At 64.4% G+C, this 115,343-nt stretch carries 99 protein-coding genes (2 of these 99 only partly in view); 45 read left to right on the top strand and 54 right to left on the bottom strand.

Features of this window, described 5'->3' with window-relative positions; all coding sequences use genetic code 11:
* Positions 1 to 354 carry the 5' portion of an alpha/beta hydrolase gene (locus FFS30_RS19655; RefSeq protein WP_137914887.1) on the bottom strand. 336 nt of this gene lie to the left of the window's left edge, so the window shows 354 of its 690 coding nt (coding positions 1-354); the start codon lies at positions 352 to 354; its stop codon lies off the left edge, out of view.
* A 298-nt stretch (positions 355 to 652) separates the two neighbouring features.
* On the opposite strand from FFS30_RS19655, the gene FFS30_RS19650 reads away from it, so the two are divergent.
* Entirely contained in the window at positions 653 to 901 is a 249-nt protein-coding gene (locus FFS30_RS19650; RefSeq protein ID WP_137914886.1) for a hypothetical protein, read from the top strand.
* Positions 902 to 1,058: 157 nt separating this feature from the next.
* Here FFS30_RS19650 and FFS30_RS19645 read toward each other — a convergent pair whose 3' ends face one another.
* From FFS30_RS19645 to FFS30_RS19635, 3 genes are all read right to left on the bottom strand, one after another.
* The gene (locus FFS30_RS19645) at positions 1,059 to 4,943 is read right to left on the bottom strand and encodes an RHS repeat-associated core domain-containing protein (RefSeq protein ID WP_171014749.1); all 3,885 of its coding nucleotides are present in this window, start codon (positions 4,941 to 4,943) and stop codon (positions 1,059 to 1,061) included.
* 1,385 nt (positions 4,944 to 6,328) lie between these two features.
* Positions 6,329 to 7,777: a DUF1501 domain-containing protein gene (locus FFS30_RS19640; RefSeq protein WP_137914884.1), complete on the bottom strand. Its 1,449-nt coding sequence runs from the start codon at positions 7,775 to 7,777 to the stop codon at positions 6,329 to 6,331.
* 7 nt (positions 7,778 to 7,784) lie between these two features.
* Positions 7,785 to 9,593: a DUF1800 family protein gene (locus tag FFS30_RS19635; protein ID WP_137914883.1), complete on the bottom strand. Its 1,809-nt coding sequence runs from the start codon at positions 9,591 to 9,593 to the stop codon at positions 7,785 to 7,787.
* Between the two features lie 200 nt (positions 9,594 to 9,793).
* Between FFS30_RS19635 and FFS30_RS19630 the strand changes: the two genes are divergently transcribed.
* The 4 genes from FFS30_RS19630 (at position 9,794) to FFS30_RS19615 (ending at position 12,625) form a co-directional block, all read left to right on the top strand.
* A complete protein-coding gene (locus tag FFS30_RS19630) occupies positions 9,794 to 10,561 on the top strand; it encodes an SDR family NAD(P)-dependent oxidoreductase (protein ID WP_137914882.1) in 768 nt (255 codons plus the stop codon).
* Positions 10,562 to 10,662: 101 nt separating this feature from the next.
* The gene (locus FFS30_RS19625; RefSeq protein WP_171014748.1) at positions 10,663 to 11,544 is read left to right on the top strand and encodes an alpha/beta hydrolase; all 882 of its coding nucleotides are present in this window, start codon (positions 10,663 to 10,665) and stop codon (positions 11,542 to 11,544) included.
* Entirely contained in the window at positions 11,541 to 12,104 is a 564-nt protein-coding gene (gene yeiP, locus FFS30_RS19620; protein WP_137914880.1) for an elongation factor P-like protein YeiP, read from the top strand. The genes FFS30_RS19625 and yeiP overlap by 4 nt, the downstream gene beginning before the upstream one ends.
* Before the next feature lie 5 nt (positions 12,105 to 12,109).
* The gene (locus FFS30_RS19615; protein ID WP_137914933.1) at positions 12,110 to 12,625 is read left to right on the top strand and encodes a GNAT family N-acetyltransferase; all 516 of its coding nucleotides are present in this window, start codon (positions 12,110 to 12,112) and stop codon (positions 12,623 to 12,625) included.
* A gap of 16 nt (positions 12,626 to 12,641) precedes the next feature.
* On the opposite strand, the gene FFS30_RS19610 is transcribed toward FFS30_RS19615, so the two are convergent.
* Positions 12,642 to 13,097, bottom strand: a complete 456-nt coding sequence (locus tag FFS30_RS19610; protein ID WP_137914879.1) for a Rid family hydrolase — start codon at positions 13,095 to 13,097, stop codon at positions 12,642 to 12,644.
* A 2-nt stretch (positions 13,098 to 13,099) separates the two neighbouring features.
* Positions 13,100 to 14,260, bottom strand: a complete 1,161-nt coding sequence (locus FFS30_RS19605; RefSeq protein ID WP_171014747.1) for a membrane dipeptidase — start codon at positions 14,258 to 14,260, stop codon at positions 13,100 to 13,102.
* A gap of 173 nt (positions 14,261 to 14,433) precedes the next feature.
* On the opposite strand from FFS30_RS19605, the gene FFS30_RS19600 reads away from it, so the two are divergent.
* The 4 genes from FFS30_RS19600 (at position 14,434) to FFS30_RS19585 (ending at position 20,500) form a co-directional block, all read left to right on the top strand.
* Positions 14,434 to 15,339: a protein-L-isoaspartate O-methyltransferase gene (locus FFS30_RS19600; RefSeq protein WP_212742524.1), complete on the top strand. Its 906-nt coding sequence runs from the start codon at positions 14,434 to 14,436 to the stop codon at positions 15,337 to 15,339.
* Between the two features lie 124 nt (positions 15,340 to 15,463).
* Positions 15,464 to 18,268: a hypothetical protein gene (locus tag FFS30_RS19595; RefSeq protein WP_137914877.1), complete on the top strand. Its 2,805-nt coding sequence runs from the start codon at positions 15,464 to 15,466 to the stop codon at positions 18,266 to 18,268.
* Between the two features lie 135 nt (positions 18,269 to 18,403).
* Positions 18,404 to 19,438, top strand: a complete 1,035-nt coding sequence (locus FFS30_RS19590) for an alpha/beta hydrolase (RefSeq protein ID WP_137914876.1) — start codon at positions 18,404 to 18,406, stop codon at positions 19,436 to 19,438.
* Between the two features lie 12 nt (positions 19,439 to 19,450).
* Positions 19,451 to 20,500 (top strand): acyltransferase, encoded by a 1,050-nt coding sequence (locus tag FFS30_RS19585; protein WP_137914875.1) that lies wholly within the window; start codon positions 19,451 to 19,453, stop codon positions 20,498 to 20,500.
* 753 nt (positions 20,501 to 21,253) lie between these two features.
* Here the strand turns inward: FFS30_RS19585 and FFS30_RS19580 are convergent.
* Positions 21,254 to 24,370 carry an efflux RND transporter permease subunit gene (locus FFS30_RS19580; protein ID WP_137914874.1) on the bottom strand — a complete coding sequence of 1,039 codons (3,117 nt, stop codon included), beginning with the start codon at positions 24,368 to 24,370 and terminating at the stop codon, positions 21,254 to 21,256.
* Between the two features lie 10 nt (positions 24,371 to 24,380).
* Positions 24,381 to 25,511, bottom strand: coding sequence for an efflux RND transporter periplasmic adaptor subunit (locus FFS30_RS19575; protein ID WP_171014746.1), 1,131 nt, complete (start codon positions 25,509 to 25,511; stop codon positions 24,381 to 24,383).
* 209 nt (positions 25,512 to 25,720) lie between these two features.
* On the opposite strand from FFS30_RS19575, the gene dnaE reads away from it, so the two are divergent.
* From dnaE to FFS30_RS19545, 6 genes are all read left to right on the top strand, one after another.
* On the top strand, positions 25,721 to 29,281 hold the full coding sequence (gene dnaE / locus FFS30_RS19570) for a DNA polymerase III subunit alpha (protein WP_137914872.1): 3,561 nt from the start codon (positions 25,721 to 25,723) through the stop codon (positions 29,279 to 29,281).
* A gap of 79 nt (positions 29,282 to 29,360) precedes the next feature.
* Positions 29,361 to 30,320 (top strand): acetyl-CoA carboxylase carboxyltransferase subunit alpha, encoded by a 960-nt coding sequence (locus FFS30_RS19565; protein ID WP_137914871.1) that lies wholly within the window; start codon positions 29,361 to 29,363, stop codon positions 30,318 to 30,320.
* 57 nt (positions 30,321 to 30,377) lie between these two features.
* Positions 30,378 to 31,280, top strand: coding sequence for a LysR substrate-binding domain-containing protein (locus tag FFS30_RS19560; protein WP_137914870.1), 903 nt, complete (start codon positions 30,378 to 30,380; stop codon positions 31,278 to 31,280).
* Positions 31,281 to 31,361: 81 nt separating this feature from the next.
* Positions 31,362 to 32,606, top strand: coding sequence for an MFS transporter (locus FFS30_RS19555; protein ID WP_137914869.1), 1,245 nt, complete (start codon positions 31,362 to 31,364; stop codon positions 32,604 to 32,606).
* Positions 32,603 to 33,124, top strand: coding sequence for a PaaI family thioesterase (locus FFS30_RS19550; RefSeq protein ID WP_137914868.1), 522 nt, complete (start codon positions 32,603 to 32,605; stop codon positions 33,122 to 33,124). Before FFS30_RS19555 ends, FFS30_RS19550 begins: the two co-directional genes overlap by 4 nt.
* Before the next feature lie 195 nt (positions 33,125 to 33,319).
* Entirely contained in the window at positions 33,320 to 34,495 is a 1,176-nt protein-coding gene (locus FFS30_RS19545) for an erythromycin esterase family protein (protein ID WP_171014745.1), read from the top strand.
* 67 nt (positions 34,496 to 34,562) lie between these two features.
* Here FFS30_RS19545 and accD read toward each other — a convergent pair whose 3' ends face one another.
* From accD to prmB, 11 genes are all read right to left on the bottom strand, one after another.
* The gene (accD, locus tag FFS30_RS19540; RefSeq protein ID WP_137914931.1) at positions 34,563 to 35,429 is read right to left on the bottom strand and encodes an acetyl-CoA carboxylase, carboxyltransferase subunit beta; all 867 of its coding nucleotides are present in this window, start codon (positions 35,427 to 35,429) and stop codon (positions 34,563 to 34,565) included.
* 175 nt (positions 35,430 to 35,604) lie between these two features.
* Positions 35,605 to 36,426: a tryptophan synthase subunit alpha gene (gene trpA / locus FFS30_RS19535; protein ID WP_137914866.1), complete on the bottom strand. Its 822-nt coding sequence runs from the start codon at positions 36,424 to 36,426 to the stop codon at positions 35,605 to 35,607.
* On the bottom strand, positions 36,423 to 37,664 hold the full coding sequence (trpB, locus tag FFS30_RS19530; RefSeq protein WP_137914865.1) for a tryptophan synthase subunit beta: 1,242 nt from the start codon (positions 37,662 to 37,664) through the stop codon (positions 36,423 to 36,425). Before trpB ends, trpA begins: the two co-directional genes overlap by 4 nt.
* 257 nt (positions 37,665 to 37,921) lie before the next feature.
* Positions 37,922 to 38,923: a cupin-like domain-containing protein gene (locus FFS30_RS19525; protein ID WP_137914864.1), complete on the bottom strand. Its 1,002-nt coding sequence runs from the start codon at positions 38,921 to 38,923 to the stop codon at positions 37,922 to 37,924.
* 3 nt (positions 38,924 to 38,926) lie between these two features.
* The gene (locus FFS30_RS19520) at positions 38,927 to 39,574 is read right to left on the bottom strand and encodes a phosphoribosylanthranilate isomerase (protein ID WP_137914863.1); all 648 of its coding nucleotides are present in this window, start codon (positions 39,572 to 39,574) and stop codon (positions 38,927 to 38,929) included.
* On the bottom strand, positions 39,571 to 40,356 hold the full coding sequence (gene truA / locus FFS30_RS19515; RefSeq protein WP_137914862.1) for a tRNA pseudouridine(38-40) synthase TruA: 786 nt from the start codon (positions 40,354 to 40,356) through the stop codon (positions 39,571 to 39,573). The genes FFS30_RS19520 and truA overlap by 4 nt, the downstream gene beginning before the upstream one ends.
* A gap of 85 nt (positions 40,357 to 40,441) precedes the next feature.
* Positions 40,442 to 42,922, bottom strand: a complete 2,481-nt coding sequence (locus tag FFS30_RS24465; RefSeq protein WP_137914861.1) for a FimV/HubP family polar landmark protein — start codon at positions 42,920 to 42,922, stop codon at positions 40,442 to 40,444.
* Between the two features lie 172 nt (positions 42,923 to 43,094).
* Positions 43,095 to 44,123: an aspartate-semialdehyde dehydrogenase gene (locus FFS30_RS19505; protein WP_137914860.1), complete on the bottom strand. Its 1,029-nt coding sequence runs from the start codon at positions 44,121 to 44,123 to the stop codon at positions 43,095 to 43,097.
* Between the two features lie 154 nt (positions 44,124 to 44,277).
* Positions 44,278 to 45,279 (bottom strand): D-glycerate dehydrogenase, encoded by a 1,002-nt coding sequence (locus FFS30_RS19500; protein ID WP_137914859.1) that lies wholly within the window; start codon positions 45,277 to 45,279, stop codon positions 44,278 to 44,280.
* Between the two features lie 197 nt (positions 45,280 to 45,476).
* Positions 45,477 to 46,574 carry a chorismate synthase gene (gene aroC / locus FFS30_RS19495; protein WP_137914858.1) on the bottom strand — a complete coding sequence of 366 codons (1,098 nt, stop codon included), beginning with the start codon at positions 46,572 to 46,574 and terminating at the stop codon, positions 45,477 to 45,479.
* A 156-nt stretch (positions 46,575 to 46,730) separates the two neighbouring features.
* Positions 46,731 to 47,648, bottom strand: a complete 918-nt coding sequence (gene prmB, locus FFS30_RS19490) for a 50S ribosomal protein L3 N(5)-glutamine methyltransferase (protein WP_137914857.1) — start codon at positions 47,646 to 47,648, stop codon at positions 46,731 to 46,733.
* 149 nt (positions 47,649 to 47,797) lie between these two features.
* Between prmB and FFS30_RS19485 the strand changes: the two genes are divergently transcribed.
* From FFS30_RS19485 to FFS30_RS19470, 4 genes are all read left to right on the top strand, one after another.
* Entirely contained in the window at positions 47,798 to 48,442 is a 645-nt protein-coding gene (locus tag FFS30_RS19485) for an SCO family protein (RefSeq protein ID WP_171014744.1), read from the top strand.
* 118 nt (positions 48,443 to 48,560) lie between these two features.
* A complete protein-coding gene (gene asd, locus FFS30_RS19480; protein ID WP_137914855.1) occupies positions 48,561 to 49,394 on the top strand; it encodes an archaetidylserine decarboxylase in 834 nt (277 codons plus the stop codon).
* On the top strand, positions 49,394 to 50,188 hold the full coding sequence (locus tag FFS30_RS19475; protein ID WP_137914854.1) for a helix-turn-helix transcriptional regulator: 795 nt from the start codon (positions 49,394 to 49,396) through the stop codon (positions 50,186 to 50,188). Before asd ends, FFS30_RS19475 begins: the two co-directional genes overlap by 1 nt.
* 116 nt (positions 50,189 to 50,304) lie before the next feature.
* The gene (locus tag FFS30_RS19470) at positions 50,305 to 50,847 is read left to right on the top strand and encodes a YbhB/YbcL family Raf kinase inhibitor-like protein (protein WP_137914853.1); all 543 of its coding nucleotides are present in this window, start codon (positions 50,305 to 50,307) and stop codon (positions 50,845 to 50,847) included.
* 51 nt (positions 50,848 to 50,898) lie between these two features.
* Here the strand turns inward: FFS30_RS19470 and FFS30_RS19465 are convergent, their stop codons facing one another.
* From FFS30_RS19465 to FFS30_RS19455, 3 genes are all read right to left on the bottom strand, one after another.
* Positions 50,899 to 53,043: an alpha/beta hydrolase-fold protein gene (locus FFS30_RS19465; protein WP_137914852.1), complete on the bottom strand. Its 2,145-nt coding sequence runs from the start codon at positions 53,041 to 53,043 to the stop codon at positions 50,899 to 50,901.
* Positions 53,044 to 53,229: 186 nt separating this feature from the next.
* Positions 53,230 to 54,756: a transglycosylase SLT domain-containing protein gene (locus FFS30_RS19460; RefSeq protein ID WP_137914851.1), complete on the bottom strand. Its 1,527-nt coding sequence runs from the start codon at positions 54,754 to 54,756 to the stop codon at positions 53,230 to 53,232.
* Between the two features lie 86 nt (positions 54,757 to 54,842).
* Positions 54,843 to 55,367, bottom strand: coding sequence for a TlpA disulfide reductase family protein (locus FFS30_RS19455; RefSeq protein ID WP_171014743.1), 525 nt, complete (start codon positions 55,365 to 55,367; stop codon positions 54,843 to 54,845).
* 127 nt (positions 55,368 to 55,494) lie between these two features.
* Between FFS30_RS19455 and FFS30_RS19450 the strand changes: the two genes are divergently transcribed.
* Complete coding sequence (locus FFS30_RS19450; protein WP_249352553.1) at positions 55,495 to 57,018, top strand: helicase HerA-like domain-containing protein; 1,524 nt, start codon at positions 55,495 to 55,497, stop codon at positions 57,016 to 57,018.
* 68 nt (positions 57,019 to 57,086) lie between these two features.
* Complete coding sequence (gene greB, locus FFS30_RS19445) at positions 57,087 to 57,614, top strand: transcription elongation factor GreB (RefSeq protein ID WP_137914849.1); 528 nt, start codon at positions 57,087 to 57,089, stop codon at positions 57,612 to 57,614.
* Positions 57,615 to 57,638: 24 nt separating this feature from the next.
* Here greB and FFS30_RS19440 read toward each other — a convergent pair whose 3' ends face one another.
* The 4 genes from FFS30_RS19440 to rimO all read right to left on the bottom strand — a co-directional run bounded on the left by FFS30_RS19440 (position 57,639) and on the right by rimO (position 61,924).
* Positions 57,639 to 58,631 (bottom strand): DJ-1/PfpI family protein, encoded by a 993-nt coding sequence (locus FFS30_RS19440; protein WP_137914848.1) that lies wholly within the window; start codon positions 58,629 to 58,631, stop codon positions 57,639 to 57,641.
* Positions 58,632 to 58,732: 101 nt separating this feature from the next.
* Positions 58,733 to 59,719 carry a helix-turn-helix domain-containing protein gene (locus tag FFS30_RS19435; RefSeq protein WP_137914847.1) on the bottom strand — a complete coding sequence of 329 codons (987 nt, stop codon included), beginning with the start codon at positions 59,717 to 59,719 and terminating at the stop codon, positions 58,733 to 58,735.
* 31 nt (positions 59,720 to 59,750) lie between these two features.
* Positions 59,751 to 60,566 (bottom strand): DUF3025 domain-containing protein, encoded by an 816-nt coding sequence (locus FFS30_RS19430; RefSeq protein WP_137914846.1) that lies wholly within the window; start codon positions 60,564 to 60,566, stop codon positions 59,751 to 59,753.
* Between the two features lie 8 nt (positions 60,567 to 60,574).
* Complete coding sequence (rimO, locus tag FFS30_RS19425; RefSeq protein WP_137914845.1) at positions 60,575 to 61,924, bottom strand: 30S ribosomal protein S12 methylthiotransferase RimO; 1,350 nt, start codon at positions 61,922 to 61,924, stop codon at positions 60,575 to 60,577.
* A gap of 159 nt (positions 61,925 to 62,083) precedes the next feature.
* Between rimO and FFS30_RS19420 the strand changes: the two genes are divergently transcribed.
* The 9 genes from FFS30_RS19420 to pcp all read left to right on the top strand — a co-directional run bounded on the left by FFS30_RS19420 (position 62,084) and on the right by pcp (position 71,027).
* A complete protein-coding gene (locus FFS30_RS19420) occupies positions 62,084 to 64,207 on the top strand; it encodes a tetratricopeptide repeat-containing diguanylate cyclase (protein WP_137914844.1) in 2,124 nt (707 codons plus the stop codon).
* Positions 64,208 to 64,258: 51 nt separating this feature from the next.
* A complete protein-coding gene (locus tag FFS30_RS19415; protein WP_137914843.1) occupies positions 64,259 to 64,963 on the top strand; it encodes a dienelactone hydrolase family protein in 705 nt (234 codons plus the stop codon).
* On the top strand, positions 64,960 to 65,385 hold the full coding sequence (locus FFS30_RS19410; protein WP_137914842.1) for an HIT domain-containing protein: 426 nt from the start codon (positions 64,960 to 64,962) through the stop codon (positions 65,383 to 65,385). The genes FFS30_RS19415 and FFS30_RS19410 overlap by 4 nt, the downstream gene beginning before the upstream one ends.
* Entirely contained in the window at positions 65,382 to 66,107 is a 726-nt protein-coding gene (pxpB, locus tag FFS30_RS19405) for a 5-oxoprolinase subunit PxpB (RefSeq protein ID WP_137914841.1), read from the top strand. Before FFS30_RS19410 ends, pxpB begins: the two co-directional genes overlap by 4 nt.
* Positions 66,108 to 66,221: 114 nt before the next feature.
* Positions 66,222 to 67,250, top strand: coding sequence for a biotin-dependent carboxyltransferase family protein (locus FFS30_RS19400; protein ID WP_137914840.1), 1,029 nt, complete (start codon positions 66,222 to 66,224; stop codon positions 67,248 to 67,250).
* 134 nt (positions 67,251 to 67,384) lie between these two features.
* On the top strand, positions 67,385 to 68,143 hold the full coding sequence (locus FFS30_RS19395; protein WP_137914839.1) for a 5-oxoprolinase subunit PxpA: 759 nt from the start codon (positions 67,385 to 67,387) through the stop codon (positions 68,141 to 68,143).
* A gap of 510 nt (positions 68,144 to 68,653) precedes the next feature.
* Positions 68,654 to 69,397, top strand: a complete 744-nt coding sequence (locus FFS30_RS19390) for a DUF969 domain-containing protein (protein ID WP_137914838.1) — start codon at positions 68,654 to 68,656, stop codon at positions 69,395 to 69,397.
* Positions 69,394 to 70,356: a DUF979 family protein gene (locus tag FFS30_RS19385; RefSeq protein WP_137914837.1), complete on the top strand. Its 963-nt coding sequence runs from the start codon at positions 69,394 to 69,396 to the stop codon at positions 70,354 to 70,356. Before FFS30_RS19390 ends, FFS30_RS19385 begins: the two co-directional genes overlap by 4 nt.
* A complete protein-coding gene (pcp, locus tag FFS30_RS19380; protein WP_137914836.1) occupies positions 70,353 to 71,027 on the top strand; it encodes a pyroglutamyl-peptidase I in 675 nt (224 codons plus the stop codon). Before FFS30_RS19385 ends, pcp begins: the two co-directional genes overlap by 4 nt.
* A gap of 106 nt (positions 71,028 to 71,133) precedes the next feature.
* Here the strand turns inward: pcp and FFS30_RS19375 are convergent, their stop codons facing one another.
* The 5 genes from FFS30_RS19375 to FFS30_RS19355 all read right to left on the bottom strand — a co-directional run bounded on the left by FFS30_RS19375 (position 71,134) and on the right by FFS30_RS19355 (position 76,363).
* Positions 71,134 to 72,492 (bottom strand): hypothetical protein, encoded by a 1,359-nt coding sequence (locus FFS30_RS19375; RefSeq protein ID WP_137914835.1) that lies wholly within the window; start codon positions 72,490 to 72,492, stop codon positions 71,134 to 71,136.
* Positions 72,493 to 72,553: 61 nt separating this feature from the next.
* Positions 72,554 to 74,320 (bottom strand): phosphatidylinositol-specific phospholipase C domain-containing protein, encoded by a 1,767-nt coding sequence (locus FFS30_RS19370; RefSeq protein WP_137914834.1) that lies wholly within the window; start codon positions 74,318 to 74,320, stop codon positions 72,554 to 72,556.
* A gap of 101 nt (positions 74,321 to 74,421) precedes the next feature.
* Positions 74,422 to 75,309, bottom strand: coding sequence for a glycoside hydrolase family 18 protein (locus tag FFS30_RS19365; RefSeq protein WP_137914833.1), 888 nt, complete (start codon positions 75,307 to 75,309; stop codon positions 74,422 to 74,424).
* A 121-nt stretch (positions 75,310 to 75,430) separates the two neighbouring features.
* Entirely contained in the window at positions 75,431 to 75,700 is a 270-nt protein-coding gene (locus tag FFS30_RS19360) for a hypothetical protein (RefSeq protein ID WP_137914832.1), read from the bottom strand.
* Positions 75,701 to 75,892: 192 nt separating this feature from the next.
* Positions 75,893 to 76,363, bottom strand: coding sequence for a helix-turn-helix transcriptional regulator (locus FFS30_RS19355; protein WP_137914831.1), 471 nt, complete (start codon positions 76,361 to 76,363; stop codon positions 75,893 to 75,895).
* Positions 76,364 to 76,579: 216 nt separating this feature from the next.
* Between FFS30_RS19355 and FFS30_RS19350 the strand changes: the two genes are divergently transcribed.
* Together FFS30_RS19350 and FFS30_RS19345 are read left to right on the top strand one after the other, a co-directional pair.
* A complete protein-coding gene (locus FFS30_RS19350; protein WP_137914830.1) occupies positions 76,580 to 79,918 on the top strand; it encodes a winged helix-turn-helix domain-containing protein in 3,339 nt (1,112 codons plus the stop codon).
* On the top strand, positions 79,893 to 80,306 hold the full coding sequence (locus FFS30_RS19345) for a hypothetical protein (protein WP_137914829.1): 414 nt from the start codon (positions 79,893 to 79,895) through the stop codon (positions 80,304 to 80,306). The genes FFS30_RS19350 and FFS30_RS19345 overlap by 26 nt, the downstream gene beginning before the upstream one ends.
* Before the next feature lie 63 nt (positions 80,307 to 80,369).
* Here FFS30_RS19345 and FFS30_RS19340 read toward each other — a convergent pair whose 3' ends face one another.
* The 3 genes from FFS30_RS19340 to dcd all read right to left on the bottom strand — a co-directional run bounded on the left by FFS30_RS19340 (position 80,370) and on the right by dcd (position 81,908).
* Positions 80,370 to 80,834 (bottom strand): hypothetical protein, encoded by a 465-nt coding sequence (locus FFS30_RS19340; RefSeq protein WP_137914828.1) that lies wholly within the window; start codon positions 80,832 to 80,834, stop codon positions 80,370 to 80,372.
* 25 nt (positions 80,835 to 80,859) lie between these two features.
* Positions 80,860 to 81,264: a hypothetical protein gene (locus tag FFS30_RS19335; RefSeq protein WP_137914827.1), complete on the bottom strand. Its 405-nt coding sequence runs from the start codon at positions 81,262 to 81,264 to the stop codon at positions 80,860 to 80,862.
* 74 nt (positions 81,265 to 81,338) lie between these two features.
* Positions 81,339 to 81,908, bottom strand: a complete 570-nt coding sequence (gene dcd, locus FFS30_RS19330; protein ID WP_137914826.1) for a dCTP deaminase — start codon at positions 81,906 to 81,908, stop codon at positions 81,339 to 81,341.
* 127 nt (positions 81,909 to 82,035) lie between these two features.
* Here dcd and ugpC point away from each other — a divergent pair, with 127 nt between their 5' ends.
* Positions 82,036 to 83,136 (top strand): sn-glycerol-3-phosphate ABC transporter ATP-binding protein UgpC, encoded by a 1,101-nt coding sequence (gene ugpC, locus FFS30_RS19325; protein WP_137914825.1) that lies wholly within the window; start codon positions 82,036 to 82,038, stop codon positions 83,134 to 83,136.
* Between the two features lie 32 nt (positions 83,137 to 83,168).
* Here ugpC and FFS30_RS19320 read toward each other — a convergent pair whose 3' ends face one another.
* The 3 genes from FFS30_RS19320 to FFS30_RS19310 are packed head-to-tail and all read right to left on the bottom strand — an operon-like array spanning position 83,169 to position 85,188.
* Positions 83,169 to 83,495 (bottom strand): hypothetical protein, encoded by a 327-nt coding sequence (locus tag FFS30_RS19320; protein ID WP_137914824.1) that lies wholly within the window; start codon positions 83,493 to 83,495, stop codon positions 83,169 to 83,171.
* The gene (locus FFS30_RS19315; protein WP_137914823.1) at positions 83,492 to 84,601 is read right to left on the bottom strand and encodes an AbrB family transcriptional regulator; all 1,110 of its coding nucleotides are present in this window, start codon (positions 84,599 to 84,601) and stop codon (positions 83,492 to 83,494) included. The genes FFS30_RS19320 and FFS30_RS19315 overlap by 4 nt, the downstream gene beginning before the upstream one ends.
* An 11-nt stretch (positions 84,602 to 84,612) precedes the next feature.
* Positions 84,613 to 85,188 carry a hydrolase gene (locus tag FFS30_RS19310; RefSeq protein WP_137914822.1) on the bottom strand — a complete coding sequence of 192 codons (576 nt, stop codon included), beginning with the start codon at positions 85,186 to 85,188 and terminating at the stop codon, positions 84,613 to 84,615.
* A 102-nt stretch (positions 85,189 to 85,290) separates the two neighbouring features.
* Here FFS30_RS19310 and FFS30_RS19305 point away from each other — a divergent pair, with 102 nt between their 5' ends.
* Positions 85,291 to 85,953, top strand: a complete 663-nt coding sequence (locus tag FFS30_RS19305; RefSeq protein WP_171014742.1) for a TetR/AcrR family transcriptional regulator — start codon at positions 85,291 to 85,293, stop codon at positions 85,951 to 85,953.
* Position 85,954: 1 nt separating this feature from the next.
* Here the strand turns inward: FFS30_RS19305 and fabV are convergent, their stop codons facing one another.
* Together fabV and apbC are read right to left on the bottom strand one after the other, a co-directional pair.
* The gene (fabV, locus tag FFS30_RS19300; RefSeq protein ID WP_137914820.1) at positions 85,955 to 87,166 is read right to left on the bottom strand and encodes an enoyl-ACP reductase FabV; all 1,212 of its coding nucleotides are present in this window, start codon (positions 87,164 to 87,166) and stop codon (positions 85,955 to 85,957) included.
* A gap of 23 nt (positions 87,167 to 87,189) precedes the next feature.
* The gene (gene apbC, locus FFS30_RS19295) at positions 87,190 to 88,281 is read right to left on the bottom strand and encodes an iron-sulfur cluster carrier protein ApbC (RefSeq protein ID WP_137914819.1); all 1,092 of its coding nucleotides are present in this window, start codon (positions 88,279 to 88,281) and stop codon (positions 87,190 to 87,192) included.
* 124 nt (positions 88,282 to 88,405) lie between these two features.
* Here apbC and FFS30_RS19290 point away from each other — a divergent pair, with 124 nt between their 5' ends.
* From FFS30_RS19290 to FFS30_RS19275, 4 genes are all read left to right on the top strand, one after another.
* Positions 88,406 to 88,852 carry a DUF2147 domain-containing protein gene (locus FFS30_RS19290; protein WP_137914818.1) on the top strand — a complete coding sequence of 149 codons (447 nt, stop codon included), beginning with the start codon at positions 88,406 to 88,408 and terminating at the stop codon, positions 88,850 to 88,852.
* A 230-nt stretch (positions 88,853 to 89,082) separates the two neighbouring features.
* Complete coding sequence (locus FFS30_RS19285; RefSeq protein WP_171014741.1) at positions 89,083 to 90,246, top strand: glycosyltransferase family 1 protein; 1,164 nt, start codon at positions 89,083 to 89,085, stop codon at positions 90,244 to 90,246.
* On the top strand, positions 90,243 to 90,794 hold the full coding sequence (locus FFS30_RS19280) for a phosphatase PAP2 family protein (RefSeq protein ID WP_137914817.1): 552 nt from the start codon (positions 90,243 to 90,245) through the stop codon (positions 90,792 to 90,794). Before FFS30_RS19285 ends, FFS30_RS19280 begins: the two co-directional genes overlap by 4 nt.
* 271 nt (positions 90,795 to 91,065) lie before the next feature.
* On the top strand, positions 91,066 to 92,442 hold the full coding sequence (locus FFS30_RS19275; RefSeq protein WP_212742523.1) for an N-acetylmuramoyl-L-alanine amidase: 1,377 nt from the start codon (positions 91,066 to 91,068) through the stop codon (positions 92,440 to 92,442).
* A gap of 150 nt (positions 92,443 to 92,592) precedes the next feature.
* On the opposite strand, the gene FFS30_RS19270 is transcribed toward FFS30_RS19275, so the two are convergent.
* The 3 genes from FFS30_RS19270 to FFS30_RS19260 all read right to left on the bottom strand — a co-directional run bounded on the left by FFS30_RS19270 (position 92,593) and on the right by FFS30_RS19260 (position 97,223).
* A complete protein-coding gene (locus FFS30_RS19270; RefSeq protein WP_137914815.1) occupies positions 92,593 to 93,633 on the bottom strand; it encodes a hypothetical protein in 1,041 nt (346 codons plus the stop codon).
* Positions 93,634 to 93,834: 201 nt separating this feature from the next.
* Complete coding sequence (locus tag FFS30_RS23955; RefSeq protein WP_171014740.1) at positions 93,835 to 95,913, bottom strand: CHAT domain-containing protein; 2,079 nt, start codon at positions 95,911 to 95,913, stop codon at positions 93,835 to 93,837.
* Positions 95,914 to 96,341: 428 nt separating this feature from the next.
* On the bottom strand, positions 96,342 to 97,223 hold the full coding sequence (locus tag FFS30_RS19260; RefSeq protein ID WP_137914814.1) for a carbon-nitrogen hydrolase family protein: 882 nt from the start codon (positions 97,221 to 97,223) through the stop codon (positions 96,342 to 96,344).
* A 96-nt stretch (positions 97,224 to 97,319) separates the two neighbouring features.
* On the opposite strand from FFS30_RS19260, the gene FFS30_RS19255 reads away from it, so the two are divergent.
* Both FFS30_RS19255 and FFS30_RS19250 read left to right on the top strand, forming a co-directional pair.
* Entirely contained in the window at positions 97,320 to 98,117 is a 798-nt protein-coding gene (locus tag FFS30_RS19255; protein ID WP_137914813.1) for a DUF72 domain-containing protein, read from the top strand.
* A gap of 295 nt (positions 98,118 to 98,412) precedes the next feature.
* Positions 98,413 to 99,657: a TCR/Tet family MFS transporter gene (locus FFS30_RS19250; protein WP_137914812.1), complete on the top strand. Its 1,245-nt coding sequence runs from the start codon at positions 98,413 to 98,415 to the stop codon at positions 99,655 to 99,657.
* 22 nt (positions 99,658 to 99,679) lie between these two features.
* Here the strand turns inward: FFS30_RS19250 and FFS30_RS19245 are convergent, their stop codons facing one another.
* The 5 genes from FFS30_RS19245 to FFS30_RS19225 form a co-directional block, all read right to left on the bottom strand.
* Positions 99,680 to 100,600, bottom strand: coding sequence for a hypothetical protein (locus FFS30_RS19245; RefSeq protein ID WP_137914811.1), 921 nt, complete (start codon positions 100,598 to 100,600; stop codon positions 99,680 to 99,682).
* On the bottom strand, positions 100,597 to 101,286 hold the full coding sequence (locus tag FFS30_RS19240) for a GNAT family N-acetyltransferase (protein ID WP_137914810.1): 690 nt from the start codon (positions 101,284 to 101,286) through the stop codon (positions 100,597 to 100,599). The genes FFS30_RS19245 and FFS30_RS19240 overlap by 4 nt, the downstream gene beginning before the upstream one ends.
* 5 nt (positions 101,287 to 101,291) lie before the next feature.
* Positions 101,292 to 101,672: a hypothetical protein gene (locus FFS30_RS19235; RefSeq protein ID WP_137914809.1), complete on the bottom strand. Its 381-nt coding sequence runs from the start codon at positions 101,670 to 101,672 to the stop codon at positions 101,292 to 101,294.
* Between the two features lie 100 nt (positions 101,673 to 101,772).
* Positions 101,773 to 102,570 (bottom strand): DUF4349 domain-containing protein, encoded by a 798-nt coding sequence (locus FFS30_RS19230; protein WP_171014739.1) that lies wholly within the window; start codon positions 102,568 to 102,570, stop codon positions 101,773 to 101,775.
* Positions 102,571 to 102,851: 281 nt separating this feature from the next.
* Positions 102,852 to 103,238: a YciI family protein gene (locus FFS30_RS19225; protein WP_137914807.1), complete on the bottom strand. Its 387-nt coding sequence runs from the start codon at positions 103,236 to 103,238 to the stop codon at positions 102,852 to 102,854.
* Positions 103,239 to 103,432: 194 nt separating this feature from the next.
* On the opposite strand from FFS30_RS19225, the gene FFS30_RS19220 reads away from it, so the two are divergent.
* Positions 103,433 to 103,876, top strand: a complete 444-nt coding sequence (locus tag FFS30_RS19220) for an SRPBCC family protein (protein ID WP_137914806.1) — start codon at positions 103,433 to 103,435, stop codon at positions 103,874 to 103,876.
* 100 nt (positions 103,877 to 103,976) lie between these two features.
* Here the strand turns inward: FFS30_RS19220 and FFS30_RS19215 are convergent, their stop codons facing one another.
* From FFS30_RS19215 to FFS30_RS19185, 7 genes are all read right to left on the bottom strand, one after another.
* On the bottom strand, positions 103,977 to 104,462 hold the full coding sequence (locus FFS30_RS19215; RefSeq protein WP_137914805.1) for a hypothetical protein: 486 nt from the start codon (positions 104,460 to 104,462) through the stop codon (positions 103,977 to 103,979).
* Between the two features lie 150 nt (positions 104,463 to 104,612).
* On the bottom strand, positions 104,613 to 106,283 hold the full coding sequence (hutU, locus tag FFS30_RS19210; RefSeq protein WP_137914804.1) for a urocanate hydratase: 1,671 nt from the start codon (positions 106,281 to 106,283) through the stop codon (positions 104,613 to 104,615).
* 148 nt (positions 106,284 to 106,431) lie between these two features.
* Positions 106,432 to 107,823 carry a S41 family peptidase gene (locus tag FFS30_RS19205; protein WP_137914803.1) on the bottom strand — a complete coding sequence of 464 codons (1,392 nt, stop codon included), beginning with the start codon at positions 107,821 to 107,823 and terminating at the stop codon, positions 106,432 to 106,434.
* A 70-nt stretch (positions 107,824 to 107,893) separates the two neighbouring features.
* Positions 107,894 to 108,529 carry a methyltransferase domain-containing protein gene (locus tag FFS30_RS19200; RefSeq protein ID WP_212742522.1) on the bottom strand — a complete coding sequence of 212 codons (636 nt, stop codon included), beginning with the start codon at positions 108,527 to 108,529 and terminating at the stop codon, positions 107,894 to 107,896.
* Between the two features lie 206 nt (positions 108,530 to 108,735).
* Positions 108,736 to 109,167: a hypothetical protein gene (locus FFS30_RS19195; RefSeq protein WP_212742521.1), complete on the bottom strand. Its 432-nt coding sequence runs from the start codon at positions 109,165 to 109,167 to the stop codon at positions 108,736 to 108,738.
* A gap of 145 nt (positions 109,168 to 109,312) precedes the next feature.
* Complete coding sequence (rlmKL, locus tag FFS30_RS19190) at positions 109,313 to 111,487, bottom strand: bifunctional 23S rRNA (guanine(2069)-N(7))-methyltransferase RlmK/23S rRNA (guanine(2445)-N(2))-methyltransferase RlmL (RefSeq protein ID WP_137914802.1); 2,175 nt, start codon at positions 111,485 to 111,487, stop codon at positions 109,313 to 109,315.
* The gene (locus tag FFS30_RS19185) at positions 111,484 to 111,996 is read right to left on the bottom strand and encodes an alpha/beta hydrolase (RefSeq protein WP_137914801.1); all 513 of its coding nucleotides are present in this window, start codon (positions 111,994 to 111,996) and stop codon (positions 111,484 to 111,486) included. The genes rlmKL and FFS30_RS19185 overlap by 4 nt, the downstream gene beginning before the upstream one ends.
* A 56-nt stretch (positions 111,997 to 112,052) precedes the next feature.
* On the opposite strand from FFS30_RS19185, the gene FFS30_RS19180 reads away from it, so the two are divergent.
* The 4 genes from FFS30_RS19180 to FFS30_RS19165 all read left to right on the top strand — a co-directional run.
* Complete coding sequence (locus tag FFS30_RS19180) at positions 112,053 to 112,634, top strand: N-acetylmuramoyl-L-alanine amidase (protein ID WP_137914800.1); 582 nt, start codon at positions 112,053 to 112,055, stop codon at positions 112,632 to 112,634.
* A 981-nt stretch (positions 112,635 to 113,615) separates the two neighbouring features.
* Positions 113,616 to 114,488 carry an acyl-CoA thioesterase II gene (gene tesB / locus FFS30_RS19175; protein WP_137914799.1) on the top strand — a complete coding sequence of 291 codons (873 nt, stop codon included), beginning with the start codon at positions 113,616 to 113,618 and terminating at the stop codon, positions 114,486 to 114,488.
* A gap of 76 nt (positions 114,489 to 114,564) precedes the next feature.
* Positions 114,565 to 114,960 carry a DUF2007 domain-containing protein gene (locus FFS30_RS19170; protein WP_137914798.1) on the top strand — a complete coding sequence of 132 codons (396 nt, stop codon included), beginning with the start codon at positions 114,565 to 114,567 and terminating at the stop codon, positions 114,958 to 114,960.
* Positions 114,961 to 115,061: 101 nt separating this feature from the next.
* A protein-coding gene (locus tag FFS30_RS19165) for an HAD family hydrolase (protein ID WP_137914797.1) crosses the window boundary here: on the top strand, positions 115,062 to 115,343 show its start. The gene runs 396 nt beyond the window's last position; the window shows 282 of its 678 coding nt (coding positions 1-282); it begins with the start codon at positions 115,062 to 115,064; its stop codon lies beyond the right edge, outside the window.

Raw genomic sequence — 115,343 nt, 5'->3', positions numbered from 1 at the left:
GGGCGCGATATTGCTGAATGCCGCGGGCGGCTTGGCCTGGCTGATGCCTCCGGGACTCTCACCCGCATCGGGTGCAAACGCCGCGATGTAAACCAGCCCGACCACATTCGGCAGATCGCCCGCCGCGGTGATGACCGCGCCGCCGTACGAATGCCCGACCAGCAACACGGGACCGTTCTGCTGAGCCACCATCTTGCGCGTGCGTTCCGCATCGTCGGCCAACGACGTCAACGGAACCTCGACCGCGCGCAGCTTCGTGTGTCCTTTGCGCGTCAACTCGACGATCACCTTGCTCCAGTGCGCCGCGCCTCCCCAGAAACCATGAACAAGAACGATTGCAGGTTTGTCGCTCACAGCCCGCCTCCTTGATATCGGCCCGCCGCTTGGGAAGCGCATCGAAGCTACGGCGGCCGGCGTCGATGCGCGGAGCCTTTGCGTGGCTCGGACTCCAAGCCTTTCTGCCGGGCAGACTACTCTTTTTTTGTGACGAAGGTCGCTCTACCTGCGATCACAGTGACGATACCGGCTGGTACTTCTAAACGTCCTCGAATTCCGTCTGGTTCTATGCTTGAGTAGTTTGAAGGTCGATGATTGTGGCTACCTGCGCGAGGTGAACGCCACAAAGTTCGGGTAGCCGCTAAACATTCAAGCAATGGGCGAAGCCAGATTCAATGTGTCCGATGCGCCTGATCAGTGGATTGCAATATTGCCTGCACTACGAGGGCAACTTAACGATCAGTCGACCAAAAAAAAGTACAAGAAGTACGGCAGGTACGCACACCGCTACACCGCCAAGGATAAAGAAAAGGATGAGCAGCAGCGGACTACCAAAAGACTGTATCTGCCAGATGGTAAAGATCGCTCCAGCAGGAAAAGCCAAAGTGGAATACATAATCCCTAAGACTGGAATCGTAGGTGATAAACCGATGCCCGAATTGCAGTTCCGACAACGAATGATTTTCAATGGTCCGAGGAAAAGAAGTTTGAGGGCAGCAACCGCCGGCTGCCGGCATACCGGGCACTGAGTGGAAAGCAACTGAGACATACGAATTTCCGCGCTATCTAGCCAAGGCATGAAGCATACAGATCGCTGTCGGCCCATTCTCCATCAATTGCCGGATTAGCGCCCCTGCTCTCGCATCTAATCTGCGAAGCATTTCGAGCTCCGCCTGCGCAGCTGCCGCGCTTCCAAGGAGCATATTGGCGCCGATGGTTCCACCTATTCCTGCCCTTAACCCGATGGCGCTAGCATATAAATTAGGCCCCCAGTCAAAACTCCCGTAATAAGAGTTATTGATTTGCAGGTGCATCTCCCATTGACGTGAATTCCGTTGGCAATCGACTTCAGATTCCGCTTCACACTTCACGTCGATATTTACATACCCGTTCGCGTGGCCGTGCACTCTGACGAATTTCAGATACCCCCACCACGACCAGTGAACTGGCACCAGTTCGGTGCCATCGATTCCTACACCTGTTAGGTTAAGACGTGGTGGCGAAACCCAAGTACCTGTGACCTTGGTCAACCCGAAAGGATCCCCAGAATCAAGAGGATTACTGCCCACGTAACCGTAGGTATTGATTCCACCCGCCAATCCAATTGGATCGGACTCGATGTACCTCCCGGTGGCTTGGTCATAGCCCCGGAAGTAGTTGTAGTTGAGTCCCGTCTCTGCATCGAAGTACTGGCCGGGAAACCTAAAATTGACCACCAGCGTCTGTACGCCCGGCTGATGCGTCCCAAACGCCGACCCGAAGTAATCCCACTTCCACGCGATCGTATCGGCTGAGGTCGTCGCACCCGGCAGCACCGCCGCCCGCGGCGTGCCGAGTTGGTCGGTCTCGACGTAGTACATCCGATTCTGCGTGCCGCCGCCCGTCTGCGGTGCGGCCGTCACGATGCCGACCGGGATGCCGTCGAGGTAGACATACTCCTGACTGTTGCCGTTCGCGTATTCGCCGAGAAGCTGGCCGCCTTCACCGTAGACGAAGGTTGTCGCGGTCTGCAGTTGACCCGACGCGCCGATCAGCTTCGCCACGCGCTCGCCTTTGCCGTTGTAGCTGTAGGTCGCCTGCGTACCGCTCGGCAGGTTCGCGTTCAATGCGCTGAGCCGGTTGCGGTCGTCGTAGCTGAAGGCATTGCCGTTCGTGCTCGTCGTGTTGCCGTTCGCATCGTAGCTGCGCGCATTGGTGCCGACGCTCTGCAGGCGATGCGTGCCGGCCGTGTAGGCATAGGCCGTTGCGGCGCCGCCGTTCAGCGCCGCGCTCGTGCGGTCGCCGGTCTTGCTGTAGGCATAGCTCTCCAGCGGCGACGGCGGTGTCGCGCCGGTCTGGCTCGTCGTCAGGCGATACAGCGCGTCGTACTGGTAGCTCTGCGTCGGCGGATTCGCGTTGACCGAGCTGCTCGCATTGACCAGGTTGCCGAGTGGATCGACCGTCGCATCAACGATCAGTCCGTTCGGATCGGAGCTAACCACTTTGTCGATCGCGTAGTCCTGATCGTAGGTCTTGCTCAGGCTACGCCCGTTGCCGAAACCGATCTGGCTCAATGGGCCGAACGGCAGGTAACTCGCGCTCGCAACGAGGTTTTGTGCGCTCGCCGTGGCGTTCGCCTGATACGTGATCGCGGTGATCTGGCCCAGCGCATTGCGCGCGTAGCCGACGATCGCGCCGCTCGGATAAGTGATGGACTGGACGCGGTCGGCCACGGTATAGGCGTAGCTCACGGTCGAGACGACGCCGTTGGCCGTCTGCTTCTTGCTCGTCACGTTGCCGCGGCGGTCGTAGCAGTAGACGGTGCTGCCCGAGCTATCCGTGATCGTGGTCAGTCTTCCTTGCGGATACGAACTCGCGCAGCCAGTCGTCGTGTTGGCTTGGTCGTAGGAATAACTGACGTTGAGGCTCGTGGTCGGATAGCCGATGCCGGTCAGGCGGTTCAACGCATCATAGCTGTAGGTGGAAGTGACACCTCGCGCATCGGTCTGACCGCTGCGATTGCCGGTCGCATCGTAGGTGTAGCCGCTAGCTCCCGTATCGGGGCTTTGCAGCGCGGAAAGGTTGTTGAGGCCGTCGTAGGTGTAGCTCGTGACGAGGCCGTCCGGGTCGGTGACGCTGCGCAGGTTGTCGCGCGCATCGTAGGCGTACTGCGTGGCCGTGTCCTTGGTTGTGCCGGTGCCGGCGTGGTCTTGGAGGGTCTTGGTCAGCCGGCTGAGTGCGTCGTACTGGTTCTCGGTGCCGACGCCGTTGCCGTCCACGGAGTAGATCGCATTGCCGTTGCCGTCGTAGCCGTTGGTATAGGTGATGCCCGTGGGCGCCGCCTCGGCCGGGTTCTGGTAGGTCTGCACGGCCGCGTTGGCCGCGTTGAGCGTCTTGGTCAGGTGGCTCAACTGATCGTACTGGCGCGACAACGCGCGCGTGAGCGTGTTCGTCGGGTCCTTGGTCTGTTCCTGGGTGCGATTGCCGGCCGCATCGAGGGTGTAGTGAATCGTGTTGCCGGCGTTGTCGGTGATGTCGGTCAGACGATGCGCGGCGTCGTAGGTATAGGACAGATACGCGCCGTCGGGCTGAGTGATCCTGGTCACCTGGCCGACGCCATCGTAGGCGAACGTTGTGATCGCATCGCCCGACGAGGCCGAGCCGTCGACGTTGGCGCGCACGGTGCGCGTGAGCAGCCAGCCGCGCGGGTGGTAGCTCATGTCGGTGACGGTGCCATTCGCGTCCTTCATGCGCGTGACACGGCCGTTCTTGTCGTAGCTGACGGAAGTCGTGGTCTGGCCGAGCGCGTTGGTGACTTGATAGAGATCGCCGAGGTAGTGGCAGGTACCGCCGAGCGTGGCGCAGCCGGAGACATCGGTCGTCTGGTAGTACGCGTAGGTCGTGACGTCGGAGACATCGGTGCGTGCGCCGTCGACGGTGAGGACCAGGCCGACTAAGGGACAAGTGCCTGCGGTGACGCCGGCTTGTTCGCAATAGGTGTAGGAGGCTTGGCGTACGCCGAGCGGCGCATTCGTGGATGAGCCGCAGGTGTAGGACGAGGCACTCGATACGGAAGGATCGATCTCGCAGCGCGAGAGGACTTGGCCGCGAGTGTTGTAAGCCCACTTGGTCAGCGATTCGGTGGCATTGCTGGCATTGACGACGGTACGCGAATCGGGGACACGGAAATTGGCGTTCCAAGTCGTATTGATCGTTTTGGCCGATGCCGTGCCACTGGCTTCCACGCGCCGTTTCTCCAAGCCACGCGTATCGTCATAGGTGTACTGTGTCGTATTGCCGTTGAAATCGGTGGCGCTGGATACGTATCCGGCCGCATCGTATTGCTTGCTTTGTACACCACCGCAGGCCGGGCAAGGCTGAGTGCTCGAAGCAAAATTGTTCACACCGTTTACGGCCGTGAAGCCCAGAACGGAGGTCTGCACGACCGGTGTTGAATCGGATGCGTTGATCGTTCGGCTGACCGTCGTGCTATAGGTGTGATAGGAAAATTGCGTGAGATCAATCGTGCCGTTGGCGACATTGGGGGCGAGATAAGTCGAAGCCACCCGCCTTTGGTTGTCGTAGGTGATTCCCTCGTAGAGGGACCCATTCTCGTCTACCACACCAATAACGGCATTGGCATTCGCGAGAAAACTGCTATCGCCATATTGGTACAGGCGTTGGGTCGAATCCGGATAGCTCACACTATATAAACTGCCGAACAGACTGATGGAGTATTGGTATACCCGATTATCCGGTGTGGTGACCGAGACGACATTCGTCGTCGAAGCATTGACTCCCGAGAGCCCGTAAGAGAATGTCAGAGACCGTCCTCGGCTGTCAGTGACCTGCTGGAGCCGTCCGTTGCTGTCATAGGTCAAGGTCTGGGTGAGATTGGTCTTGTCCCACAGCGCGATCAACTGACCTGACGCATTGTAGGTTTCGATTTCGTCGTTCTGGGTGGACACCTGCCACCCGCCTCCAGCCAACGGGGTCAACACGTCAGCTACCCGCCCGTTCCAGTGCGTTTCCTCGGCGCCTGAACTGGTGAAATAGCGAGCACCGAAATCGGGGCGCACAACCGCATAGGCAATATCCCCGGTGCCGCTCACAACGTACAGGCGCCGATCGTAATCCAAGCGCCAAAAGGGTCCCCAGGTTGAATCGGCCGGTCCGATGGCGCCACTTGGCGGCCAGTAGCCAAAACTGTTGTATACGCGCTTCAAGTGCAGGGGACTTCCCGGCAGCGAGAAGTCGGTCTCGTTGAAGACCTTAGCCCCGCTTGCGGGCTGAGCGGGATGGCTTACAGGACAGGTATTGTCTTGAGGCAAGTTGAGCATGCATACCATCTCCCCTGTCGAAGAACGCATTCCCCAACTATATCCGGGAGGACAACGCGTCGGCTTATACCGAAACATTTCCAGACCAGCCTGCGAGGTCACAGAGCCGCACACGCCCTGGCTATCTCTCGTGCTGGAAGTTATCAGGTAACCCGAATAGCAGTTCGTGTTCGTGGGTGTAGCTCCGCTTTGCCTACACGCCATTGCCGAATTGAAACCGGTATTGTCAAAGGGCGCATTCGGGGTCAAAGCGATCGAGCAGAAGCGGGACGAGCCACATACGATCGACTGCTGCATAAAATCTACTGCACCCTGCTCCGTCGAGAAACCATAGCTGGATGGATAGTAGTCGTTGGGAGCGGCAGGTCCGACACCCAATCCTGGCACTGCAAAGCAGAAGTCGAATCCTCCGGGCTCGTAGAAAGCAGGCAGCGGATCGGGACTCGTACATTGCGCTGTGCCGCCATCTTGTTTGCAGGCTTGCCCGTTCGCATTCTGCGCCGCCAGCCCTAAAACGAAAACGAACCCAAAGAAAGCAGTTATAAGTCGGAGTAGTCGAAACTTGCCGTTCCTAGCTAAATCTCGCATTCATCAGCTCCTTAAAAAGTTTCCGTCTCAAGCTAAGCCGAAAAGGAGACCACGAAGATCGGCCTCTATCAGGGATCTTCCGCCGCCTGTGGGTTGAATTGGATTCCCGGCTTTGCAGCAATCCGATTTCAGAGCAATACACGAAGTGCTACCGGACGTAGGTAGAAAATTGGGTGGACAAGTGATCGATTGATCACAACCCATTGTTGAGTTATTGCCGGCAACACCATGTACGCGTAGTCAATTCCTTCCCCTCGATAACGACGACAAGCGTTAGATTAATCTAATCTCTAGGACGCAAGAACACGCTTGTCAAACTGGATTGTTGCGAGCCGACAACTTTCACTCCGACCACTAGGTTTCCTGACTAGAGTCAGTCCAAGCCAACTGAGGCAACGTTTTCGTCAGAGTTTAAGTTGAAATATCTAGATAAACCCAAGATTCGCCGTCGAGAAACGCCCCAGATTCGGAAAGATCGTAGCGAGATCCGACGCCCCCACCCCAAACCAACTCGCCAACGTGGCCGAGTATTGATCGACCGAAGTTGTCGGCACGATCTGGCCGTAGCCGGTATCGTCGGGATTCGCGGTCGGCTGCGCGTTGGTATTCGGCACGAGCGAAGGCATCGTGCCGTAGTAGCGGCCGCCGCGCACGGCGTCGCCGATGACGAAGTGGTGGCCGCCCCAGCCGTGGTCGGTGCCAGTGCTGTTAACCGGCAGGGAGCGGCCGAAGTCGGAGGCGGTGAACGAAGTGACGCTGTCGGCCACGCCGAGTTCGACGGTTGCCGCGTAGAAGGCGGCGAGTGCTTGGCCGAGTTGCGAGAGGTTGTCCTGCTGGTCGCCGAGTTGGTTGGCGTGGGTGTCGTAGTTGCCGGCGGAGACGAAGAACACCTGGCGCTTCATACCGAGTGCGGCACGCACGCGAATCAGTTGCGCGACCATCGACAACTGATGGCCGAGGTCGTTGTCGGGAAACGGCGTCGCGAGCGGCGGCAGCGGCGTGGCCGGATTGAGCGCCGAGTTCACCAAGGTGTAGATTGAGATCGCACGCGTGGTCGTGTCGGCGAAGGCGCGCTCAAGCACATGGCTCTGCGCACCGCGCGCAAGCAGCGCCTGATAGGCGGCGGTGCTCTCGGCATCTTCGCCGCCGCTGACCCAGGACTCGGGGCCGTTGCCGAGATAGTTCAGCATGGTCACGCCGGACGGGTCCATCGCGTACTGGTCGACGATCGCGCCGCGCTGGAACAGGTTCGCGCTCGACAGCGAAATGCTCATCGGCACCTGGCCGCTATTGTTCGCGTAGAGCAGGTCGGCGATGCGCCCGCCCCAGCCGAGCGCGTTTGTGTCGTCGGGGCGCGCGGTCTGCCACTGGCTGGTCTGGTCGTCGTGCGAGAACAACTGCGGCGGTACCGGCACGTTGCCCTGCCGGTACTGCGCGCTCGTGATCGGAGAGAGCAGGCTGCCGACGTTGGCGACGACCGCCGCCTTGCCGCTGTTGAACAGCGCGGCGAGACCGGCGTTGCCGGAGTTCGCGCGCTGGTCGCCGAGCGCCGGATGCAGGCCGTAGCGGCCGCCGTCACTCGGCGGCGCGAGCGCGTTGAGCGCGTTCGCGGCGATGTCGGCCTGGGCCAGCGCGAGGTTGCGCCGCGAGGCCGCGTACTGCGCGTACAGTCCCGCGTCGTACGGCACGATCGTGTTGAAGCTGTCGTTGCCGCCATAGAGGTAGACGCAGACGAGCGCCTTGTAGTCGGACGTGGCATTCAAATTTGCCGCCGCGGCGAGCAAGTTGAGATTGCCGAACGCGGAGTACAAGCCCGCGCCGCCGAGCGCGGCACAGATGCTCTTGCGCAGAAATTCGCGACGATTCACCGACATGACGGCCTCACTTCTGGATCGCGTATTCGGGGGAATTGATGATGAGGTAGAGCGCGTGCTGCACGCGCACCAAACCGAGGGCGGCGCCGCGGTCTGCGGCCGTGAGCGCGTTGAGGCGCGTCAGCAGGATGCCGCGCATTGCGCTCGACATCTGCCCGGACAGGAACAGCACGTTGTATTTGTCGATCAGCTTGTCCGGACTCGATGCGGCCAGCGACGCATCGCGCGCGAGGTTCATCTGGATCGTCGCCGCATCGTCGCTGCCCCAACAGTCCGTGCTGCCGGTGTAGTTGCAGAAGATCTCGTGATAGAGATGATTCGGCGTCAGCACCGCGGCGGTGTCGGTGAGGATTTGGAATTCCGGCGCGCGCAGCCCGCGCATCTGCGGTTCGCCGGGCGGCGCGAATACCGGCTTGAAGAAGTTGAACACGCTCGGCGAACGCAGCGGCGCTTCGCCGTACTGGTCTTCGATTGGCGGCCACGTGTTGATATTGTCGTCGCGCCCGCTCGCCGACTTGCCGGCCATCGCGCGCCAGACGTGGGTCAGCTTGAGCAGCGGCTCGCGCAGCTTGCCGTAAGTGGTCGGCGCGAGGGTCTGGCCGTTGCGCGCTTCGTCGTCGAGCAGGATCGCCTGCACCACGGCCTTGAGATCACCGCGCACGCCGGCGCCGTTGTCGTTGAACGTCTGCGCGACGCGCTGCACGTAGGCCGGAGTCGGATTGCTCGTGACCAGACGCTGGATCAACTGACGCGACACGAACGGCCCGACGTTCGGATGGCGGAAGATATTGTCGAGCGCGGCAGTCAGCTCGGCCTGCGCCTTGCCGCCATGGACGAGCACGCCGCCCGCAAGCGCGACGCCCGGATAGACGAGCAGTTGCTTGTCCGAGGTGGCGTCGTGCCAGAACTCGACCGGCTGCATCGGCTTGCGCCACGCCGCGACGTCGTGATCGCTCGGCGCGCAGTCCCAGCCGAAGTAGTGGTCTTTGTCGCAGCAGGTCCATGTGGTCGCGCCGCAGCCGGTGTTGTTCCAGGTCCAGCCGGTGAACACGGCGGCGAAGCCGCGCACGGTCGGCTGCGCATAGGTCGGCACGGGCTGGCCGTTGGTGCCGAGCTGCGGCGTGCCGTCGAGATTCAATTGCACCAGGCCGATCGAAAACAACTGCAGCACTTCACGCGCGTAGTTTTCGTCGGGGTGGATGTTCTGTGTCGGATCGGCCTTCTGGTTCTGGATCATCGACAGGTACGTGCCCATTGCCGAATGCTTGGTCACGTCTTCGAGCAGGGTCCGGTAGTTGCCGAACGCATCGGCAGCGAGCGTGTCGTAGAAACTCGCCAGCGCCCACGGCTCGTCGGCGAGCGTGCCGTTCTTGTTCGAGACGACGAAGATCTCGCTGAGCGCGAAGGCGACGCGCTGGCGCAGTTGGTCGGCCGGCGCGTTGTTCGGAAATCCCGCTCGGCTCGGGTCGCCCGTGCCGAGCGAATTGATCGCCCAGGCCTGCAGGCGCGTCGAATCGGTGACGTCGTTGCTGCCGGCAGGCTGCTTCTTCATCCAGTCCAGATAAGGCGCCTGCGTCGAAGCGCGCGCGCTGAACTGCTTGTTGAGCCAGCCTTGATAGCCGAGCGATCGCAGCGAGGAAATATCGGCGGTCGTCGTGCCGAACGTCGCCTGCGCGAGAAAACGCGCGGCGTCGGCATCGCTGGCCGGTGCGGCCGGCACGGCCGCGATAGACGACGCGGCTCCGGTCAAAACGAGGCCCGCATAAACGCCGAGCTTCACGAGAGATTGCGCAATTTTCGCAACAGAAATATACATTTCTTCACTCCGCAGCCACGGCGAGAGTCTAGTCTTCGGCGCAGCCGCGGAGTTTGATCCGCATCACGGGGCGAGAAAAAAATGCAATCGATACCAGCCGTCATCAGCGCGTCATCGGAATCTGTCTCGACGGTGCCCAATCCCGGCCGTGCCCCGGCTTCGGCTAAAATGCGCGCCCGCAATCGGCATCAGGAAGCATCGTGCAGCTCAATCAGGTCAAGGCCATCGTCACCGGCGGCGCATCGGGTCTCGGTTTCGGCGTAGCGAAACATCTTCTCGCGCACGGCGCGAAGGCCGCGCTGTTCGACGTCAGCGCAGAAAAAGGCACGCAGGCGGTGGCCGCGCTCGGCGCCAACGCACGCTATTTCAACACCGACGTGAGCAGCGAAGAGCAGGTCGCGGCGAACGCGAAGGCCGCGCACGAATGGCTCGGCGGGCTCAATGCGGCGATCAGTTGCGCCGGCATCCTCGGCGCCGGACGCGTGCTCGGCAAGGACGGGCCGATGCCGCTGAAGACATTCGAGACCACCGTGCGCATCAACCTGATCGGCAGCTTCAATGTGGCCAAGGCCGCTGCCGACTTGATGCAGCACAACGCGCCGGGCGAGGACGGCGAGCGCGGCGCCATCGTCAACACCGCGTCGATCGCCGCGTTCGAAGGCCAGATCGGCCAGGCAGCGTATTCGGCGTCGAAAGGCGGCGTGGTCGGCATGACCCTGCCAATGGCGCGCGAGTTTGCGCGCATCGGCGTGCGCGTGATGACGGTCGCGCCGGGCGTCTTCCACACGCCGATGGTCGAAGGCATGCCGCCGCAGGTTTACGACTCGCTGTGCGCGCAGGTGCCCTACCCTTCGCGTCTCGGCACGGCCGAGGAATTCGCCGACACGGTTGCCTTCATCCTGCAGAACCGTTATCTCAACGGCAGCGTGATCCGTCTCGACGGCGCGATCCGGCTGGCGCCGAAGTAATCCGCGATTTTTTCCGCGCGCAGTTCGGGGTGGCGCGGACATAGCCGGGCTCGATGCATCGAGCCCTCACACACAAAAGCTTTCCTGGGGAGATGAAAGTTATGCACGTCGCCGGTCGCTTCACCTTGTTCGGCGTTATCGCCGCTGCGGTTCTGTCGCTCGCAGTTTTCTCGTCGGCGCGGGCCGCACCCGCGGAACCGACCAAGCACGCTTATCGCGAAGTCGGCGGCAAGCCACTGAACGCTTTCGTGTTCCAGCCCGCCGGCAACGCGACCACGCCGCGCAGCGCCATTCTGTTGTTCCACGGCGGCGGCTGGGCGGCCGGCAGCGCCGAATGGACGTTCGGTTCGGCGCAGCGCTTCGCCGATCTCGGCCTGGTCGCGATCGCGGTGGACTATCGCCTGTCGAATGAAACGACGACCCCGGCCGACTCGCTCGAAGACACTTGCGCCGCACTCGCCTGGGCGCGCGCCCATGCCGACGAGCTGCGCATCGACACCCAGCGCATTGCCGGCTACGGCGTGTCTGCAGGCGGTCAGTTGCTCGGCGCGGCGGCGACCGGACGCTGCGCCGACGCGGGTCTGCGTCCGAGCGCGCTGCTGATGGTTTCGCCGGCGCTCGACGTGGCCGCCGACGGCTGGTTCGAGAAGCTGCTGCGCGGACGCGGCAAGGCCAAGGATTACTCGCCGCTCGAACACGTCGACGCGAGCACGCCGCCGGCTCTGGTCATCCAGGGCGCGGCCGACACCTTGACGCCGCTGCGCGGTGCGCAGAAATTCTGCACGGCGATGCGCGCGGCCGGCAAGGTCTGCGAACTGGCCGTCTACGAAAACGTCGGCCACCTGCTGACACGCAATTTGAAAAACCAGGAAAACGATTTCGACCCCGACCCCAAGGCCAGCGCCGACGGCGTCGAACGGCAGAAACGCTTCCTGCGCGAACACGGATTTCTCCCTACCGCTTCCACTACCTCAAAAAAATGAAAGCCTTCGAAATCAAACGCGGCAACGTCGTCGAATACAACGGCAAGGTCTACCAGATTCGTGAGATCGAGCGCAGCTCGCCGCAAGGCCGCGGCGGCAACGTCACTTTCCGCTTCGTCATGTACTCGGTGCCCGGCGCGCAGAAACTCGACATCTCGCTGCGCGCCGACGACGACCTCAAGGAAACTGAGCTCGTACGTCGCGCAGTGAATTTCTCGTACAAGGACGGCGAAGCCTTCGTCTTTATGGACAACGAGGACTACACGCAATACACCCTCGACGCCGGCGCCGTCGGCGACGCTGCGGGCTATATCGTCGACGGCGTCGAAGGCTATTACGTGCAGTTGATCGACGATGCGCCGATCGGTCTGCAGGTGCCGGCAACGGTCACTCTGCAAGTCGTCGACACCGCGCCCGAACTCAAGGGCGCGTCGGCGACCAAGCGCTCGAAGCCGGCCAAGCTCAACACCGGCATCGAAATCCAGGTGCCCGAGTACATCACCAACGGCGAAGCGGTGTTCGTCAACACCACGACCGGGGAATTCTCGGGCCGCGCGTGAGCGCCGTGACCATCCGTCGCGCGAGCGCGGCCGACGCCGCCGCGTTGTCCGCGCTCGCCGAACGCACCTTCCGCGATACGTTCGCGGCAGTGAACAGCGCGGAGAACATGGCCGCGCATGCGGCCGCCGCCTACGGTGTCGACAAGCAGCGCGCGGAAATCGAGTCGGCGCATATCCGCACCCTGCTCGTCGACATCGACGACACCGTGGCCGGCTACGCGCAGTTGCGCAGCGGACATGTGCCCGACTGCGTGCCCGCGGAGCACGCGGTCGAGCTATGGCGTTTCTACATCGACCGCGCATGGATCGGCCGCGGCATCGCCCAGCCGTTGATGCAAGCGGTCTTCGCCGAGGCGCGCGAACTCGACGGCGCGACGCTCTGGCTCGGCGTGTGGGAGCAGAATCCGCGTGCGATCGCGTTCTATCGAAAATGCGGTTTCGTCGAAGCCGGCGCGCATGTGTTCCAGCTCGGCGACGATGCACAGACCGACGTGATCATGCACCGCGACCTAGCGGCCTGAGTCGCCGTCGCGCCGCTTACTTGCCCGTCACCGCATTGCACTGCACTTCGACCTTGGCGCCGAGCGCAAGGCCGCCCGTCGCATAGGCCATGCGCGCGGGAAAATGCTTGGAGAAATAGCCGCGGTAGACCTCGTTGAATGCCGGCCAGTCGGCGATATCGGCGAGCGCGACCGTGCACTGCACGACGCGATCGAACGACGAGCCGTGGCGCGCGAGATTCGCGCCGATATTGTCCATGACCTGCTTCGCCTCGGCCTTGATGCCGCCGGCGACGAGCTTGCCGTTCGCATCGATGCCGATGTCGCCCGACAAATACAGCATGTCGCCGACGCGCACCGCCTCGGAAAACGGATAGCTCTGCCCCGGCGCAGCCTTGCGCGGAAAAAACTCGGGTTCGACCGCCGCCGCGGCGAATGCCGCCAATGCCAGCGCGATCGATGTCAGCGACTTCGTCGTCTTCGAAACATTCATCTTCAGGCTCCCCATACGTCGTTCAGCAGGCGGGCGAAATTGCCGCCGAGTATCTTGGCGATGCGCGCGTCGGAATGCTTGCGCGCGGCGAGCAGTTCCGCAATCCGCGCGAAGCGGTCGGCGCGGTTGAGATCGGGCAGGAAGGTATACACGCTCGGGTCTTCGCCGGGCGCCGAGATGCCGGCCTTGCGCCGATTCTCGATCTGCTTGGCGAAGTCCTTCTTGAACTTCTCGGTGACCGCGACCGGCGAGACCGAACCGTCGGTGCCGATGCCGACGTGATCCTCGCCGCAAACCTCGACCGCGTGTTCGATGTGCGCGATCAAGTCGGTCGCCATCGGCTGGCCCTTGCCGCGCAGGAACGGCATCAGATAGATGCCGACATAGCCGCCCTTCGCAGCGACCTGTTTCAACTCGTTGTCGGTCTTGTTGCGCGGGTTTGCGTTGATCGCCGCGCAGCCGGTATGGGTGATCGCAATCGGCGCCTTCGACGCAGCCGTGGCTTCCAGCGTGGTGCGTTCGCCGGCATGCGACAAGTCGATCAGCGCTTTGCGTTCGTTCAATTTCTCGACGAGCTTGCGGCCGAACGCGGAGAGCCCCGCGTTGCCGGGTTCGAGGCAGCCGTCGCCGACGAGATTGCGCTTATTGTAAGTGAGCTGGTAGACGCGTACGCCGAGATTCCAGAACGTGTCGAGACGATCGAGGTTCTCGCCGAACGGCGTGGCGTCCTGGAAGCCGTAGATCAGGCCGAGGCGGTTGCTGCGCTTGGCTTCGGCAAGATCAGCCGCGCGGCGCACCTGCAGCAGCCGGTCGGGATGCGCGGCGATCTGCGAATTCCAGTAGGCGATTTCGTCGATCGTGGCGTCGAAGCCGCGCGCATAGCTGCCGACGCCCTGGGAGTTCACGGTGAGATTGACCGCGGTCAGGCCCGACTTGCCGATGTCGACGAAGTCCTGCGCATTGAGCTGGTTGGAATCGTCGTCGATCGAGCCGCCCGGGCTGCCGAGCGTGTCGATCACCACGGCCCGATCGTATCCGGCCCAGCCGGACTTGGCCTCGGCCGCCGCGGCGAACGCGCGTGCGACGGGATACGGCAGCAGCGCCGCGGCGCCCGCGCCGGCGGCCAGGGAAAGAAAACCGCGACGAGGCAACACAGGATTCATCAACGCAGCGCTCCGCTCGGGGACGCCGGATTGTGCGCCTTGCGCGCGCCCGATTGCCAGCAAATTGCCGCTGAACGAACAGGCCGAAACCATGCCCATAGCGGCATTCGTGACGCGTTTCCCGTATCCTATTGCACTGACCTAACCCCCGCTTTGCCAAGGAGCTTGTCCCAGTGGATAGACGCCAATTCGTACTCGGATCGATCACCGCACTCGCCGCCGCGCCCGTGGCCAATCTCGCCCGCGCGAGCATTTCCGGCGCCGACAGCAAGGTGCCCGTGCCCTTCGCCTGGGACGTCAAGGTGCCGATCGACAGCCGCGAGGAATTCGTCGCCTGGGCGGTGAAGAACCGCGGCGAAGATCCGAAATTCCTCACCCAGCGCTGGAATCGCATGTACGCGATGGTGCAGAACAAGGATCTCACCGACGAGCGCAACAAGCGCGCCTTCCTGCTCACGCCGCGCGAAGACTTCTGCCGCCCGGTCAACCGTGCGCACGCTTACGACAGCGCGTTCCTCGACATCGGCTTCGGCGTGACCATCTCCGGCCCGCACGCGGTCGGCCGCATGACCCAGGTGCTCAACGTGCAGACCGGCGAGAAGGTGCTCGAGATCGGCACCGGCTCGGGCTATCAGTCGGCCTTCCTTTCGCACCTGACCGACAAGTGCTACAGCATCGAGATCATCAAGCCGCTCGCCGAGCGCACGCGCAGCGTCTACGACGAACTGATCGGCGACGGCTACAACGAGTTCAAGTCGATCACGACCAAGCAGGCCGACGGCTACTACGGCTGGGAAGAAAACGGCCCGTTCGACAAGATCGTCGTCACCTGCGGCATCGATCACATTCCGCCGCCGCTGCTCAAGCAGCTCAAGCCGAACGGCGTCATGGTGATCCCGGTCGGACCGCCGGGCGCGCAGCGCGTGCTCAAGGTGATCAAGCACCAGGGCCAGAACGGCGACATCACCGTCTCGCGCAGCGACATCTTCAACAAGGTCGTGCCGTTCGTGCCGTTCACCAAGCTCGTCGACGGCGAGATCAAGGGTGCGCACAACGGCGATGCCAAAGACACGAAGTGATTTCCCAGCTCGTCATCCCGGCGAAAGCCGGGATCCAGCGTCTTAGAACGCGTGCCGAAAAATCGAAGACGCTGGATTCCGGCTTTCGCCGGAATGACGATCAAAAGCAGATACTGCTAATTCAATGACCGCATCCCGTATCTCCACGCCGACCGCGCAACCGCGGTCGGCTTTTCTTTTTTATCTCGCCGTCGCCCTGATCGCCGGCGCCGTGATCGCGCTGCAGATTTCGATCATGCGCATCTTCAGCGTCGGCTCGTGGGCGCACTTCGGCTCGATGGTGGTCAGCCTGGCGATGATGGGCTTCGGCCTGACCTCGGTCGTCATGTGCGCGGCGAACGACTGGTTCGAGAAGCACTGGCAGGGCGTCGCCAATGTCTCCCTGCTCGCGTTCGGTCCGCTGATCGTCGCGGCAAACTTGATCGCGCAGCAGATTCCGTTCAACGCGATCTTCCTGATTTCCGATCCGGTGCAGAAGTGGAAGTTGTTCGGCAACTTCGTCCTGTACCTGACGCCGTTCCTCGCCGGCGCGTTCTTCCTCGGCGCAGTGTTCCTGCGCATGAAGGAAACCTTCGGCCGCATCTACTTCGCCGACCTGGTCGGCGCGGGCGCGGGCGGCCTGCTCCTGCTCGGCTGTCTGTATCTGTTCCGTCCGGAAAATCTCGTCGTCGTGCCGCTCGCGCTGTGGTTCGCCGCGGGCATTGTCTGGTTCCTTGCTCAGTCCAAGCGCAGCGGTTCTCTCACCGCGCTGTTCGTGCTCGGCGTACTCTGCATCGCCGGACATTTCTGGCTGCCGCAGCAGCTCGCGATTCCGAAGCTCGCCGTGTCCGACTACAAGGGCGTGTCCTACGCGCGCAAATTCCCCGACAACCAGCGCGTCTACGAGAACGCCTCGCCGTTCGGCTATCTCGAAGTCTATTCAAGCTCGTACCTGCACTTCGCGCCGGGCCTGTCGGACAACGCCGGCTTCAACCTGCCGGAGATGCCGGCGAACGCCTATCTCGGCATGTACATCGACGGCGAAGGTCCGTTCGGCGTGATGCGCAATCTGAGCGACAAAGAAGTCGCTTACTTCCGCTATCTGCCGATGATCTACCCGTACGTGATCAAGAAGGACCCGAGCACCTTCGTCGTGCAGTTCGGCGGCGGCATCTCCACGCGCGTCGCCTTGCACAACTCGAAGCACGTGACCGTCGCCGAGGGCAATCCGGAAATTCTCAACGCCTTCCGCAACGACAAGGGTCTGCGCGATTTCTCCGGCGACATCCTCAACGATCCCAAGCTCGACGTGATCGACTACGACGGGCGCCTGTATCTTGCCAACACCGACAAGCGCTACGACGTCATCGACGTGTCGCTCGCCGACTCGGCCGGCCTGTCCAGCCCGGGCGGTTTTGCCATCGTCGAGAAGTACGCCTACACGCGCGAAGCGATGCGCGCCTATATGCGCGCACTCGCCGACGGCGGCGTGCTCTCGGTGACGCTGTGGAACAAGGAAGAGCCGCCGAAGTCGGTGCTCAAGCTCTACGCGACGATGGTCGCGGCGGCGCGCGACGCCGATCCCAAGGCCGATCTGTCGAAAGAGTTCTATGCCGCGGCCAGCTATCTCTCGACCGCGACCGTCCTGTACAAGCGCGGCGGATTCAGCGCCGAAGACATCGACAAGCTGCACGCGCACACGCACGCGATGAGCTTCGACGAGCTGACTTATCCGGGCTTCGAGTTCGACACCAAGCAGACCGCCGACAGCCTGAAGTCGTATCGCGAAAGCATCTTCGGCGCGGACGACGAAGCGGCGAAGGCCGCCGCCGCGGCCGGCATCGCGAGCGGCTCGGCCGGTCCGAAAGCGAAAGGCACATCGATCGTGCCGACGTCGGAACCGACGACCGCGCCGATGGCCGATCCGACAGCGCCCGCTGCGAACAGCGCGGACCCGACTGCGCCGCCCGCAGCAGATCCCACTGCCCCGGCTGCCGATCCGACCGGTCCTACAGCCGATCCGACCGGCCCCGATGCCAACGCCTCTTCACCCGACGCGGCCCCCGCACCGGTGCCGGCCACCGTGATGGGCCAGCTCGCCTGGCACTCGCTGCTGCACGGCAACGGCACCGACCTTTCCGACTACGTGTTCGACACGCGCCCGCTGACCAACAACCGCCCGTACTTCGCCGCCTACGTGAAGCCGGGCGATCTCTCGCGCACGACCGACCGCCTGGAAATCTTCCAGGACGAATGGGGTTATTTGCTGCTCTGGGCCACGCTCGGCATCGCCGCGGTCGCCGCGCTCGTACTCGTCGCGATTCCGGTACTGCTCGGCTGGCGCACGATCTTCTCGCGCACGCCGGGACAGTTGCGCGTGATCCTCTATTTCGCCTGCCTCGGCCTCGGCTACATCATGGTCGAGGTCGCGCTGATCGCGAAGTTCGTGCTGCCGCTCGGCAACCCGACCGTGTCCGCGTCGATCCTGATCACCGGCATGCTCGTGTTCTCGGGTCTCGGCAGCCTGACCTCGGAGCGCTTTATGGAGCGCGCGAAGACGACGATGCCGATCATCTTCATCGCCATCGGCGCCCTGCTTATCGCCTACGGCTTCGTCATCGACCCGGTGCTTGACGCGATCGGCCGCCTGCCGTATGCGCTGCGCCTGGTCTGCTGCTTCCTGCTGATCGCGCCGCCCGCGTTCCTTATGGGCTTCCCGATGTCGACCGCGATGACCTGGCTCGGCCGCCTCAACAAGAACGCGATGTTCCTCTGGGCCTGGGGCATCAACGGTTCGTTCTCGGTGATCGGCGCGGCGCTCGTGCCGATCATCGCGACCTCGTTCGGCCTCGCCAGCGTGCTGCAGATCAGCGGCATCGCCTACCTGATCGCCGCGCCGGCCTTTTTTGCGATATTTTTGCCGATGCGAACTGCGCGTAGAGCGACATAACTCCGAGTGAAGCGAGATACGCGAAAATCCACGGGCCTGTCATTCCCGCGAATGCGGGAATCCAGCGCCTTTGGCCGGTGCCAACGCGGCAGCAAAAAGAAAAGACACTGGATTCCCGCATTCGCGGGAATGACAATGCTTTTCAATCTCGTCGCGCCATCGGGTCCGGCTTTTGCCGCGACCGGCAGCGGCAAGCCTGCCGTGTCGATCAAGCAATCGGCCGCACCCAAGGTTCCCATCGCGCCGCTCAAAGCGCCGATCACTGCGTTCGTCCCGTTCGACTACGCGCCGTTTCCGTTCCGCGGCCTGATCCCCGATTCGGGCAAGAAATTCATCGACAAGACCGACGGCAACCGCAAAGGCCACGTCTCCCCGCGTGACGGCTCGGTGCACTGGGAAGACGAAATCTTCAGCGACAACCGCGTGCTGCTGCACCTGCCGCAGGGTTTCGACGTGCGCAAGCCGGCGCTGATCGTGGTGTTCTTTCACGGCAATGGCGCCACGTTGTCGCGCGACGTGCTCGACCGCCAGCAGGTCGCTGCGCAGCTCGCCGCGGCCAACATCAACGCCGTGCTCGTCGCGCCGCAGTTCGCAGTAGATGCGGCCGATTCGAGCGCGGGTCGTTTCTGGCAGCGCGGCATATTCAAGAAATTCGTCGAGGAGGCGGCGCAGAAGCTCGCACTGCAATATCACGACAAGCGCGCCGACGGCGCGTTCAAGCAGTCCAAGGTCGTGCTCGTCGCCTACTCGGGCGGCTACCTGCCCGCGGCGTGGTCGCTCTCGGTTGGACAGATCGGTTCGCGTTTGCAGGGCGTGATCCTGCTCGATGCGCTCTACGGCAACATCGACAAATTCGCCGCGTGGATCGAACGCGCGCAAGGCAGTGCCTTCTTCTTCAGCACCTGGACCGAATCGACGCAGGAGCAGAACGAGGCGCTCAAGTCCGAACTCATGGACGCCGGCGTGCGCTTCAAGACCGCGCTTCCAATCAAGCTGCTGCCCGGCAGCGTGAGCTTCGTGCCGACACCGGCCGGCACCAAGCACGAAGATTTCGTCACTCAGGCATGGACGCAGAATCCGCTGAGCTGGTTGTTCTCGCGCATTCCGGGCTATCCGAAAGGCAAGCCCGCCGCGACCAAGCCGGCAGCGTCGAAACCTCCGCGCAAATAACCGCGCGAGCGCGTGCGCCGATACCCGACCATCGCCGACGGCGTCGCCCAAGGCAGCGACAATTTCCTTCTGCTGCGCTTCCTCGCCGCCGCGCTCGTGATCTACGGACATGCGCCGAGCATCAGCGGACAGGGACCGGCTGACCTCTTCCTCTGGCTTGGCTGGAGCAGCTATTCCGGCGAGATCGCAGTCGATCTGTTCTTCGTCGTCAGCGGCTTCCTCGTCAGCGCAAGCTGGCTGCGCCGCGCGCATCTCGGCGCATTCTTGCGTGCGCGCGTGTTGCGTATCGTGCCTGCTTACGCCGCCTGCATCCTCGTCTGCGCGTTCGCACTCGGGCCGATGTTCACTACGCTGCCGCTACGCGACTACTACGCGGACTCGCAAACCTGGAACTACGTGCTGACCAACCTGCACTTCGGCCCGCGACTGGCTTGGCTGCTGTCCGGCGTATTCACGGACCATCCATCTGCCGTGATCAACGGCTCGATCTGGACCTTGCCGATCGAAGTGCTGATGTACGCCTGCGTCGCCGCCCTTGGCCTTTGCGGCGTCCTCGCGCGGCGCAATGCAGCGACATTTTTACTCGTGATTCTCGGAGCAATCACCGTTGCTTACTTCAGACCGATGCTGTCGGCGCCGTTCACCGACTATCTGCGCATGGCGGCTCTATTCGCGCTTGGCAGCCTTTGCTGGCTCTGGCGCGAACGTATTCCGAATCACGGCGTGGTCGTGCTCATATTCGTTGCGCTTGCCTGGGCGACGGCCGGAACTTTGTTCTACGCGTACCTGTTTGCGTTGGCCGAGGTTGCCTTTGTCTTCTGGTTTGCTTATCGCCTCGGCGGTACACAGTCGCCGCTGCGCCGCTTCAACTCTTTCGGCGACTACTCGTATGGACTTTATCTCTGGGGTTATCCCGCGCAGCAGATTGTGGTCACGCTCATCGGACCGCAATCCGCGTTGGTCAATGCCGTTTGCGGGTTCTTGATTGCGCTGCCGTTGGCGGTTGTTTCTTGGCACGTCATTGAACGGCCTGCGCTCAGGTTGAAAAGTCGCTGGGCATGACGTCGGTTTGTGTTCTTGCTTTGGTGTTCTCCATTTTGATTTGAGAGCAGAGCTTCCACTCGCCCTGCGGGCGAGCGGGTCACTTTCTTGTCTACAGCGACAAGAAAGTAACCAAAGAAACGCCGCCCCAGAACATTGCGCCCTTCGGGCCTCCTGCCCGAAGGGTCCGCGTCAGCGGCCGGGTTCCGCTAATTGCACGTCCTTGTGCAATAGCGGAATGCGCGCGATCCATCGCGCGCACCCTACGGGCCTTTTCGTCCGCTGCCGCCGCAATGTAATGGGGACCCGGAAGAGCCAGAGCAGCGCGCATCGTGCGCGCCGAAGCAAGAACGACCTTCGTAGGCGGCGGCTTTTGATCCGTCTTTTGATCTCGGTCCCCGTCAGCCGCGGCGAGGGCATGACGGAATCGCCCGCAAGGGTCGCGCGCAGGATGCGCGCGAGTTCGCGAATGGACACGGATGTCCATCGAGCGAACCCCGGCATGACCTCGCGGACCGCCGTAGGCGGCGCGGCTCCCGGGGCGGCGTTTCTTTGGTTACTTTCTTGTCGCTGGTGACAAGAAAGTGACCCGCTCGTCCGCAGGACGAGTGGAAGCTCTGCTTTTAAACAAAAAAAAGCAAAGTCACTGGATTCCCGCCAAGAGCACGCGGGAATGACGAGAAAAGAGAGCAAAGCAGAGCGCGAGGAATCGCGCCCTAATCACGCCCTACTTCAATCCAAGTGAGAAGGTACCGGCCGCAACCGAAAACCAAGTCAGGTGGCAACCACCCCATGCGCATCGCCCTTCGCACGCCGCCGCTGCAGCCAATGCTGCAGCCGGTCGAAGTAGATATAGATCACCGGCGTCAGATACAGCGTCAGCACCTGCGAAGTGAGCAGGCCGCCGACGACGGCGAGGCCGAGCGGTCGGCGTGAATCGCCGCCGGCACCGAAGCCGATCGCGATCGGCAAGGTGCCGAACAGCGCGGCGAACGTGGTCATCATGATCGGGCGGAAGCGCACGAGGCAGGCGTCGAAGATCGCCTTCTCGGGCGGCACGCCGCTGCGTTCCACTTCGAGCGCGAAGTCGATCATCATGATCGCGTTCTTCTTGACGATGCCGATCAGCATGATCAGGCCGACCATGCCGTAGAGGTTCAGATCGATGCGGAACAGCATCAGGGTCAGTAGCGCGCCGAACGCCGCGGTCGGCAGGCCGGACAGAATCGTCAGCGGATGGATAAAGCTCTCGTACAAAATTCCGAGCACGAGATAGATCACGAACACCGCGAGCAGCAGCAGTACGCCCATGCCCGAGATCGAAGACTGGAATGCCTGCGCCGTGCCTTGGAATGAGCCGGTGATCGTGTCGGGCAGTTTGAGCTGACCGACGACGCCGTTGATGCGTTCGACCGCCTGACTCAGGCTCACGCCGGGCGCAAGGTTGAACGAAATCGTCACCGCAGGCACTTGGCCGAGATGGCTGATCGTCGCCGGCCCGACCGACTTGTCGAACTTCGCCACGGCCGACAGCGGCACGAGAGTCGCGCTGCTGCCGCGCACGTAGATCTGGCTGAGGATATTTGGATCGCCCTGCTTCGACGGATCGACCTGCATCTGCACCCAGTACTGATCGATCGAAGTGTAGATCGTCGACACCTGCGCGGGGCCGAACGCGGTGTACAGCGCGTTCTCGATCTGCGCCGCGGTCACGCCGACACTCGATGCGGCGTCGCGGTCGATCTTGACGTCGATCTGCGGCGTCGCGATCAGCAAGTCGCTGGTCACGTCCTGAAAGCCCGGCAGTTTGGACATCGCGTCGAGCAGTTTCGGCACGGCGCTGTACAGTTCTTTCGTGTCGGTGTCCTGCAACGTGTACTGGTACTGGGTCTTGGTCAGCGTGCCGCCGATGCGGATGATCGGAATGTTCTGCAGATAGACCTTGAAGCCCGGAATGCCCTGCAGCTTCGGCCGCAGTTCCTGGATCACGTCTTCGGGCGACGCGCGCTCGCTGCGCGGCTTCAGCGTGACGATCATGCGGCCGAGGTTGAGCGTCGCGCTCGAACCGGATACGCCGATGAACGACAACACGCCCTGCACGTTGCGATCGTTGCGCACGATGTCGGTCGCGGCCTGCTGCTTGCGCGCCATTTCGTCGAAGCCGACGTCCTGATCGGCCTCGGTGAACACGAACAACTGTCCGGTATCGTCGCTCGGCAGAAATCCCTTCGGGATAGCGACGAACAGCCAGCCCGTCGCGGCGAGGATCAGGAAAAACGCGAACACCACACCGCGGCGATGCCGCAGGCAGAATTCGAGCGTGCGCCGGTATACGTTCTGCATCGCGTCGAAGCCGCGCTCGAACGCCTGATACATGGCGCCGTGCCGATTTTCGCTGGCACCGCCGCCGTGGTGCGGTTTGAGCATGCGGCTGCACAGCATCGGCGTCAGGCTCAGGCTGACGAAGCCCGAGACCAACACCGCGGCGACGATGGTCACCGCGAACTCGTGCAGCAGGCGGCCGATGATGCCGCCCATGAACAGGATCGGGATGAACACCGCGGCGAGCGAGATCGTCATCGACACGATGGTGAAACCGATCTCCTTGGCGCCTTCGAAGGTCGCTTGCAGCGGCGGCTTGCCCATTTCCATGTGGCGCGAGATGTTCTCGAGCATGACGATCGCATCGTCGACGACGAAGCCGACGCAGAGGGTCAGCGCCATCAGCGAGAGATTGTCGAGGCTGTAGCCGAACGGATACATGATCGCAAACGTGCCGACGATCGACATCGGCAGCGCGAGCGAAGGAATGATCGTCGCCGAGAGATTGCGCAGGAATAGGAAGATCACGAGGATGACCAGCGCAAGCGCGAGCATCAGGGTGAACTGTACGTCCTCGACCGAAGCGCGGATGCTTTCGGTGCGGTCGTAGAACACCTTCAGCTCGATGCCCGTCGGCAATTGCGTCGAGAAGCTCGGCAGGATTGTGCGGATGCGTTCGACCACGGCGATCGTGTTGACGCCGGGCTGCTTCTGGATCGCGAGCATGACGCCGCGCTGGCCGTTGAACCACGCCGCAACCTTGTCGTTCTGCACGCCGTCGTAGACGCGGCCGATGTCGCCGAGGCGCACCGGCGCGCCGTTCTGGTAACTCACGATCAGGTCGGCGAACGGCTTGGCCGCGGCGAACTGGCCGCCGACCATGACGCTGTAGGTGCGGTCGCTGCCGTACAGCGTGCCGGTCGGCAGGTTGACGTTGCCGTTGCCGACCGCGGCCGCGACTTGGTCGATGCCGAGTCCGCGCGTCGCCATCGCACCCGGGTCGAGGTCGATGCGCACCGCGTACTTCTGCGAACCGTAGACGTTGACCAGGGCCACGCCGTCGACCATCGACAGGCGCTGCGCGAGCAGGGACTCGGCGTATTCGTCGACTTTCGACAGCGGCAGCGTCTTCGAGGTCATGCCGACGAAGAACACCGGCGCGTCGGCCGGATTGACCTTGCGGAAGGTCGGCGGCGTCGTCATCGTCGGCGGCAATTGGCGCGACGCGGCCGAGATCGCCGACTGCACGTCGAGCGCGGCGGCGTCGATATTGCGGTCTAGCGTGAACTGAAGAGTGATCTGAGTCTGGCCGATGCCGCTGACTGAGGTCATCGAGTCGATCGCGGGGATCGTCGAGAACTGTTTCTCCAGCGGCATCGCCACGGCCGAGCCCATCGTCTCCGGCGAAGCGCCCGGCAGGGTCGCGGTGACCTGGATCGTCGGGAAGTCGACGTTCGGCAGATCCGACACCGGCAGCAACCGATACGAGACGATGCCGAACACGAGGATGCCGATCATGACCAGGGTGGTCATGACCGGGCGGCGGACGAAAATTTCGGAAACGCTCATTCGCGCAGTCTCATTTCACCGCAGCAGCATCGCCGACCGCGCTGCCCGACGCATCCGCCGGTTTCGCCTCGGCAATCTGCACGAGGGTGCCATTGACCAGGCGCGACTGGCCGTCGACGACGACCGTTTCGCCCGCATCGATACCCTTGCTGATCACGCTCTCGCCGGCAACGCTGCGCAGCACCGTCACCGCGCGCTGCTCGGCCTTGTTGTCGGCCTTGACGATGAAAACGTAATTGCCGTTCGGGCCCGCCTTCACCGCGGCGTTCGGCACGACGACCGCGTCCGCGTCGGTGCCGAGGGTCAGCGCGATGTTGACGAACTGACCCGGCCACAGGCTTTCGTCCTTGTTCGCGAACTGCGCGCGCAGCTTGACTGTGTTCGTCGCTGGATCGACCGCGTTGTCGACGAAGGCGAGTTCGCCGTTCTGCGCCTGCTTCACGCCGTCGCCGCGCGCGGTGACGCCGAGCACGCCCTTGGCCTGCGCACTGCGTACGCGCTCGACGTAAGCACCCGGTACGGCGAAGTTGACGAAGATCGGCGCAATCTGGTTGATCGTCAGCAGCGCGTTCGTATCGTTTGCCTTCACCAGATTGCCCGGCTGCACGAGGATGCGTCCGGCGCGGCCGTCGAACGGCGCGTGGATGTCGGTGTAGCCGAGCGTGAGCTTGGCCGCGGCGACGTTGGCCTGATCGACCTTGACCGCCGCGGCAGCCGACTCGTGCGTGGTCAGGTACTGCTGCATCTGGTCGGCCGAGATGAATCCCTTGGTCGCCACCGGCGCATAGCGGTCGACCTGCGCCTTGGCCAGATCGCGCGCAGCGACATCTTTCGCCAGCGCCGCATCCGCCTGCGCAAGTGCGGCCTGCGCCGGACGCGGATCGATCTTGAACAGCAACTGCCCGGCCTTGACCTCGTCGCCGTCCTTGACGTGGCTTTCGAGCAGTTGCCCGTCGACGAGCGACTTCACCGCAACCATGTTGATCGCTTCGACCGTGCCGACCGCGGCAAGCAGATCGGGCACGGTCTTGCGCGTCGCCGCGGCCACGCTGACCGGAGTCGTCGCCGGTCCGGCGGACGGCGGCGGCTTGGAACAGGCGCTAATCAGGGAAAGTAAAATGATTGTGCAGAGCAGGCGCATAGCGTCTCGGCCGGAAACCGGCATGGGAAAAGGAAACCGTATCGGTGGCGGATTATCGCCTATCGAAATGTTTCTTCTCTTGTCACGGAAGTAACGATTTGTGAGCATCGCAGAAGGCAGGGTTCGCTCCTGCTGACCGGCTGCAGCCCGTTCTGCTTTCATGCCTTCCGCTGCTGCTAAAATCACCGTCCATCCGCGCAACGATCGTAATGACGCCCTCCTTCGTCCACCTGCACGTCCACAGCGACTATTCGCTGGTCGATTCGACGATCCGCCTGCCCGACAAGCCCGAATACGGCGATCCGGCCAAGGCCGGCAGCCGGCCGAACCTGATCAGCCGTGCGGTCGAGTCCAATCAGCCGGCGCTCGCGCTGACCGACCAGTGCAACCTGTTCGCGCTGGTCAAGTTCTACCGCGCGGCCGAAGCGAACGGGATCAAGCCGATTGCCGGCGCGGACGTGTATCTGCCGAATCCGCACGACGCGCACCGGCCGCATCGTCTGACCCTGCTCTGCCTGGACCGCGCCGGCTATCTGAATCTCGCCAAGCTCGTCTCGCGCTGCTATCTCGAAGGGCGCCAGGGCGACTACGTGCTCGCCCAGCCGGAATGGTTCGCCGAATGCAGCGCCGGCCTGATCGCGCTGGCCGGCCGCCAGAGCGACGTCGGCCAAATGCTGCTCGCGGACAAGTTCGACGCGGCGCGCGCGGCGATGCGCGAATGGCTGAACTGGTTCGACGACCGCTGGTATTTCGAGCTGACCCGCACCGGCCACACCGATGAGGCGCACTTCATCGACGCCGCGCTCAAACTCGGCGCCGAGCTCGACCTGCCCTGCGTGGCGACCAACGACGTGCGCTTTCTCTCGCGCGACGATTTCGAATCGCACGAGGCGCGCGTCTGCATCCGCCAGGGCCGCCTGCTCAGCGATCCGAAGCGCCCGCGCGATTACACCGCCGAGCAGTACCTGAAGTCGGCGGAACAGATGGCCGAGCTGTTCGCCGATCTGCCCGAGGCGCTCGAAAACAGCGTCGAGATCGCCAAGCGCTGCAGCCTCGAACTCAAGTTCGGCACTTATTACCTGCCCGACTTTCCGGTGCCGCCCGGCGAGACGATCGACAGCTTTATCCGCAGCCAGTCGCACGCCGGCCTGGAAACGCGCTTGGTCAAGCACGGCGTCGCCGACGATTTCACTCGCGACGACTACATCAAACGCCTCGACCGCGAACTCGACGTGATCGTGAAGATGGGCTTCCCGGGCTACTTCCTTATCGTCGCCGACTTCATCAACTGGGCGAAATCGCACGACATCCCGGTCGGACCGGGACGCGGCTCGGGCGCCGGCTCCGCGGTCGCCTGGAGCCTCGGCATCACCGATCTCGATCCGCTGCGCTACGGCCTGCTGTTCGAACGCTTCCTCAATCCCGAACGTATCTCCATGCCCGATTTCGACGTCGACTTCTGCATGGACGGGCGCGACACGGTGATCGACTACGTGGCGCGCAAATACGGCCGCGAGAAGGTCAGCCAGATCATCACCTACGGCACGATGGCGGCGAAGGCCGTGCTGCGCGACGCCGGCCGCGTGCTCGGCATGGGCTACGGCCAGGTCGACAAGATCGCCAAGCTCATCCCGATGATCCCGACCGATCCGATCACGCTCGAGGACGCGCTCGGCCGCAGCAAGAAGTCGCGCGACAAGCCCGACCGCATCGTCGCCGACTTCCGCGATCTCTACGAGACCGACGACGACGCGCGCGAGCTGATCGACCTCGCGCTGAGCCTCGAAGACCTCACCCGCAACGCCGGCAAGCACGCCGGCGGCGTGGTCATCGCGCCGAGCGTCCTCACCGACTTCGCCCCGCTCTACTCCGAAGGCGGCGACGGCGTCGTCACCCAGTTCGACAAGGACGACGTCGAAGCGGTCGGCCTGGTCAAGTTCGACTTCCTCGGCCTGCGCACGCTGACCATCATCGACTGGGCGGTCAAGGCGATCAACGCGCGGCGCGAGGTCAAGGCCGAGCCGCTGCTCGACATGGACAAGATCCCGCTCGACGACGCGCCGGTCTACGCCCTGTTCAAGCGCGCGCAGACCGTCGCCGTGTTCCAGTTCGAGTCGCGCGGCATGCAGGGCATGCTCAAGGAGGCCAAGCCCGACCGCTTCGAAGACCTGATGGCGCTGACGTCGCTGTTCCGTCCCGGCCCGATGGAGCAGATCCCCAGTTTCTGCAAGCGCAAGCACGGCGAGGAGCCGATCGAATACGCCGACCCGCGCGTCGAGTCGGTGCTGGCCGAGACCTACGGCATCATGGTCTACCAGGAACAGGTCATGCAGATGGCGCAGATCGTCGGCGGTTACTCGCTCGGCGGCGCCGACCTGCTGCGCCGCGCGATGGGCAAGAAGATCGCCGCGGAGATGGCCAAACATCGCGAGATCTTCCGCGACGGCGCGGCGAAGAACGGCGTCGCCGGCGACAAGGCCGACGCGATCTTCGACCTGATGGAGAAGTTCGCCGGCTACGGCTTCAACAAGTCGCACGCCGCGGCCTATGCGCTGGTCTCGTACCAGACCGCGTGGCTCAAGGTGCACTACCCGGCCGAATTCATGGCAGCGGTGTTGTCGTCGGACATGGACAACACCGACAAGGTGGTCAACTTCCTCGACGAAGCCCGCGCGATGGGCATCAAGGTGCAACCGCCCGACGTCAACGCCTCGTCGTATCCGTTCCGCGCCGAAGACGACGGCAGCATCCGCTACGGCCTCGGCGCGATCAAGGGCGTCGGCCGCGCTGCCTGCGAGAGCATCGCCGGCGAGCGCGAGCGCAACGGCGTGTACAAAGATCTGGCCGATTTCTGCCGCCGCGTCGATTCGACCAAGCTCAACAAGCGCGTGCTCGAAGCGCTGACCTTATCCGGCGCGCTCGACGCGCTCGCGCCGAACCGCGCTTCGCTGATGGTGCAGATTCCCGAGGCGATGAAGGCCGCCGAGCAGCAGGCGCGCGACGCGCAGGCCGGACAGAACGACATGTTCGGTTCGAGTGCGGCCGCGCCGATCGAATTGAAACTGCCGGTCGTCGACGACTGGCCGCTGCAGCAGATGCTGATCGGCGAGCGCGAGACGCTCGGCCACTATCTTTCCGGCCATCCGACCGAAGCCTGGCGCGAGCTGCTCGTGCAGCTTGCCGATGCGCCGCTCGGCGAGGTCGCGAAACACCACAAGCCGCCCGCGCCCGACCAGCGCCGCGGACGCTTCAACGATCAGCCGTTCGTCGTCGCCGGCCAGGTCGTGTCGATGCGCAACCGCGGCGATTCAATGGCCTTCGTCCAGCTCGAAGACTGGTCCGGCCGCATCGAAGTCAGCCTGTTCCGCGAAGTCTTCGTCGAATACCGCGCCTTGCTGACGCGCGACGCGTTCCTCGTCGTCGAAGGCGGCCTCTCGGTCGACGAATTCAACGGCGGCTTCCAGCTGCGCGCGCGGCGCGTGTCGACGCTAGACGAAGCGCTCGCGCGCCAGGCGCGGTTGCTGCGCGTCAAGCTCAACGGCGTCGACGCCGGCTTCATCGCCAAACTGCAGCAGCTGATCGCCGGCCATCGCGGCGGCAGGACACCGATGCGCCTGAGCTATGCGAACAAGCTCGGCCGCGGCGAACTCGAACTCGGCGCCGCCTTCCGCGTACGTGCGAGCGCCGACCTGAAGCGCAGCCTCGATGCGCTGCCCGGCGTGCTCGGCACCGAGCTGCTGTTGAGCCGCGGGGGCGCAAGCTCCGAGTAGGCCGGCCGCGCCGGCCCCCGCGACGCCCCTTGCGCTATAATCCGCCCCCTTGCGCGCCAAGCGCCCCGCATTGCGATACATGAACCCGAATTTCCTCGATTTCGAACAGCCCATCGCCGAACTGGACGCGAAAATCGCCGAACTGCGCGCCGCCAGCCACGGTCAAGCGTTCAATATCGACGAGGAAATCGCCAAGCTTGAAGACAAGCTCAAACGCAAGACCGCGGAGATTTTCCGCAGCCTGAGTTCCTGGCAGATTTCCGAACTCGCGCGCCATCCGGCGCGACCCTACACACTCGACTACGTGCAGACGATCTGCGACGAGTTCGTCGAGCTGGCCGGCGACCGCGCTTATGCCGACGACGCGGCGATCGTCGGCGGCCTCGCCCGCATCGACGGGCACAGCGTCGTCGTCATCGGCCACCAGAAGGGCCGCGACACCAAGACCAAGATCCGCCGCAACTTCGGCATGCCGCGGCCGGAAGGCTATCGCAAGGCGCTGCGCCTCATGCAGCTCGCCGAACGCTTCCGTCTGCCGATACTGACCTTCATCGACACGCCGGGCGCGTATCCGGGCGTCGGTGCCGAAGAGCGCGGCCAGAGCGAGGCAATCGCGCGCAACCTGCTCGAAATGTCCGAACTCAAGGTGCCGATCCTGTGCACGGTGATCGGCGAAGGCGGCTCCGGCGGCGCGCTCGCAATCGGCGTCGGCGACGTGACCAATATGCTGCAGTACTCGACCTACTCGGTGATCACGCCGGAAGGCTGTGCGGCAATTCTCTGGAAGAGCGCCGACAGAAAGAAGGAAGCCGCCGAAGCGCTCGGCATCACCGCGCCGCGCCTGCTCGAACTCGGCCTCGTCGACAAGGTGCTGCGCGAGCCGCTCGGCGGCGCGCACCGCGATCCGCGCAATATGGCGATCCGCCTCAAGGCCGTGCTGCTCAACCAGCTCGGCGAACTGGAAAAAGTCGACGCCGCTACGCTGCTCGAAAATCGCTACCGGCGCCTGCGCAAGTACGGCGCCTTCAAGGCCGCCTGATCTTCCCTTCTCCCGACGGAACGGGAAGCCAGCGCCGCCAGGCTCACAGATTCGATCATGCCGCTACGTCTTCCGCCGCTGTCGTCGCTGCGCTTCTTCGAAGCCGCCGGGCGGCTGCGTAGCTTCAAGCTCGCCGCCGCCGAATTGAACGTCACCCCGAGCGCGGTCAGCCACGGCATCGTCGGACTCGAAGAAGCGCTCGGCGTCGAACTGTTCGTGCGCGAATCGCGCGGACTTTCGCTCACGGCCGAGGGTGCCGACTACCTCGGCTATGTGGCCGAAGCGTTTTCTCTGCTCGCGATCGGTACCCAGCGCCTGCCCTCGCAGCGCGGCGGTGCGATCGCGGTCAGCTGCGCACCGACATTCGCCTCGCGCTGGCTGCTGCCGCGCCTCGCCGAGTTCCGCCGTCGCTGGCCGCAGGCGAACGTGGCCGTGGACACATCGCGGCGCCAGGTCGGCTTTCCGACCGACGGCTTCGATTTCGCCATCCGCATGAGCCGTGTCCCGGCCGCGGGCACGACCTGGACGCGCCTGTTCGGCGAAGAGTTGCTGCCGGTGTGCAGCCCGGCGTATCGCAAGACTGTGCTCGACGCCGAGGGTCTCGTCGATATGCGCCGCGCCGCGCTGATCCACGTCGAACCGGCCAGCGAAGATTGGCAGGCGTGGCTTGCCGCCGCACACATCGAGGGCATCGACGCCATGGCCGGTCTGCGTTTCGACACGATCGAACTCGCCTTCGCCGCGGCAACGCGCGGCCTCGGCGTCGCCATCGGACGGCGCCCGTTGATCGATCCCGAACTGGCGAGCGGCGCGCTCGTCGCCGCCAGCGAAAAAACGTTGACCGCGGAGACAGCGTATTGGCTGGTCAGCTCCGAGGGTGTCGACAAGCGCCGCGACCTCAGCGCGTTCCGCGACTGGCTGCTCGCCGAGAGTGCGCGCTTCCGCGGCGAGGCCGAGTGAACCGCCCTCACCTGTCGTAGACAAGTTTTCGTTTGTGCGCCGCACACGTCGCCGCCACGATGAGGCGACGGAGGTATTCCCATGTCGGCGGCAGCACAAACACCGTATTCGTTTTGGAGAAGTCCGGCGCTGCCGGTCGTGATCGCGGGCGCGCTGATCCTCAGCGTCGCGATGGGCATACGCCAGACCTTCGGCCTGTTCATCGGGCCGTTCTCGTTCGACCGCGGCATGCCGATCACCCTGGTCGCGTTCGCGATCGCCTTGCACAACCTGGTCTGGGGTTTCGCCCAGCCGTTCGCCGGCGCCGCGGCCGACCGCTTCGGCTCGGCACCGGTCGTCGCCTTCGGTGCGATCACGTTCGCCGCTGGCCTCAGCCTCGCCGCGCTGGTGCCATCGGGCGTGTTTCTCATCCTCGGCATGGGCGTGCTCGTCGGCATCGGCATCAGTTGCACGAGCTTCGGCGTCGTACTGAGCGCAGTCGGGCGTGCCGCGAGCGGGCAAACGCGCAGCATGGCGATGGGCATCGCCAGCGCCGGCGGCTCGCTCGGCCAAGTGCTTATGGTGCCGCTCGCACAAGGCGTGCAACAGGCTTCGGGCATGTCGTTCGCCCTGCTCGTGCTCGCTTTCGCGATCCTCGCCACGGCGCCGTTCGGCATTGCGCTGGATCGGCAGGCCGACGATGGCTCGCGTGCGCAGGAAAGCCCCGCCACGCCGCTGCGCGAAGTGCTCGGCATCGCCCTGCGTCATCGCGGCTATTTGCTGCTCGCGCTCGGTTTCTTCACTTGCGGATTCCAACTCGCATTCATTGCGACCTATCTGCCTGGATACCTGTTTCTTTGTCATATGCCGGCTGCGCTCGGCGCGACCGCGCTCGCTCTGATCGGCCTGTTCAATATGGCCGGCTCGTGGACCTGCGGCTGGCTCGGCGGACGCTACCGCCAACAGTATGTGCTCGGCTGGCTCTATCTGATCCGCAGCGTCACCATCGCGGCATTCTTCCTGTTGCCGAAGTCGCCGGCCTCAGTGGTCGTCTTCGCCGCAGTAATGGGCCTGACCTGGCTCGGCACCGTGCCGCTGACCTCGGGCCTCGTCGCCAAAGTGTTCGGCGTGCGCCATCTCGGCACCCTGTTCGGCGTGGTATTCCTGAGCCATCAGATCGGCTCGTTCCTCGGCGCCTGGCTCGGCGGTTTCGTCTTCGATCTGACCGGCTCGTACACCTTGCTGTGGAGCGCGACCGCGCTCGCCGGCCTGTTTGCCGCCCTGCTGCACTTCCCGATCGACGACCGCGTCGTGGCGTCGCCAGAAACGCTGGGAGCCCAAGCATGAATCGCCCTCTTCATCTCGTCGACGACAGCGCTGCAAGCGGTGAGCCCAAACCGCTGCCCGTGCTCGACTATCTGCAACGCCAGCTCGCGGGAACGCTGCGTGCAGGCGAAGAGACGTTCCTGCGCTATCCGACCGCAATCTCGCAACTGCTGAAGATGCGTATCGTCGATATCGACGAGGCGAGCGCGACGCTCGAAATCGACGCCGACGCGGCGATCCACGGCAACCAGCAAGGCACCGTGCACGGCGGCCTGATCTGCGAACTCGCCGATGCCGCGTTCGGCACCGCGCATTCGACCTTGATGCAGGAAGACGAATCGTTCACCAGCATCGACCTGAAGGCGACGTTCCTGCGTCCGGTATGGAAATCGACCCTGCGCGCACGCGCCTGGGCGACGCATCGCGGGCGCACGATCAGTCACTACCAATGCGATATCGCCCGTGACGACGGCAAACTCGTCGCGACGGTCACCTGCGCCGTCATGACCTTACGCGGCGCGCAGGCGCAGGGGAGGTAGACGCCCGCGTTTCCGCATCTGGTTTTTTTTACCAGGCCACGACAGCGGACCGAGTGCGAACTTTCCACTTTCCGCGCGTTCGATAGCCGAACGGGCAAAAAGGGGAAAGTCGTTATGCCGCGATCGTTTTCACAGCGACGAGCCAGGTCCGCATCGTCTTGGTTGAGTCGATACGCAAGAAGTATCGCGATTGCAGTGGGCTGCATCAGTTTTCTGCCGGCTTCCGCGGCCGAACTCGGCGCGAAGCCGGCGCCGAATCCCGAACTTGAGCGGCTTGTCGATGATGTTTGCCGCAAGCCTGTCGTCGTTCTCGGAGAGGACAGCGGTCACGGCGCGGGGAACTCCATCGCAACCAAGGTTTCGCTGGTCGAGCGTTTGATCGACCGCTGCGGCTTCTCGGCTGTTCTGTTTGAGAGTCCGATCTACGATTTCGTCGATCTCGAACGCCAGTACGCAGCGGGTACGGCCGAATCTTTGCAACTCTCCGATGCGGTCGGCGCCATCTGGTCAGCGACGCGCGAATTCGATCCACTCGTCGACTACCTGCATCGAAAGGCTTCAACCGGCAAGATCAGACTTGGCGGCATCGATTTCCAACCGACCAGCGCCACGTCGGCGTATCAACATCGACGCCTCGCCGCCGATCTGACGCGGCAATTGCCTGTCCCCGATCGCGGCGGCTGCGAGAGCGAGATCGATCGGCATACGAATTGGCGATACAGCGATCAATCGCCGTACGACAACACCGCGCTGGAACGGCTGCGCGCTTGCGCAAATTCGATCGAGGCCAGCTTAAACGGCACAAATCGGAGCGAGATGACACAACGCGATGCGCTGATGGCTGCGAACCTCTCGAAATACTTTCAGTTCCAGAACCCGGCCGGCACACCCGACGCGTCGCTGCGCGATCTGGCGATGTACGAGAACGTGGTTTGGTACCGCGCGCATTTGCCGTCGCACGCGAAAATCATTGTCTGGTGCGCGACGATCCACGGCGCCAAGCAATCGCGCTTTCCGGCAGGCAAGAAAAACATGGGCTCGCGTCTGCATGAACTGCTCGGCGACCGGCTCGCGGTGATCGGTTTCTCGGCGCTTTCCGGTAACTACGGCCGACAAAAGCCGCAGGCGCTGGCACCGGCCTCGCCCGATTCGCTCGAAGCGCGCGCACTCGCAGACTCACGTGATCGCGACGTCCACTATCTCGATGTGAAAGAACTTCGCCGATTTGGAACGGTGAGCGCCCGTGCGATTTCCTATGGCGCTTCGGAGAAGGCCGATTGGTCCGAGATCGTCGACGGCCTCATCGTGCTTGGCCAAGAACGCCCTGTCGAAATCATTCACGAAGCAAAGCCCCGACAGACCGAACGGTAGCATCCGATTCGGTCGAAAACTCAGTCGCTGTTTTTTAAAGTCGTATCTGCTCGTGGGTCGATTGGCGCTATGCGGCGCGCGGCTGACGCAGCAATAGCGCAAACAGCGAAGCGAGACGATCGCGCATTTCGCGGCGGTCGATGATCAGATCGACCGCGCCGTGTTCGACGAGAAATTCCGAGCGCTGGAAGCCTTCAGGCAAAGTCTCGCGCACGGTCTGCTCAATAACGCGTTGACCGGCGAAGCCGATCAGCGCCTTCGGCTCGCCGATATTGATGTCGCCGAGCATGCCGAGGCTCGCCGAGACGCCGCCCGTGGTTGGGTCGGTCAGCACCGAGATGTAAGGTACGCCGGCGCCGCGCAAACGCGCGAGCGCGGCCGAGGTCTTCGCCATCTGCATCAGCGAGAGCAGGCCTTCCTGCATGCGCATGCCGCCGCTCGCCGAGAAGCAGACCAGCGGGATGCGCTCGGCCAAGGCCAGTTCCGCCGCGAGGGCGAATTTCTCGCCGCCGACCGAGCCCATCGAGCCGCCGATGAAGCCGAATTCGAACGCCGCCGCGACGAGCGGCTGTCCCTTGAGCCTGCCGCGCATGGTGACGAGCGAGTCTTTTTCGCCGGTCGATTTCTGTGCTGCGGCGATGCGCACCTTGTAGGTTTTCGAGTCCTTGAACTTGAGCGCGTCGACCGGTTCGAGCGACGCATACAATTCTTCGCCGACGCCGTCGTCGAACAGCGCGGCCAGGCGCTTGCGCGCCGAGATCGGATGATGATGACCGCACTTCGGGCAGACTTGCAGGTTGCGCTCGAGCTCGGGGCCGTAGAGCACGGCGCCGCAGCCTTCGCACTTCTCCCACAAGCCTTCGGGCACTTTGCCCTTGTTCGTGTTGCCTTCGGTGCGGATGCGCGAAGGCATCAATTTCTGTAGCCAGCTCATGTCGTCGTCTTTCTCGCTGTCGTAGAGTTCCGCATCGGGCATCGCAGTGACGATGCGTACGGGCTCCGCCGAATCGTCTGGGGCCGGGCCGGACTGCGCCGGGCCGGCCCCATTCGTGTCGGAAACGCGCGATTCTACCGGCTGTTCCGGCTTCGAGATACCTTCATCGCGCGTTTTACGCGGCATGCCGCGTCGAACGCGTATCGAGCGCCTGGCGGATCGGCGCAAGAAATCCGCGTGCGGAGTCTGTGACCGCAGCGGCCGGCGCGGAGTTCACCAGATGTTCGACGAGTGCGCTGCCGATCACCACGGCGTCGGCGAATTCGGCGATCGCCACCGCCGATTGTGCGTCGCGCACGCCGAAACCGACTGCGATCGGCAACTCCGGCGCGAGTCGTTTGATCGCCGCGACGCGGGCATGCACCGGAGTGAGATCGAGGCGATTCGCGCCGGTGACGCCGGCGAAGGAGACATAGTATAAAAATCCACTCGCCTGCGCGGTCAGTGCCGCAAGACGCGCGTCGACCGTGGTCGGCGCCGCGAGGAAGATGCGGTGCAGGCCCGCATCGGCCAGCGGCCGGATCGTCTCCGACTCTTCGAGCGGACAATCGACCAGGAGCACGCCGTCGACACCGGCGGCGACGGCTTCCGCGGCGAACTTCGCGTAGCCGTGGATCTCGATCGGATTGAGGTAGCCCATCAGCACAATCGGCGTGTTCGCGTCCTTGCTGCGGAATTCACCGACCCAGGCGAGGATCTGCGCGAGGCCCACGCCTTTGGCGAGCGCGCGTTCGCTCGCATGCTGGATCACCGGCCCGTCGGCCATCGGATCGGAGAACGGTACGCCGAGTTCGATCAGGTCGGCACCCGCATCGACCAGGGCGTGCATCAGCGGCACGACGGAATCGGGCGACGGATCACCCGCGGTGATGAACGGGATCAGGCCGGTGCGGCCGGCGGATTTGAGTTCGGCAAAACGTCGGTCGATGCGGTTCATAGCGCAATGCCCTCGCGCGCGGCGATCGTGTGCACGTCCTTGTCGCCGCGGCCGGACAGATTCACCAGGATCAGTTTGTCTTTGTCCATATCGCGCGCGAGCTTGATGCCCTGCGCGACCGCATGGCTCGATTCGAGCGCGGCGAGGATACCCTCGCTGCGCGCGAGTTCGTGGAACGCCGCCAGCGCTTCCTCGTCGGTGATGCCGGCGTAGCTCGCGCGGCCGGTGTCCTTGAGCCAGGCATGCTCGGGGCCGACGCCCGGATAGTCGAGACCCGCCGAGATCGAATGCGTCTCGGTGATCTGGCCGTTGTCGTCGCAGATCACGTAGGTGCGATTGCCGTGCAGCACACCGGGACGGCCCGCCGCGAGGGACGCGGCATGGCGTCCCGTTTCGATGCCGTCGCCCGCGGCTTCGGCGCCGATCAGCTTGACCTCGCGGTCGTTGAGAAACGCATGGAAGATGCCGATCGCGTTCGAGCCGCCGCCGACGCAGGCCGTGATCGCATCGGGCAGACGCCCGTACTGATCGAGCATCTGCGCGCGCGCCTCGCGGCCGACGATCGCATTGAAGTCGCGCACCATCATCGGATACGGATGCGGCCCGGCGACCGTGCCGATGATGTAGAACGTATCGGCCACATTGGTCACCCAGTCGCGCATCGCTTCGTTGAGCGCGTCCTTCAAGGTCTGCGAGCCCGAGGTCACCGGCACCACCTCGGCACCGAGCAGTTTCATCCGATAGACGTTGATCTTCTGCCGCTCGATGTCGACCGCGCCCATGTAGACAACGCAGTCGAGGCCTAGACGCGTGGCGACCGTGGCGCTGGCGACGCCGTGCTGGCCGGCGCCGGTCTCGGCGATGATGCGACGCTTGCCCATGCGCTTGGCGACGAGCGCCTGGCCGACCGTGTTGTTGATCTTGTGCGCGCCGGTGTGGTTCAAATCTTCGCGCTTGAACAGAATCTGCGCACCGCCGACTTTCTGCGACAGGCGCTCGGCGTGATAGATCGGGCTCGGCCGGCCGACGTAGTGCTTCAGGTCACGGTCGAGCTCGGCGATGAAATCGGCATCCTGGCGCAGGCGCAGATAGGCCTCGCGCAGTTCCGCCAGCGGTTCCATCAAGGTTTCGGCGACATATAGGCCACCGTAGTCGCCGAAGCGGCCATGCGCATCGGGGTATTGCGTGTAATCGATGGCCGCGGCGGATGCGTTGGCGTTGAACGTGTTCGCTAACATGAGAGACTCTCCAAAACGGTTGGCGCGGCAACGGCGGAATGGCGCGGTTGCGGCGACTTCTTCGATTCGTATTCCGGGCCAGAACGGCCCGCGCGCGACGCTGCGGGCGGTTATCGAACCGCGGCCGCGGGCACGCGGCGCCAGCGGCGCAGGGAGCGGCCGAACGGCGACGATGGACGAGGCGAGATGCTCATGGTGTGGCTATAGCGTACACAATCTCGCGCGGTTTCGCTGTAAACGCGGTGCCGCGCCGGATTTCAGAGATAGCTGCGGATCTTCTCGCGCAGCTCGGCCACTTTCTCGGGCGTCAGCGTGCCGAGCATGCCGCGGCGCTCGGGCGGGATATGCGCCGCGGGGTCATCCTCACCGAAGACGTAGTGGTCGAGCAGCACCTTCCAGGCGCGCTTCTCGGCCGGCGGCAGCGAGCGGAACGCGAGGATATCGTGCATGAGGCAGCCGAGCGCGGTCTGCGGCGCATAGCCGTCACTGCGCACAAACTTCCACCAGTAGTTGACGAGCGCGTTGAGCGGGTCGAGCGAAGCAACATGGTGCCACCACATCGGCGGTACGTAGATCGCATCGCCCGCTTCGAGTTCGGCGACCTGCGCCGCGGCGAGGGCGAGCTTGAGGCGCGGATGGCGCGGATCGTCGGGGCGGTCGAGCCGCGCCATGCTGATCGCCGCGCCGGTCGGCGCGAACTCAAGCGGGCCGACATAGAGATTGCCGACCTGCTCGGGCGCGAACAGGGTGAAGCGGCGGTGCCCGCGCAGCACGCAGGCGATGTTGTGATACTCGTCGAAATGCGCGGGCGTGGTGACGCGGTTGCCGATCCAGATGCGCGGCTCCACGCTCGTGTCGAGAAACGACAGGCCATGCTCGGCAAGAAAGCCCGGCAGGCAGCGCGGGATCGGCGCGCTCTGGATCGCAATGCCCGGCACGCGCTCGTACGCTGCCAAATCGAGCAGGCGCTGCAGGCCTTTGCCGACCGAGACACGGTGGTGTTCGTAGTTGAAACCATCGAAGTTTGCGTTGTAGCCGATCACGCCGTCTTCGCCGGGCTGCATGACGAGGGCGTCGACCGGCGCGCCGCTGTCGAACGCGGCAAGGCGCGCGGCGAAGTCGGCATCGGACAGGCGCGTGCGCACGAGCGGCCAGTCGCGGACCAGGCCGCGGATCACGAGAGGCCGGTCGAGGCCGGTGAGGTCCTCGCGCGCAAAAGCGCGGCCGGCGCCCGCGAATTCCTCGACCGCGTGCGCCATGCGCTAGGCCGCGTCCGCCGCGCGTACCGCGTCGACGAAGGCGCGCAGCTTGGCCGCGTCCTTGATACCCGGCGCGGACTCGATGCCGCTGGAAACGTCGACCGCGTAAGGCCGCAGCGCGCGGATCGCGTCGCCGACATTGTGCGCGGTCAGGCCGCCGGCCAGAACCACAGGCTTGATCAGACCGCGTATCGCCGCCGACCAGTCGAAGGTCTTGCCGCTGCCACCCTGCTCGCCCGCAGCGTGGCCGTCGAGCACGAATCCGGCCGCGGCCGGATGCGCGCGCACGACCTCGGCCGGATCGACACCGCCGCCCATCGCCACGGCCCGCAGGTACGGCACGCGGTAGCGCACACAGTCCTGTGCGGTTTCGTCGCCGTGAAACTGCAGCAGATCGGGCTGCACCGCGGCGACCGCTTCGGCGATGAAGCCCGGCATGTCGTCCATAAACAGCGCGACCAGATCGACGAACGGCGGAAGCGCCATGCGGATCTCGCGCGCGCGCTCGATGCCGGCGTAGCGCTTGCTCTTGTCGGTCAGCACGACGCCGATCGCATCGACGCCGAGCGCGACCGCGGCGCGCACGTCCTCGACGCGCGTCATGCCGCAGAATTTGATGCGTGTGCGCAGATTCGGCTTTTCCGGTTTCATCGCGCCTCCTTCGCCGGCCAGCTGAATTCCTCGGGCAGGCCATATTCTGCCGGATAGTACGGCCGCAGGAACGTGAGCCCTTGTGCAACCGCGGTCGGCCCCGCCACGGCGCGGTCGCGGCCGGCGAGCAACTGCGCGATCCAATCGGGCGCTTCCTCACCGCGGCCGATCGGCAGCAGGCTGCCGACGATATTGCGTACCATGTGATGGAGGAACGCGTTGGCCTGGATCTCGACGGTAACGTGGCCGCCGTCGCGCGCGACCGCAATCTCGTGCACGTTGCGCATCGGCGTGCGCGCCTGACAAGCGACCGTGCGGAACGCGCTGAAGTCGTTCTCGCCGACCAGGACCTGTGCCGCCGCGTGCATCGCCGCCGCGTCGAGCGGCACGCGCTCCCAGGCGGCGTGGCGCGCGTCGAGCGCGGCGCGCACCGGGCGGTTGAGGATCGTATAGCGATAGCGCCGCGCCAGCGCAGAGAAGCGCGCGTGGAAGTCTTCGGCGACCGGCTGCGCCCACAGTACGGCGATGCTCGACGGAAGATTTGAACTCGCGCCGAGCGTCCAGCCGCGCTCGCTGCGCTGCGCGTTGGTGTCGAAATGCACGACCTGGCAGCGCGCATGCACGCCGGCGTCGGTGCGCCCGGCGCAGGTGACTTCGATCGCTTCGTCGGCGACCTTGGACAGCGCCGTCTCGACCGCGGCCTGCACGCTCGGCGTGTGGCTCAGGCGCTGCCAGCCGTGGAAATCGGTGCCGTCGTATTCGATGCCGAGTGCAATGCGCAAAATGCTTCCGCCGAAAACAAAAAAGCGCGCCGATTGTAGCAGCGCGCTTTCAGGGGATTGGCCGCGGCGTGCGCGGCGTTGGCGTTCAAATCTCGGCGAGCAGCTTGCGCGCCTCTTCCTTCTGCGTCGGATTGCCTTCGGAGAGCACCTCGTCGAGCATCGAGCGCGCGCCTTCCGGATCACCCATGTCGAGATAGGCGCGGGCGAGATCGAGACGCGTGCCGATGGTGTCCTCGTCGAGCAGACCGGAATGATGATGGCCCGGTTCGTCGTCGCCCGCGAGCGCCTCGGGTTCCGCGTCGAGGTGCTTGCCGAATTCGCGCTCGAATTCCAGGTCGGCCAGTTCGCTCGACTCGTTGCTGTGCTCGCTGCGCGGCTCGAACGCGAGCGGCTCGTCGAGATCGGCCATCGCCTTGATCTGTGCGTCGTGCGAGTGAGCGTCGTCGTGGACCGCGTCGGCGCGCTTGGCGCCGGGCTCGTCGTCGAAGAAGAACTCGTCCGGATGATGCCCGTCCTGCGCTGCGCGCGAGGATTCGGCGAAAAGCGGGCTGCCCGGCAGCAACTGGCGACCGAGCTCGGCGACTTCATGCCACTCGGGCGAATCTTCCGGCAGCTTCTCGTGCAGCGAATGCGCGAGGGCGACAAAACGGTCGGCATCGCCGTCGTCGAAATGGCGGCGCAGTTGCTCGATCTCGTCGTCGCTTTCGACCGGGTGTGTGTGCTGCGGCGCGGCCGCAGCGGCGGCCGGCGCGTCGTCGTAGTAATGCTCAGCTTCCTTCTCGAGCCGGGCTTCTTCGTCGGTGCCGATCTCCTCGCTGGCGACGGCCGCGGCGGCCGCAGTGGGACGCGGATTGACTTTTTTCTTGCCGAACACGCGGCTCAGCAGCCAGCCGGCGATCAGCACGAGAACACCGCCCGCGCCATAGAGCGCGTAAGGGTTGTCGCCGATGTAGTCGGCATACCAGGGCTTTGCGGCCGACGACGGTGTCGCCGGCTTGGCCGCTGGCGTGGTCGCGGTTTTTTGCGCCGCGGCGGCGGTCGGCTTGGGTGCGGCCGGAGGTGCAGGAGGCGCCAGAGCCGGCGTCGCAGCCGGGCTCGGCGTCGCCGCGGGCGATGCAGCTACGGGCGCAGGTGCCGGCGCTGCGGCCGGTACGGCGGGCGGCGCGGCCGGCGTGGGTGCAGGTGCAGGTGCGGCTGCGACCGGAGCAGGCGTCGGAACAGGCGCCGGAGTCGCAGCAACCGGCGCAGGTGCAGGCGCGGGAGCGGCAGGCACCGGAACAGGCGTCGCTGCCGGCGGCGTGACAGGTTTAGCCGCCGCAGCGGCGGCTGCAGCTGCTGCGGTATCCGCGGGCTTTGCCCCGCCCTTTGCCGCTTCGAGCTGCTTGAGCTTGTTCTGCAGCTCGGCGATCTCCGAATCCTTGAGCGAGATCAGGCGCTGGCTCTTGTTGTTGATGTCCTCGAGCTGGGTGACGCGCGATTTGAGTTCGCCGGTCTCCTGCTCGCGGCTCGACAGAACCTCTTTCGTGCGCGCGAGATCGGCGCGCAGCGCGGCGGATTCCTTGTTGCCGCCGCCGGAACCTCCGCGGCTCGATCCGGTTTCGCCACCGGCGCCGGACGGCGGCACCAGGGCCACGCGCTCGGACGCGGCCTTTTGCGGTGCGGCAGCGGGAGCAGTCTTATCAGATGCCGGCGCCGCGCCGGTATTGGCGACCAGGGTCGCCGCACCGGTGCCCTGCCAGGATTGATACTGCGCGCGCACTGCCGCGGCGGCTTCACGCAGGGAACCGGCCGCACGCACTTCGTCCGACGACGGGATGCGCAGCACCGCGCCCGTCTTCAGCGCGTTCATGTTGCCCGCGAAGGCTTCGGGATTGGCTTTGTACAGCGCGACCAGCATGCGATTGAAATCGCGCTGGTCGTCGCCGTGTTCGTGCGCGATCTGAGTCAGCGTATCGCCGCGCTGCACGGTGTATTCGCTGCCGCCGCGCGAAGCCGCGGTCGCGGGCGGCGGCGCCGCAGGCGCCGGGCGTGGGGCCGGGGCAGGTGCAGCCTGGGCCACCGGCTTCGGTTCCTCGGCGGGGCGGCTCTGGCTGACCGGGGCACGCGGCGCGGCCTCGACCGGTTTCGGCTTTTCCGCCGGCTTGGTCGTTGACGCGAGCACCGCCGGCGCGGTCACCGGCGGGTCGAGCAGGACGCTGTACTCGCGCAGCAGCTTGCCCTTGCTCCAGCTCGCTTCGACGAGGAAGTCTAGGAACGGTTCGCGCACCGCCTCTTTCGTTGTGAGACGGATCACCTTCTGCCCGCGGCCGTTGTTCGCCACGGAGAATTCGATCGGTACGGTGACCCGGGCGCGGGACAGGCCGACACGCTGGAAATCCTCGGCCGAAGCCAGGTCGACGCGCAAGTCCTCGGCTTCGGCCGCGGAATCGGCGATGACGGGAATTTCGGCGAGCAGCGGCTGGTTCAGCCCGGACTTGATCTGGATCTGCCCCAAGCTAAGCGCGAACGCTTGGCTTGCGGCCATAGCCAAGGCAACGGACAGCGCAGATTTGATCGGCCCTTTCATGGCATTTCCCCAGAAAATCGACTCTTAAGTCAGGCGCAACGGCAAAGTGCCGGGACTCAGCCCGGCAGTGCAATTCTAGAATGCACATTACCTAAGGGGCATAACTATGAAACGCCATTGCGTTTTTCGCAAGAGCCAGAGGCCGCGAATGCGGCCCCGAATGCCTACCCGATCAAATATATGAGGCGATAAGCAGCTCGCCGACCTGCACCGCGTTGAGCGCGGCGCCCTTGCGGATATTGTCGGAAACGATCCACAGGTCGAGGCCGTGGGGATGCGACACGTCCTCGCGGATGCGGCCGACGAAGGTCTCGTCCTTACCGGCCGCGTCGCCGACCGGGGTCGGATAGCCGCCGGCCTTGCGCTCGTCGATCACTTTCACGCCGGGCGCGGTTTCGAGCAGCGCGCGCGCTTCCTCGGCCGTGACCTTGTCGCGCGTCTCGATGTGCACGGCCTCGGAATGGCCGTAGAACACCGGCACGCGCACCGCGGTCGGGTTCACGAGGATCGACTTGTCCTCGAGAATCTTCTGCGTCTCCCAGACCATCTTCATTTCTTCCTTGGTGTAGCCGTTGGCCTGGAACTCATCGATGTGCGGGATCACGTTGAACGCGATCTGCTTGGAGAACTTCGACGGCGGATATTCCTGGAAGTTGAGCAGCGCCGCGGTCTGCTTGCCGAGTTCTTCGGCGCCCGAGCGGCCCGCGCCCGAGACCGACTGGTAGGTGGCGACGTTGATGCGCTTGATGCCGTACTTGCGGTGGATCGGCGCGAGCGCGACGAGCATCTGCATGGTCGAGCAGTTCGGGTTGGCGATGATGCCGCGGTTGGTGTACTGCGCGATCGCATGCGGATTCACCTCGCTGACCACGAGCGGGATGTCGTCCTGGTAGCGGAACTCTGAGGTGTTGTCGATGACCACCGCACCGGCCGCCGCCGCGCGCGGCGCATGCACCTTCGACACGCTGCCGCCCGCGGAGAAGAAGGCGATGTCGACGTCCTTGAAGTCGTGTTTGGCGAGATCGTGCACCGTGATCGATTTGTTGCCGAATTCGACCTGGCCGCCCGCGCTGCGCTCGCTGGCCAGCGGCACGAGTTCGGAAATCGGGAATTTGCGCTCGGCGAGGATCGACAGCAGCGTTTCGCCAACGGCACCGGTGGCACCGACTATCGCAACCTTGTACTTGTCCTTCTTGCTCATCGTTTTCAACTCACGGCTTCGGGGAGTGGATCTTCTGTTTGTTGCGCAGCAGCATAGCACGCAGTCCGGCGGCGGAGAATAGACGTTTGGACGTCCAAATCGGACCGGCCCGCCTGCCCTTTCCGCGCCGTTCCGGCACTAGCCGCAATAACGCTTACGCCGACGGACCGGCAGAAATGGGATTGGGCGGTTTGCCTGCGCTCGGCCCATGCCCGAGCGCCGCGATCAGGTTATCGACTGCGAGGCTCGCCATCGCGCGCCGCGTCGCCAAGCTCGCGCTCGCGATATGCGGGGTCAGCACGACATTGTCGAGCGCCAGCATGTCCGCGGGAACGGCCGGCTCGTGCTCGAACACGTCGAGCCCGGCACCGGCGATGCGCTTCTGTTTGAGCGCGGCGACCAGCGCCGTGTCGTCGACCACGCCGCCGCGCGCGATATTGACCAGGATTGCATCGGTTTTCATCAGCGCGAGTTCCGCTGCGCCGACGATATGCCGCGTCTGCGCGCTCATCGGCACGGCGAGCACGAGGAAATCCGCTTCGCGCAGCAGCGTGTCGCGATCGACGTAGCGAGCCCTGCAGTCCTGCTCGATCGCCGCATCGACACGCGAACGGTTGTGATAGATCACCGGCATGCGGAAGCCGCTCGCCCGCCGTGCGATGGCCTGACCGATGCGGCCCATGCCGAGAATGCCGAGCGTGCGGCCGTGGATGTCGCCGCCGAGCATGATGTGGAACGACATGCCCTTCCACTGCCCCGCACGCAGATAGCGCTCGGCCTCGGTGACGCGGCGCGCGGTCGCGAGCATGAGCGCCCAGGCGAAGTCGGCCGTGGTCTCGTCGAGCACGCCCGGCGTGTTGGTCGCGACGATGCCGGCTTTGGCGAGCACGGCGATGTCGAGATTGTTGTAGCCAACGCCGCGGTTGGCGACCGCGCGCAGCAGCGGTGTCTGCGCGATCACGCCGGCATCGACCGGATCGGCGACGCCGAGCACCGCGCCGGTCTTGTCGCGCAGCTTCTCGGCCATCTGCGCGCGTGTCCAATCGCGGTCTTCGCTTTCGACTTCAACGTCGAAGTACGCACGCAGGCGATCGAGAATATCGTCGAACAGAGGACGCGAGACCCAGACTTTCGGACGTTGTGCGGAGGCATTCATAAGAGCGTTTCGACCACGGATTACACGGATGGACACGGATCAGGAAATTTTTTTGTCATTCCGGCGGAAGCCGGAATCCAGGGACTTTCAAATCGCTGCAGCAGAACAAAGACGCCGAATCTCGGCCTTCACGGCAGCGACGAGTCAAAGCTCGATCCGTCTTCATCCGTGCAATCCGTGGCCAATTGCTTTGCCGTCTACACCGAGCCCGCGATCAACGGCGCGATCGGCCCCACGTCGCCGCACTGCGCGCGGTGGCGCAGTGCGTGATCCATCAGCACGAGCGCGACCATCGCCTCGCCGATCGGCGTCGCGCGGATACCGACGCAAGGATCGTGACGACCCTTGGTGCGCATCTCGACCGGCTCGCCCTGCAAATTCACGCTGTGGCCCGGGATCAGGATGCTCGAAGTCGGCTTGAGCGCCATCGAAGCGACGATCTGCTGACCCGAGGAAATGCCGCCGAGAATGCCGCCGGAGTGATTGGAAAGAAAACCCTGCGGCGAGATTTCGTCGCGATGTTCGCTGCCGCGCTGCGCGACCGCGGCGAAGCCGTCGCCGATCTCCACGCCTTTGACCGCGTTGATCGACATCAGCGCCGAGGCGATGTCCTGATCGAGCTTGCCGTAGATCGGCTCGCCCCAGCCGGGCGGCACGCCGTCGGCGACGACGGTGACGCGCGCGCCGACCGAATCGCCCGACTTGCGCAGCGCGTCCATGTACTTTTCCAGTTCCGGCACCGCCGCAGAGTCGGGCCAGAAGAACGGATTCTCTTCGACCGCGCTCCAGTCGAACGACTTCGGCGTCACCTCGCCGATCTGCGAGAGATAGCCGCGCACGACGACGCCGTAGCGCTGCTGCAGCCACTTCTTCGCGATCACGCCCGCGGCGACGCGCATCGTCGTCTCGCGTGCGGACGAACGCCCGCCGCCGCGCGGATCGCGGATGCCGTACTTCTGCCAATAGGTGTAGTCGGCATGCGCAGGCCGGAACGTCTGCGCTACTTCCGCGTAGTCCTTCGAGCGCGCGTCGGTATTGCGGATCAGCAGCGCGATCGGCGTGCCCGTGGTCTTGCCTTCATAGACGCCGGAAAGAATCTCGATCTCGTCCGCCTCGCGCCGCTGCGACGTATGGCGCGACTTGCCCGTCGCGCGCCGCTCGAGATCGCGGCGGAACTCTTCCGCCGCGATGTCGAGCCCCGGCGGACAACCGTCGACGACGCAGCCGATCGCGGGACCGTGGCTTTCGCCGAAGGTCGTTACCGTCAACAACTTTCCAAACGAATTGCTCGACACTCTGTACTCGCTCTTGCTTCCCTTCTCCCGCCGGGAGAGGGTGGCGCGCAGCGCCGGATGAGGGAAAGACGCTCCATCACGAAACGCCGTGAAAACCCGAAAGGCTCTTCCCTCATCCGCCCTTCGCGCACCTTCTCCCGACGGGAGAAGGCGAAACTAGCGCTTCTTCAGCACCGCCTTGATCGCCTTCGCATGCGCAACGATGTCCTCACGCGAGATCGCGAACACACCCATCTGGCCGACTTCGAATTCGATCCAGTTGAGCGGCAACTTCGGCAGCAGTTCGACGAGCGCACGCTCCGATTCGCCGACTTCGACGATCAGCCAGCCGTTCTTGGCCAGATGGGCCGGCGCTTCGTCGAGAATGCGCAGGGCGAAATCGAGGCCGTCGCGACCGGCTTTCAAACCTAGCGCCGGTTCGTGGCCGTATTCGGGCGGCAGCGCGGCGAATTCCTGCTCGGTGACGTAGGGCGGATTGCTGACGATCAGGTCGTAGACTTCGCCGTTGAGCTTGGCGAACAGATCGGACTTGAGCGCGCGCACGCGGTCTTCGACGTTCTGGAATTCGATGTTCTCGCGCGCGAGCGACAGCGCCTTGTCACTGACGTCGACGAGATCGACGCGCCAGTCAGGATTATGCGAGGCCATCGCGATGCCGATGCAGCCCGAGCCGGTGCAGAGGTCGAGCGCGCGCCGTACGACGAGGTTGTCGAGCCACGGCGAAAAACCGTTCAAGATCATTTCCGCGATCGGCGAGCGCGGCACGAGCGCGCGCTCGTCGGACTTGAACTTGAGCCCGGCGAACCAGGCTTCGCCGGTCAGGTAAGCGACCGGCTTGTGTTCCTTGATGCGCCGCTCGACCAGCTTGAGCACGGCTTTCTTCTCCGCCGCAGTCAGCTTCGCCGAACCGTAGGCCGGCGAAAGATCGTGCGGAAGATGCAGGGTGTGCAGCACCAGATGCGTCGCTTCGTCGAGCGCGTTGTCGTAACTGTGGCCGAAGGTGAGTCCGGCGCCGGCGAAACGGCTTGCGCCGTAGCGGATGAAATCGATGATCGTGGAAAGTTCGGTAGTCATGGCGCGAGTATACCGAATCCGGCGTTCACGGCCTTTGCGGATATAGGGCACGCAGCGAAATGCCGCGTGTCGAACCGGCGCAAGCGCGCAATTCACTCTGCGACAACGAGTCCGCCGGGAGCGCCTTTCCGCCCCGCTATAATGCCGGCATGAACTCACCCGCACCGGCCTCGCGCCCGAACCTCACCGTACTCATCCTGCTCGCCGCCGTCGTCGCCGCGTTCGGCCTGTGGCTCGGCACGCGCTACGCGAGCGCGCCGGCACAGCCGAAACTCGCGAGCGCCCTGCTCTATCCCGAAGCGCGCGCCGTGCCCGACTTCGGCCTGACCCAGGCCAACGGCAAGCCGCTGACCTTGGCCGATTGGCGCGGCCACTGGAATTTCGTCTACTTCGGTTACACGACCTGCCCCGACGTTTGCCCGACCACGTTGGCCGAACTGAAATCGGTCTGGGCCGAACTCGGCAAACGCGGCGTGCAGGACAAGCTGCGCATCGATTTCATCTCGGTCGATCCAGAGCGCGACACGCCCGACGCGTTGAACCGTTACGTGAGTTTCTTCAGCCCCGACTTCATCGCCGCGACCGGCACCGACGCCGAACTGACCAAGCTTACGCGCTCGCTCGGCCTGATCTATTCGCGCACGAAGAAGGACGACGGCAGCATCGAGGTCGATCATTCGGGAACGATCGTCATCGTCGATCCGCAGGGCAAGCTCGTCGGCCTGTTCCGCCCGCCGTTCGCGGTCAAGGATCTCGTCGACGACATGGCCACATTGGCCGCTACCAAAAGATAAAAGCATTCGCCACGGATCAGAGCGGATAAAGTCGGATAAAAATATTGTCGTGTCTTGATCCGCTTTTATCCGCGTTCCATCCGATTTGATCCGTGGCAAAAATGCTCTTCTCACCCTTATGACACCCAGCCTGCTCCTGCAATACCTGCTGCCGCACCGCGCGCTGTCGCGCATCGTCTACTGGGCGACGCGCTGGACCTTGGCGCCGTGGAAGAATTTCCTTATCTCCACCGTCGTCAAGAACTACGCCGTGGACATGAGCGAAGCCGTGCAGCCTGACGCGTTGGCCTACGCGAGCTTCAACACGTTCTTCACGCGCGCGCTCAAGCCCGGCGCGCGCAACGCGCCGTCCGATCCGCACGCGATCGCCTGCCCGGCCGACGGCAAGATCAGCCAGGCCGGACCGATCCGCGAGGGCCGCATCTTCCAGGCTAAGGGCTTCGACTTCTCCGTCGCCGAACTGCTCGGCGACGAGATCGAAGCACAAAAGTATACGAACGGACAATTCGTCACCGTCTATCTGTCGCCACGCGACTATCACCGCGTGCATATGCCGCTGGCCGGCACCCTGCGCGAGACCGTGCATGTGCCTGGAAGGCTGTTCAGCGTCGCGCCGTTCACCGTCGAAGCCGTGCCACGGCTGTTCGCGCGCAACGAACGCCTGGTCTGCCATTTCGATGGCGAGCATGGGCCTTTCGCCATCGTCATGGTCGGCGCCATGCTCGTGTCGAGCGTGGAGACGGTCTGGAGCGGCCTCGAGATTCCGCCTTACGCGAGCGCAATCACGCACAAGGACTGGCGCGACAAGCAAATCCGCCTCGAACGCTTCGCCGAGATGGGCCGTTTCAATATGGGTTCGACCGTGATCCTGCTGTTGCCGCCTGCCGTGCAGATGCAGACGTTTCCTCAGCCCGGCGCCGCGGTGCGCGTCGGCGCTGCGCTCGGCGGCTGATGCGCGAACGCGAAGCGCCGGCCGGGAATCTGCAACTCGGAAGCATCCGCCTGTCGGTGCGCCGCCGGCAACGTATCGCCGCGGTGCCGTTCCCGCGATTCACGCTGATCCGCGTCGATGCCGGCAGCAAACGCATCGGCGATGTACACAGGGACATCGATGCCGGGCCGGGTAGCCTGATCGCGGTGGCTGCGGGCGCGGTGCTGGCAATCGAGAACGCACCTCCCGCGCGTGGCCGCTACGAAGCCCTCTGCATCGAGATCGAAACCGCTGCGATGCGCGAGGCCGCGCGCGAGACCCACGCCGTCTCGGCGCCGACCGCCGCATTCCATCTGGCGTCGATGCCTGATTATCTGAGCGAGGCGGTCGCACGCCTCGGCCAAGGCCTCGACGAGCCCGCGTTGCCGGCCGGCGTGCTCGCTGCGCGCGTCGCCGAGGTCGCCTCCGCACTCGATGCCTGCAACGTGCCCGTATGGGCTATGTGCCGCCCGAGTTTCGCCGAACGCGTGCGCCGCCATCTGGCCGGGAACCTCGCCGCACCGCCCGCACCGGCCGAGGTTGCCGAGGCGCTGCACATCAGTCCCGCGACTCTGCGCCGCCGGCTTGCCGACGAAGACGCCAGCTACAGCGGACTGCTCGACGATCTGCGCCTGTCGGCCGGGCTGGCCTGGGTGCAAGGCAGCGACGCGCCGATCGCGCGCATCGCCGAGCGCTGCGGCTACGGTTCGGCATCGCGCTTCACCCAGCGCTTTCGCGCACGCTTCGGCGTCACCCCGAGCACGCTACGCGGCTGAGCATCGACGACGCGCGCTGAGCGCGAAAGAACAAAGATCGAGCGCGAGCGGACAATGCGGCGCTTTCTGCGCCACTAGCCTTGCATCTCCCTTTCATCGAGACGGAGATCATAAACATGGCAACTATTCGCACCGCGGCAATCGTCGCTTTCTGTGCGGCGTTGGCGGCGGGCCACGCGCGGGCTGCCGACGCGGACAAGTTTCGTTTGTGGAGTCCCGCCTTCGCCGACGGCGCCATGCTGCCGATCAGTGCGGTCTACGCAGGCTTCGGCTGCAAAGGCGGCAACACACCGCCGCCGCTGCATTGGAGCGGTGTGCCGACGCAGGCAAAAAGCCTCGCCCTCACCGTCTACGATCCCGACGCACCGACCGGCAGCGGCTGGTGGCATTGGGTCGCGACGGATATCCCGGTGACGATCGATCATCTGCCTGCAGCGGGTGCCGTATTCACACAGCATCGCAACGACTACTCGACGCGCAGCTACGGCGGCCCGTGCCCGCCGGTCGGCGACAAGCCGCATCACTATGTGTTCACGCTGTACGCGCTTGACGTCGCCGCACTCGAAGCGCCCGCGGACGCGAGCGCAGCGCTGATCGGCTTCCTTCTGCACGGCCACACGTTGGCAAAGACCGAAACGACCTTCGTCTACGGCCGTTGATGGTGCCGATCGGTGGCGCGCCGCTTAGAGCGACGCGCCACCCCATCGTCTTCAGCGCAGCGGATAGACGAACACGTCGGCGCCGCCGTGATTGCGCGTCGCCGTGGTGTTGCCGTAGGTCACGCCGCTGGTCCAGACGGTCGCACCGTCTAACGCCATAAACAAGTTCGATTCCGAGTACGTGTCGGCGCCGTCGGCGTAGACCGTGCCGAACTGACGCAGACTCTGCACCTTGCCGCGTCCGTCGAGCACCGCGGCGAACAGATCGCGGTCGCCGACCTGTGCGGCGAGGCGGCCCTTGGTATGGCCGACGATCGTGATGTTGTCTTCGCTCGGCGCCGCGATCGCGACGCCCGCATCGTCGTCGGCCGTGCCGATCTGGCGCTGCCAGCGCTGGCGCCCGTCCGGCGAATAAGCGATGACCACGGCGTCTTTGCCGCCGTTTTCGCCCTGACCGAAGGTGCCGGTGACGAGCAGGATGCCGTTCGGATTGATCGCCGCGCCCGAGATCAGATCGTCGCCGGCCGTGCCGACCTGCTGCAGCCAGTTGCGCGTGCCGTCCGGCGTGAACGCCGCGACCCAGCCGTCGGTGCCGCCGGCCGAACTGCCGCCCGGCATCGCTGCCGAAGTGACGCCGGCAACGTAGACCGCGTTCGCCGAGGCCGTGACCGCGAGCGCCTTGTCCTCGCCCGGGCCGCCGAACTGGCGGCTCCACAGCAGATTGCCGTTGCGATCGATGCGCATAAGGAAGGCGTCCTTGTCGCCCGCGTTCGCGGTGACCCCGTCGATCGAACCCTTGGTGTAGCCGGCGAGATAGCTGCCGCCGGCGCCGTCTGGCGCGATCGCATAAGCGCGGTCGGCGGCCTTGGGATCGCCGTACTGGCGTTTCCACAGCAGCTTGCCGTCGATGCCGACCGCCGCGGCGAACGCATCGCCTGCGCTGTTCGACGCAGCATGCGCGCCGTCGAGATTGCCGTTGGTGTATCCGGCGACGGTGACCGAACCGTCGGGATTACGGATCGCACCGTACAGCCGCTCGGCGGCGGACGTACCGAACTCGGTCGTCCACAAGGTCTGGCCGTTCGCGGCGCAGCGCGTGACGACCGCGTCGGTGCTGCCCGCATAGGTCGCGCCGTCGATCGAACCGGCCGCGGCCAGGGCGACGATCACGCCGCCGGCGCCGTCCGGCACGACACCGCCGGCCCAGTCGTCGCCGGCCGTGCCGATCAGCGGCGTGTCCATCACCTGCGGCTGCGCGGCGCCGACGTAGCGGAACAGATTCTGCACGCCCTCGTTGAAACCGGGCTGCCACACGTCCCAATCGTGGCCGCCGCCGAGTACGCGCCAGTCGGCGGACACGCCGGGCACGCGCACGAGTTTGTTGTAGACCACCGCGGTTTCGAAATCGAGATCGTGGCTCGCGTCCTCAGGCTCGGGATTGACGTATTCCTTGTCGCCGACGGCGAGGTACAGGTGCACGGGAACATCGGGATCGACCTGCCCGAGCAGCGCGGCGTAGCTCAGTTGCTGATAGCGCGCATCGTCGAAGCGCTTGTCGCCGATGCCGAAGGCGCCGTAGTCGCGCGTCGAGGAATCTTTCGGCGGCAGCGGATGATAGACCGCCGGGCTCAGCACGAGCGCCGCGCTGAACAGATCGGTGTGGGCGAACACATAGCGCAGCGCGCCGGCGCCGCCCATCGAATAACCGCCGATCGCGCGCGCCCAGCGGCCGTCCACGGTGCGGTAGTTGGCGTCGACGTCCTTGACTAGGTCTCGGGTCAACGCCGTCTCGACCGGCTGCCCCGGATAGTCGCTGCCGGTGTAGGCCGAATCGACGTACCAGTTGCCGCGGCCGGACCACGGCGCGTCGGGCATCACGACGATGATCGGCGGAATCTTGCCCGCGGCGATCAGCGCGTCGAGATCGCTCTTCACCCGCGTCCACGCCGTCATCGAGTCGCCACGCCCATGCAGCAGATAGAGCGACGGATAGCGCGCGCTCGAATTCGCATAGCCCGGCGGCAGGTAAATTTGGTAATCGATCTTGCCTTTGAGCGCGGGCGAATACGCGCTGGCCGGCGCGATGCTGCCCGGCCGCGCCGGCGCGGCGCGCAGCGCGGTCGTCGTGGTGCAACAGGAAAGCAGTGCGGCAATCAACAAATTGCCGCACGCCTTGGCGAAAGCGGATGCAGTCATGCGAAGTCTCCCCGATTGATTGAATGCGGGAGACGTCGTGCCTGCCCGGCTGCCGCTCGCGGCGCCTTCTGTCGGGGCGCTTGCTGAACGTTCGGCCGTACGGACGCTAGCGGCACGCGGCGTCGAGAAAAACCGCGCGCACCTATGTTCAGAGGCTAGTTTTTGTTGCTTACGCCGTCGCGCCGACTACTGCGTGCAGACGCCGACCTGCAGCACGCGGCCCGGATGCACGTTGCCGATGTCCTTCGGCTTGATGCCGTTGGCCTTGGCCAGTTCGTTCGCGTTGTCGCAGCCGAGCTTGCGCGCGATCGAACTGAGTGTCTCACCGCGCCGCACGACATAAGTCGGCGCCGCTTTTGGCCGCGCCTTCGCGACCGGCGGCGGCGGAGGTGCGCGGCGCGTGGCGCTGGCGATCACCGGCGCCGGGGTCGCGAGCACGGCCTCATGCAGGTCGCTCGCAACCGAACCCCAGGCCCCGCGCATGCAGTTGCGCTCATACAGGGTCACGAGTTGTTGCGGCACGCGCAGACGCGACGATGCCGGCAGCGGATCGCGCGGATCGATGGCCGGGTTGAGATTGCGCAATGTACGGAACCAGCCGTCGTGCGCATTGCCTTCGGAACCGAGGCACACACCGAGCTCGGCCAGCGACGCGCGCTTCTGCAGCACCAGCGTGCCGGGGCGGCCGTCGATCTTCGGGAACTGCAGGTTGTATTTTTCCGGATGCAGATAGAGCCATGCTGCGGCGAGCACGACCGGCACGTAGTCGCGCGTTTCCGCGGGCAACTGAGCGAAGATCTGCGGGTCCCAGAAATTCGCATCGGGCGCGCCCTTCGCCAGACGCTGCATGCGGCCCTCGCCGCCGTTGTAGGCGGCGATGACCATTTCGAGTTTGTTGTTGAAGATTTCGAGCTGCTCGTTGATGTACGCCGCGTTCGCACGCGCCGCGAGCTGCGGATCGTAGCGCTGGTCGAAACCGTCCTCGTAGGTCAGGCCGAAGCGCTGGCCGGTCGCCGGCATGAACTGCAGCAGGCCCGCCGCGCCCGAACGCGAATACGCATGCACGCGCCCGCCCGACTCCTTGGCCATGATGCCGAACAGGATCGCCTCGGGCAGCTTGGCCTTCTCGTACTCGGGCCACATCAGGTGGCGCAGGTACTGGTAGTTCTCGTAGGTGTCCATCAGGTTCGGACGCAGCGAAGTCAGCCACTCTTCGAGCGCGACCTTGACCGGACCGTTGAGGGTCATCACCTCGGACAATTCCCGGCCCTTGAGCAGGGTTACCGTGCGTCCGACTTCCGGGACCGCAGCGGCGACCGCCGAGGCTTCGCCCGCATTTGTCGTCGCTTCGGGCGTCACCGTCTCGTCGCCCGCGGCGACCGCGTTCGGATTGCCCGACATGCGCGCGAACGCGGCATCGAACTTGGTCGTATCGCAGCCGTGCGTCTTGGTGCAGAGCACGGCGGCGTCCTGCGCATCGTTCCAGGCCCACTGGTAGGAAGCCGTCGCCGCGGCTTCGTCGTTCTTGAACGTGGCCGGATCGCGCGCGGCGAAATAGCGCTTTTCGTCGTCGGCAAGACGCGTGTAGAGCGCGGCTACCGCGGGACTGACTTTCTCATCGCCGGCCTTGGCCGATTTTTTCTGCGGCTGGCCCGCGCAGCCAGCCAGTGCGATGACGCAAACCGCTGCTGCGCAATAACGAATTGTGAACATTCCCGGTCACCGTGCGTGAAGACGCGCACAAGTTACACAGGGTGTCGCTATGCGACAACCCCTCGCGTCGGCGCGACGCAAACCGTTCAGCCCTTGTTCGCCGCCGCGGCCGGGCTCGCGGCGAGCGCGCGATTCACTTCGTCGACGATGCCGTCGAGACTTTCTTCGCCGTAGCCCTTGTGCACGCTGAGGATGTTGCCGTCCTTGCCGATGATGATCATGTGCGGGATCGCCTTGACCTCGTAGACCTTCTGGCTGCGGTCGTTGCGGTCGTTGGCGAGCAACAAGTGCAAATCGCCGAGCACCTTGGCCGCCTTGCGAAACACATCGCGGCTCTCGATGTTCACCGCGATCACCTGGATCGCGCCCTTGCCCGCTTGCTGCAGGCCTTCGAGGATCGGCAGCTCTTTGCGGCACGGACCGCACCACGTGGCCCAGAACGAGACGACGACGACCTTGCCGGCATAGTCCGCCACCTTGGCCGGATCGCCGGACAAGGTCATGCCGAGAGTGACGTCGGGGGCCGGATCGCCGGCTTTGGCGGCGGCAAAACAGTGAGCGCTCGATACGAACAAAACCAGCAGCGCCAGACGAGCAACGATTCGCAACATGAAGACCTCCCTGGTGGCGACGAATCCGCGAGCCGAAATCCTAGCACGCCGGCGGCGCGGCTCTGTCGGAACGGCGCGGCGCGTGAGAACATTCGCCCGGGCGTCGCGAACAGACAAGGGACAGGAAATGGCAAACGATATTCTTCTCGGCAAGAGCCAGTTGCCCGGCAGCAAGACGCCGGACATCTTTCTGCGCGCCAGGTACGGCAACCGCCACGGCATGATCGCCGGCGCCACCGGTACCGGCAAATCGGTGTCGCTCATGGTGATGGCCGAAGGTTTCTCCAAGCTCGGCGTGCCGGTGTTCCTTGCCGACGTGAAAGGCGATCTCGCCGGCCTCTCGCAGGCTGCGGTCGTCGGCGACAAGCTCAAACCGCGCCTGGAAAAACTCGGAATCACCGACTTCGTGCCGAGCGCGAACCCGGTGATCTTCTGGGACATCTACGGCAAGCTCGGCCACCCGGTGCGCGCAACCGTGTCCGAGATGGGCCCGAACCTGTTCTCGCGTCTGCTCGAACTCAACGACGTGCAGTCGGGCGTGCTCGAAATCATTTTCAAGGCCGCGGACGACCACGGCTGGCTGCTGCTCGACCTCAAGGATCTGCGCGCGATGCTGAGCTTCGCCGCCGAGAAGGACAACACGAAGGATCTCTCGGCACAATACGGCCTGATCAGCCCGACCTCGATCGCGGCGATCCAGCGCTCGCTGCTGCAGCTCGAAAACGCGGGCGGCGACCAGTTCTTCGGCGAGCCCGCACTCGATCTCGCCGACTTCATGCGCCAGGACATGTCGGGACGCGGCGTGGTCAACGTCCTCGCCGCGGATCAGTTGATCCTCAAGCCGATGCTGTATTCGACCTTCCTGCTCTGGCTGCTTTCCGAATTGTTCGAGAAACTGCCCGAAGTCGGCGACCTCGACGTGCCCAAGCTCGTGTTCTTTTTCGACGAAGCGCATCTGCTATTCGACGACTGCCCGCCCGCGCTGCAGAAGCGCGTCGAGCAGGTCGTGCGCCTGATCCGCTCGAAAGGCGTCGGCGTGTACTTTTGCTCGCAGAATCCCGACGACGCGCCCGACGTGATCCTCGGCCAGCTCGGTAACCGCGTGCAGCACGCGCTGCGCGCGTTCACGCCGCGCGACCAGAAAGCGGTCAACGCGGCCGCGCAAACCTTCGCGCCGAATCCGGCGGTCGGCGATGTCGCCCAGGTCATCACCCAGCTCGGCGTCGGCGAAGCATTGGTCTCGACTCTGCAGGAAGGCGGCGTGCCGCTGCCGGTCGAGCGCGCGCTGGTCGTGCCGCCGTGCTGCCGCATCGGCACGATCACCGACGCCGAACGCGCGACGATCCGCTCGCGCTCGCCGGTCGGCGGAAAGTACGACACGCCGGTCGACCGCGAATCGGCTTTCGAGATTCTGACTCAACGAGCGGGCAATACGGTTGCGACGCCCGGCGCAGGCGATGCGGCCGGCAAAGGCGGCGCGCAACAATCTGCCGGCTCGGGCTGGGGCAAGGCGATCAGCGACGCCCTGCTCGGCAGCGGCCGCCGCCAAGGCATGATCGAGACGATGGCGAAGTCGGCGATCCGCAGCGGCAGCAGCCGCCTCGGCACCGCGCTCGTGCGCGGCGTGCTCGGCTCGCTGCTGAAGAAATAGCTCATGCCGCTTCTTGCGCCAATGCGTGTGCGTGCGCGCCTGGTCCTTTCTGCTTTGGCGATCGCGACATGAGCCGCTGGCGTCCGGCGCAAGCTGCTTCGACCGCGATCATCACCGCCGAAGGACAGGCCAGGCTCAAGGCCGAGCTCGACGAACTCTGGCGCGTACGCCGGCCCGAGGTGGTCAAGGCGCTCGCCGCGGCCGCGGCCGAAGGCGACCGCTCGGAGAATGCCGAATATACCTACCGCAAGAAACAGCTCGGCGAGATCGACCGGCGCGTGCGCTATCTATCGAAGCGCCTGCCCGAACTCAAAATCGCCGCGGAGAAACCCGGCGACTGCGGCGCGATCTATTTCGGCGCCTGGTTCGCGGTCGAAGACGACGACGGCCGCACCCAGCACCTGCGCATCGTCGGCCCCGACGAGACCGATGCGACGCTCGGCTGGATCAGCATCGATTCGCCGCTCGCGCGCGCAGCGCTGAAGAAACGCGTCGACGACGAATTCGAAGCGCCGCTACCGTCGGGCAGTCGGCGCTACGTCGTCACCGCGGTCGGCTACGATGCGCCGGACGACGCGCGCACGCGCCGTCCGTAACGCCACGATCGAGCCGCAACCTGATCACTGCGCGTCGAGCGCCACGTCGAGCAGGTAGCCCTTGCCGTCGGCACCGTCGCCTTCCGTGGTGAAGGCCAGACGCACGGACCGTCCCTCCTGCTGCGCATGCCAGACGGCACCGGCGGCATCCTTCTTCCATCCCGGCGCCTGCTCCATCCTCGCGGCGATCAGGGCCAACAGATCTTTCGGCTTCGTCGCCGCGCGCACGAGAATGCGTGCGCGCCACTGATCGCGGTCGCCGTAGGCGTAGCGATCCTCGAACTTCGCATCGGCAGGCCAGCGCACGTCGTTGAGATTCGGCAAGTAGCGGTCTGCGAGCAGGCTGCGCACGAAACCGCCTTCGGGCTTCCAGTCGTACTCCAGGCGCACCGCCGTGCTGCGCGCGACTTCGACGCCGCGCAGCCGCGCAACGACGTGCAAGGCGCCGTCGATGCCGGAGGCGAGGCCCGCGGCGGTAATCACCGTGCCGTTGTCGACCCAGCGCACGTCGCGGACCACATTCACCTTCGGAAAATCCTTGGCAAACTTGTCCAGATACGGCTTGAACGTGGTCGCCTTGAGTCCGTCGAGCACGCCGGACGCCGCTGCGATCGCAGCTCCGGTGCACACCGAGAGCACCGCTTTCGCGCCTTTCGTGCGCGCGCGGACGAATTCGAGAATGCGCGGGTCCTTGCTCGCGTCGCCGACATCGCCGCCCGGCACGAGCAGGACGTCGAACGCAGGCGCCGCGGCGAACGCGAGATCGGGCGTGACCTTGAGGCCCATCGCCGTGGTCACCGGCTTGCCGTCGACGCTGAGCGTGGTCACGCCGAACCCGGCTGCACCGAACACTTCGTACGGCCCGCTGAAATCGATGATCTGCACGCCGTCGAAGAGAACGATGCCGACCTGGATCTTCGGTTCGGTATGCGCCTCGTGCGCCGCGCGCGCGCTTGGGGCCGCCGAGAACATCAGCGCCACGCTCAGCAGCGATGCGCAAAAACGACTGAATGACATGAAAAATCCTTGAGGCTTGCGCACAAACGCGCGCAACTACGATGTCACATCCGCCGGCTTTGCGGCGGACAAGCAGCGCGCAGATTCGGCCATCGCGGCCGCTAAGGCGTGGCCGTGCCGAAGCGCTCGCGATACTGCAGCGGACGCACGCCGCATTGACGGACGAAGGCGCGCCGCAGGCTTTCCTCGGAAGTGAAGCCGCATTCGTCGGCGATGCGCTTGAGTCCTTTGCGCGTGTTCTCGAGCAGGCTCTTGGCCGCTTCGACGCGCAATTGCTCCAGATACTTTTGCGGCGTCGTGGCGAAAAGCGTGACGAAGCGGCGGCGGAAATGGCGCGGGCTCATGTGCATGCGCTCGGCCAAGGCATCGACATCGCGCGTGCGCCGCAGATCGGCACGCAGCCACAGCACGAGGTCGGCGAACGCATCGGGGGCATGCTGCGCGTCGAGCAGATTGCTGAACTGAGTTTGCCCGCCCGAGCGCTTGACCATCATGACCATGCGCTTGGCGACCTTGAGTGCGAGCGGCATGCCGAGGTCGGCGGCGACCATGGCCAGCGCCAGATCCATTCCTGCGGTGATGCCGGCCGAGGTCCAAACGCTGCCGTCCTGGACATAGATCGCATCCGGCACGACGCGCACGCCGGGATAGCGGCTGCGCAATTCGCCGACGTCGCGCCAATGCGTCGTCGCCTGGCGCCCGTCGAGAACGCCGGCCTCGGCGAGCAACAAGGCACCGCTGCAGATCGCGCCGATGCGCCGCACGCGCGCGGAAGAGGCCGCCACCCAGGCGACCAGGTCGGCGTCGGCACGCACTTGGTCGAGCGCATCGCCCATGCCGCCGCTGATCAGCACGGTGTCGACGTCCGCAGGCAGTTCGGCGTAGCCCAACTCCGCATGCAACGCGAGGCCGCAGGCCATGCCGACCGGGCCGCGCTGTGTACCGACGAAACGCAGGCGGTAAGGCGGTTCGCGTCCGGGCTCTTCTTCGAGCGCCTGCCGGCAGGCGAGCGCAAACACTTCCATCGGACCGGTCACGTCAAGCGACTGACCTCCCGGATACATCAACATTGCGATCGTGCGGCTCATCGGTTTCTTCGTGTCGTGCGCGCAGGCAGCGTCAATGCAGGACGGTCAGCGACGGATAGCTGCGCCCCGCACGGCGCGAGCGGAAGCACGGCGACGCCGCGTAGAACTCTTCGTCCGCATTACCGTCGTGCCAACCGACGATGCCGGACAGCGGCAGCGGCCGCAGTTCGAGTGGGTCGTTGAGCAGCGCGCCCGCACGGATGGCCGCGCCCAGGCGCTGCGGCATATTCGTGCACGGCGCGACCACGAGCGCCTTGCCGACCAGCAGCGTACCGGGCTTGAGTGAATGTTCGAGCAGCGCGTGACCGAACACGTCGATGCGGATACGCCCGTCGCGCCAGGCTTCGCGCTCGCGCCAGAACAAGCCATGCCAGTCGTGCGCGTCCCACAAACCGAGCAGGGCCGGATCGTCGACCTGCACGATGACACCGGCTTCGTCGAAATGAGTCAACGCATACTGAGCGCGGCTGCGGCGCTTCGCGCCGACGACGGCGATTTCGGCGACCTGGCGCGTATTGAGTGCCGATTTGATCGCCGGATAACGCAGCCAGATCAGCGCATTGAGCAGGTCATGCCAGTTTTCCGCGCGTGTCGCGACCTGGCCGCGTTCGGCGATACGCGATTCGTAGTGCAAACCGTCGCGCAGCAGTGCCGGCGTCTGCTCGGCGAACTGCGGCATCGCTGCGTCGCCGGCGCTCTGCGCATTTGCGCCGGCCGAAGCGATCTGCGCCACCGCCGGCCAGACCGGCCCCTGCAGCAGAGCGGAATACTCGCTCCAGGCGTCGAGTGGCGGACGGGAAAACACGAGCGGATCGACCGCTTCGCGCACCGGCGCGACGAAACGCATCGGCCAGATCAGCGCGCGAGGCGGCCGCCGAGGTCGTGTTCGTCGGCCGACTCGACGAGGACATCGACGAATTGTCCCGGCTTGAGCTTGTGGCCGTCGGCGATGTGCAGCAGGCCGTCGATCTCGGGCGCGTCGGCCGCGGTGCGCGCAATCGCGCCGTCCTTGCCGACCTGATCGACCAGCGCCTGCAGCGTGGTGCCGATCTTGTTGCGCAAGCGCGCCGCACTGATCTGCGCCTGCTTGGTCATGAAGCGCTCGAGGCGTTCCTGCTTGACCTCTTCGGGCACGGCGCCGGGCAGTTCGTTCGCCTTCGCCCCGTCCACCGGCGAATACGCGAACGCGCCGACGCGATCGAGCTGGGCCGTGTCGAGGAAGTCGAGCAGCTCCTCGAACTCGGCATCGGTCTCGCCCGGAAAGCCGACGATGAAGGTGCTGCGCAAGGTGATCTCGGGACAGGCCTTGCGCCACGCGAGCACGCGCTCCAACGTCTTCGCACTCGCCGCCGGGCGCTTCATCAGCTTGAGGATGCGCGGGCTCGAATGCTGAAACGGAATGTCGAGATACGGCAGGATCTTGCCGTCCGCCATCAAGGCAATCACTTCGTCGACGTGCGGATACGGATAGACGTAGTGCAGGCGCACCCAGGCGCCGAGGTCGCCGAGCGCGGCGCAGAGTTCGGTCATGCGCGTGCGCACCTTGCCGCTTTTCCACTCGCGTTCGGCGTACTTGAGATCGACGCCGTAGGCGCTGGTGTCCTGCGAGATCACGAGCAGCTCGCGCACCCCGCTCTTGACCAGCTTCTCGGCCTCGACGAGCACCTCGTCGACCGGGCGCGAAACGAGATCGCCGCGCATCGACGGTATGATGCAGAAGGTGCAGCGGTGATTGCAGCCCTCGGAAATCTTCAGATAAGCGTAGTGCTTCGGCGTCAACTTGATGCCGATGCCATCGTCCGCCGCTGCATGCTTGCGCTTGGCCGGCAGCAGGTCGATGTGCGGATCGTGCTTCGGCGGCAGTTGCGCGTGCACAGCGTTCATCACGCTCGCGTAGTCCTGCGGGCCCGAGATCGCGAGCACGTCGGGATGCGCTTCGCGGATCACCTCGGCGCGCTTGCCGAGGCAGCCGGTGACGATGACCTTGCCGTTTTCTTCGAGCGCTTCGCCGATCGCATCGAGCGATTCCTGCACCGCGGCGTCGATGAAGCCGCAGGTGTTGACGACGACGACGTCGGCCGCGTCGTAACTCGGCACGATCTCGTAGCCCTCGACGCGGAGCTGGGTAAGGATGCGTTCGGAATCGACCAGCGCCTTGGGGCAACCGAGGCTGACGAAACCGACTTTTTGCGAACGTGCGGGCATGGCTTTTGGCTGTACGGAGATTTACCGATTATACTAGGGAAATTTTTCGCCTAGGTCGGTTATCCGTTCCATCAGGCGAGCCACGGGCGGAAAACGGCGATCGGATCGCCTCCGCCTCTCCCGCTTGATGCTTCCGGAACCCTCATGGGGCGATTGCGAATGGACTCAATTTGGATTCGGCGTGCCGGTTTCCGCGCCGCGCCGCGCTTCTCGCTTGCCGCGATCGGCAACACGGGACGGCTGCTGTTCGCGGCCGCGGCGCTCTTCGCCGCCGACGTCACTCGCGCCGTCGAGGCGCTTCCGCGCGCGCAGGCGATCACCACCGCCAAGCAGCTTGCCGCAGGGATGGACGAAACCCTGCACGTGCTGCCGCGCATCGCCTATCAGATCGCCGGCCTGCGCGGCCGCATCGAGGCCGAGCGCCGCCTCGCCCTCCTCTATGCCGCCCTGTCCTCCGACGAGCTGTCGAACCGCGAATGGCGGTCGATGGGCGACGACGCGCTGATTGCGGGTGACACGCATGCACACGGCACCGCACTGATCGCGCGCATCGAAACCGTGCTCGCCAACGGCGACTACGCGCACGGGCAGCAGATCAGCGACGAGTTGGCCCAACTCGCCCGGTCGGCGCACGACGACCGGCTTGCCGCCGCGGCCGAGGAATATCAGGGCGTGCTCGACCGCCGTCGCGGGCGCGTCGACACCGCGCTCGAGCACCAGACCAAGGCGCTCGCCCTGCGCCGCAAGCTCGGCGACCGCGCCGGCGAAGCCGCCGCGCTGACCAACCTCGGCACGGTCGCGCGCGATCGCGGCGAATTCGCCCAGTGTCTCGACTATTTCCTCCAGGCGCTCGCGATCCGCGAACGCATCGACGTGCGCCTCGACGTCGCCTACCGCAATGTCGCCCTGCTCTACCGCGAACTCGACGACCGGCAGACCACGCAGGGCTATTTCAACAAGGCCGTGCAGGCGGCGACGCGCTACGCACAGCCCGGGTTCTACGCCTCCGTGCAAGGTTCCTACGCCGGCTTTCTCAACGACGACCGCGAATACACCGCGGCGCTCAGCGCGGCGAGCGAGGCGCTCGCGATCGGCGAAGCGCTCGGCAATCGTCCGTCGATCGGCTTCGAGCATCTCGAAGTCGGCCGCGCCCTGCTCGGCCTGCGCCGTGCCGACGAGGCAGCGCCGCATTTCGACGCGGCGCTCACGATCGGGCGCGAGATCGACCAGCGCGAACTGATCTCGCGCAGCGAACTGTCGCTGGCCGAGATCGCCCTGTCGCACGGCGATACCGCGCAGACGCATCGCCTGCTCGACGACGTCTCGCCGCGGCTCAATTCCGCCGGCCTCAAACCCTATCTCGCCCAGGCCTACCAGTTGCGCGACCGTCTCGCCGAAGCCGAAAACGACATGGCCACCGCACACGATTTCGGCCACCGCTACGCCGCACTGCGCGAGGAACTGCTCGGCGTGCGTTCCTCGCGCCTGCTCGCGGCGATCGAGATACGCAAGGTGCGCGAGCAGAGTGAACAGCAGCTCGAACTCGCCGAACGCACCAATGAACTGCAGGGCGAGCGTTTGGAGCGCGGCCGCTGGGAGCGCTACTACGGCATCGCCGCGCTGGCCGCCATGCTGATCATGCTGGCGACCTTTGTCACCCTGCTGATCCGTCTCAAACGCCTCAACCTGACCCTGGCCGCGCGCAACGAGTTGTTCGACAAACAGCACTCGGCGCTGACCCAGGCCAACTACCAGCTCGAACGCCAGACCCGCTCGCTCTACCAGGCCACGATCACCGACGCGCTGACCGGCGTGCACAGCCGCTCGCACATGCTCGGCGAGCTTGCCAAGCTGCTCGCCGAATGCAAATCGCGGCGCCACGACCTGACCGTGCTGCTGATCGACTTCGATCACTTCAAACTGGTCAACGACCGCTACGGCCACCTCGCCGGCGACCGCTTCCTGATCAAGGCGGCGCGCATCATCCGCAACGAACTCGGCAAGGACTGCCTGTTCGGCCGTTTCGGCGGCGAGGAATTCATCGTCGCGTTCCCGAATCGCGACGAGCGCGCCAGCGCCAGCCTCGCCGAACGCCTGCGCCGCGCGGTCGCCGAACGCATGGCCGGCACCGATCCGCCGACGACGATCAGCATCGGCGCCGCAATGCTCGGCAGGATGCCGCACGCCGACGCGATCGACCAACTCATCGACGCCGCCGACCGCGCGCTCTATGCGGCGAAGCAGGCCGGGCGCAACCAGGTGCAGGGCTTCAAGCGCGCTTGACTTTGCCTGTCCGGGATTTAGGCTGCAGCGATACCGGCAGCAGGACAGACGATGGGCGAAACGATCCAGATCGGCACCACGCGCACGCAGTGCATCAGCGCTTACGTCGCCAGGCCGGACGGCGTGCCCAAGGGCGGCCTCGTCGTCGTGCAGGAAATCTTCGGTGTCAATGCGCATATGCGCAGCGTCGCCGATCGCTTCGCCGCGCAGGGCTACGTCGCCATCGCGCCGGCGTTCTTCGATCACATCGAACACGGCGTCGCCCTCGACTACGATCCGGCAAGCTGGACGCGCGCGCGCGAACTCGTCGCCGCGACGCCGTTCGAGCGCGTGCTCGAAGACGTCGCCAGCGCCGCCGCGTCGATTGCATCGAGCGGAAAGATCGGCGTGGTCGGCTATTGCTGGGGCGGCACGGTCGCGATGCTGTCGGCAATGCGTCTCGGCCTGCCCGCGGTCAGCTATTACGGCTCGCGCAATGTGAACTTCCTCCACGAACCGCTGCACGCAGCGGCGATCTTCCATTTCGGCGAGCGCGACAAATCGATTCCTCCCGAAGCGATCGCACGCCATCGCAGCGAACTGCATTTCGCCGACACGATGCCGGCTGCGCAGCGCGAACTCGAAATCTACACCTACCCCGCCGATCACGCCTTCAACCGCGATGCGACCGCATCGAGCTACGACGCGGCCAGCGCCGCGCTCGCGCTTGAACGCACACTCGCCTTCTTCGCCCGCCATCTCGGCGACGCACAATGACCGCCGAATTCGTGCTGCATAAGCAACTGGCCGCGGATACGCACCCGCTGCTCGATCTCGAACTGTCACGCGTGCTGCTGATGGACGACGCGCGTTTCCCTTGGCTGATCCTCGTGCCGCGGCGCGACGGCGCGCGCGACTGGATCGATCTGGCGCACGCCGAGCAGCATCGTCTGCTCGACGAAGTAGAGGTCTGCTCGCGTGCGCTGCGCGCGGTCGTGCGGCCCGACAAGCTCAACGTCGCCGCGCTCGGCAACATCGTGCCGCAACTGCACGTGCACGTCGTCGCGCGCCACGCCGGCGACGCCGCGTGGCCGAAGCCGGTCTGGGGCGTCGGCGAACGTGTGCCTTACGCGACCGACGCGCTCTCCGCGCGCAGCAAGGAACTGCTCGCGCAACTCACGGGCAACGCCGTTCGATGAGCGACGTCGGGATCGAATGGCTCGGCGATCGCGCCCTGCTGTTGCGCCTCGGCAGCGGCATCGACGCCGCACTCAATGCGCGCACCCATGCGGCGGCGGAGACCGTGCGCGCGGCCGCGCTGCCCGGTGTGACCGACATCGTGCCGGCTTACGCGAGCGTCGCCGTGCATTACGACCCGCTTGCCTGGAACGATGCGGAATCCGCGTTGCCGCCCGGCGAGCGTCTCGCCGAACGCCTGCTCGCGCTGCTGCGCTCTTCTTCTGCGGCGACCGCGAACGACTCCATCGCGGCGGAAGACTCCGCGGTCGAAATTCCGGTCTGCTACGGCGGCGACGAAGGCCCCGATCTCGGCGAGGTCGCGCTGCTTGCGCGACTCGACGAGGCCGGCGTCATCACGCGCCACGCCGCCGGCGACTATCGCGTCGCCATGCTCGGCTTCGCACCGGGCTTTCCGTATCTGCTCGGGCTCGATCCGGCCCTGCACACGCCGCGCCGCGCGAGCCCGCGTAGGCGCGTGCCGGCAGGTTCGGTCGCAATCGGCGGCGCGCAGACCGGCATCTATCCGCGCGAACTGCCGGGCGGCTGGCAGATCATCGGGCGCACGCCGCTGACTCTGTTCGACACCTCGCGCGACCCGGCCGCCCTGCTTACGCCGGGACGGCGCGTGCGTTTCCGCGCGATCGACGCCGACGAATTCGCCCGACTGCAGGCACATGGTTAACTCGCCGCCCGCATCTCGTGCAGACGCGAAGCCGATCCCGGTCCGTACGCGCGGTGCCGCAAACAACGTCGCCGGCCGCCACCCATCGCACCGCCGAGCAAGACGCTTCTCGCGATGAGCCTGCGCGTTCTCTCGCCCGGCTTGCTCAGCACCGTGCAGGATGGCGGACGCCACGGATTCGCTGCGATCGGCGTCGGCGCCGCCGGCGCGATGGATCCTGTATCGCTCAGGCTTGCCAACCTGCTGGTCGGCAATGCACAGGACGCCGCCGCACTCGAAATCACTTTGCGCGGCCCGCGCCTGCAATGCAAAACGGATCTGCTGATCGCCCTCGCCGGCGCGGAAATCGACGCGCGCTGCGGCGGTGAAACCGTGCCGCTCTGGCGGCCCGTCCTGCTGCGCGCAGGCAGCGAACTGAATCTCGGCGGCATGCGCCGCGGCGCGCGCGCGTACCTCGCAGTCGCCGGCGGCATCCACCTGCCCGCGGTGCTCGGCAGCCGCGCGAGCGACGTCAACGCCGGACTCGGGCCGCTGCCGCGCCCACTCGCTGCCGGCGACAGCTTGGCGTGCGCGCCGGCACCGCGTTCGCTTTGCGGCGATTTGTGGAAACGCCTCGAATCGGCTTCAGTCGACGAAGGCACCGACAAGCAGAATGTCTTTTCGACAAACTGGTCACTCGATCCGCGCGCCTGGTTCGACGTCGATACCGCTCACCCGATCCGCGCGATTGCCGGCACGCACTTCGAGCGTCTCGACGGCGATTCGCAGCGCGCCCTGTTCGGCGCCGAATTCCGCATCGGCGTCGACTCGAACCGCGTCGGCTATCGTCTTGAAGACGTAGCGATTGCACTCGCTGCGCCGATCGAACTCGTCTCCGAAGGCGTCGCGCCCGGAACCGTGCAACTGCCGCCCGGCGGCGTGCCGATCGCGCTGACCGCCGAGGCGCCGCCGACCGGCGGTTATCCGCGCATCGCCCAGGTCATCGCGATCGACCTGCCGCGACTCGCCCAGCGCAGACCCGGCGACCGCGTGCGCTTCGCCGAGACCGACATTGCCGATGCACAGATGCGCTATCTTGAGCGCGAGCACGCGCTCGCGCGCCTCGCCGAACATGTGCATTGGCGTTTGCGTCAGAGCTGGTAGAGCATTGGCCACGAATTACGCGGATGAACACGGATAAAAACAGCACAGACATGAGCGAGTCCGACAAAACCGATTTGCCGTTTCGCAATCCATGTTCATTCCCATGATCCGAGACAAAAGAGATTCTTAATCCTATGGTCATCGATCTCAACTGCGACATGGGCGAATCGTTCGGCGCCTGGACGATGGGCGACGACGCCGGCGTGATGCCCTGGGTCAGCTCGGTCAACATCGCCTGCGGTTTTCATGCCGGCGACTTCATGACCATGCAGCGCACCGTGATCCTCGCCGCCGAACATCGCGTCGCGATCGGTGCGCACGTGTCCCTGCCCGACCTGCAGGGTTTCGGCCGGCGCGAGATGGCGATCTCTCCGGTCGAAGCGCACGCGGCGACGCTCTACCAGATCGGCGCACTCGCCGCCTTCGTGCGCGCGCAGGGCCTGCGTCTGCACCACGTCAAACCGCACGGCGCGCTCTACAACATGGCGGCGAAAGACGCCAAGCTCGCCGAGGCGATCGCCAACGCGGTGCGCGATTTCGATCCGCAACTGATTCTCGTCGGTCTCGCCGGCAGCGCTCTGCCGCACGCGGGCGCACAACTCGGCCTCGTCGTCGCCCACGAAGCCTTCGCCGACCGCCGCTACCGCGCAGACGGCTCCCTCACCCCGCGTCGCGAAGAAGGCGCCGTGATCCACGACGTCGACGCCGCCGTCACCCAGGCCGTGCAAATCGCGACGGAAGGAAAGGCACACACACGCGACAATCAACTCGTCGACATCCGCGCCGACACCCTCTGTGTTCACGGCGACCGCGCCGACGCGGCGACATTTGCGCAACGCTTGAACGAAGCACTGAACAAAGCCGGAGTCGGTATTGGCCGCATTGCCGCGTAGAAAAACAACTAGAGCGAACAATGCCCTTTGCCTTTGCTCCGGCTCGTGATCCCAAATCCCCGTCAGCCGCGGCGAGGCCATGACGGATCAGCCCACAGGGGCCGCGCGAGGGATCGCGCGGCGTTTGCGAATGTACATGGACGTACATCGAAGCAAACCCCGGCATGGCCTCGCGGACCCGAAGCGCGTAGCGCGAAGGGCGCGGCTCCCGGGGCGGCGTTTCTTTGGTTACTTTCTTGTCGCTGTAGACAAGAAAGTGACCCGCTCGTCCGTAGGACGAGTGGAAGCCTTTGCTCTAAACAACAGAGAACGAAAGTAAAGTCGCTGGATTCCCGCTAAGAGCATGCGGGAATGACAAGCAAAAAAGCAAAAGCCGGGCACAATGAATCGCGCTCCTACGAACAAAACGATCTGTTCGAAAATCACGGGCAGAGAAAAAAACTGATGACGGGCTTAGCAGCAATCCCAAGCCCAGCTGCCAGCGAAGTAATAAAACGGGAGGACATAAGAGTGAACTACTGGCCGTTAATCGGCGTCGCCGTCGTCATCGTCGGATTCGCGCTCAAGCGCAATCCGGTGCTCGTCGTGATCGCCGCGGGCGTGGCGAGCGCGCTTGCCGCGGGTATGGGCTTCGACGACCTGCTCGCGCTGATCGGCGACTCCTTCGTCAGCAATCGCGCCCTGCTGCTGTTCGTGCTCACGCTGCCCGCGATCGGCCTGCTCGAACGCTACGGTCTGCGCGAGCGCGCGCAGGCATGGATCGCCTCATTCCGCAAACTCTCGCTCGCGCGCCTGCTGATCGCCTATCTCGGCGCGCGCCAGTTGCTCTCGATGCTCGGTCTGTTCGACCTTGCCGGCCACGCACAAACCGTGCGCCCGCTGATCGCGCCGATGAGTGAGGCCGCGGCCAAGAACGACGGCATCGAACTCGACGCCGACGAACGCGAACGCGTGCACGCACTTGCCGCGGCGACCGATAACGTCGGCCGCTTTTTCGGCGAAGACGTTTTTCTCGCCTTCGGTGCGGTGCTGCTGATCCAGGGCTTCTATGCGCGCAACGGTATTCAGCTCGATCCGCTCGCGATCGCACTGTGGGCCTTGCCCACGGCGATCGCCGCCTTCGTGATCCACGCGCTGCGCATCTGCTGGGTGCAGCGCACTCTCGTCGACCGGCAACGGCGGAAAAACCCGTCGCATGATTCGCGCGATAGGAGAGGATCGCAAAATCAGCCGACACGAGGTGACGCCGCGTGATCAAGCTCCAATACGTTTACTGGCTGATCGGCGCCTTCCTCGCGCTCTGCGCGATCTACAACCTGCGCGAGCGGCGCTGGTCGATGGGCGCGTTCTGGGCCGTGCTCGCTTGCGCTTTCGTCTTCGGCGATGCGATCCAGGCCGCGAGTGTGGCGCATACGCGCTGGCCGGCGCAGTTGATGGGCGTCGGCGTGATCGCGCTCGGCCTGCTCGCGGCCAGCGGCACGATGCAGAAGCAAGGCTCGACCGAAACGGAGCGGCGCGACTCCGCCACGCGTCTCGGCAACAAGCTGTTCCTGCCGGCGCTGACGATTCCGTTCGCAACGATCGTGTTCGTGCTCGCCCTGCCGCATATCCCCTGGCACGGCTCACCGCTCGTCGAACCGGCGCAGGCGACCCTCGTTTCGCTCGCCCTGGCCTGCGTGATCGCCGCGGCCGCCGCGCTGCGCACGACGCGCGCACCCGCATCGCAAGCGCTCGCCGAAGGCCGCCGCCTGCTCGATACGCTCGGCTGCGTCGCCCTTCTGCCGATGGTGCTCGCCACGCTCGGCAGCGTGTTCGCGGCGACCGGCGTCGGCGATGCGGTCGCCTCGATCGTCGGCATGTTCATTCCGACCGACTCGGCGCTCGCCTGCCTGCTCGCGTTCGCCTTCGGCATGGTCCTGTTCGCGATGATCATGGGCAACGCGTTCGCCGCGTTCCCGGTGATGATGGCCGGCATCGGCCTGCCGCTGCTGATCCACAAGCACGGGGCCGCGCCGGCCGTGCTCGGCTCGCTCGGCATGTTGACCGGCTATTGCGGTACGCTGCTCACGCCGATGGCGGCGAATTTCAATATCGTGCCGGCGGTGTTGCTCGAACTGCGCGACCAGTATGCGGTGATCCGCGCGCAGACGCCGACCGCACTCGTCCTGCTGGTCGTCAACGTGATCCTGATGGCGGTACTGATCTTCCGATGAAATCCACGAAAGGCAAAACCGCGGCGCCGGTCGCGCTGCTGACCGGCTTCGATCCGTTCGACGGCGAGACGTCGAATCCCTCGCTCGAAATCGCGCGTTCGCTCGACGGCGAGACGATCGCCGGACACAAAGTCGTCGGCGCCATGCTGCCGACCGAATTCGCACGTTCGCTACCGGCGCTCGATGTGCTGCTGCGCAAACATCGCCCCGCGCTTGTGATTGCCCTGGGCCAGGCCGGCGGGCGTGACGGCATTTCGCTCGAACGTATCGCGGTCAATCTGATCGATGCGCGCATTCCCGACAATGCCGGCGAGCAACCGGTCGATGTGCGCATTGTGGAAAATGCGGCAAATGCGTACTTTTCCACTCTGCCGGTCAAAGCGATGCTCAGTGCGCTGCGCGCGGCGCGGATTCCCGCCTCGCTGTCGCAGACCGCCGGGGCCTTCGTCTGCAACCACGTGTTCTACGGCCTTATGCACCGCCTATCGCGCGCGCGCCGGAAAGTGCGCGGCGGTTTTATCCATGTGCCCTTTCTGCCCGAGCAGGCGACGAAGCACTCCGGTGCGCCGAGCCTGCCGTTGGCAACGATGACTGCCGCGATGCGCCTGTGCCTCGAAGTCGCGCTGACGACGCGCGAAGACCAGCACTACGCGGCAGGATCGACTTGCTGAAGTTCGGCGGGCGACCGGCGCGTTTCCGCACCGGCCGCCCCCCGTCCCGAAGTTCCGCGCCACTCAGCCCAGCCCCCCTGACGGAGCCGAAGCGTGCGGAGTCGGTTCATTGCAGCTGCTCGAGGACCGGATCGCGCTCGATCTTGTAGATCTTCGGCTGCTGCGGTGTGGCCGCCTTGCGCAGCTTGAGCTGCGTGTTGGCTTGCTGGCAGGCGTTGCCTCCGTTGACGAAGACGCCGCCCTGGTCGCACTTCCATTCGTAGAAATTGGCGATGCCGCCGGCGAGCTGCAGGCTGTAGTCGGTGCTCAGCGCCGCCGCGTCGAACGGCGTGCCCGCCATGAGGTTCTGGAACCAGCGCATCCATTCCTTCGAACCGACCGGCGGCACTTTTTCGGGTGCCTGGAAGGTCGGATTCATCGGTGACAACTGCGGACTCTCGGCGGTCAAGTGACAGCTCATACAGGCGCTGACCGGGTTGTCGACGGGGCCGTCGAGGCGACCGTTCCAGCCCAGATGTGTCGGCGGCAGTTCCTTGGTGTTGGCATTGATCGCGGTCTGCTTGAGATCCGGATTGATCTTGGTGACCACGGGCTGCTTGTTGGTGTAGCTGTCGCCGGTGTCTTCGGGATCGTTGCCCCACTGCACGCCGACCGGCACCAAGTTGTCCCAGCCGGGCTTGCCGGTCATCGCGCCGTTGTATTGGAACGTGCCGAAGATCCAGCCTGTGCCCGGAATGCGCGAGTCGCGCACGGCGAAGTCCATCTGGATCAGGGCGACGTTCTTGATCGTGCGATTCGCCGAATGGAACGTGTCGGTGATATAGCCCCGCCAGAGAACGGGGTTGACCAGGAACGGCACCTGCGCCAGATCGATGTCGGCGAACAACGCCTTGCAGACGACGGTGCCGTCATGGAAGCTTTTCGGCGTCGTGGTGTACGAAGGATCGGGATTCTGCGGATTCTTCCAGACCTCACCGAAGGTATAGCCGCCGACGTCGTTGTAGATGCCGACCGCATAGGTCTGTCCGGTCGCCACCTGGGTCGGCGCGAGCTGCTTGGTCTGGATCTGCGCTTCCTTGGTCAGCCCGTGGATGCCCTCGCGCCCGAGCGGCCCGTAGTGCTGCCACGGCGCGTGGTACCAGTGCCGCACCGGATTCTTCTGCACGACCCAGTCGTTTTCCACGTTGCCTTCCAGGCAGTACTTTCCGACCGCGGCGGTATAGGTGCGCCAGGTCTCGAAGTTGTTGCTGAGCGGGCTCGGCAGCAGTTTGAAGAACGCAGGCAGCGGCGCAGCGGGTAGCTGTTTCGGGTAGTTCTGGCTGAGTTCGAACAGCGTACCTTTGAAATCGGTCGACGGCGGCGCGTAGCCGAAATCCGGAAACGTGCCGGCCGAAACGCTGCCGGCGAACGCCAGAGAAACGCCGAAACAGATTGCGGAAACCGCCTTTCTCTCGAATTGACCCATGACCTTCTCCCGTCGGTGGACCTTCAACGAACCGGCACGCTTGCGCGCCCGGACCTGCGCTTCACGTGCCGAAGTGGGCGACGTTGTTCTGGAACATCGCGACATCGGTGGCCCGCGCATATTCGACGTAGTCGACGTAGAGCAGGTTGGGAATGCAGTCGTGCTGGTTCGGCACCTTCAAACCGGCCATGACCGCGCCGAGGTTGCGGTTCGCTTCCTTGGAGTACAGCCAGACCGCGGTGATCGGCGTCAGCGTCCACGACAGCAGGAACTGGTCGCACGGCAGATTCGGATCGACCTTGCATTTGCCGTTGTAGTTGGCGAACTTGGTCAACTGGTCGTTCTTCATCTTTTCGTAGTCGGTGGTGTTCGCGTATTGGTCGAACACGCGCAGATCTCCCTGCGCCGCCGTCGGCGATTCCCAGTCGCGATACACCCAGATGCCCCTCGCCGGATTTCTTACCGGGAAGTCGCCGTCGCAGACGGCGAGGACCGTGGCGGTGCGGGCCAGGTAACTGCCCAGGCTGACGTCGGCCAAACGCTGGCCCTCGGGCAAGGTCCTGTAGAGCCAGCGCTCGAGATAGTGCTGGATCATCTGCGTCATCTTCTTGTAAATCGCGTCATCGATGTCCTTGTAGTGCGAGAACTTCAAGATGACGAGTTCGCGATGACCCTCTTCAAGGAAACGCCGGATGTCTTCCAGCACCACGAAAAGCTTCGGCCCCTTGATGAGTGCGGAGCCGTGATAGAGGTAGAAATCGGAACCGTCCCAGAGCGGGCGCAGATCGAAATAGCGGATGCCGTTAGAGAGCTGGCCGTGGAGATCGAGATCCTGGGTCTTGCCGAACAGATTGAAACTGTCGCCGAGATACATGCCCGCGTCGTGCGAGGCGCCGACGGTCAGCGTCGACAGCGTCTTGTCCTGCAGTGCGGCGAGGTTGTCCTGCATCCAGCTCGCACGATCGACGATCAGCGAAGTCGACGACCACAGCGTGGCGAAGTTCTCCGACTGATGGGTCTGGATTGCCATATTGCTCGCGCATGCGACCGAGGGCGTCGCGCCGTCGTCGAAATTGACCGCGCCGCCGACCCAGTCGATGCGGTCGCCGTTGATCTTGCCGAAACGCTGCCAGAGCGTGCCGGCCGCCTGGGACTGATGCACTTCGATCACGTTGCCGTCGTCGGTGACCGCGACCGACGGAGAGGCGCCGGTGTCGTAGTGCAGCGAAGGCCCCCAACTGATCGAATTGCCGTTGACGCGGCCCACGTGATACCACAGGCCGTTGTTCCATTCGGACTTATGCACTTCGACCACGATGCCGTGACTGTTGATCGCGATGCTCGGCGTGCCGCCGCTGTCGTAGCGCTGGCTGCCGGCCCAGTTCACCGAGTCGCCGTTGAGCCTGCCCACGTGGTACCAGAGTCCCGAGTTCCATTCCGACTCGTGGACTTCGACAACGACCCCGGCGTCGTTCATGGCGACCCGGGGCCTGACGCCCGAGTCGTACTTACGACTCGTTCCCCAATGAATCTGCGTGCCGGTGACCGTGCCGACGCGGTACCAGAGTCCCGAATTCCATTCGGACTTGTGCACTTCGACCACCCTGTTCTGGCGATTGACGGCGACGCTCGGCGTCACGCCGCTGTCGTACTCGACGCTGCGGCTCCAGTTGACGTTCATCTTGTCGATGCTGCCGACGTGATACCAGAGCTTGTCGAACGCCTGCGACTTGTGCACCTCCACGATCGTGCCGCTGCCGCTCATCGCGACCTGAGTCTGCACGCCGTCGTCGTATTTGAGTGCCAACCCAAAGAATACGTTTTTCATGGTTGTGCGTTCCGACTAAGGAAAGGGTTCAGCGCGCATGACCCAGATCGATTTGGGCCTCAATGAATACTTTTCTGTATCCGGTTCTTGCCGACGATTTCTCAGCCGAGGCCTTTGTCGATCGCCGTGGCGTAGGCGCCCGGCGTGTAGCTTGGATTGGTGGATTCCCCCTGCCAGATGGCCCCGCTGTTCCACAGGAAGCCGCCGGCGATACCGCTGTTCTTCAAACCTGAAAACGTGCTTTGGATCTGCGCGGGCGTCAGACCGTCCGGAAACACCGCAAAGCCCGGCACGATGAACGCCTTCGGATCGGTCACGCCCGTCTCGCCGGCCATGGCGACGGCTTGTGCCCAGTCCTGCGGCTGGTTGCCCGAGCCGCCCGCATAACATTGCAGATTGAACCAGCGCACCGGCTGCATCCGGTTGTTCTTTTTGTAGACTTTCTGCAGGCAATCGACCCACCAGTCCGCCGCCGTGTAGGGGCAGTACGTGGCGAACAGACCGCGTGCGGCCACGTCCAAGGTCAGATCGACGATCTTGTTGCCATCGTCCTGCGAGTAATCGCCTTCGTAGTCGAAATCGACGCCGGTAATGCCGAACGTGGACTTCAGCATCGCCAGGTTTTTCTTCACCGCGTTGCGCGCCGCGTACCAATTGTAGAAATCGCTGGTCGTGCCCCAGGCACCGACCGAAATCAGCAATTCGCGAACGCTGCCGCCGTGCAATAGCGCAGACACCAATTTCGGGAAATCTGGATTGATGCCCTTACTCGGATTGGTGCTGTAGACGACATTGCCGTCGATGACGAAGGGCGAATCGTTGAGATAAAAATCGCCGCCTTCGTGAATATGTATGGACCAGAGCAGTACGCTGGTGACACCTTTATTCAGCTGCTGAATCTGCGTCTCGTAAGGCACCGGCGGGCTCGGATAACCGTCCTGAAAAAGACCGTTACCGTAAATGACGATCGGGCGGCTCGTGGTGCTCATGAGATCTCCATGAAGGAACGGAGCGATTCACTCCGACCCGAGCACTTTCGCTTTTGCCCAATCCATTGACGATGGCCGAACGTCTCAATTGCGGACACCGAATCTCAAAACCACGACGGCGTCACCGAAACTCTGCAAAGAAAAATTTCTGGCGCGGATTCGAAAACACCTTCGATGACGGGAAACGCTGCGTCCTCAATTGAGACTTCTCGCCATGTCCGGCGTGGCGCCGCGTTCGCATAATCCTGGCGCGCAGGAAGGCAACCGGATTACGGAGATCGGCCCATGCCTTCGGCAATCCGTCGCCTGCCGTCACGAGCCCGGCGATTCGCCCATCGATCATCGGGAAAGCAGCATGGCGAGCGAGAAGAGAACCGAAGTCAATTCGCATGTCTGCGCCGCTCCGAACGCGGCTTCGAATGTGACTTGCGTCCGCAATGCCAGGCCGATAGGAAATCCCGTCGAAAGCAGGGTCCACAGCGTTTCAGGCGCGGAGCCCGACGGCGTGCCGACCTTGCTCGATCCTCGACCGGCCGAAGCGACGCCGCGTCGCAGTCGCTTCGGTTTCTACGGCCGCCTTGCTCTAGCCGAAACTCGCGCCGCTCAAGCCCGCTTCACGCACGAACAGCATCGTGCGCAGTTGGCCGGCCGTGCTGCCGAACGCCGCCTTGAAGCTGCGATTGAAATGACGCAAGCATTCGAACCCGCACTCGAGCGCGATCGAACTGATCGGAACGCGCGGCGCCGCAACGGAAAACCGCGCGCAGACCTGTTCGAGACGCACTTGGCGGATAAAGCCGGACACCGTCAGCCCGCGCGCCTGGAAGGCCCGGTACAGCGTGGCGCGCGAGCAGCGCAGGTTGCGCGCGATCTGGGCGGGGTCGAGCGTCGGGTCCTGGTAATTGCGTTCGACCCAACGGCATGCCGCATCGAAGACGGTTTCCAGCAGCAGACTTGCCTCGACATTAGGCGCGCCGGCTAATTCGAAAACCGAATTTTTTTGTGATTGATTTAACGAAAACGAATCCGTGGAAATGTGATCGATCGTAGTCATGGCAATCTCACTGACATTGCTGATTACGGATTGGCTCGCCAATCCCCTTGGCGCGCCGCCGGCAGGCCATCGGCCAGTCGTCGCGCGGTCAGTGCGTTATTCCTGTTTATTGCCAATTCGACCTTCCGGAAACCTTACGATTGGCAATCTATTGAGTTTTATCGCAAAACCCCACAGCATTCGAAGTCTGGAACAGGGGAATCACGGGGACTTGCGATGAACGCTGCGGCGAAGCCTTCCCGTTTCCGTTTGGGCGAATGGCTGATCGCTCCGCAGGAGTGCCGCATCGACGGCGCCGGCGCGAGTCAATCCATCGAACCCAAACTGATGGACGTGCTCGTGTTCCTCTGCGAGCGCGCCGGCGAGGTGGTCAGCGCCGAAGAATTGCTGATCGCGCTCTGGCGCGGCTCGTTCTACGGCGACAACCCGGTGCACAAGAGCATCGCCCAGTTACGCCGCATCCTCGGCGACAGCGCGACCCAGCCGCGCTACATCGCCACCATCCGCAAACGCGGCTATCGCGTCACCGCGCCGGTGACGTTCATGGACGACTATGCCGCGGCGCCGACGCACATCGCGACGTGGACCGAAGGCAATCCTTATCCCGGCCTCGCCGCGTTCGACGCCGACCGTCGTGCGGTTTTCTATGGCCGCAGCCAGGCGCAGGCGGCCGTGCTGTCGCGCCTGCAATCGCGCCTCGCCGAGAACCGCGGCTTCGTGCTGATCTTGGGCCCGAGCGGTTCTGGCAAGACCTCGCTGCTGCAAGCCGGCGTCGTTCCGCTTTTGACTCAGGCGCACGGCTTCGACGGCACCCAGGCGCTCGCCGTGGCGCGCATCGAACCGACCCATGTCGCGGCCGACCCTTTCGCCGCGCTGGCCGAAGCGATGCTGCAGTGGCGCATCGGCGGCGAACCGTTGTTCCACGAAACGGAAAGAGAGTGGATCGCCACTTCGCTGTTGCAAGATCCGCCCACCCTGTTCGCCAGCCTCGACGATCGCCTGCTGCGCCGCGCGGATTTCCAGGCCGCCGAACAGCGCCGGCCGGTCCTGCTGCTCGTGCTCGATCAGATGGAGCGGACCTTCGCGCAGAAGGACGACGCCGTCGCTGCGCTCGGCACCTTGTTCGGCTGCCTGGCCAACTTGCTGGCAACCGGCCACGTCGCCGCACTGGCCGCGTGCCGCAACGACTTCTATCCGAATCTGGTGCGCGTGCCGGCGCTCGTGAACTTGAAAGCCGAAGACGGCCAGTTCGACTTGGCGCCTCTTTCGTCGGGCGAAGTTGCGCAGATCATCCGCGTTCCGGCGCAGGCGGCCGGCCTGAGTTTCGAGCAGGACCGCGAAACCGGCCTGCGCCTCGACGACATTCTGCGCGACGCCGCTGCGCAGCATCCGCAGTCCCTGCCCTTGCTCCAGCACACTTTGTCGGTGCTCTACGAGAAGCGCACGGCAACCGGGATGCTGACTCTCGCCGCGTACCACGAGGTCGGCGGCCTCGCCGGCTCGCTCGCGCGTCATGCCGAACAGGCTTTCGCCCAGCTCACCGACGCCTCGCAGCGCCATCTGCCCGAACTTCTGCGCAGAATGGTTTCGATCGAGGAGGACGACCGCTCCCCGGTCGGCCAGCCGGTGCTGTGGTCGCAGATCGACGACGCCGATACGCAGGCGCTCGTTCGCGGCCTCGTCGACCAGCGTCTCTTCACCAGCGTGCTGCTCGGCGATGCGCCCGCGTTCGCCGTGGCGCACGAATCGCTATTCAACCAATGGCCGCGCATCCAGCAGTGGATCACCGAGAACCAGCGCCTGCTGCTCGTGCGCGCCCGCGTGGCGCAAGCGCAGCGCCGCTGGAGCAGCGAAGGCGAACGCCAGGATTTCCTTCTGCCGGCCGGCAGCCAGCTCGACGACGCCTCGCGTCTTGCATCCGGCTCCGCGCTGTCGTTGTCGCCCGAACAGCGCCGCTTTATCGACGCGTCGCGCCGACGCGCGCGCAGGCAGCATGGCGCGCGTGCGGCGGCGCTCGGCGCCATCGTCGTTCTCGGCGTCGTCGCGGGCGTCGCCGGCATCGTCGCGATGATCCAGCGCCGCGCTGCCGTCGAGCAGCGCAGCCAGGCCGAGTCCCTGGTCGGCTTCATGCTCGGCAAACTCACCGACAGCCTGCGCCCGCTCGGTAAGCTCGACGTGCTCGACAGCGTCGGCAACGAAGCGATGAAGTATCTCGCGTCGGTGCCGCCCGAATCCTCGAACCTGCCGGTGAATCTGATGCGCGAGCGCGCGCTGCGCCAGATCGGCGAAATCCGCCTCGCGCGCGGCGACATCAAGGGCGCCGCCGAATCGTTCGAGCGCGCCGCCGCGTTGTCGCAATCGCTCACGACGGAGTACCCGAACAATACGGACGCCTGGTTCGATTACGGTAATGCGGTGTTCTGGCTCGGGCAGCTTGCTTACAGCAAGTCCGACTACGAAGAGGCCACAGCAAACTGGAACCGCTATCTCCAGGCCGCACAGAAACAAGTCGACCTCAAGCCGGACGATCCGAAGTCCGTGATCGAGCTTTCCTACGCGCATACCAACCTGGCAACGCTGGACTATCGCCGCAGCCATTACGATGATGCTCAGAAGGGTTTTCACGCATCACTGGAACTCAAGCGGCGCGCACATAAGCTTGACCCCGACAATACCGACATTCTGGTCCAGACCGCCAATACGTTGACCTGGCTCGGCAGCGTGGACGAAGCTCAGGGAATGCTAGCCGACGCTGAGCGGCAGCACGCTTCGGCCGTCGATGCGCTGGTCGAAGCGCGGAAGAAAAATCCAGACGACCAGCCTTTGAGATATCGCGAAGCAATCGCGCGAATGCATGTCGCGCTCAGTGCGCTGAGTTTGGGTGAAGTGGATTCGTCAGCCGATCAATACCGGGCTGCCTACGAAGAGCTGCAGTCGCTACAACAGGTCGATCTCAAGAATCTTTCCTGGCGTCACGATGGCATCACCGCCGGCCTTTATCTCGGTTGGATCGAATACTTGCGTGGACACGTCGGTCCTGCGAAAGAACTGATCACGAAGAACGCCGACGCCTGCGACGAGATGATTCGGCGCACCCCTTCTTCGAGCAAATTTCTGCTCTTGCATTCGTTCGCCATATGGATTCGTCAGCGCACTGATATCGGCCCAGTGGCGGGGTCCGTGCTGGCGGAAGAGATCAGTGCGATACGCGCGCTTGTCGACAAGTCGCCGGCGGATGCCTCGGCGAGGAAGACGCTCGCCGATCTGCTGATCGCGCGCGCCCTGGATTCCTACGAGAAAAATACCGGTAATGCTGCGGCCGACGCAGACGAGGTTTTAAAAATACTGTCGCTGCCAAGCCCGACAAATACTCAGACCGAAATCGGCGTTCTGAATCTGCAAGCGGCCGCCTATTTTTTGGCCGGGCGTAAAAGTGAAGCCTTGGCTATCGTCGATAGGCTCGACAGCCTGGGCTACCGTCATCCCGCCTATCTGAAACTGCTTCGCTTTTTCCACTCGGAGACCAGCAATGAAAGAAAGCAAAACGATCAATAAGCCCACTAAGCCGAGCCCAGGGATGGAATATGTACTGACCGTCGCCCGCGTGGGATTCGGCGGCAATACCGGAGATGGGAAATACTTCTATGCTTTCTCCCAGCACCCGATTCACATCATCGGTAAGAAGGGAGCGTTCCAGATGACCTTCACCCTGTCGGACGAAACACACGAAGACATCATCATCACCAATGGCGTCTCCGGCGACACGGGGTATCAGGTCATGATCGATCCTGAGACGAACGGCCGTTCCGCATGGGCCACCAACACGAACAGCGAAAATACCCTGTTCACGTTCGGCCTCGTCCTGCAAAACAAGAGGACCAACGAGTACTTAATCTGCGATCCGGAGGTCATCAACGTCCCCGACCCGCACCCAACTCCGTAAGGCTTGCCGAAAAACAAACAGCGCCGAAGAGGCGCTGTTTGCAATTCAAAAGCGTGGAAAGCTTTAGTGCTTGTTCGGATCGGCCTGCGGTGCCGGTGCCGGCGCAGCGGCCGGAACAGGAGCCGCTTCGGCAGCCGGTGCCGCCGCGGGGGCGGCCGGAGCCGCCGGCGCGGGTTCCGGCTCGGTGTAGACCTGCTCCTTGCCGTCGACATCGAGATAGACCGGCAGCGACATCCGCTTGCCGGTGACGTAGATCATGTGCTTCTGCTCGTCGTTGGCCTTCTCGGCTTTCTTCACGAGAATGCCTCTGAGCGGCTTGTTCTTGTCCAGACCTTCCTGATAGAAGCCGCCGACCGCGCCGTACATGCCGACCTTGTCCACGGTGACCGCGTCACCGACCTGGTACTTGCCGTCCTTGGTGATCTTGATGATCAGCCTGCCGTCTTCGATGTCGCGCGCGATGCTCGCGCCGGCGAAAGCCAAGCTGAGCGCGGCGGCGAGGACGGTGATGGTGCGACGCATGTGCATGTGGATCTCTCCCGAATAGTGAGCGTTATTTCTTGCCGTCGTCGGCAATCTGGATGACTTTGAGCTTGCCGTCGTTGTCGAGCACGTAGCTTTCGATCTTCAGGTCGCGCGAGATGCCGGCAAGGCCGGCGACCTGCGCATTGGTGACCTTCTGCTTCTCGCCGGGCTTGAGCAGGATCGAGTGGACGGGCTGGCCGTTCTCGTTGCGGTAGCGGATATGGTCGCGCAGCGTTTGCGTGTCGACGGTGGCATTGTCGAGATCGAACTGGCCGTCCTTGTCCGCGCGTACGACGAGGTCGTACTGGTTCGGCGACGTGGCCGCGTCGGACGTGCCTTCTTTGATGTTGTCGCGTCCGCAGGCCGCCAACGCGGCAAGCAGCAGTGCGAGCAGGACGAGTTTGAAACCTTGGGCCAAATTGAGCTTTTGCATGTCTGTTGCGTGCCTCGAATTCGTGGGATCAGGACTCGACGGTGACGGATGCGGATGGCTGCAGTCTGTCGGAATCATGCCTGCGGCAGGGTGACCCCGCGCTGACCCTGATACTTGCCGCCGCGGTCCGCATAGCTTACCTCACAAACCTCGTCCGATTCGAAGAACAGCATCTGCGCGACGCCTTCGTTGGCGTAGATGCGCGCCGGCAGCGGCGTCGTGTTGGAAAACTCCAGGGTCACATGGCCTTCCCACTCGGGTTCGAGCGGGGTGACGTTGACGATGATGCCGCAGCGCGCGTAGGTGCTCTTGCCGAGGCAGACGGTCAGCACGTTGCGCGGTATGCGGAAATACTCGACCGTACGCGCCAAAGCGAAGGAATTCGGCGGGATGATGCACTCGGGCGCCTTCACGTCGACGAAGCTGCGCGAATCGAAATGCTTGGGGTCGACGATGGTCGAATTAATATTGGTAAAGATTTTGAACTCGTCGGCACAGCGCACGTCGTAACCGTAACTCGACGTACCGTAGGAAATCAGCTTGCCGCCGGAAGCGTTGACCCTCACCTGCCCCGCTTCGAACGGTTCGATCATGCCGTGCTTATCCGCCATGCGGCGGATCCAACGATCACTCTTGATGCTCACCGACACTCCGGTCCTGACGCAAAGGAGCGTCATGATACGCGCAGCCGGGCCCGGACAGTAGGGCTTGGTCGGAATCCGCAAGGTAGCGTACCCTCGCAGTCGCCCGTCTCGTGTCCGGAACAGCGTCATGGCCGCCGTCAACCTGCGCAATATCAGCAAGCGTTATGCCGACGGGCATGCCGCGGTGAAAGACTTCAACCTCGACGTCGGCGACGGCGAATTCGTCGTCTTCGTCGGCCCCTCGGGCTGCGGCAAGTCGACCACGCTGCGCATGATCGCCGGGCTCGAGGAAATTTCCTCGGGCACGCTCGAAATCGACGGCCGCGCGGTCAACCTGCTGCCGCCGAAAGAGCGCGACATCGCCATGGTGTTCCAGAACTACGCGCTCTATCCGCATATGACCGTGCGCGAAAACATGGGTTTCGCGCTCAAGCTCGCCGGCCGGCCCAAGGCCGAGATCGCCCGGCGCGTGCTCGACGCCGCGCAGATGCTGCAGCTCGACGAATTGCTCGAACGCAAGCCCGCGGCCCTGTCGGGTGGCCAGCGCCAGCGCGTCGCGCTCGGCCGCGCGATCGTGCGCGAGCCGAAGGTGTTCCTGATGGATGAGCCGCTGTCGAATCTCGACGCCAAGCTGCGCGGCGAAATGCGCGCCTCGATCTCGCGCTTGCACCGGCGCCTCGGCGTGACGACGATTTACGTCACCCACGATCAGGTCGAGGCGATGACCATGGGCGACCGCATCGTGGTGATGAAGGACGGCGAGATCCAGCAGATCGCCGCGCCGATCGAACTCTACGAACGTCCGCTCAACAAGTTCGTCGGCGGCTTCATCGGCTCGCCGGCGATGGGTTTCGTCGAAGCGCGCTGGCAATCGGGGACGCTGTCCGGCGCCGGCTTCACCGTCCCCTTGCCGAACGCGCTGCACGCGCGGTTCGCCCTCGCCGACGCCCAGCCGGTCTGGCTCGGCATCCGGCCGGAGGCACTGCACCTCGCCGCAGCAGACGCACAGCCCGGACACGCCTGCCTCGACGGCATCGCCGAGGTCGTCGAGCCGCTCGGCGCGGAGACGATACTGAATGTCTCGATCGGCGCCAGCGAGCGCCTCGTCGCGCGCGTCGGCGGCCACTTGCGCCTGCGTCCCGGTGAACATGTGCGCCTCGCGGTGGATCTCGACAAACTTCACGTGTTCGACCGCACCAGCGAACTCAACCTGCGCGCCGCCGCCTGATTCGCGCAGCGGCGACGGACTCGCCGCACGGCTCAGGATCGGGAGCCGGGGCGATTGCCGCCATACTCCTTGCCGAACCACCCCGCCATGGCGAGCGCGAGGAGCAAGGCACCGAGGCCGGCCGTGCCAGCGTGCATGAGGTTGCCGCCGTCGAACGTGCCCACGTGCCAGATGAGCGCATAAGCACCGGCCAGATTGAGCGCCGCCCAGATCACGTTGAACCAGGCCGTCGACTCGGTGCGTCCGTAAAAGCGCGCGAACGGCGTCGGAAAAGCGCGCCCCGACACGCCGGCGACGAAATGCGGCACGCCGTTCGCAGCCAGCGCGCCGGCAAAGAACCAGGCAACGTAGTCGATCATTGTGAGTCCTCTCGGGTGGCGGCGTCGTGCGCCGGTATGGCCGCGGCAGACTGCTTTCCGATATGCCGCGCAACCCACGCCGCCAAGCGTGGGCCAAGGGCGATGACGACGATCAGGCGCACCGCCTGCATCGCCATCACGAAGGCGAGATCGACGTGGCTGGACGCAGCGATGATCGCCACCGTATCCATGCCGCCCGGGCTCATCGCCAGATAGGCGGTCAGCGCGTCGACACCGGCCGCCTGCACGAGCAGCCATGACAGGCCTGCACAGACGGCGATCAGCGCCGCGATCGAGAACAGGATCGGCGACAATGCGCGCAATGAGTAGCGCAGCGTATCGCGGCGGAAGCGCAGGCCGATGCTCCAGCCGATCAGCGCATAGACCGCAGTCAGCAGCCACGGCGGCAGTTCGAGTTTCAGCCAGCCGCCCAAATGCAGCACGATCGCGCCGAGCGCCGGCACGAGCAAGGCGCCGGCCTGGATGCGCGAACGTACGCCGACCACGGCGCCGATCGCAGCAACGGCCAGAGTGCCGGCGAATGCCATCACGTCGAGCGGCGGAAACCAGACGGGTTGCACCGGGGCAACGTCCTGCAGGTGCAGCCAGAAATGCGCGACTGCCGCGGCGACCAGGGCGACGCAGATGACGCGCAGATACTGCATGAAAGCGACGAGCCGCGCGTCGGCGCCGAACGACTCGGCCATCAGCACCATGGCCATAGCCGCGCCGGGCGTTACGCCCCAGATCGCCGTGGTGCCGGGCAAGGTGCGCGCGACCCGGCTCAATCCTGCGCCGAGGGCGATGCTGGCGACGAGCGTCGCCGCAATCGTGCCGACGAACAGCGGCCAATGCGCGAGAAAGGTCTGCGCGATCGCCGGCGTGATCATGTTTGCGATCAGGCAGCCGACAATCGCTTGCGCGCCGATATAAGCCTTTGCCGGCACGCGCACTTCGGCACCGTGTGTGCCGAATGCAATGCCGGCGAACATCGGGCCGAGCAGTAGCGCGCCGGGCAGATGCAGAGCGAACAGACCGCCGGCGATGGCCGCCGACAAGATCGCGAGCAGCCCCCACTGCGCCGGTTTGGACAGTCTCGCGAGCATGGCCGATCGCCTCAGCGTGCGCGGCCGAAATGCAAGTCCGCGCCGACCGCAACACGCGCGAGTCGCGGGAAAATGTACTTGAACGCAAACGCGTGCATCTCCGCCGAGCGTCCGCTGCAGGCGTCCTCGACGACCACGACGTCGTAGCCGAGATCGAAGGCGCTGCGCGCGGTCGATTCGACGCCGACATTGGTCGAGATGCCGCCGAGCACGATCGTGCGCACGCCGCGGCGGCGCAGGCGCAGATCGAGGTCGGTGCCGTGGAAAGCGCCCCAGCTGTGCTTGGTGACGATCAGATCGCCGTGCGCCGCGGGATCGTCGGGAAACTCGGCGAAGTCGGCCGGCAATCCGCCCGGCGGCCGCGGCGTCGGCTGATCGACGAGGCTGGACGGGGCGTCGGCGAAATTCGGCCCGAGATCGACGCGCACGCGCACGACCGGCGCGCCGGCCGCGCGGAAGCGCGCCGAAAGCGCGGCGCCCGCGGCAAACACGAGTTCGCCGCCGTGCGGCTCGGTCGGCATGGCGAGGATGCCCTTCTGCAAATCGACGAGGACGAGAGCGGTGCTGGCGGAATCGAGTTCGATCATAAGGATGCTCCGAAAGTCGGCAGGCCGACCGTGTTGCGCGGTCGCGCCCAGAGGTGAGAACATGAGGATGTCCTCGCAAAATATATGAGGAAATCCTCACAAATGTCAACGAAGAAGATTTCGCCTGCCGCGCGCACCCCGCAACGCCAGCGCGGCAAGGAACGCGTCGCCGCGCTCATCGAGGCGGCGATCGCGGTGTTTGCGGAAAAAGGTTATGCCGCGGCGACGATGACCGAGATCGCGGCGCGCGCCGGCGCGCCGATCGGTTCGCTGTATCAGTTCTTTCCGAACAAGGAACTGATCGCCGATGCGCTGATGCTGCGCTATCTCGAACTGACCGTCGCCGCGCTCGAGCGCATCGAGGCCGCTTCGGCCTTGCTCGCCGTCGAAGCGCTGGCGCGATCATTGTTGCGCGTGTTCGTCGATCTGAAGACCGAGCGCGCCGCGATTTTGTCGCTGCTCGACGCCCTGCGCCATGAAAAGGCCGCGCGCGGCGCGGAATTCCGCACGGCCGTGCTCGCGCGCTTGCAGCGCATCCTGCACGCGATCGCACCCGCGCTGGCGCCCGCGCAGGCGACCACCGCGGCGATCGCCGTACTGCAACAGATGAAAGCGGCGACGGAATTGAGCGCGCGCAGCGAACCTGCCGCGATCGACGCACTCGACAAGGAATGCGTGCGCATGCTCGCGCTGTACCTGGCGGATCTCGGCGCCGCGGCGCCGCGGGCGAAATCGCCGCGCGGCAGGTCGGCCGCGCGGCGTTGACTCAGATTTCGACGACGTCGAAACGCACGTCGGGGCCGATGTCGGCGTCGTAGTCGACGTCGTCGCGGGCGAAGCCGAACAGGCGCAGGAAGTCGCGCTTGTAACCGTCGTAGTCGGTGACCTGACGCAGATTCTCGGTCGTCACCGTCGGCCACAGTGCCTTGCAGGCCTGCTGCACGTCGTCGCGCATTTCCCAATCGTCGAGGCGCAAGCGGCCCTCGCCGTCGGTTTGCGGCGCCTGCCCATCGATGCGATAGAGCGCGTCGCGGAACAGGCGGTTGGCCTGCTCGATCGGACCTTCGTGCAGGCCCTTCTCTTTCATGACGCGAAACGCCATCGCGATATACAGCGGCAGGATCGGAATCGCCGCGCTCGCCTGGGTCACCACGGACTTCATCACGCCGACGTAGGCGCCGAGATGCTGCGCGGCATGGCGCCCGCGCAGTTCGCGCGCGGTGTCGTCGAGATGCTGCTTGGCCCGGCCGAGCGCGCCGTGCCAGTAGATCGGCCAGGTGATTTCGGTGCCGACGTAGCTGTAGGCGATCGTCTGCGCACCGTCGGCAAGCACGCCGGCGCGGCTCAGCGCGTCGATCCACAGCGCCCAGTCCTCGCCGCCCATCACTTTCACCGTGTCGGCAATTTCCTGCTCGGTCGCCGGCTCGACGGTGGCCTGCACGACCGTGTCGCGATTGGTGTCGACTGAGAGCGCGGTGAACGGCGCGCCGATGGTCTTCAGCGCCGAGCGCACCACTTCGCCGGTCTCAGGCAGCTTGCGCACCGGCGAGGCGAGCGAATAGACGACGAGATCGATCTTGCCGCCCATTTCGTTCTCGATGATCTCGATGGCGCGCGCTCGCGTCTCGTCCGAGAACGCATCGCCGTTGATCGAGCGGCTGTATAGACCGGCCTGCTTGGCCAACTTGTCGAACGCGGCCGAGTTGTACCAGCCGGCGGTGCCGGGCTTCACTTCGCTCGACGGTTTCTCGAAGAACACGCCGAGCGTCGCCGCACCGTAACCGAACGCCGCGGTGATGCGTGAAGCGAGCCCGTAGCCGGTCGACGCGCCGATGACGAGCACGCGCTTCGGCGCGCGCGCCGGTGCGCCAAGCCCGGCCTTCTCGGTGACGCCGATCTGTTCGAGCACGTTCTTCTCGCAGCCGAGCGGATGCGCCGTGGTGCAGATGAAGCCGCGGACCTTGGGATGAATGATCACGTTGTTTCCTGTCGGATGTGTTGTCAGGTGTTCTGGATGACGATCTTCGGAAAACCGGCCGCCTTGCTGCGCGCGCGCAGGCTGAGCTGGGCGGCGGTCTTGCGTGCGATCTCGGCATAGCTCTGCGCGAGCGCGCCGTTCGGTTCCGCCGCAACCGTCGGCACGCCACCGTCGGCCTGTTCGCGGATGCGGATGTCGAGCGGCAGCGAACCGAGCAGCGGAACGCCATATTGCGCGGCCATCGCCGCACCGCCGCCCGCACCGAAAATATGTTCGCTGTGACCGCAGTTCGTGCAGATATGCAGGGCCATGTTCTCGACGATACCGAGCACCGGCACGCTGACTTTCTCGAACATCTTCAACGCCTTCTTCGCATCGAGCGTGGCGATGTCCTGCGGCGTCGTCACGATCAGCGCGCCCGAGACCGGCACCTTCTGGCACAGGGTCAGCTGGATATCGCCCGTACCGGGCGGCAGGTCGATGACCAGATAGTCGAGGTCGATCCAGTTCGTGTCGTTGAGCAACTGGGTCAGCGCCTGGGTCACCATCGGACCGCGCCAGATCATCGGCGTGTCTTCTTCGATCAGGAAACCGATCGACATGGTGGCGATGCCGTGCGCGATCTTCGCCTCGATGCTCTTGCCGTCTTTCGAATCGGGTTTGCCCGACACGCCCATCATGCGCGGGATGCTCGGCCCGTAGATGTCCGCGTCGAGCAGGCCGACCTTGGCGCCTTCGGCGGCGAGCGCGAGGGCGAGATTCGCCGCCGTGGTCGACTTGCCGACGCCGCCTTTGCCTGAGGCGACGGCGATAACGTTCTTCACGTTCGGCAGCGGGGTCAGGTCGTTCTGCACTTTGTGCGCATGCACGCGCGAGGCGATGCCGACGGTCACCTGACCGATCTGCGGATCGGCCTGCAGCGCGCTGCGCACCTGCTGCGCCAGCGCGCCTTCCCATTGCTTCGCCGGGTAACCGAGGACGATGTCGACCGCGACCTTGTCGCCGTCGGCGCCGACGCCTTTCAGCGCGCCGCTTTCGGCGAGCGTCCTGCCCGTATGCGGATCGACCACGGCGCCGGCGAGGCGCTCGGCCGATTCCTTGATGCTTTGCGTCATGGATGTACTGCGAGACTTTGGATAGGATCGCCAATTGTAACCAACTGTGCGGGACCGTATTGACCCGCGCCGCATCGGTTTCCGATCCGCGCACAACAAAAACCACCACAACCAGGGAGTCGTCATGCGTTCGTACACTTTTCTCTTCGCCGCTTTCGCCGCGTTCTGCGCCGCCCCGGCCTTCGCCGCCGACACCACGCCGGTCGGCAGCTGGACCACGTTCACCGAAGACAACAAGCCGAAGTCGCATGTCGAGATTTCCGAGAACGGCGGCATCCTCAGCGGCAAGGTCACCGAGATCATGATTTCGGAAAAGGGCCCGAATCCAGTCTGCGAACTCTGCGAAGGCGAGTTCCACAACAAGCCGGTGCTCGGCATGACCATCCTGCAGAACTTCAAGAAGAGCGGCGACGACACCTGGGAAGGCGGCACCTGCCTCAAGCCGCAGAACGGCAAGGTCTACAAGTGCAAGATGCGCCTCGTCGACGGCGGCAAGAAACTCGAAGTGCGCGGATTCATCGGCTTCGCCCTGCTCGGCGAAACCCAGGTCTGGCAACGCGTAACGCCGTGACGATTGCGGGTCACCCGTAGAAGCAAGAACGTCCCAGCGGGGCCGGGCAATCCGGCCTCGCCTTGCCGGATCGATTTCCGGCGCAGCTCACTCGTCCGAGCGCTTTCTCTGAAACGCACGGACCGCATCCGATTCGTGACGCAGCCGACCGCGTAACGCGCTAGACATAAATCCGTAACCCCTCGTTCAAGCATGCCGACTAGCCTGCATCAAACGCAGGAGTGCCGCGCATGCGCATCGCCATGGTCACCGAGACGTTTCCACCGGAAATCAACGGCGTGGCCCTGACCGTGGCCGGCCTGGCGCAAGGTCTGCGCGACGCCGGACACGCGGTGCAGGTCGTGCGTCCGCGCCAGACCGAAGACGACGCCGACGAGAACGGCCCCGACATCCTCGTGCGCGGCGCGCGCCTGCCCAAGTATCCGGGCCTGCAGTTCGGCCTGCCGACCGCACGCCGTCTGCGCAAGCTCTGGAAGGACGAGCGCCCCGACGCGATCTACGCGGCCACCGAAGGCCCGCTCGGCTATTCCGCCCTGCGCGCGGCGCGCGCGCTCGGCATTCCGGCCGCGACCGGGTTCCACACGCGCTTCGACGACTTCGCGCGCCACTACGGCTTCGGCTTCCTCACTCCGGTCGTGTTCGCCTACCTGCGCCGCTTCCATCGCCAGGGCGCGGCGACCCTGGTGCCGACCATCGAGCTGCGCGATTTCCTTATCGAGAACAAGTTCGGCAACGTCGTCCTCCTGCGCCGCGCGGTCGACAACGCGCTGTTCTCGCCGACGCACCGCGACGAAGCGCTGCGCGCGCAGTGGGGCCTCAAGCCGGGCCAGATCGCGGTGATCTACGTTGGCCGCATCGCCCCGGAAAAGAACCTGCCGCTCGCCGTGCGCGCGTTCCGCGAGATTCAGAAAATCCATCGCGACGCGCGCTACATCTGGATCGGCGACGGCCCGGCGCGCGCCGCGCTCGCCGCGGAAAACCCCGACTTCATCTTCGCCGGCATCCAGCGCGGCGACGAACTCGCGCGGCATTTCGCCAGCGCCGATCTGTTCCTGTTTCCGAGCCTGACCGAAACCTTCGGCAACGTTACTCTCGAAGCGCTCGCGAGCGGCCTGCCGACCGTCGCCTTCGACTACGGCGCGGCGCGCGAGCACCTGACCGGCGAATGCGGACGCCGCGTGGCGTTCGCCAACGAAGACGCCTTCCTGCGCGCGACGCTCGACTTGGTGCGCAGCGACGTGACCCGCACGGACATCCGCGAGGCCGCCGTCGCCGCGGTCGCCGAACTCAATCCCGTTTCGGTCACCGCGAGCTTCGCCAAGCTGCTCGCGGGTCTGGGACCGACCAACAACAAACTGGCCGGCAACGGCAAATTCAGCGAGGGAGCGACATGACCGCGACGCAACTCTGGCAAAACCTCGAACTGCGCAGCCGCGAAGTCGGTCTGTGCCGCCGCGCCAATCACTGGGGTGCACGCCGCGCGATCGCGCGCTTCTTCGGTGTGATCAGCCGCCTCGGCGACGGCGTCTTCTGGTACGTGCTGATGCTCGCGATCGCGATCTTCGGTGGCATCAAGGGCGTCCACGTCGCGCTGCAGATGGCACTGACCGGCATCGTCGCGGCCTCGATGTACCGCGGCCTCAAACGCTGGACGCGGCGCCCGCGCCCGTTCCGCACGCATCAGGACATCGTGCCGCTCGTGCTGCCGCTCGACGAGTTCAGCTTTCCCTCGGGACACACCCTGCATGCGGTCACCTTCACGATCGTCGCGTTGGCGTACTTCCCGTGGCTGGCACCGCTGCTGATTCCATTCGCACTGCTCGTCGCAGCTTCGCGCGTCGTGCTCGGCTTGCATTACCCGAGCGACGTGCTCGCCGCCACGCTGATCGGCTGCGGCCTGGCCTGCACCTCGCTGTGGGTCACCACCTTGCTGCCGATCTGACCGTCGAACCGACGATCCCGTCCGCCCACGCGTCGCAGCACATTCGCGCGACGCAAAATAATCACCGACCATTTTGAATAACCGCGCCCATTTTCAAAAATGGGCCGTTGTACGCCGCCGTTCGGCGTATTACGCTGCACCCCGATTTTTATCCGACGCAAACCGCGATTTTGGTAAAATCCAAGGGGGATTTATGGCTCGGTGTCCATTTGCCAAATGGCTTCCCATCTCGGGCTCGTGCGGCCCCTATGTGAGCGGGCCGTATCGTATCGTGCATCACACCACCGAAGGCAGCACGGCCGAAGGCGCAATGGAGGCGTTTCGCAGCGGCCGATCCGATCCGCATTTCACCGTGAGCGCGACGGATATTTTCCAGCACATCGACACCGCCGAGGGCGCGCGCGCCCTGGAACACCCGCCCGGCATCGAGACCAATCGCGATTCCGCCGTGCAGATCGAACTCGTCGGCTTCGCCCATCTGCCGAAGAATCCGCAGGCGCTCGCCAACGTCGCGCGCCTCTGCCGCTGGATCGAAGCCGAGCACGGCGTGCCGAGAGTCTGGCCCGACGGACCGCCCAAGCCGGCGGTCAACGGCCAGGACCCCGGCGGCCACAATCGCAATCCGCAAATCTGGGTCAGCCAAGGCGGCCACTACGGTCACTGCAACGTGCCCGGAAACACGCACTGGGATCCCGGCTACACGGCGCAAGAGTCGGCCTTCGTCCTCAGTGCCGAATTCGACGCGCAAGGCCATTTGATCGAGCAACCGCATCAAGCGCTGCTGAAGCCGATGCGCCAAGCGCGTGCGCCGAAAGGCGGCGGCAAAGCGAAATCGACGATGCCCGATCACAACATCGTCGCCGTCGGACTCGAAGCGTATGTCCGCGATCTCATCCTGCCCCCCGCGCCGATCGCATTGATGCGCGGAGGACTTGCTCCGGGCAAGAAGCCGCGCGCGGCAAAAACGACGATCGCGCGCGGGCGGACTGCAGCGCCGCCGCTCGCGGCCAAGGTCGACGTCGGCAGCCTGCTGTCCTTCGTCGACGGCGTCGGCGAGCAGCAGAAGGAAGACGTGCTCTACTCCGTTCAATTGGCCCAGCGTGCGGCCAGCGGCGCCTGCGACCGCTTCACGCAGACGCGCGCGTGGTACCAGAAATACGTGGAAGTCCTGGAAAACCTCGGCTGGACGACGGAGCAGTTCGCCTTCACCAGCTTCGATCAGAGCGAAGGCGAATTCCGCATGGACCAGGCCGCGCTCAAGATCATCACCGCCATCGCGACGCAGAACCAGCTCGCGGTGCTGCAGCAGTCGATCGCCGCGCTGTCTTCGCTGACCGAAGAGGACGGCGCGATACGCATGTTCGACTTCCATGCTTCGACCGGCGACAGCGGCAATTTCCAGCTCGGTTCGGTGCAGAGTTCCGACAACGGCGCGCTCAGCATGGCGCTCGGCGCGTTCTACTTTCGCAGCACGGACGAGCGCAAGCGCTTCCTGTTCTTCAAGTGGGGCGCGCGGCAGGTGAATTTCTGGACCGCCGCGCAGCGCATGACGCTGAACACCGACTTCTATGCGCGCAGACGCAAGGACGTGATCGCGAAGCTCGAAAGCGACGCGTCGCAGTTTATCGTCGATCTCAAACTGGGCTGACGGCGATCGTCGTTCTCGCGGCGCCCGGCAAAGGCTCCGCGAGCGACATCGTTACCGAATTTAACGGAGCGTCCGATCCAAGTTCGGCGACGGCGCCGCACACCTCGAACGGTACGGCGGCCGCGCATCGCTTTGCGCTAGCGTGCCGCGCTAGATCACCCGATTCGGAAAGAGCGTCTTCAACGCGTCGCGAAACATCCCGGCGAACTGGTCGAAGCCCTTGGATTGCGGATGCAGTTCGTTGTGCCACGAACTCGGCTTCGGATCCAGCGTCCCCTGGGTCGAAATAATCGTGATCTTGCCCGGATGCGCCGCGCTGAGACTATCCAGCATGCCTTTGAACTGCAGCAGCATTTCCTTGACCACCGCGGCCGCCGTCACCGGCTGAGTGATGCGATGCAGATCGAGCGCCGGCTTGAGCCAAGGGCCGTGGCCGCAGATGCCGCGACCGTCGGGTATGGCAAAGTCGTAGCAGTGAAAGACGAGCTGCGTGGTCGGACTGAACGTGTCGCGCATGGCGATCAGATCCTCGTAGCCCGCGCGCACGATGCCGAGCGCCGAGTCGAACCGCGGCTGATTGATCAGGCTTCCTGGCGACGCACCCTGCTGGAAGTCGCGGATCCACAGCGCCATCGGGTTGTCGACGATGTCGTTGCCGCCACCCGAGAAAAGTACGACGTCCCACGGCCCACCGGCCGGACAGCCGCTCTGCAGATTCTGCTGCAAGCGTTTGCGCTGTTCGACGCCGAGCATAAAGCGAACCTCATCGCCCGCCGCGGCCATATTGAGAATCGGAACGCCGAGACGCTTCTCCAGCCTCGGCACGATGCCGCCGCCGAAAAACGGCACCGGATATTCGAACCACGAATCGCCTTCGGCCATCACCTGCAGGGGCTGAAACGAACCGGCGTCCGCGCTCAATGCGCGCCGGCGGCCCGCGCCGCCCGACGCCGGCTGCGCTTTCTTCACGCCGCGCTGCTTCATGATCGCCATCGTCGCCTGATAATCGCGCAGTTGCTGCGCGCGTTCCTTGTTGCGCTGATCGATCAGACGCTCGCGCTCTTCGCCGAACAATTCCAGAGCGACCGGCTGCTCCACCGGTGCCGCCGCGCGTCGGATTGCGCGTGCCGGAGCCACTGTACGCGTCGGAGCCGCGGCGCGCACCAAGGCGCGCGCTTCTTCGAGACTCACCGGAGATTTGTCGTCAATCTCTTCATGAATCGCGGCCGGAGACCTGCGCCTCTGCGCGAGCTTGGAACCCGGTTTCGCTCCTTTTTTCGGGCTACCGGTTTGGCTGCCCTTGCTCTTCGACGTCCCTTTGCCCTTTCTGCTTTTCGTCGCCATCGATGTTCTCCTCGTAGGAAAATCGGTACGGATTTATGTCGGCCAAATCTAAGTCGTGCCCGGCGCCGCCGTCTGGCTTTGCGGAGGCTCGCACAGAACCGTTGCAGGATCGCGCGCATACACGACGGGAACGGCCCAATCGATGATCTCGCGCTGCGGCAGACAGTTCACCGCGATCCGCGCTTCGCAGGCAGCCTGGCCGATCGTCTTGCCCTGGCTCAAAGCCCAGTAGAAATATTGGGCGAAATGCGCAGCCGAACTGTCGAGCACGCTGTACTGGTTGGCGACGAGCGCCGGCAGTCCGTGCGCGACCAGCGCCTGGGCCACGCCCTTGTTGAATTCCGCGCGGCCGCCCGTGCCGGTCCGGCAGGCATTCAAGAAAACCAGGTTGATGCCGCGCTGGCAGAACAGTTCGCAAGCCGCGGACTGTTTCAGCACTGCGGCGCCGCCGTCGTCGTCCTCGAATATCAACGAACCTTCCTGGGTGTCTTCGTTGAAGTCGCCGTGGCCGATGAAATGCACGACGTTGAATGCGCCGCTCGACAGTTGCGCGTGAACCTTTGCCGGCGTCGCGCGTGCAAGAAGTTCGACTTGCGCCAACTTTGCCTTCTTGAGCGGAGCGAAGCTGTCTTCGATCAACTGCGTTTCGCGCTCGATCGAAAGCAGGCCATAGCCACTCGGCTGCGCCGATACGACGAGAATGCGCAGCGGACCGAGCGACGGCGCAATGAAATCGGCCGGCACGCCGGTCAGCACGTTGCGCACAAAATGCGTTTCTCCCGTCGCGAGAAAGCTCGCGCGCGCGCGGTCGTAGGCGAACTCCCACGGCTTCTCGGCGATCCACGGCACCATCGAGGTGAAGACGATGTCGAGCCTGCCGCCGTGCTGGCGCGAACGCGCCTCGTCGTACAAGCGCAGAACCTTGTCGCGGAACAAGGCTTCGAACAGATCGCTGCCGAACGCGGCCAACTGCTCTTTGTTCGGCAGCGTGCCTTTGCCGAGATTGGTGTAAGTCTTGATCCGCTCGTGCATGCCGATGATCGAGCCGAATCGCGTCGGCCCCGCGGGCTTGCCCTTTGCGGCTGCGGCGCCCTTCGACGACACGCGCATCGCCGCTTCCACGCGCGCGCCGGCGTAGCTCGCGAGCACGCGCAGGAACTGCGGCCTTTTCTCCGCCTTGCTCGCCGCCGGCTGCGACGCTTGCGGTTCTTCGTACTCGAACGGCGTCAACACGACGATATGAAACGTATCTCTGCCGGCCGCACCATCCTGCAACGGCGATTTGGCCCTCGCCTTCGGCTTTGATGTTTCCTGCGGCTGAGATGCCGCATCGGCGCGCTTGGTCGAAAGCGGATACAACTTACCGGCAAACTGAAAGTCCTTCTTGGTGATGTCGCGTCCGCCCGCAATCGCCTTGCCGTTCTTGGTGATCGCGCCGGGAATCTGGTAGCACATGATCGACAGCGCATCGGCCTCGGTCGTGCCGAGCGTCGACTTCTTCGACAGCGGCGTCAGCACTTGATCGAGCGTCTCCTGTTCCGTCCATCCCTGGGTGCGGTCGAAGTAGGCGACCGCCTTGCGCCGGTCGATCTTCGCAACCAGCTCGCGGCGCATATGCTCGTGCTCGAAGCCGAGAGTGTGTCCGGTCTCGTGCCGGACCACGCGCTTGAACTCGGCCTCGGAGGTATTCATCGTGAAGCCTTCGAGATTGAGCGTCGGCTGATCCTTGTCGATGCCGAGTATCTGCGTGCCGATATACGACCAATATCCGGCGACTTCCGCTGGCTGATCCAAGCGCGCGATGCGCACCTGACCCGTCTCCCGCGTTTCCGCGAAACTCACGTTGGCCGTCTTCGACCAGGCATTCATGTGAGTGAGGATTCGCCTTCTCAACTCCGGCTCCGGATTGTCGAGAAACTGTACGCTCAAGCGCACACCGTTGGTCGGCCATTTGTGGTTGATCGCAACGGTGAGGCGTCTCGGGCCGCCGCGTCTGCCGATCTCGCTGCGCGCGACGATCCGGTGCCCGTCCGCATTCGCGGGATTGATTTCGATACTGCGCCGCAGGGCGGCGTCCGCCTGCGTGGCGGTGAGCGGCATGGTCCGGCAAACGATGATTTCCGACATGAGCACAGCTCCTTTATTCGTCCCGATTTGAAATGCCGCTTGCGCCGCTCATGCCGGCCTCGTTTCTTCGCTACCACACGACTACATAAGCCGCATCGAGTTCCGCATTCATTGCGATTGCCGAATTCTATTGCACGAAGATCGATTACAATGCAAACGAAATTTTCAATCCAGAATTGTCGATTTTAATTGCAAATGTACAACTGCATCCGATGATTCCGCAGTCGATCAAATGTCTCGCGAAGCGGTTTTTACGAAGCAACGAATCGAGTCGGCCAACAACGTCGCCGGCATAGATCCGTCATCCCGCTTTGCGCATATGAGATGACACGATTGTTGCAGTGGCTGAGACGCACGCAAAACCGCGCACGCCGTCACGCGCACTGTGACGCGCGCCGCTGATCGCGCATGGCGTTTTGCGACGAAATCTACAGAACTTCGACCGTGGCTCGGGCCACGCTCGGACGCGACTGCTGCAGCCAATCGGCCGGAACGGCGACTTGCGCATTGCCCGCGGTCGCCTCCAGCGCGGCGAGATCGACTTCCGCGATCAGCCATGTTGCGCCGGGCTGCGCTGCGGCGACGACGCCGTCTTCCGGCAGGCCGCGGTCGCTGGCGACGTAGAGCGCCGCGCGGCCGGTGTTGGTGTCGAGCGCGGGATTGTCGGGCGCTTGCCCCGCGGTGACCGACTGCGCAACGTAGATGCGGTTTTCGAGCGCGCGCGCCATGCAGCCGATGCGCACGCGCGTCGCGCCGGCTTCGGTGTCGGTGCAGCTCGGCACGAGCAGCAAGCGCGTGCCGGCTTCGCGTTGCGCGCGCGCGTAGAGCGGGAATTCGCTGTCGTAGCAGATGGCAATGCCGATGCGTCCGTGCGGCGTATCGAACACTTTGAGTGCGTCGCCGGGCTCGATCACGCGCGCGGCATTTTCGAAGCCGGTCAGGGTCAGCTTGTCCTGAAAGACGTGCGCGCCGTCCGGCGCGAACAGATAGGCGCGATTGCGATAGCGGCCGTTCGCCTGGGCGAGAAGAAAAGTGCCGGCGAGCAGATGGATACCGTGCTTGACCGCCAGCGCGGAAAACAAACGCAGCCAATCGGCATGGATCGGCTGCAGCGCGGCCAGGGTTGCCGCAAAGTCGGCGCGCGTTGCCGCGTCCAATGTCGCGGCAAGTTCGAGTGCGAGGTATTCCGGCAGCACGACGATGCGCGCGCCCTGCCCGGCCGCCGACTCCGCTTCGGCCGAAATGCGTGCGGCGAATTCCGCGAACGAAGCGGGCGCCTCGATGCGCCATTGAGCCAGGGCGATTTTCATAACGACAAAGTCTAGCGCAGCGCATAAGGGCGATGCGCATGCATGGCAGCGCCGTCGCATTTCCAATACGATGGGCCGAGACACGAGGACACCGCGATGGACACCCGTATCCGCGCTGGCATCGGCGGCTGGAACTACGCGCCGTGGCGCAACCACTTCTACCCGGCGAAATGGCCGCAGAAGCGTGAGCTCGAATTCGCCAGCCGCCAGCTTTCGACGATCGAGATCAACAGCACCTACTACAGCCCGCAGAAGGCGCCGACCTATGCACGCTGGCGCAGTGAAACGCCCGACGATTTCGTGTTCTCGCTCAAAGCGCCGCGCTATTGCACCGACCGCCGCGTGCTCGCCGAGGCCGGCAAGGCGATCGACGATTTCGTCTTCGGCGGTCTGGCCGAATTCGGCGACCGCCTCGGCCCGATCAACTGGCAGTTGCCGCCGTACAAGGCGTTCGACCGGGCCGATCTCGCCGCGTTCATAGATCTGCTGCCGCGCGTCCTCGACGGCCTACCGCTGCGCCACGTGCTCGAAGTGCGCCACGCGAGTTTTCTCTGTGAAGAGTACGTCGAGCTCGCACGCAAACAGCGCATCGCGACGGTGTATACCGACTCGCCGAAATATCCGTCGCTTGCCGACGTGACCGGCGATTTCGTCTACGCGCGCCTGATGCGCAGCGAATCGCAGATCGACACCGGCTACGCCGCGATCGACCTCGATGCCTGGGCGCAGCGCGCGCGGATCTGGTCCGGCGGCGCCGATCCGACCGACCTGCCCCGCGTTGCCGACAGTGCCACACCGACCGCGCCGCGCGACGTGTTCATCTATTTCATCAGCGCAGCGAAAGAGCGCAATCCCGCGGCCGCGAAAGCTCTCGGCGAACGCATCGGCCGGTAAATCTGCCGAGGTACGAACTCACGCTGGACCCCGCGCGCGGATTGAAACCGCTCGCGAGCTGAGTATCCGCACGACGACGCGCTTCGCTTCGATGTGCCATGCGACACATCCACCGCTGCGCCGGGTTGCGCTATGCGAATGCTCGTGTATCATGCGCATCCTGCAACACGTAAGTTCCGAGGTCCGCCATGCAGAGTGTTTCCAACATCTGATGTAGCGCATTGACGGGCGCACCGCGCGTCCGCCGCTTCTTTTTTTGCGTGCCTTCGGCGCGCACTCCTCGGACAACTCAATCATGTCACTACCTGCCTTTCGCGCCGGCAAGGCCGCGATCGCGTTCATTCTCGTCACCGCAATGCTCGACATCGTGGCGATGGGCATCGTCATCCCTGTTCTGCCTTCGCTGATCGAACAATTCTCCGGTTCCAATTCGCGCGCCGGCATCATCAACGGCATCTTCGTCGCGCTGTGGGCGTTGATGCAGTTCGTCGCCTCGCCGATCATCGGTTCGCTGTCGGATCAATACGGCCGCCGTCCCGTCATCCTGATATCGACGGCCGGGCTCGCCATCGACTATGTGCTGATGGCGCTCGCGCCGAATCTCTGGTGGCTCGCGTTCGGCCGCATCGTCGCCGGCATCACCTCGGCCAGCTTCACGACCGTCTACGCCTATATGGCCGACATCACCACACCGGAGAACCGCGCGCGCGGCTACGGCCTGATCGGGGCCGCGTTCAGTGCCGGCTTCGTCGCCGGACCGCTGCTCGGCGGCGTACTCGGCGAATGGTCGCCGCGCGCGCCGTTCTGGACCGCGGCAGCGATGAGCGCGATCGCGTTCCTCTACGGCGCTTTCATCCTGCCGGAATCGCTGGCGCCGGAGCGGCGCATGGCATTCTCGTGGAGCCGCGCGAATCCACTCGGCGCGCTGCGCCTGCTGCGTTCGCACGCCGAACTGACCGGACTCGCCGTGGTGAACTTCCTGCTCTACTTTGCGCACCACGTGTTCTCGGCCGTCTTCGTCCTCTACGCGGGCTATCGCTATGGCATGAGCGCGTGGCAGGTCGGCATGCTGCTCGCCCTCGCCGGTTTGCTCGAACTGATCGTGCAGGGCACGCTGACCGGACCGGTGGTGAAGCGCTTCGGCGACCGCAAGGTCATGGTGTTCGGCCTGTTCGCCGGCACCGTGGGCATAGGCTGCATGGGGCTCGCGCTGAACGCATGGGCCTTCACTTTGGCGATGTTCCCGAACGCCTTGTGGGCGTTGGCGATGCCGACCCTGCAGTCGCTGATGACGCAGCGTGTATCCGAATCGGAGCAAGGCCAGTTGCAGGGTGCGAACAACAGCGTCGGCAGCATCGCCGGCGTGGTCTCGCCGCTGTTTTTCGGCAGCGTCTACGCTGCTTCGATCGGGCCCGACGCGCCGTTTCCGCACGCGGGCACGCCGTTCTTCGTCGCCGCGCTCGTGCTGCTCGCGAGCGCGATGCTCGGCGCATACGTCGCGCGCCGCGCAGTGCGCGCGGAGGCGACCGACGCGGCCTGAAGCCGAGCACGACGGTGCGCGCTCAGTAGAAACGGATGCCCGGCCTGAGCACGCACTGGAAAATCAGCAACAACAGCAACACCGCGATCAGCGGCCGCGCCAGCGATATCTCGCCGGCGCGGCCGCCCGCTTTCGCGTCGTCGATGCGCCAGGCACCGGCCAACATCCAGACCGTGCCGATCCATGCGACCACGAGCGGCGGCATCACCACTTCGATCCATTCGCGCGGTACGCGAAACGCGATGATCGGCAGGATCGCGAGAAAGGCCGGCAGCACGGCCGTCTGCAGGACGAAGCGCGTACGCGCGCCACGTGTCGCGATGCGCGCAGGATCGTCGGCCAGTTCGAGCATTTGCCTGTCCAACCACAATGCAATCGGCGGAATCAGAGCCAAGGCAACCAGAGCGAACACCGCTTTCACCGCTGCGCCGAGGCCAAAATAGCCCATCGCCATGCCGAGGTCGCTGCCGTTGCTGAGCGCGCCAACCGCGACCTGCGGCAGCGCCATAAAGAAACCGCAATAGGCCATCCAGATCAGAAACAGTCGCGCTGTAGTGGATTGGACTGAGCTCCGTCGCAGCAACCACGCGCAGGCAAGTGCAGCTAGCACGGTCGCAACCGCGCCCGTGCCTTGAAAGAGTCGTGCAAGCGGATGATCGCCTTGCCAACTATGATTGTTGTGAAACAAGGCTGCGCGTATGCCCGGCGTGAACGCCTTCGGCAACACGAGAAACAATTCCTGCAGGAAGAACGTGAGATTGAACGCGAGCACGTAGAGCAGCGTCGAAAGCGCCGTCAGACGCCAGTTCCACGCTGCATGTGCATCTCCGCTCGCGGCTGCGGCAACGCGCTTCGGCCCGAACGCTCCAAATAATCCGAGAACAATAGGGCCGACGGCGAGAACCAGGACGACGGCGACAACGACCACGTTAGCGCTGGTCATCGTGCGATCTTAGCGCGCTGCAACGAGTAGAACGGAATGTCGCGGCGCAGACGAAAGCCGATCTGCTCGTAGAGTTTCAGCGCGCGCGGATTCTCGTAACTGACGTGGAGGAACGGCAACCTGCCCTGCTGCAGCGTGTCGTTGGTCAGCATCGCGGTCAGCCGGCGCGCGTAGCCGCGGCCGAGAAAATCCGGATGCGTGCAGATCGCACTCATCTCCTGCGCGGATTCCGCGCCGAGACGCTCGCCGATCATCGCGGCAAGCCGTCCGTCTTGATAGATGCCGAAGTAGCGCCCCATATCCATCGTGCGCTCGCGGAAATAATGCGGATAGACCAGCGCGGTCAGCGCGAGCACGTCGGCACGGTGCATGGCGGTCAGCGCGATCACGTCGGGTCCGTCGATCACCGCAATCGGTTCTTCGCAGATCATCTGCGCGAGTGGGCGGAACGCATCGAGCCGCCAATGCGGCGGCGCCTTCGGCGCGACCCCGATCAGGTAGACGCTTTCATCGGGTGCGACGAGGGCGTCGAGATCGGCAACGTGCGCCTGCTGCGCATCGGCTACGCCGAGAAACGGGGCGTACTGCGCCAGATAGCGGGCGACTGCGCCCGAACGCAAGGCCAGCCTGCCATGCACGCTGTTGAGCGACGACCAGATCGGATTGTCGAGTTCGGGATGGCTCATAGCAGTCAACTGCTCTGCGCGCGCAGTGAACGCGCGATCAAACCGATGCCGCCGAACAGCAACACGAGCATCATCAGCGTATTGAACAGACTGGTCGGACGAAAATACACCTGCAGATTGGCGATCACGCCGGCGATCACGATAGCGAGGCCACCGAGCAGCAGTAGCCATCCCAACGCCGATCTGCCGTTGAAGAACAGCAACGTGACACCGGCGAGGAACGGCACCAGGGAAATGCCGAACGAGTTGTAGCCCCATAGCATCCACGCGCCGCTTGCGACCGTGACTTGGTTCATTAGCAGCCAACCGCCGACCACGGCGAGCACGAAGCCACCGAGAAACTGTCCTACGCCACCGGGCGTGCCGCCCGCACCTGAAACACTCATGTTCTTCCCCCGTGTTTGCGCCGGATCGAAACGGGAACGCTCGCATCCGGCCGAGCGGATCGTGGCGCCATTATCGCCGAAACGCCGCCGCGCCTTTGCGCTAAGCCGAACGGTTTCTCGAAAAGCGTCTCCACGACCAGCGCAGGATCAGTGCCAGCACGAAAACGACGAGCAGCATCGGCAAGGCATAGGCGACGAGCTCGACCGTGTCGACAACGCCTTCGGCGAGTCGCTCGGACGCATTGCGGAACGCTGTGCCGACGCGGCTCCAGCGCGATGCGCGTTCTTCCTTGTCGGGCCGAAAACCGATCGTCAGCAAATTGGTCTCGATTCGGCGCTGCTCGTTCGCCCGCGCCTTGTTCAGTCCGTCAAGATCCGTTTCGATCTGAGCGAGTTCGCGCGTGAGCGCGAGCACGTCAGCGACCGGCAAATCCTTGCGCCCCTGAAATTCGAGCAGCCGCGTCTGCTGCCGGGACAGCAGGTCCTTCTTCCGCTCAATGTCCGCGATCGCCTCGGCGCGATCTTCCGCCTTGGTCTCGCGCGAACCGATCTCGCCGCCTTCGCTGGCGAGCTTGACCAGCGGCTCCACGCCGGCCGGCGCGATGCGCACGACCACGCGGCCGCCGGCATAGCGCGCGCCGCTTTGGTCGAAACTCAACAAGGTGCAGGCGCCGAAGCGCGCCTCGACGCAGGCCACACGCGTCGCATCCATGCGTGCCGTCAGCGTCTCCGCGGGCGCGTTGATCGAAACTGTATGCTCGTAGGCGAGAAAAGTCCCCGGCTTCGAACTTTCGCCGACAAGCGCGGGGGCCATGACAGACTTATCGGCCGATTGGCTCGAACAGGCGGCGACGGTGGTAAACGCCAGCGCCAACAGCAACAGCTTGAGCTTGCTCATTCCTTTCCCCCTCGCGCCTAATCCGCAATATGCGGTCGGGCAATCGACACTGGAAGGATTGAACAAGTTTCCGACTATCTGCAAGCGTGACTCGCGTCTCGTTCGCGCACACGCCGCTATCGCCGCGGCGCTCCTTGTTATTCCTGCGGACGGCCGACCGTGACACTGCCTAGATGGCGAATAAAGCAGCCGGAAAAACCGACCTCGCGGCGCCATTCGCGGCGCAAAAGAACGGCTTCTTCCGCGCCGATCGCGCCGCTCAGCCACGGCGCTCAATCGGTTCAGCGACGATCTTCGCAAGAAGTGAGCGAGTCAAAATCCGGCTCGACCAGTTGGCGAACTTCGCAATCGATCTCCCAACCGTCTTCGACGTGCAGTTCGACGAAGCGCTCGGTCAGCACGATCGCTTCGTCGAGCGACTCGACCTTGAACATGGCAAAACCGCCGATCACTTCTTTCGTCTCGGTGAAAGGCCCGTCGACGATAGCCATCTTGCCGCCGCGCAGACTCACGCGCTTGCTCTGCGCCGTCGGCATCAGACCGGCGGTGTCGAGCAGCTTGCCGCTTTGGGTCATTTCTCCCATCAGCTTGCCCATTTCGCTCATCAGGCGCTGGCTGGGCTGTTTGCCGGTGTTTTCCTGGACGCGGATCAGGGATAGAAATCGCATGGTTGGGTCTCCTTTGAGGTTTGACGGACGGCCCGTTTTTTCTTCATTGCGGGCCGTTTGCCTGTCTACGACGAACGGGCAGCGGCGGAATCGACATCCGGGCCCCGGTTTTTTTCCGCACCGCGATGTCGATTTCAGTATCGCCCAAGCGTCATGGACAATGAGGGCTTCTCCTCGACCAACGAGTAACGACCATGTCCAGCACCATCCGTCTGCACCGCGTCCTGCGCGCCCCGCCCGAACGCATCTACCGCGCTTTCCTCGATGCCGCTGCGCTGAGCAAATGGCTTCCGCCGAACGGTTTCACCTGCACCGTGCACGAACTCGAGGCGAAGGTCGGCGGCCGCTATCGCATGAGCTTCACCAATTTTTCCTCCGGCGGCGGCCACAATTTCGGCGGCACCTATCTGGAGCTGGTGCCGAACGCACGTATCCGTCATGACGACCGCTTCGACGATCCCAACCTGCCCGGCACGATGGTCACCACGATCGACCTGCGTGCGGTGATCTGCGGTACCGAATTGAACGTAGTGCAGGAAGGCATTCCCGACGCGATCCCGCCCGAGATGTGCTACCTCGGCTGGCAGGAATCGCTGGTATTGCTCGGCGAACTCGTCGAGGCCGAAATTCCGGGCTGAATCGCAGCTTCGGTCGAGCGAGGCGAAACTCGAAGCGAGGCCCGACATCTCGCGAATGCCGGTGGGATGCGCAAAAGCTCATCCCACCGCACGTGCCGAATCATTGGCGTTTGCAGGTGAGCGTGTCGCCGACCACGTATTTGTCGTCGCGCATCACCTGCCAATCCACGCGCAGTACGCCATTCGCTGCACGCACGTAAATAAACTTCTGCGCCGGCTGCACCTCCGGCGCGGATGCCCACGTCAACGTGTCGCCCTCCCAACCGCCGGAGCTGAAGCGACGCGCACCGCCGAAGTTGTCGACGATGGCGGCATTGAATTGCTTGCCCTTCGCATCGTATGTCCACCCTTCCACCGCGCGATAGCTGGCCGGGGCGATATCGTCGTGATGCTTGAGCACGGCCGCACCGCCCAAATCGATATCGAAACGCATGGTCGAAGCGATGGTCTTGCCGCTGGCAGGAAACACACCGTCGCAATGCCAACTGCCCAGCAAGGGTTCCATGGCATGGATAGGAACCGTCAACTCCGTGGCACCGGCAGCGCCATAAACCATCGCCAAAGCGAACAACAGCGAAACACGCATTGCGGCATCCTCCAGTCGGGGCGCCGCGAGTCTAGCGAACTGCCGGCCGGCGCGAACCGACCGGAAGTCATATGCCGGTGTTGGAACTTGCGGGTCAGATCGAGCAGAGTGAAAGCCAGCACGCCGTCGATCAGGCACGATTCGCCCGAATCAACTCATGGGCAACTTCAGGCCTTGTTCCTTGGCGCAAGCCTGCGCGATCTCATAGCCCGCATCGGCATGCCGCATCACGCCTGTGCCCGGATCGTTCCAGAGCACGCGCGCGATGCGCTTGTCCGCGGCTTCGCTGCCATCGCAAACGATGACTACGCCGCTGTGCTGGCTGTAGCCCATACCGACGCCGCCGCCGTGGTGGAACGAAACCCAGGTCGCTCCGCCCGCCGTGTTGAGCAGCGCATTGAGGATCGGCCAGTCGCTGACCGCGTCGGAGCCGTCCTTCATCGCTTCGGTTTCGCGGTTCGGGCTTGCGACCGAACCGGAATCGAGGTGGTCGCGGCCGATCACGATCGGCGCCTTGAGTTCGCCTTTACGCACCATCTCGTTGAACGCGAGGCCGAGACGGTGGCGCTGGCCGAGGCCGACCCAGCAGATGCGTGCCGGCAGGCCCTGGAAGTCGATGCGCTTCTGGGCCATGTCGATCCAGTTGTGCAGATGCGGATCGTCGGGAATCAGCTCCTTCACCTTCGCATCGGTCTTGTAGATGTCCTCAGGATCGCCCGACAGCGCGACCCAGCGGAACGGCCCGACGCCGCGGCAGAACAGCGGGCGCACATAGGCCGGGACGAAACCGGGAAAATCGAACGCGTTCGCGCAGCCTTCGTCCTTGGCCATCTGACGGATGTTGTTGCCGTAGTCGACCGTCGGGATGCCCTGCGCGTGGAACGCGAGCATCGCTTCGACGTGTACGCGCATCGACTTCTTCGCCGCGTCGCGCACGCCGTTCGGGTCTGTTGCGCGCCGCTCGATCCACTGCTCGACGCTCCAGCCGATCGGCAGATAGCCGTTGACCGGATCGTGCGCGCTGGTCTGATCGGTGACCGCGTCGGGCTTGACGCCGCGCTTGACCAGCTCGGGCAGGATTTCGGCCGCATTGCCGAGCAGCGCGATCGATTTCGCCTCGCCCGACTTTGTATACTTTTCGATGCGCGCGAGTGCGTCATCGATATCGTGCGCCTGCTCGTCGACGTAGCGCGTCTTGAGGCGGAAATCGATGCGGCTCTGCTGGCATTCGACGTTGAGCGAACAGGCGCCGGCCAGGCTCGCGGCGAGCGGCTGCGCGCCGCCCATGCCGCCGAGGCCCGCGGTCAGTATCCAACGCCCTTTGAGCGAACCGCCGTAGTGCTGACGACCGAGCTCGACGAAGGTTTCGTAAGTGCCCTGGACGATGCCCTGCGAACCGATGTAGATCCACGAGCCGGCCGTCATCTGGCCGTACATCATCAGACCCTTTTTATCGAGTTCGTTGAAATGCTCCCAGGTCGCCCAGTGCGGCACGAGGTTGGAGTTCGCGAGCAATACGCGCGGCGCGTCGGCATGGCTCGGGAACACGCCGACCGGCTTGCCCGACTGGATCAGCAAGGTTTCGTCGTCGTTCAATTCGCGCAGCGAACGCAGGATCGCGTCGAAGCATTCCCAGTTGCGCGCGGCGCGGCCGATGCCGCCGTAGACGACGAGTTCGTGCGGATTTTCCGCCACCTGCGGATCCAAATTGTTCTGGATCATGCGGAATGCGGCTTCGGTCAGCCAGCTTTTGCACGTAAGGATGTTTCCGCGCGGCGCGCGGATCGTGCGCGCGGTGTCGATGCGGGTGGGAGCGTTCATGGCAGGCCTCGTCTCGGTGCAGAGGCGGCCATTCTAAATCGGATCGGCGGAGAGGCGCGATTCGCCCCGTCGCGACTCGTACAGCAAACAAGCGGGTATAACGTAAATCCGCGCCTTTCGCGCAGCGCGCCTGAAAAGCACCCCGATTTCAGCGTTTGCAGCTCGGCGAACGCACAAGCCATGCCGCAGCGGCAGCCAGCGTTTCGTCCGCGCCGCCCTGCTTGGCTGGCGCGACGGTCTCATCCGGTTCGATCTTGCCGCCGTAGACGTGGCCGTCGCGATCCATATCGACGACTGTGGTCAGCGCGAGCATGCTGCCGTCTCCCAGAGAAAAGGTCCGATTGCCGGTGCTCAGACCGGCGGTCGCCGCGCCGAACGAGCGCGTATTGGGCCGGCCGCGGAATGCAACGGCCACGACTTCGCCGGAGCTGGCCGTCTGCGGCCCGGTCAGCACGGCGATCGGCGCCGATTGCAGATCCGGCCCGACGCGCGGCGATGCGGCTGGCCCGTTCACGGCGGTGAACGGAGTCGACTCGCCGTTCGCGTGGCGGAAACTGCCTAGCGGTTTTGGACCGAGCAAGGGTCGCAGCGATCCGAGCATCGGATACATGTTGCCGCCGACGTTTCTGCGCAGATCGACGATCCAGCCGCAGTGCGCCTGCGGGGCGATCTTGCCGATGGCATCGACGATACCGCCGACGAATTCGGCCTGCGCCTTCGCCTCCACACCCGAGTAACCCGGCATCTCGATGTAGCCGATATTGTCCGGCTTCAATTCGACAATCGGCATCGAACTCGGCGCTCCACCCTCGGCGAACCGACGCGATGCCTGCGGTTCGAGCAGCATGCTGTGATGATCGCCGAGTTTCGCGAGCAGCGCGCGAATCGCCGGATAAACGTCTTTCGAGGTCTTCGCGTTCTTCGCCATTGCGCGGATTTCGGGCTCGGCTTGTGGCCAGTCGACGTCGCGGGCATGCAAAGCGTGTTCACGCACGGTGCGGATGGCCGCATCGAGGACGAGGTCCGGCGCCACCTGGGCAGTCGGTTCGGGTTTCATCGCAGTAAGGCGCAGCTTATGCGCGACGACTTCGCCGTTGCCGCTCAGCAACGTGCCGAAGACCAGCACCGTCGCCTGCTCGGGAACGTCGATCTGCACTTGGCGATGCACATTCAACACGGTTCCGAACACCGGCTCCCGCTGTGAATTGGCAAACGCCAGCTTTCCGTCGGCGCCGTCCGCACGCAGCCAGATGCCGGCGCCCTGCTGCGCATCGCGCGTGTCGAGATCGGCAGAAAGCGCGATGGTCTTGTTTCGGTAAGGCGAGGCATCGAGGCGCGCGAGCGAAGCGCCGAATTTTTCCGGCTCGCCATTGCCGGATCGCAGCGTCACGGTCGCCCCTTGCTCGCCTGCGGCGTCGCCCGTTCCCTGTACTTGATAACTGCGACCGCTACCGATGACCCATTGCGATTGTGCAATCGCAGTTGCCGCGATGCTCATTGCACCAAGCACCGCCAAAGCCAGCACGCATATACGGTTCATGCCGCCCCTCCGCTTGCCGATGCCGCGGACTATGCGGGCCGCGGCGAAAACGGAGTCTGAACCGGACGCCTCAGCTTCTGACGGCGTGCATCTGCTCCGAACGATTGCGCGAAAACACGAACACCGACGCCGGCGGAATATTGCGCCAGGCGAAGCCTCCGCGGCGAACCGAGAGGCCGAGTTCGTCGAGCAGCTCGCGCGCGAGCGGCGGCTTCGGCGAATAGGTGAACTGGATGAAGGAGCCGCCCGGCCTGAGCACGTCGAACGCAGAGCGCATGATCGAACGCTGCAGATCGCGCGACATATTGAGCAGGCCAAGGCCGCTGACGACCGCATCGACTTCGCCGGCGCGGGCGAAGCCCTTTTCCGCGGCGATCTTGGTCAGCTCGCAGGCGTCGCCGCAAACGACTTGCGCATTCGGGAAGCGGCCGCGCAGATGCTCGTAGAGTTCGGAATTCAATTCGACGACCAGCAACTGCTCCGGCGCGATGCCTTCATCGATCAGTGCGCGCGTGAATACGCCGGTACCGGCGCCGAGTTCGATCACGCGCTTCGTGCCGTCCGGCAACTCCGCCGTCATCAGCCCGGCCAACTGCGTACCCGAAGGCGCGAGCGCGGCGATGCTGAGGGGGTTCTTCAGCCATTGGCGGAAAAACAGCCAGGCTTGCGAACCCGTGGTGGGCGGCGTCGGTTGCGGTTGAGTCACTGGGTATCCGTATCGAAAGAATAGTCGGCATCATAATGTGACGGATTGAAGACGGCCAGCCTGCCGAAAGTTGGCCTGCCCCGGCTTTTCATCCCGCACCGCTCGGGATGCACCGAATATTCGCGCAAATAAAAGCCCCGCTGCCGAAGCAGCGGGGCCGCAGACCGACGCTCAAACTTGGGGGAAGGCAGGCGCCGGGTAACCCGTCAACGGTGGTAGTAGCCGCCGCGATCATAGTAACCGCCGCGCCCGGCGTCGCGACCGCGGTAGTAGCCGCGCTCATAACCGTGGTTGTACCCACGGTAGTAGCCGCGATTGTAGCCACCGCCGTAATAGCCGCTGCGATAGACGACCGGCGCGCTGTAGTAACTCGGATATGCCGGGTAGTACACCGGCGCCGGCGCATAGTAGGTCTGCCCGTAATAGGCCGGTGAATAGTAACCACCGCCGTAGCCACCGTAGTAACCGCCACCGACGCCAACGTAGGTGTGATGCGAACCAACGCCGATCGACAGGCCCGGCACGCTGATGCCGAGGCTGAAGTGATCGCGCGCCGAAGCCACCGACGCGAATGCGAGCCCGGCCACGGCGACCAGGCCGAAAGCCATCGCACGAAAACCACGCTTGCTGAAGTTCATGATGCTGCTCCGATTAGTACAAGAGCGACCGATTGGCCGCAGGTGCATGCTGCGGTTTTTCGGCTGAATCGACTCTGAAAAATCGACGCATTTCCCTGAACCGTTCAGCCTAGATCGGGCCCGCTCGACACCAAACTGAACAGCGTTATTTCTTCGTCAATTCCCAGGCTTTGTGGATGCGCGAATTGCGCTCGAAATCGAACGGGATCGTGCCCGCGCTGATGTCGCGGATGGCAAAGGCGCCGAGCGCCGCCTCGTCAAGTTTGAAGCGGCGGTAATTGTTCGAAAACAAGACCGTGCCGCCGGGCAGCAGACGCTCGGCGCAAAGCTGGAGCAGGCGCGCATGGTCGCGCTGCACGTCGAAATCGTCCGCGCTCTTCGAGTTCGAGAACGTCGGCGGGTCGACGAAGATCAAGTCGTACATCGCCGAATGATTCTGCAGATAACCAAGCGCATCGGCGCGCACCAGCCTATGCTGCTGATTGGCGAAACCATTGAGGGCGAAATTACGCGTCGCCCATTCCAAATACGTCTGCGACAGATCGACGCTGGTCGTCTCCATCGCGCCGCCCGCCGCCGCGTACACGCTGACGCTGCCGGTGTAGCAGAACAGATTGAGGAAACGCTTGCCGCGGGCAAGTTCGCGCACGCGTGCGCGCAACGGGCGGTGGTCGAGAAACAATCCGGTATCGAGGTAGTCCCAGAGATTGACGAGAAAACGCAGCCCGCCCTCGCCGACTTCGAAAAATTCTCCGCGGTGGTCGAGGTTGCCGTACTTCTCGCCGCCCTTGCCGCGGCGGCGCTGCTTCAGCGCGACGCGGTCGCGCGGTACGCCGAGCGCCTCACCCGCGGCGCGCACGAGTTCGCGCAGGCGCGTCCGCGCGAGATTCTCATCGACGCTCGCCGGCGCGGCGTATTCCTGTATATGCAGCCAATCCTGCGGTGCGCCGCCGTTGCGCGGATGCTCGCGATACAGATCGATCGCCGCCGCGTACTCGGGCAGGTCGGCATCGTAGACGCGCCAGCACTCGATGCCTTCGCGCGCGGCGGTCTTGCGCAGATGCCGGTAATTTTTCTCGATGCGGTTCTTCGCCATCTGCGCGCCTGCCGACAGCGGCTTCGGCTCGGGCTTCGGTGCATCGGCGGCGGCGATGTCGAAGTTGAGAAAGACGCATTCAAGCGCGCCGTTGTAGAGCTTGTACTTCTTGTCCGCGCGCAGGCCGATCGCGCGCGCGAGATTCTCGTCGGACGTGATCACGCCCGCGCGCCAGCCCGGAAACTCGGCTTTCAGCTTCGTGCCGAGCAGGCGGTACAGATCGACAAGGCCCGCGTCCGACCCCATGCGCTCGCCGTAGGGCGGATTGCAGATCACCAAGCCCGGCATCGGCAATTCCTGCGGCCGACGCAAATGTTCGAGCATCTGCTTGCCGAGATGGATGAATCCCGACATCTGCGCGTATTGCGCGTTGTGCACGGCCTCGCGCAGCACGTTGGCGTCGCGATCGAAGCCGAAGAAGGCCGGCCGCAGCGCCTGCGCGCCACTGCGCGCACGCACCTGCGCTTCGTCATGCAGCGTTTTCCACAGTGCAGCATCGTGGCCGCGCCAGCCGAAGAAACCGAAATAGTCGCGACGCAGTCCGGGCGCGATGTCCGCGGCCATCAGCGCGGCTTCGACCAGGAGCGTGCCCGAACCGCACATAGGATCGACCAGACCGCCGCCGCCGGCATACACCGCCGGCCATCCGGCACGCAGCAGCATGCCCGCGGCGAGATTTTCCTTAAGCGGCGCCACGCCTTTACCGAGGCGATAGCCGCGCTGGTGCAACGGCGTGCCGGCCAGATCGATGCTGAGGATCGCCTGACCTTTGCGCAGCACCAGATTGATTCGCACCGACGGCTGCTCGGTATCGACGCTCGGACGCTCGCCGCCGCGCTCGCGGAACTGATCGACGATCGCATCCTTGACGCGCAGCGCGGCGAACTGAGTGTGGGTCAGGCCATTCGTGCTGCCGACCGCATCGACCGCAAACGTCGCGTCGCTGCCGAAATGCTCGTTCCAATCGACGGTAAGCGCGCCCTGATAAAGCGCGTCGCCGTCGGCGACGGCAAACTCCGTGATCGGCATCAATACGCGGCTGGCCAGGCGCGACCACAAACAGGCGCGATAACCGTGTTCGAGTCCGCCGCTGAAATGCACGCCGGCCAAGGCTTCGCGCGCATCGTCGGCGCCGAGCGCCTTCAACTCGTCGACGAGCAGATATTCGAGGCCCTTCGGACATGTCGCGAAGAACTTGCGTGCGCCGGGATTCTCCGCGTTCAAGCGAACTGCCCCAGAAACAGGCGGAATTGTTCGGCGATGAAATCGACGTGATTGCTCAGGCGATGGTCGTCGTGCAGCAGCGTGATCGCATCGCCGCGGCCGCGCGCAAACGCGATGGCGGCATCGACCGGACACAGCTCGTCTTCCCAGCCGTGCATCAGCGCGGTCGGCACGCGCGCGGCCTCGAAGGTGCGTGCATAGCCGGGAATCGCCAGCGGCAGCGCGATCAGAAACAGGCCGATGCAGTTCAGCCCGGTTGAAGCGAGCGCCGAGGAAAACGCGCCCATACTCGATCCGGCGAGCACGACCGGCGCATCCGCCGGCGCGTGCGACTTGAGCCGGGCGATGCGTTCGTCGATCCGGCCAACGTCGCGGTGAACGTCGAGATCGCGATAATCGGGGCGCACACTGCGGAAGCCGAGCGGTTCGGCGATCTTAGCGAGCGCCGTCACCTTGGTCGCCTCGGGGCCGCTTTCGAGGCCGTGCGAAAGTATCAGGAAGGGTTTCATGTGCCGATTATCGCATGCCGCTGGCAGGCCTCCCGCACGCGTGCGAGACTGCGCGCATGCCCATCGCCGCCCCACCTCCCGATCTCGTCGTCCACGATTGGCCGCTGCCCTACGCGGCCCAGCTCAATCATCGCGAGCTCTCGGCAATCGATCTCGTCGTCATCCACTGCACCGAATTGCCTGACATGAATATGACGCGCGAATTCGGCGAGCGCGTGCATTACCCCGAAAAAGGCACCGGCAACAGCGGTCACTACTACATCACCGAAGCCGGCGCGGTATACCGCTTCGTCGCGCCCGACCATGTCGCCAACCACACCAAAGGCTGGAACACGCGCTCGATCGGTATCGAGATGTTCAATGTCGGCCGCTATCCGCATTGGGGCGACAGCCGGCACCAAGCATTTACCGTGCCGTATACGAAGGAGCAGATCCAATCCCTGCTCGCGCTGCTGCAGAAACTCCGTCACGACATTCCGAGCCTGCGCTATGTCGCCGGCCACGAAGACCTCGACACGCGCCTCGAACCGGCGAGCGACGATCCGAAAATCATGTTGCGGCGACGGCAGGATCCAGGGCCGCTGTTTCCGTGGAACGAAATTGTGCCTGCGGCGGGGCTTGCTCGCCTTCGGCCGTAAGGGCGCGATTCGTCGCGCCGCTCTCGCTTCCTTCGCTCGTCATCCCCGCATGCTCTTGGCGGGGATCCAGCGACTTTGCTTTTGGCTCTATGGGTTTTAGGAGCAAAGGCTTCCACTCGTCCTGCGGACGAGCGGGTCACTTTCTTGTCTACAGCGACAAGAAAGTAACCAAAGAAACGCCGCCCCGGGAGCCGCGCTCGCAGCTCCGCTGCGAGTTCGCGAGGTCATGCCGGGGTTCGCTCGATGGACATCCTGTCCATTCGCGAACTCGCGCGCATCCTGCGCGCGACCTTTCAGGCTTATCCGTCACGCCCTCGTCGCGGCTGACGGGGACCCGAGATCAAAAGACAGATCAAAAGCCGCCGCCCGCGAAGGTCGTTCTTGCTTCGGCGCGCACGATGCGCGCTGCTCTGCTTCTCCGGGTCCCCATTACATTGCGGCGGCAGTGGACGATAAGGCCCGCAGGGTGCGCGCGAGGATCGCGCGCATTCCGCTATTGCACACGGATGTGCAATTAGCGGAACCCGGCCGATGTCGCTGACCCGGAGCGCAGGATGCGCGCAGGGCGCAATGTCCTGGGGCGGCGTCTTTTGGTTACTTTTCTTCGCTGCTGAAGAAAAGTGACCCGCTCGCCCGCAGGACGAGCGGAAGCCTTTGCTCTCAAACGAAAGCAAAAAAGCAAAGTCGCTGGATCCCCGCTAAGAGCATGCGGGGATGACGAGCAAAAGCGAAAGCTGGATTCCCGCTTTCGCGGGAATGACGAGCAAAAAACGACAACCACCCTAGCCCATGTGGAAATGACGAGCTAAAGGCGTAAGCCCAACCGCACCCCCTGTGCTGCTAAAAGCCCAGCTTCCACGGAAATGACAAGCGAGCACACTCGACTGCCAAGAACATCCCCACCGCAAGACGAAGCAAAGTCGAAGACGCGAAACCACACCTCTACGTTAGAATGTGCGTTCGCAACAGAGCGGAGTCCGCATGACTAACCCCGTCGTCGCCGAACTGGTCGAGTTGCTCGGCCTCGAGCGTCTCGAAGACAACCTGTTCCGCGGCCAGAGCCGCGACATCGGTACACGTTACGTGTTCGGCGGCCAAGTGCTAGGCCAGGCGCTGTCGGCTGCGCAGCAGACGGTGGAAGATCACCGCGGCGCGCATTCGCTGCACGCCTACTTTCTGCGCGCAGGCGACATCGCCGCGCCGATCGTCTACAACGTCGAGCGTACGCGCGACGGGCGCAGTTTCTCTACGCGCCGCGTGATCGCGATCCAGCATGGCGAGCAGATTTTCAACTGTACGGTTTCGTTCCAGATCGACGAACCGGGTTTCGAGCACCAGACCGCGATGCCCGACGTACCGCTGGCCGACGTGCTGCCGTCGCGCAAAGCGCTGTCGCCGCAGGAACTGGAAAAATTGCCGGTCAAGCTGCAACGCTGGCTCGGCAGCCGTGGACCGTTCGAGCTACGCTATGTCGAACCGCGCGACGACTTCAATCCGGGCAAGCTGCCGCCGAAGCAGCACATCTGGTTTCGCTTGATCGATCGCATCGGCGACTCACCGGCCTTGCATCGTGCGATGCTCGCCTACGCCTCGGACTTCAACTTGATCGGCACGGCGATGCTGCCGCACGGAATTTCCTGGCTCAACGGCAACGTGCATCTGGCGAGCCTCGATCATGCGATGTGGTTCCACCGTCCGTTTCGCGCCGACGACTGGCTGCTCTACGCGCTCGACAGCCCGACCGCGCAGGGCGCGCGCGGCCTCGCACGCGGGCAGATTTTTTCCGCCGACGGCCGCCTTGTTGCCTCGGCCGCTCAGGAAGGCATGATGCGGCTGGTCGAGGACAAGAAGTAGCCGAGCGATCCTCGCCGATCGTCGAGATCGGCAAACCGTCATCCTCTTCGCACTTTTCGAGCAAACACCGAGCACTATGAGGCAGATTTACACTTCCGCCCGCAACGAAAACGTCGACCGCGTCGTCGCGCTGCTGCGCGATGCCGGCATCGAAACCTCGGTGACGAATCGCAGCAACTACGCCGGCCACGACTACAAGGGCCCGAGCTACGCGACGAAACCCAATCGCGAGGGCTGGGCGCAGGTCTGGGTCGTACATTCAGAAGATCAGGCGCGCGCGCGCGCGATGCTGCGCGAAATCGGCATCGAGCCGCCGACGCGCTACGCCGAAGAACTCGAACAGTCGCGCAACAAGGAGCGTACGCCGACCGAGCGCCGTTCGCGCTTCGTTTGGAACATCCGCACCGTGCTGCTTATCGCCATCGGCCTGCTCTTGATGTTGAACTGGCTCGGCATCATCAAGATATTCTAGCGACGGGACATTTCCGCAATCGGGTGTCTTCGCGATCATCCAACCGCGAGGATCGCAACACAGCCGCCGTCGACCGCATTCTTCCATCGGGCTCAATCATCATGTCGCGCACCAAGACCGCGTTCCTCTTCGACCTCGACGGCACCCTGATCGACAGCGTGTACCAGCACGTGCTCGCCTGGAAGACCTCGCTCGACGCCGAAGGCATCCAGATTCCCGTGTGGAGCATTCATCGCAAGATCGGCATGTCGGGCGGTCTGTTCACCAATATCCTGCTGCGCGAGACCGGACTCGACGCCACGCCGGAACGCTTCGACCGCCTGCGCCGCAATCACGCCGCGGCTTACAAGGAGTTGTCGAGCAGCGTGCGTCCGTTGCCCGGC

It is taken from the genome of Rudaea sp. 3F27F6 (genome assembly GCF_005503555.1).
GTDB lineage: Bacteria > Pseudomonadota > Gammaproteobacteria > Xanthomonadales > Rhodanobacteraceae > Rudaea.
This window is presented reverse-complemented; position numbering and strand designations above follow the sequence as displayed.

Excerpts from the sequence above, each read along its gene's own strand:
- FFS30_RS19465 (WP_137914852.1), bottom strand. The coding sequence starts at position 53,043 with ATGACTGCATCCGCTTTCGCCAAGGCGTGCGGCAATTTGTTGATTGCC.
- dnaE (WP_137914872.1), top strand. The coding sequence starts at position 25,721 with ATGACGCCCTCCTTCGTCCACCTGCACGTCCACAGCGACTATTCGCTG.
- FFS30_RS19400 (WP_137914840.1), top strand. The coding sequence starts at position 66,222 with ATGAGCCTGCGCGTTCTCTCGCCCGGCTTGCTCAGCACCGTGCAGGAT.
- FFS30_RS19520 (WP_137914863.1), bottom strand. The coding sequence starts at position 39,574 with ATGAAACCGGAAAAGCCGAATCTGCGCACACGCATCAAATTCTGCGGC.
- FFS30_RS19395 (WP_137914839.1), top strand. The coding sequence starts at position 67,385 with ATGGTCATCGATCTCAACTGCGACATGGGCGAATCGTTCGGCGCCTGG.
- FFS30_RS19525 (WP_137914864.1), bottom strand. The coding sequence starts at position 38,923 with ATGGCGCACGCGGTCGAGGAATTCGCGGGCGCCGGCCGCGCTTTTGCG.
- FFS30_RS19580 (WP_137914874.1), bottom strand. The coding sequence starts at position 24,370 with ATGAGCGTTTCCGAAATTTTCGTCCGCCGCCCGGTCATGACCACCCTG.
- FFS30_RS19355 (WP_137914831.1), bottom strand. The coding sequence starts at position 76,363 with ATGACTACGATCGATCACATTTCCACGGATTCGTTTTCGTTAAATCAA.
- FFS30_RS19560 (WP_137914870.1), top strand. The coding sequence starts at position 30,378 with ATGCCGCTACGTCTTCCGCCGCTGTCGTCGCTGCGCTTCTTCGAAGCC.
- FFS30_RS19215 (WP_137914805.1), bottom strand. The coding sequence starts at position 104,462 with ATGCGTGTTTCGCTGTTGTTCGCTTTGGCGATGGTTTATGGCGCTGCC.
- FFS30_RS19460 (WP_137914851.1), bottom strand. The coding sequence starts at position 54,756 with ATGTTCACAATTCGTTATTGCGCAGCAGCGGTTTGCGTCATCGCACTG.
- FFS30_RS19605 (WP_171014747.1), bottom strand. The coding sequence starts at position 14,260 with ATGAATCCTGTGTTGCCTCGTCGCGGTTTTCTTTCCCTGGCCGCCGGC.
- FFS30_RS19195 (WP_212742521.1), bottom strand. The coding sequence starts at position 109,167 with ATGAACTTCAGCAAGCGTGGTTTTCGTGCGATGGCTTTCGGCCTGGTC.
- asd (WP_137914855.1), top strand. The coding sequence starts at position 48,561 with ATGACACCCAGCCTGCTCCTGCAATACCTGCTGCCGCACCGCGCGCTG.
- tesB (WP_137914799.1), top strand. The coding sequence starts at position 113,616 with ATGACTAACCCCGTCGTCGCCGAACTGGTCGAGTTGCTCGGCCTCGAG.
- pcp (WP_137914836.1), top strand. The coding sequence starts at position 70,353 with ATGAAATCCACGAAAGGCAAAACCGCGGCGCCGGTCGCGCTGCTGACC.
- FFS30_RS19555 (WP_137914869.1), top strand. The coding sequence starts at position 31,362 with ATGTCGGCGGCAGCACAAACACCGTATTCGTTTTGGAGAAGTCCGGCG.
- FFS30_RS19180 (WP_137914800.1), top strand. The coding sequence starts at position 112,053 with ATGCCCATCGCCGCCCCACCTCCCGATCTCGTCGTCCACGATTGGCCG.
- FFS30_RS19365 (WP_137914833.1), bottom strand. The coding sequence starts at position 75,309 with ATGAGCACCACGAGCCGCCCGATCGTCATTTACGGTAACGGTCTTTTT.
- FFS30_RS19410 (WP_137914842.1), top strand. The coding sequence starts at position 64,960 with ATGACCGCCGAATTCGTGCTGCATAAGCAACTGGCCGCGGATACGCAC.
- FFS30_RS19470 (WP_137914853.1), top strand. The coding sequence starts at position 50,305 with ATGGCAACTATTCGCACCGCGGCAATCGTCGCTTTCTGTGCGGCGTTG.
- trpB (WP_137914865.1), bottom strand. The coding sequence starts at position 37,664 with ATGTTAGCGAACACGTTCAACGCCAACGCATCCGCCGCGGCCATCGAT.
- FFS30_RS19305 (WP_171014742.1), top strand. The coding sequence starts at position 85,291 with ATGTCAACGAAGAAGATTTCGCCTGCCGCGCGCACCCCGCAACGCCAG.
- greB (WP_137914849.1), top strand. The coding sequence starts at position 57,087 with ATGAGCCGCTGGCGTCCGGCGCAAGCTGCTTCGACCGCGATCATCACC.
- trpA (WP_137914866.1), bottom strand. The coding sequence starts at position 36,426 with ATGAACCGCATCGACCGACGTTTTGCCGAACTCAAATCCGCCGGCCGC.
- FFS30_RS23955 (WP_171014740.1), bottom strand. The coding sequence starts at position 95,913 with ATGTCGGAAATCATCGTTTGCCGGACCATGCCGCTCACCGCCACGCAG.
- FFS30_RS19595 (WP_137914877.1), top strand. The coding sequence starts at position 15,464 with ATGACCGCATCCCGTATCTCCACGCCGACCGCGCAACCGCGGTCGGCT.
- FFS30_RS19650 (WP_137914886.1), top strand. The coding sequence starts at position 653 with ATGGGCGAAGCCAGATTCAATGTGTCCGATGCGCCTGATCAGTGGATT.
- FFS30_RS19370 (WP_137914834.1), bottom strand. The coding sequence starts at position 74,320 with ATGAAAAACGTATTCTTTGGGTTGGCACTCAAATACGACGACGGCGTG.
- FFS30_RS19245 (WP_137914811.1), bottom strand. The coding sequence starts at position 100,600 with ATGACCAGCGCTAACGTGGTCGTTGTCGCCGTCGTCCTGGTTCTCGCC.
- FFS30_RS19345 (WP_137914829.1), top strand. The coding sequence starts at position 79,893 with ATGAAAGAAAGCAAAACGATCAATAAGCCCACTAAGCCGAGCCCAGGG.
- FFS30_RS19375 (WP_137914835.1), bottom strand. The coding sequence starts at position 72,492 with ATGGGTCAATTCGAGAGAAAGGCGGTTTCCGCAATCTGTTTCGGCGTT.
- FFS30_RS19610 (WP_137914879.1), bottom strand. The coding sequence starts at position 13,097 with ATGAATGTTTCGAAGACGACGAAGTCGCTGACATCGATCGCGCTGGCA.
- FFS30_RS19505 (WP_137914860.1), bottom strand. The coding sequence starts at position 44,123 with ATGAGCAAGAAGGACAAGTACAAGGTTGCGATAGTCGGTGCCACCGGT.
- FFS30_RS19500 (WP_137914859.1), bottom strand. The coding sequence starts at position 45,279 with ATGAATGCCTCCGCACAACGTCCGAAAGTCTGGGTCTCGCGTCCTCTG.
- FFS30_RS19350 (WP_137914830.1), top strand. The coding sequence starts at position 76,580 with ATGAACGCTGCGGCGAAGCCTTCCCGTTTCCGTTTGGGCGAATGGCTG.
- FFS30_RS19220 (WP_137914806.1), top strand. The coding sequence starts at position 103,433 with ATGTCCAGCACCATCCGTCTGCACCGCGTCCTGCGCGCCCCGCCCGAA.
- FFS30_RS19455 (WP_171014743.1), bottom strand. The coding sequence starts at position 55,367 with ATGTTGCGAATCGTTGCTCGTCTGGCGCTGCTGGTTTTGTTCGTATCG.
- accD (WP_137914931.1), bottom strand. The coding sequence starts at position 35,429 with ATGAGCTGGCTACAGAAATTGATGCCTTCGCGCATCCGCACCGAAGGC.
- FFS30_RS19315 (WP_137914823.1), bottom strand. The coding sequence starts at position 84,601 with ATGCTCGCGAGACTGTCCAAACCGGCGCAGTGGGGGCTGCTCGCGATC.
- FFS30_RS19335 (WP_137914827.1), bottom strand. The coding sequence starts at position 81,264 with ATGCAAAAGCTCAATTTGGCCCAAGGTTTCAAACTCGTCCTGCTCGCA.
- FFS30_RS19550 (WP_137914868.1), top strand. The coding sequence starts at position 32,603 with ATGAATCGCCCTCTTCATCTCGTCGACGACAGCGCTGCAAGCGGTGAG.
- FFS30_RS19565 (WP_137914871.1), top strand. The coding sequence starts at position 29,361 with ATGAACCCGAATTTCCTCGATTTCGAACAGCCCATCGCCGAACTGGAC.
- FFS30_RS19625 (WP_171014748.1), top strand. The coding sequence starts at position 10,663 with ATGCACGTCGCCGGTCGCTTCACCTTGTTCGGCGTTATCGCCGCTGCG.
- rimO (WP_137914845.1), bottom strand. The coding sequence starts at position 61,924 with ATGCCCGCACGTTCGCAAAAAGTCGGTTTCGTCAGCCTCGGTTGCCCC.
- FFS30_RS19250 (WP_137914812.1), top strand. The coding sequence starts at position 98,413 with ATGTCACTACCTGCCTTTCGCGCCGGCAAGGCCGCGATCGCGTTCATT.
- FFS30_RS19575 (WP_171014746.1), bottom strand. The coding sequence starts at position 25,511 with ATGCGCCTGCTCTGCACAATCATTTTACTTTCCCTGATTAGCGCCTGT.
- FFS30_RS19415 (WP_137914843.1), top strand. The coding sequence starts at position 64,259 with ATGGGCGAAACGATCCAGATCGGCACCACGCGCACGCAGTGCATCAGC.
- FFS30_RS19285 (WP_171014741.1), top strand. The coding sequence starts at position 89,083 with ATGCGCATCGCCATGGTCACCGAGACGTTTCCACCGGAAATCAACGGC.
- FFS30_RS19420 (WP_137914844.1), top strand. The coding sequence starts at position 62,084 with ATGGACTCAATTTGGATTCGGCGTGCCGGTTTCCGCGCCGCGCCGCGC.
- FFS30_RS19475 (WP_137914854.1), top strand. The coding sequence starts at position 49,394 with ATGCGCGAACGCGAAGCGCCGGCCGGGAATCTGCAACTCGGAAGCATC.
- FFS30_RS19430 (WP_137914846.1), bottom strand. The coding sequence starts at position 60,566 with ATGCGTTTCGTCGCGCCGGTGCGCGAAGCGGTCGATCCGCTCGTGTTT.
- FFS30_RS19590 (WP_137914876.1), top strand. The coding sequence starts at position 18,404 with ATGCTTTTCAATCTCGTCGCGCCATCGGGTCCGGCTTTTGCCGCGACC.
- FFS30_RS19340 (WP_137914828.1), bottom strand. The coding sequence starts at position 80,834 with ATGCACATGCGTCGCACCATCACCGTCCTCGCCGCCGCGCTCAGCTTG.
- yeiP (WP_137914880.1), top strand. The coding sequence starts at position 11,541 with ATGAAAGCCTTCGAAATCAAACGCGGCAACGTCGTCGAATACAACGGC.
- FFS30_RS19360 (WP_137914832.1), bottom strand. The coding sequence starts at position 75,700 with ATGCGAATTGACTTCGGTTCTCTTCTCGCTCGCCATGCTGCTTTCCCG.
- FFS30_RS19290 (WP_137914818.1), top strand. The coding sequence starts at position 88,406 with ATGCGTTCGTACACTTTTCTCTTCGCCGCTTTCGCCGCGTTCTGCGCC.
- FFS30_RS19230 (WP_171014739.1), bottom strand. The coding sequence starts at position 102,570 with ATGAGCAAGCTCAAGCTGTTGCTGTTGGCGCTGGCGTTTACCACCGTC.
- FFS30_RS19640 (WP_137914884.1), bottom strand. The coding sequence starts at position 7,777 with ATGTCGGTGAATCGTCGCGAATTTCTGCGCAAGAGCATCTGTGCCGCG.
- FFS30_RS19170 (WP_137914798.1), top strand. The coding sequence starts at position 114,565 with ATGAGGCAGATTTACACTTCCGCCCGCAACGAAAACGTCGACCGCGTC.
- FFS30_RS19280 (WP_137914817.1), top strand. The coding sequence starts at position 90,243 with ATGACCGCGACGCAACTCTGGCAAAACCTCGAACTGCGCAGCCGCGAA.
- FFS30_RS19485 (WP_171014744.1), top strand. The coding sequence starts at position 47,798 with ATGAACTCACCCGCACCGGCCTCGCGCCCGAACCTCACCGTACTCATC.
- FFS30_RS19310 (WP_137914822.1), bottom strand. The coding sequence starts at position 85,188 with ATGATCGAACTCGATTCCGCCAGCACCGCTCTCGTCCTCGTCGATTTG.
- apbC (WP_137914819.1), bottom strand. The coding sequence starts at position 88,281 with ATGACGCAAAGCATCAAGGAATCGGCCGAGCGCCTCGCCGGCGCCGTG.
- FFS30_RS19205 (WP_137914803.1), bottom strand. The coding sequence starts at position 107,823 with ATGAACCGTATATGCGTGCTGGCTTTGGCGGTGCTTGGTGCAATGAGC.
- prmB (WP_137914857.1), bottom strand. The coding sequence starts at position 47,648 with ATGACTACCGAACTTTCCACGATCATCGATTTCATCCGCTACGGCGCA.
- FFS30_RS19185 (WP_137914801.1), bottom strand. The coding sequence starts at position 111,996 with ATGAAACCCTTCCTGATACTTTCGCACGGCCTCGAAAGCGGCCCCGAG.
- ugpC (WP_137914825.1), top strand. The coding sequence starts at position 82,036 with ATGGCCGCCGTCAACCTGCGCAATATCAGCAAGCGTTATGCCGACGGG.
- hutU (WP_137914804.1), bottom strand. The coding sequence starts at position 106,283 with ATGAACGCTCCCACCCGCATCGACACCGCGCGCACGATCCGCGCGCCG.
- FFS30_RS19255 (WP_137914813.1), top strand. The coding sequence starts at position 97,320 with ATGGACACCCGTATCCGCGCTGGCATCGGCGGCTGGAACTACGCGCCG.
- FFS30_RS19320 (WP_137914824.1), bottom strand. The coding sequence starts at position 83,495 with ATGATCGACTACGTTGCCTGGTTCTTTGCCGGCGCGCTGGCTGCGAAC.
- FFS30_RS19235 (WP_137914809.1), bottom strand. The coding sequence starts at position 101,672 with ATGAGTGTTTCAGGTGCGGGCGGCACGCCCGGTGGCGTAGGACAGTTT.
- FFS30_RS19635 (WP_137914883.1), bottom strand. The coding sequence starts at position 9,593 with ATGTATATTTCTGTTGCGAAAATTGCGCAATCTCTCGTGAAGCTCGGC.
- FFS30_RS24465 (WP_137914861.1), bottom strand. The coding sequence starts at position 42,922 with ATGAAAGGGCCGATCAAATCTGCGCTGTCCGTTGCCTTGGCTATGGCC.
- FFS30_RS19225 (WP_137914807.1), bottom strand. The coding sequence starts at position 103,238 with ATGCGATTTCTATCCCTGATCCGCGTCCAGGAAAACACCGGCAAACAG.
- pxpB (WP_137914841.1), top strand. The coding sequence starts at position 65,382 with ATGAGCGACGTCGGGATCGAATGGCTCGGCGATCGCGCCCTGCTGTTG.
- FFS30_RS19450 (WP_249352553.1), top strand. The coding sequence starts at position 55,495 with ATGGCAAACGATATTCTTCTCGGCAAGAGCCAGTTGCCCGGCAGCAAG.
- FFS30_RS19240 (WP_137914810.1), bottom strand. The coding sequence starts at position 101,286 with ATGAGCCATCCCGAACTCGACAATCCGATCTGGTCGTCGCTCAACAGC.
- FFS30_RS19435 (WP_137914847.1), bottom strand. The coding sequence starts at position 59,719 with ATGAGCCGCACGATCGCAATGTTGATGTATCCGGGAGGTCAGTCGCTT.
- FFS30_RS19260 (WP_137914814.1), bottom strand. The coding sequence starts at position 97,223 with ATGAAAATCGCCCTGGCTCAATGGCGCATCGAGGCGCCCGCTTCGTTC.
- FFS30_RS19440 (WP_137914848.1), bottom strand. The coding sequence starts at position 58,631 with ATGTCATTCAGTCGTTTTTGCGCATCGCTGCTGAGCGTGGCGCTGATG.